Source organism: Pseudomonas sp. LABIM340 (genome assembly GCF_040017195.2).
Lineage (GTDB): Bacteria > Pseudomonadota > Gammaproteobacteria > Pseudomonadales > Pseudomonadaceae > Pseudomonas.
Map to the genome: position 1 here is coordinate 497,926 of NZ_CM200227.1, position 112,573 is coordinate 610,498.

The window sequence follows — 112,573 nt, forward strand, 5'->3', positions numbered from 1 at the left end:
CCGTGGCTCGGCTTCTGCCAGAGACTGGGTGGCGGCACACCACCGAGAGGAAGAGACCATGAAACCGGAAATCCATCCCGCGTACGAAGACATCGAAGCTACCTGCAGCTGTGGCAACGTGATCAAGACCCGTTCCACCCTGTGCAAGGGCATTCACCTGGACGTCTGCTCCGAGTGCCACCCCTTCTACACCGGTAAGCAGAAAGTTCTGGACACCGGCGGCCGTATCGACCGCTTCAACCAGCGCTTCGCCATGTTCGGCGGCAAGAAGTAAGATCGATTTCCGGGAAAGGCCCACGATGGTTTTTCACGGTAATTCGAAAAAGGCGTCCCTCGTGGGCGCCTTTTTTATGGCCGTCCTTTTTTCCCTGGACGCCAGCGCCGCTGCCTGCCCGAAGCCTTCGTCGCCGGAAACGGTGCGCGTGGCGCGGGTGGTGGACGGCGACACGCTCAAGCTCGCCGACGGCCGCAGCGTCCGCCTGATCGGCGTCAATGCCCCGGAACTGGCCCATCACGGCCGCTCCGAGGAAGCCTTCGCGGTCGCCGCCCAGCGCCGTCTGCAGCAACTGGTGGCTGCCAATGACGGCGAGGTCGGCCTGGTTGCCGGCCAGCAGGGCAAGGACAAGTACGGCCGCACCCTGGCCCACGCCTATGACGCCCACGGCAACAACCTCGAATCCCGCCTGCTCGCCGAAGGCCTGGGCTACCTTGTAGCTATCGCCCCCAACACCGACCTTACCGTCTGCCAGCAGGCTGCCGAGCGGCAAGCCCGCAGCGCCGGACTCGGTCTGTGGAAGCGCTCTCCGGTACAGACGGCGGAACAACTTCACGAAAGCGGATTCGCAGTGGTTCGCGGACGGGTCGAGCAGGTACAACGCAATCGCGGCGGGCTGTGGATCGATCTCGATGGCCCGCTGGTGCTGCGGATCGAGGCGAGACTCGTGAAGCGTTTCGACGATGCAACCCTGCGCGATCTCAAGGGTCGACAGGTAGAGGCGCGCGGCTGGGTCATCGACCGCGCCGAGCGTGGTGGCGTGAAACCCGGACAGGCGCGCTGGATGCTGCCTGTGACCGACCCGGCGATGATGGAGGTATTGCCATGAGCTTGCGCTCGTTCGGAATTCTGGCCCTGCTGGCGCTGCTGAGCGTCCTCGGCGGCTGCGCCACCAACCCGGCCACCGGCAAGTCCGACTTCGTGATGATGAGCGAGCAGAGCGAGCTGGAGATGGGGCAGAAGTACAGCCAGCAGATCGCCCAGCAGTATCCGCGCTATGAAGACGGCAAGCTGCAGGCCTACGTCCAGCAGGTCGGCGAGCGGGTTGCCCGCGCCAGCGACCGGCCCAACCTGCAATATCACTTCACCGTCATCGACACACCCGACATCAACGCCTTCGCCCTGCCCGGCGGCTACATCTATATCCACCGCGGGCTGATGGCCTACCTGGGCTCCGAAGCGGAGCTGGCCGCGGTACTCGGCCACGAGGTCGGCCACGTCACGGCCCGCCATAGCGTGCGCCAGCAGAGCCAGTCCAGCGCCTGGAGCATCCTCGGCCAGGCCGTGGCCATTGGCACCGGTGTCGGCGCCGCCGCCGACCTCACCAACGTGCTCGGCACCGCCTTCGTGCGCGGCTATGGCCGTGACATGGAGCTGGAGGCCGACGGCCTGGGCGCCAAGTACCTGGCCCGTGCGGGCTATGACCCGACCGCCATGATCCAGGTGGTGCGGGTGCTGAAGAACCAGGAAGATTTCGCCCGCGACGAGGCTGCGCGCAAGGGCCAGGCCGCCCAGCCGGTCGGCTACCACGGGCTGTTCGACACCCACCCGGACAACGACCAGCGCCTCAAGCAGGTCATCGGCCCCGCCCAGACCCTGGCCGCCAACAGCCAGCACGAGATCGGCGCCGAGCGCTACCTGAAGGCCATCGACGGCATGCCCTTCGGCGACTCCGCCTCCAGTGGCGTGCGTCGCGGGCAGAGCTTCTACCACTCGGAACTGGACTTCACCCTGACCTACCCGTCGGGCTGGGGCATTCTCAACCAGCCGACCGCGCTGGTGGGCTACACCGCCGACCAGCAGGCCTACATCGGCATGAAGCTGGTGCCCCGCGACGGCCAGCTGACCCCGGCGGAGTACCTGCGTAAAGGCGCTGGCGGGCGGTTATCGAACGAAGAAAGTTTCCAGCAGGCCGGCCTGGATGTCGCCACCGGTGTAGTGCCCGGTTCGCCGGCCCGCCGCGCCGCGGTGATCTACCAGAAGGACCACGCCTACCTGTTCATCGGTGTGGTCAAAGGTCGCGCCTCTCTGGAGAGCGAAGACGACCACTTCATGCAGGTCATCCGCAGCTTCCGGCCGATGCGCGCGGATGAACAGAAATACGCGCAACCGCGCCGGATCGCCGTCATTCAGGTCAAATCCGGGCAGACTGTCGAGCAGTTCGCGAAGGCGGAATCCGGTCCGGAATCTGACTCGATAAATCGTATACGTTTATTGAATGACTTGTATCCAACTGGTCAGCCAAAAGCTGGCGACTGGCTGAAAGTCGTACGCTAGAGGTCTTGACAGCGGGGGCTTGGGCTACCTTGGCAGGTGCGGGGTTTGTGCGTATGCTCGGACCCCCGTCTGTCCAACAAGCAACAAAAGCGGAAGTGCCCAAATGTCTGATCTCAAGACCGCTGCCCTCGAATATCACGCCCAACCCCGCCCCGGTAAACTGAGCGTCGAGCTGACCAAGCCGACCGCCACCGCCCGCGACCTGTCGCTGGCGTACAGCCCGGGCGTTGCCGAGCCGGTGCGCGAAATCGCGCGTGATCCGGAACTGGCCTTCAAGTACACCGGCAAGGGCAACCTGGTCGCGGTCATTTCCGACGGCACCGCCATTCTCGGCCTGGGCAACCTCGGCCCGCTGGCCTCCAAACCGGTCATGGAAGGCAAGGGCGTGCTGTTCAAGCGCTTCGCCGGTGTCGACGTGTTCGACATCGAAGTCGACGCCGAGAGCCCGCAGGCCTTCATCGATACCGTCAAGCGCATTTCCATCACCTTTGGCGGCATCAACCTGGAAGACATCAAGGCACCCGAGTGCTTCGAGATCGAGCGCGCGCTGATCGAACAGTGCGACATCCCGGTCTTCCACGATGACCAGCACGGCACCGCCATCGTGACCGCCGCCGGCATGCTCAACGCGCTGGAAATCGCAGGCAAGAAGCTGGAAACCGCGAAGATCGTCTGCCTGGGCGCCGGCGCCGCCGCCATCTCCTGCATGAAGCTGCTGGTGAGCATGGGCGGCAAGGTCGAGAACATCTACATGATCGACCGCCAGGGCGTGATCCACGCCGGCCGCAACGACCTGAACCAGTACAAGGCCGTGTTCGCCACCGAGACCGACAAGCGCACCCTGGCTGACGCCCTGGAAGGTGCCGACGTATTCGTCGGCCTGTCCGGCGCCAACCTGCTGAGCCCGGACGACCTCAAGCGCATGGCGCCGAACCCGATCGTCTTCGCCTGCTCCAACCCGGACCCGGAAATCAAGCCGGAACTGGCGCACGCCACCCGCGACGACGTGATCATGGCCACCGGCCGTTCGGACTACCCGAACCAGGTCAACAACGTACTGGGCTTCCCCTTCATCTTCCGCGGTGCCCTGGACGTACGCGCCACCCGCATCAACGAAGAGATGAAAATCGCCGCCGCCCTGGCCCTGCGTGACCTGGCCAAGCTGCCGGTACCCAAGGACGTGTGCGACGCCTACGGCGTGAGCGCCATCGAGTTCGGCCGCGAGTACATCATTCCGAAGCCGATGGACAAGCGCCTGATCACCGTCGTTTCCGACGCCGTGGCCAAGGCTGCCATCGAGACCGGCGTGGCGACCCTGCCGTATCCGAAGCACTACCCGCTGCAGTCGGTGGAAGACGTCTTCAAAGGCTGATTCCGTCTGATCTGAAAAACCCCGCCTTGGCGGGGTTTTTCTTTTTCTCCTGAAGGAAACGAAGAGTTACCGATTAATGACTGAAGGCAGCGGCCTTCAAAACGTACCGGTCTATCCTTCCCCGCTCATGCATTGACGCGTCCGCTGCCCTGGAGCGGGCCGGGCGCATGGGGGAACATCATGAATCGGACTTTGCTGGCAGTCGCCACGCTGGCGGCCAGCGCCGCGCTCATCGGTTGCGCAGGGGCACCGCAAATGAGCTGGGACCGGGTGGGGGATTCCGCGCAGCGCGCCGTTACCAGCGCCGACGTCTGGGCCCCGGTGGCCGGTGCGGCGGTGATTGCCGCGGGCGGCTGGGACCACAAGTGGCAGAAGTCGGCGAGCAACCACGACTGGTTCTTCGGCGGCGACGCCAACCAGGCGGCAGACCGCATGCTCAACCTCGCCACCGGCCTGAGCGTGGTCACCGCTCTGGTGGCTTCGCCCAAGGACGTGAGCAGCGAGGAGAAGTGGAGCTGGCGCGGGCGCAACCTGACGCTGCTGGCGGCGGATCGCTACGCAGTGACCGGCTTCGTCGAGGAAGCCAAGGAATGGTCCGGGCGCGAGCGGCCGGACGGGATTCCCGATGACTCCTTCCCGTCCAAGCACACTGCCGTGACGGCTGTACACACCAGTTTCACCCGTCGCAACCTGGACTACATCGACATGGACCCGACCTGGCGCTACACCGCCAAGGCCGGGCTCTACACCCTCGACGGGCTGACCGCGCTGTCGCGCGTGGAAGGTGACAAGCACTATCCCACCGATGTGCTGGTGGGGATGGCGGTGGGCAACTTCTTCGCCAACTTCACCTACAACCTGTTCCTCGAAGGCCCGGAAAGCGAGCGCTACAACGTGACCGTGGTGCCGGAAACCGGCGGCGGGATGAGCCTGCGCGCGGCGATGCTGTTCTGAGGTTGGCGCGACGCCGTGGGCAGCGTCTAGTCTTGAAAGCTTCTCTCTGGACGACAACCCCGATGCCGTTGCGCCTGCTGCTGATTCTCTTGTTCCTGTGCGTTACCAGCGCGGCGCGGGCCGGGGAAGTGCTGCGCATCGCCGCGGACCGCTGGCCGCCCTACGCGGACCGCCAGTTGCCCGGCAACGGCGTGGCGGTGCACCTGGTGCAGGCGGCGCTCAAGCGCGCCGGTTACGCCAGTGAGTACATCGAAGTGCCCTGGCCGCGCGTGCTGCACGGCGTGGCGAATGGCGAGTACGACCTGGTGGCGGATGCCTGGTATTCGCCGGAGCGGGAAGCCTTCGCCGTGTACTCCGAGCCCTACCTGGTCAACCGCGTGCGCCTGATCAAGCGCCAGGGCTCGCCCATCACCTTCGCCAGGCTGGCCGATCTCTACCCGTACCGCATCGCCATGGTGCGCGGGTATGCCTATTCCGAGGCGTTCAACAACGATCCGAAACTGCAGCGGGTGCCGGTGTTCAGCTTCGTCAACGCGGCGCTGATGCTGCAGGCCGGGCGGGTGGACCTGACGCTGGAAGACGAGATCACCGCGCGGGTGCACTTCAATGGCGACCTTGCCGACCTCAAGGGCCAGCTGGAATTCCTGCCGGTGCCGCTGACCGAGAATGGCCTGCACATTCTGGTCGGCCGGCATGTGCCCGACCACGCGGCGATCATTGCGGCGTTCAACAAGGCGATCCGCGAGATGCACGAGGACGGTAGCTACGACGAGCTGATGCGCGAGCATGGGCTTTAGCGGTCGCTGTGTTCCCTTGCCGGAGCGCCTCAGGCGGCTTCGATCTGTTCCGCGCCGAGGTCCTTCTTCAGCAGGTGCGCCGCCAGGGTGCGCAGCGGCGTGAGCTGTCGGCAAATGAGTGCCAGCTGGGTCTGCACCAGCCGGTGGGCGTCGTCCTGTTCCTCGGGCAGCTCTTCCAGGCGCTTGGCCAGCGCGTCTTCCTCGTCGCTGTAAATAGCCACCGCGCGTCGCTCGTTGAGCCGCGCAGCGATGTCGTCGAGGCTGCTGGTCAGGCGTTCGGCGGCCTCGGCGATGAGGTCGTCGTTAACATCCGGCGGCAGCTGGTTGCGGTGCGCGCCGAGGGCGGAGAGGTAGCTGAGCAGGGTGTGCGACAGCACCAGGAAGCGGAAGCCGATCTCTGCGTCCTTACGGAAGTGGCCGGGCTCCAGCAGCATGTTCGACAGCGTGGTGGAGAGCGTCGCGTCGGCGTTGTGCGCGTTGCGCCGGGCGGTGCGGTAGGCGAGGTCGTCGCGCTTGCCGTTGGCGTACTGCTGCATGATTTCCCGCAGGTAGCGGCTGTTGCAGGCCAGGGTGCCGCCGACCAGGCGGTGCAGGCTGCGCCCGTGCCAGTCGGGCAGGACCAGGAACACCGCGATGCCGGCGATCAGCGCGCCGAGCAGGGTATCGAACAGGCGCGGCAGGATCAGCCCGTAGCCGTCGCCCACCTGGTTGAAGCAGAACAGCACCAGCAGGGTGATCGCCGCCGTTGCCAGCGTGTAGCGAGTGCTCCGCGTGGCGAAGAAGGCGACCCCGGCAACCACCGCCAGCAGCGACTGGATCAGTGGGTTGGGGAACAGGTCGATCAGTGCCCAGCCGGCCACCAGGCCGACCAGCGTGCCGAGAATCCGCTGCACCATGCGGATGCGCGTGGCGCCGTAGTTCGGCTGGCAGACGAACACCGTGGTGAGCATGATCCAGTAGCCCTGGGTCGGGTGGATCAGGTGCAGCATGCCGTAGCCGGCGGCCAGTGCCAGCGACAGGCGCAGGGCGTGGCGGAACAGCAGCGAGGTCGGCGAGACCTGCAGGCGGATGCGCTCCAGCGCGTCCTTGAATGAGCGTGGCGAGCGGTCCAGCAACGTGCTGTCCTGCTCGTCGTCGAGCATGTCGGGGTTGCTCGCGCCGCTGAGCTTGCGGTCCAGGGTGGTGAGGTTGGCCGCCAGCGCGCCGAGGGAGCGCAGCAGCCCGCGCCAGGCCGGGTTGCCCTGCTGGCGCAGGTACTCCAGCGAGGCGTTGAGGTCGGCCAGGGCCAGTTCGCTGTCGTTGTAGTCGAACGGATGGCGCAGTTGGATCGCCTTTGCCAGCGCCTTGCACGCCTTGCCCTGCTGGTTGAGCAGGCGCTGGCAGCGGAACAGCACGTCGCTGTGGAAGAAGGCTTCGGCCAGCTGGTTGTACGGGTAGTGCGAGGAGCTGGCGCGCTCGTGGACGTCCTGGGCGATGAAGTAGAGCTTCAGGTAACGGCTGATCTTCGGGCTCGGCCTGCCGTGGGACAGGCGCGCGAGGATGGTTTCCTTGGCCTGGTTGAGCGCCACCACGACCCGCCCGTTCTGCCGCGCCAGCGCCAGGCGCTGGGCTTCAACGTCGAGCTGGCGCAGCGGCTCCAGCAGCGTCGACTTGATCTTCAGGTACTCGCCCAGCTCGAGGAACAGCTTCGCCAGGCTCTGCTGCACCGGCTGGTTGGCGAACAGCGCGTTCCACAGCACCGAGAGCAGCCCGTACCAGCCGGCACCGGCCACCAGCAGCAATGGTTCGCGCCAGAAGTCGGTGGGTGTGCCGCCGCGCTGGTCGACGCCGATCATGGTGTAGATCGACAGGATCAGGGTCGCCGAGGCAATTGCCGCATATCGCTCGCCGAGGGCGCCGAGCAGGGTCATGGCGAAGGTCGAGAGCGCGAGGCCGGCAATGAACAGGGGCGGGTAAGGGAACAGCAACTCCACGGCCAGCGCGGCGATGGTGAAGCACGCCAGGGTCACCAGCAGCGCCTGCAGGCGGCCCAGCCAATGGTCGTCGGTTTCCGCCAGGGCGCTGGCGATGACCCCGAGGAACAGCGGGATCACCAGTTCCGGCCGACCCTGCAGCCAGCACGCGAGCATGACCCCGCTGAGGGCGACGAACACTCGCAGGCTGTAGGCGAACTTGTCCAGCGCCCAGAGGCGCCGCAGAGACTGGAGCAGTGGGGAGGAGAGCATGCGCGTGCGGGACTTCCGGGTGTCTGCCGCTCAGACTAGCGGATCGCCTGCCACGCTGCTATCGCGAGCGCGACAGACCTTGGTGTTGGTGGCGTCGAGTGCGGGAGCCCGCACCGCAGCTCCCTGCAGGAGCGTGCCATGCGCGCCGCTCCTGTGCAGGGGGATTGTCGTCAGAGGATGCGCGCCTTGAACGAGCGGCCCTTGATCTTGCCTTCGTTGAAGTGCTTCAGCGCCTGCTTGGCGATGTCGCGTTCCACGGCGACGAAGGCCTGGAAGTCGAAGATGGCGATCTTGCCGACCTGGGTGCCCTTGAGCCCGGCGTCGCCGGTCAGCGCACCAAGGATGTCGCCGGGGCGCAGCTTGTCCTTGCGCCCGCCGGCGATGGCCAGGGTGGTCATCGGCGGCAGCAGCGGGGTGTCGTTGGCCTTGAGGAAGTCGATGCGCTCCCAGTTCAGCGGCGCGCCCTGCAGGTCTTCGATGGCCTGCGCGCGGTTGGCTTCGGCGGGGGTGACCAGCGATAGCGCCAGGCCCTTTTCGCCAGCACGACCGCTGCGGCCGATCCGGTGAATGTGGATCTGTGCATCGCGCGACAGTTCGACGTTGATCACCGCTTCCAGCGCGGCGATGTCCAGACCGCGCGCGGCCACGTCGGTGGCCACCAGCACGCTGCAGCTGCGGTTGGCGAACATGGTCAGCACCTGGTCGCGCTCGCGCTGTTCCAGATCACCGTGCAGCGCGAGTGCGGAAATCTTGCGGGCGTTGAGTTGCTCGACGACTTCCATGCACTGCTGGCGGGTATGGCAGAAGGCGACGCAGGATTGCGGGCGGAAATGCTGAAGCAGGCGGACGACGGCATCGAGACGCTGCTTGGGATCGATCTCGTAGAAGTGCTGCTCGATCTGGCTGTCATCGTGCAGCGCTTCCACTTCCACGCGCTCGGGGTTCTTCAGGAATTTCGCCGCCAGCTGGCCGATGCCGTCGGGATAGGTGGCGGAGAACAGCAGCGTCTGCCGGCGCGCCGGCGCCTGGCCGATGATGTCGGCGATGCTGTCGTAGAAGCCCATGTCGAGCATGCGGTCGGCTTCGTCGAGCACCAGGGTGTTCAGGCCATCGAGCTTCAGGGTGCCGCGGCGCAGGTGTTCCTGGATGCGACCGGGCGTGCCGACCACCACGTGGGCGCCGTGCTCCAGCGAGCCGATCTGCGGGCCGAAAGGCGTGCCGCCGCAAAGGGTCAGTACCTTGATGTTGTCGGCGGCGCGGGCCAGGCGGCGAATCTCCTTGGCCACCTGATCGGCCAGCTCGCGAGTCGGGCACAGCACCAGCGCCTGGCAGCCGAAGTAGCGCGGATTCAGCGGGCTGAGCAGGCCGATGCCGAAGGCGGCGGTCTTGCCGCTGCCGGTCTTGGCCTGGGCGATCAGGTCGCGCCCCTTGAGGATCGCCGGCAGGGCAGCGGCCTGGATCGGCGTCATCTCGCGATAGCCGAGAGAGTCGAGGTTGGCCAGCAGGTCGGCCGACAGCGCGAGGCTGGAAAATGCAGAGGTGGTCACGAAGGGAGCCCGGGTGAATCCATTGGCCGCGCAGTGTAGCAGGAGAGCACCCCCGGCAGGGCTGAGAAGCTGGTATGGCAAGGCTTTGCGGCCGCTCGTCCGAATTACCCGAAGCGCCTGGATCGGGTTTTTCCAAGAGATTCGCTTTCCGCAGATTTTTGTCGTAGAGTTTCCGCACTGTGTTTGCATGGGTCGCCGTCGATCGTGACCTGATGCGGTCGGTTATTCCACCCCGTCCTGCTCGACTCCTTGTAACTCCTTGCAACTCAGTTCCTGGCCATTCGTGGCTAATTTCAAAAATACGTTCCAAGGAGAACACCATGTCGAATCGTCAGAACGGCACCGTCAAGTGGTTCAACGAGACCAAAGGCTACGGCTTCATTACCCCGGAAAGCGGCCCGGACGTGTTCGTACACTTCCGCGCCATTGAAGGTACCGGCTTCAAGACCCTGGCCGAAGGCCAGAAGGTCACCTTCGAAGTCGTGCAGGGCCAGAAAGGCATGCAGGCCGAGCGCGTACAGGTAGCCTAAGCGCTTCCTGGCGTCAGCCAAGAAACCCCGGGTGGAAACATCCGGGGTTTTTTATTGCCTATGTTCTGATTGCCTATAGTGTCGCCATCGATTTACCGGAGCCGCCATCCATGCCATCGCCCGCCTTCCGCCTGCTGCTCGCCGGCCTGCTCTTCTCGGGCAGTGCCCTTGCCGCTGACGCGCCCGCACAGCCCACGACCTGGGGCTGGGTGGAAACGCTCATGCTGATGCCCGAGCAGGCGCCGCTCAAGGCCAAGCTGGACACCGGCGCGCAGACCTCGGTGATGGACGCGCGCAACATCGTCCGGATCAAGAAGAACGGTGAACGCTGGGTGCAGTACGACGTGATGCTCACCGATCCGGCCACCGGCAAGGAAGAGCGCCTGCCCTTCGAGCGGCGCGTCGAGCGCGTGCTCAAGTTCAAGAACGAGAGCGGCGTCGAGCGCAGCCCGGTGGTGCTGATGGACGTGTGCCTGGGCGGCAAGGTCTACCGCGAGCAGTTCACCCTGCGCGATCGCCAGACCCTGGATTACCCGGTACTGCTCGGCCGTCGCACCCTGGAGCACCTGGGCGCGGTGGACGCCTCGAAGACCCAGACCGTCGCGCCCACCTGCAAGCCCTGATCAGTGCTCGTCGACGCCATGCTCCGGCTCGACCCGGCGTGGCGTGGTGCGGCCGTCGTCGGAGTTGAGCTGGAAGAAGATCGCCGCCGCCAGCATCGAGAGAATGCCGACGCTGAAGTAGGTCGCGTGGAAGGCTGACAGCACGTCGCCCTGCGCACTTTCCTGATCGCCGTTGAAGCCGCCCAGCAGCGCCGCCGCGCAGGCGATGCCCATGCCGATGGACAACTGCATGACCACCGAGAGTAGGCTGTTGCCGGCGCTGGCGTTGTCGTCGCGCAGGTCGATCAGGGACAGGGTGTTCATCGCGGTGAACTGCAGCGAGTTGATCCCGCCCAGTACCGCCAGTTGCACCAGCAGCAGTGCATAGGGAGTGTTCTGGTCCACCAGGCCGAGGCTGGCGATCATCGCGCCCAGCAACAACGTGTTGCCGACCAGCAGCTTGCGGTAACCGAACAGGTCCAGCAGCGGTCGCGCCAGCGACTTGATCACCATGGCCGCCAGCGCCATCGGGATCATGGTCATACCCGCCCGTGACGGCGAGAAGCCCAGGCCGATCTGCAGCAGCAGCGGCGTGAGGAAGGGCAGGGAGCCGCTGCCCAGTCGCGCGAACAGGTTGCCCAGGACGCCTACGGCGAAGGTTCGCGTGGCGAACAGCGAGGGCGGGAACAATGGCGCTTCGATACGCAGTGCGCGCAGCCAGTACGCCGCCAGCAGCACCAGCCCGCCCACCAGCAGCAGGACCACGCGTACGTGGGGCATGTGCAGTTCGCCCAGGCCCTCCAGGGCGATGGTGATCAGCACCATGGCGCCGCCGAACAGCAGGAAGCCAATCGAGTCGAAGCGCGTTGCGCGCACGCCGTGCAGGTCCGGCATCAGACGCAGGGCGACGATGAAGCCGACCAATCCCACCGGCAGGTTGATCAGGAAGATCCAGTGCCAGCTGGCGTACTCCACCAGCCAGCCGCCCAGGGTCGGGCCAGCCAGCGGACCGAGCAGGCCGGGAATGGTGACGAAACTGAGGATGCGCACCAGCTCCGTGCGTGGGTATACGCGCAGGATCACCAGGCGCCCCACCGGCATCATCAGCGCACCGCCGATACCCTGCACCACGCGGGCGCCGACCAGGGCGCCGAGGCTGGGCGAGAGCGCGCAGAGCAGCGAGCCGAGGCTGAACAGGAAGATCGCGAAGAGGAACACCCGGCGCGTGCCGAAGCGGTCGGAAATCCAGCCGGAGGAGGGGATCAGCAGCGCCACGGTGAGCAGGTAGGCGATCACCACGCCCTGCATGCGCAGCGGGTCCTCTTCCAGCGAGCGAGCCATGCTCGGCAGGGCGGTGTTGAGGATGGTGCCGTCCAGGGCCTGCATGAAGAAGGCGATGGCCACCAGCCAGGGCAGCAGGCGAGCCACGCGGGGCGTGAGGATGAAGGGTTCGCTCATGGTCGGTCCGTCGGGCGGGGATGGCTCTAGCTTAGGGAATCTTTGCCGATCGCGGGAAAAAACGCCGCGGTTGCGGTGAGACGATTCTCCCTCGTCGCCAGCCGGAGTGATTGGACGAATGGCCTTTCGTTGCCGGCAAGCCAGGAGTTCCCCGGCGCAGCCTCACGACGTCGGTCATTCACGACCCTGTGAACGGGGCGCATTTTTCCTCCGCTGCGCCTCCCAGGGCGGAACAATGGCCCTGGCTCCCGGTCGATATAGCGTCCGGACCCCCCAGGAGACAGCGATGTCCATCAAACCCCGCGTCACCCTCGCACTGGCTGCCCTGCTGGCGGCTTCCTCCGCGTTTGCCTTCAACCTGGGCGATGCCGCCAAGGCGGTGTCCGGCGCGACCGGCGCCGACACCTCGCGGGTGGCTTCCACGCCACAGACCAGCGGCCTGCTCGGCGCCCTGACCGGCCAACTTGGCGTCAGTGACGAACAGGCGCTCGGCGGTACCGGCGCGCTGCTGGGCCTGGCGAAGAACAAACTGAGCACCGCCGATTATTCGCAGCTGGCGAAGACCGTCCCCGGCCTCGACAAACTCACCGGTAGCAATGCCCTGGGCGGCCTTGGCGGCCAACTCGGCGACCTGGGTGGCGGCGCCTCCAGCGGCCTGCTGGGCAACGTCAGCAGCATGGGCGATGTGAGCAAGGCGTTCGGCGCGCTGGGCATGGACCAGGACATGACCGGCAAATTCTCCAGCGTGCTGCTGGATTACCTCGGCAAGCAGGGCCTGAACAGCAACCTGCTCGGCACCCTGGGCAGCCTCTGGGGCACCGGCGCCTGATATCCGCCGGCCGGCGCGGAACCGCCGCGCCGCGCTCCGGTCCTATCGACGATCCGGCCCCGTCCTGGGGCCGGACATCCGTTTTCCGGAGCCGTCGATGCCCACCCGTTCCGTCGTCTTCCTGGCTGCCGCCTGGCTGGCCGCTTCCCCCGTGTTCGCCGCTACCTTCACCGACACCAGCGAGCCCGTTGCCGAGACTCAGAGCGTGCCGCCGGCCGCCAATGCGCTGCTGGGCAACCTCACCAGGCAACTGGGTGTCAGCGAGCAGCAGGCCATCGGCGGTACCGGCGCCCTGCTGGGGCTGGCGATGAACAGCCTGAAGGACACCGACACGGCGCAACTGCAGAAATCCCTGCCGAACCTCGACCAGCTCGCCGGCAACAGCTCGCTGGGCGATCTGGGCGGTGCGCTGGGTGGTTTCGGCGGGCTGGGCAACGCCGCGGCGCTGCTGGGCGGGATCAACAACCTGCAGGACGTGGACCAGATATTCGGCGTGCTGGGCATGGACCAGTCGATGATCGGCCGCTTCGCCGGGGTGATCCTCGACTACTTCACCGAGCAGGGCCTGAGCAGCCAGCTGCTGGGGACGCTCGGTGGCCTCTGGGGCACGCCGGCGGCCCCGCTGACGCCGGCTGCGCCGGTCGCCGGGCGGGGCGCGTAAGCCGCGTCAGAACTCCTGGCGCAGCTGTTCGATGCGCGCATCCTTCTGTTCCCACAGCTGCGACACCCAGTGCTGCACGTACTGGCGGAATTGTGCATCGTTCTCATAGTCGCCCTGCCACAGCGCGGGGTCGATCTCGCGCGCCTGGATGTCGACGATGACCCGCGGTACGCGTCCGCACAGCAGGTCCCAGAAGCCCGGTCGCGGGCCCTTCGGGTAGACCAGGGTGACGTCCAGCAGGGTATCGAGCTGCTCACCCAGCGCGGCCAGCACGAAGGCCACGCCGCCGGCCTTGGGGCGCAGCAGGTTCTGGTAGGGCGACTGCTGCTGGGCCTGCTTGGCCGGGGTGAAGCGCGTGCCTTCGAGGTAGTTCACCACGGTCACCGGCATGCGCTTGAACTTCTCGCAGGCGGCCCTGGTGATTTCCAGGTCCTTGCCCTTGAGCTCCGGGTGCTTCTCCAGGAAGGCCTTGCTGTAGCGCTTCATGAAGGGGTAGTCGAGTGCCCAGAAGGCCAGGCCGAGGAAGGGCACCCAGATCAGCTCCTTCTTCAGGAAGAACTTGAAGTAGGGCGTCTTGCGGTTGAAGGCCTGCACCAGCGCCGGAATGTCGACCCAGGACTGGTGGTTGCTGATCACCAGGTAGGAGGTGTCGCCGCGCAACTGGGCGGCGCCGCGGATGTCCCAGACGGTCGGGGTCATCAGGGCGAAGATGGCCTTGTCGATCTCCGCCCAGGTCTCGGCGATCCACATCACCCCGCGCGAGCAGGCGTCCTTCGCGGCCTGGCCGGGGATGACCAGCTTGAGCAGCGCGATCAGCAGCATCGGCCCGATCAGGATCAGGGTGTTGAGCAACAGCAGGAGGCTGGCGATGACGCCTTTGACTGCCGGCATGGGGTCCATTCCTTGTGCGACGGTGGCGCGGCCATGATACGCAGACAATTGTTCCCGCCCAAGCTGCGCGGGTATGGCGAACCAATGGCCGCCGTGCTAGTCCTATGCGACGTAATCCACCCCGGAGATTTTGCGTGAAACGCGCCCTTGCTCTGCTTACCCTCATCGCACTGCCCGGCCTCGCCCTGGCCGCCGAGACCAAGCTCTACGGCCGCTACGAATGGGTCAGCCTGCCCGAGCTGAACCAGACCCTGCAGGCCAAGATGGACACCGGTGCCTACACCTCCTCGCTGTCGGCCAAGGACATCCAGATCTTCCAGCGTGACGGCGAGGACTGGGTGCGCTTCAAGCTGGCCACCAAGGACGGCGGCGACTCGGTGTACGAGCACAAGCTGTCGCGCATCTCGAATATCAAGAACCGCTCCGACGGTGCCGGCGACGAGGACGAGGAAGCTTCCACCCCCGGCCTCAGCCAGCGCCCGGTGATCGAGCTGCCGGTGTGCCTGGGCGGCGACCAGCGCACCATCGAGGTCAACCTCACCGACCGCAGCCACTTCAACTACCCGTTCCTGATGGGCGCCAAGGGCTTGCGCAAGTTTCACGTCGCCGTCGACTCGGGCGAGCGCTTCGTCGCCGGCAAGCCGAACTGCTCCTGATCCTTCATTGACGCGGCGCGGGGCATGATGGACCCTTCCGGAACTTTCCCGGGAATCGGAATCCCATGCCCCACATCCTCATCGTCGAAGATGAAGCCGCCATCGCCGACACGCTGCTCTACGCCCTGCAGGCCGAGGGTTTCGAGACCACCTGGCTGAACCTCGCCGGCCTTGCGCTGGAACGCCTGCAGCGCGACGCATTCGACCTGGTCATCCTCGACGTCGGCCTGCCCGACATCAGCGGCTTCGAAGCCTGCAAGCAGCTGCGGCGCTTCTCCGAGGTGCCGGTGATCTTCCTCACCGCGCGCAACGCCGAGATCGATCGTGTGGTGGGCCTGGAGATCGGCGCCGACGACTATGTGGTCAAACCCTTCAGCCCACGCGAAGTTGCCGCGCGGGTGAAGGCCATCCTCAAGCGCACCGCGCCGCGCGAAGCGCTGACCACGGCGCCCGCCGGTAACGGCCCGTTCGAGGTGGACGAGGAACGCTTCCAGATTCGCTACCACGGCCACTCACTGGCGCTGACTCGCCATGAATTCCGCCTGCTGCAAACGCTGCTTGCGCGCCCCGAGCGCGTGTTCAGCCGCGAGCAGTTGCTCGATGCGCTGGGCGTCGCTGCCGACGCCGGCTACGAGCGCAACGTCGACAGCCACATCAAGAGCCTGCGCGCCAAGCTGCGCCAGGTTGCCCCCGCCGCCGAACCGATCCAGACCCATCGCGGGCTGGGTTATAGCTACGCGCCGGACAAGAGCTGATGCGCCTGTCGCTGCGGATCTTCCTGGTCTACTTCTTCTTCGTCGGGCTGACCGGCTGGTTCGTCCTGCGCACGGTGATGGACGAGATCCGCCCCGGTGTGCGCCAGTCCAGCGAAGAGACGCTGGTGGATACCGCCAACCTGCTGGCGGAGATTCTCCAGGCCGACGTGAAGAGCGGCACCCTCGACCAGAGCCGGCTGCCCGACATGCTCCGCGCCTATGGCGCGCGCAGCCCGCAGGCCGACATCTGGGGCGTGAACAAGACCGCGGTGAACCATCGCATCTACGTCACCGATGCGCGCGGCGTCGTCCTGCTCGACTCCCTCGGCAAGGCGGTGGGCCAGGACTATTCGCGCTGGAACGACGTCTATCGGACCCTCAACGGCGAGTACGGTGCGCGCTCCAGCCGCGAATCGGCGGACGATCCGGAGTCCTCGGTGATGTACGTCGCCGCGCCGATCCGCGACGGCGAGAAGATCATTGGCGTGGTCTCGGTCTCCAAGCCCAACCGCACACTGCAGCCTTACATCGACCGCTCGCAGCGCCGGCTGGCGTGGCTCGGCGCCGGGCTGATCGTGCTCGGCCTGCTGGTGGGCGCGGGGCTGTCCTGGTGGCTGAGCCGCTCGCTGGATCGCCTGACCCGCTACGCCCAGGCAGTCAGCGAGGGCCGCCGTGCGGAGTTGCCGAAATACCGGGGCGGCGAGATGGCGCAACTGGCTGGTGCGGTGGAGCACATGCGCGTGCAATTGGAGGGCAAGGACTACGTAGAACGCTACGTGCATACCCTGACCCACGAACTGAAGAGCCCGCTGGCGGCGATTCGCGGAGCGGCGGAGCTGCTCGAGGGCGAGATGCCTGCCGAGCAGCGTGCGCGCTTCGTCGGCAACATCGCCGGTGAGAGCGAGCGGCTGCAGCAACTGATCGAGCGTCTGCTGAACCTCGCCCAGGTGGAGCAGCGCCAGGGGCTGGAGGAGCATGTGCCGGTGGCGTTGCACGAGCTGGCGAATGAGTTGATCGATGAGCGCATGGCGCGTGTGCAGGGCGTGCAGCTGGAGAACACGATTCCCCAGCAGGCATGCGTGGTGGGCGAGCGTTTCCTGCTGCGCCAGGCGCTGGGCAACCTGCTGGACAATGCACTGGATTTCACCCCGGCCGGTGGCGTGATTCGCTTCGATGCGCAGCCTGACGGCGAGGGCTGGCGCGTGGAGTTGTTCAACCAGGGCGAAGCCATTCCGGAGTTCGCCCTGCCGCGCCTGACCGAGCGTTTCTACTCGCTTCCGCGCCCGGTGAGCGGGCGCAAGAGCACCGGCCTCGGCCTCAACTTCGTCGCCGAGGTGGCGGCGCTGCATGGCGGTGAGTTGCGCGTGGAGAACGTCGAGAGCGGCGTGCGCGCGAGCCTTTCTTTGCCGCACGCGTAGAGCAATCGCAAGGCTCTTCCGCGTCGGGAAGTTCGACGCGTCCTGTAGGAGCGCCCCGTGGGCGCGATCGCGGGCATGGCCCGCTCCTACAGGTTGCTCCAGCGCCACACAAAACCCACACAGTCTCCACAGTCCGCCCCGAGCGCCCCCACGCGCGGGCCCCAGGCTTGCTCCGTCGTCCACCTACGGAGAAGCCCTCGATGAACCGCCACCTCGGCATCAAGCTCGGCGCCATCGCGCTGTTGATCGTCCTCTTGCTGATACCCCTGCTGATGATCGACGGCCTCGTCGACGAGCGTCAGAACTACCGCGACGAAGTCCTGCAGGACATCGCCCGCAGCGCCAGCTACAGCCAGCAGCTCACCGGCCCGCTGGTGGTCGTGCCCTACACCCGCACCATCCGTGGCTGGCGCCTGGACAAGGCGAGCCAGCAGCGCGTGCTGCAGGAGCGCGAGGTGCGTGGGCGGCTGTACTTCCTGCCGGAAGTCTTCAGCCTCGACGGACAGATGCGCACCGAGCTGCGCCATCGCGGCATCTACGAAGCGCGCCTGTTCCATGCCGAGAGCCAGGTCAGCGGCAGCTTCGTCCTGCCGGCTAACTACGGCATCACCAGCGACCTGGGCAGCTATCGTTTCGACGACCCGCTGCTGGCGGTCGGCATCAGCGATGTGCGCGGCATCGAGAACGCGCCGAAGCTGAAGGTTGGTGACGAGCTGCGCGATTTCCAGCCGGGCACCCAGAGCCAGTTCCTCGGCAACGGCGTGCATGCGCTGCTGCCACTCAAGGCCAGCGATCACGAGCAGCGTTTCGACTACGCCTTCGAGCTGTCGCTGCTGGGCAGCAGCCGCCTGGACATCACCCCGGTCGGCCGCGACAGCCAGGTTAACCTGGTCTCGGACTGGCCGCACCCCAGTTTCGGCGGCGAGTTCCTGCCCACCGAACGCAGCGTCAGCGACCAGGGCTTCAGCGCCCGCTGGCGTACCAGCTTCTTCGCCACCAACCTGGAGGACCAGCTGCGTGCCTGCACCGCGCCGGCCCAGGCGGATGTTGCCCGTGCGGTCGAAGCGGTCGATCCGGATGCCTCCCGTGCCAGTTCGGCGGAGTGCAGCGAGTTCGGCCAGCACCGCTTCGGCGTGGCGCTGGTGGACCCGGTGGACCAGTACCTGAAGACCGACCGCGCGGTGAAGTACGCGCTGCTGTTCATCGTCCTCACCTTCGCCGGCTTCTTCCTCTTCGAAGTGCTCAAGCGCCTGGCGGTGCACCCGATCCAATACGCCCTGGTGGGCATGGCGCTGGCGCTGTTCTACCTGTTGCTGCTGTCGCTCTCCGAGCATGTCGGCTTCGAGCTGGCGTACCTGCTGTCCGCTGGCGCGTGTGTTGGGCTGATCGGCTTCTACCTCTGTCACGTACTGCGCAGCCTGTGGCGCGGAGCCGGGTTCAGCCTCGGGCTGGCCGGGCTCTACGGAATGCTCTACGCGCTGCTCAGCGCCGAGGACTACGCATTGCTGATGGGTTCGCTGCTGTTGTTCGGTGTGCTCGGTGGCGTGATGGTGCTGACCCGTCACCTGGACTGGTACGGCATCGGCAAGCCCCGTGGCGATGATCTGGAATTTTCACTGGAAGACGTGCGCGTGCAGCGCTGAGGAGAATGGAGATACCCAACCTGATGCGTTTTTCCCTGTGTCTGTTCGCCGGCCTTCTGCTCAGTGGGCTGTGCCTGCCCGTGCTGATGCTGCTCGGCCGCTTCGATTGGATCGCCCTGCTGGTGGCCACCGGCAAGCCGATGGCGCACCTGGCGCTGTTGCTGCCGGGTGAGCTGTGGACTCAACTCACGGGTGTCGAGGACGCGGTGAACAATCCCCATGTGCGCTCCTTCCTGGAAATGTGCATGGGCGTGGCGCAACTCGGCCTGCTGCTGGCGCTGCCGATCTACCGATTGGGGAAGAAGTGATGAGTGCGTGGAGCGGACTGCGCGAGGAGCGCGAAGTGGGGCGGCGGCTGGCGCAGCGGATCGCCGGGCTGTTCGAGCAGGGGTTGGAGCGGCGAGCGGTGCGGGATGAGCGGTTTCAGCGTCGGGTGGTGCGACGGTCGGGTGCTCCCTGTGGCTTCTGGCGCGGGGCTTTTCCCCTCACCCCAACCCTCTCCCAAAGGGAGAGGGGGCTGGGCGGCGCCGGATGGCGAGTATGGCCGGCGCCTGAAAGCTCGATTAGCCGGAGCTGGCGTTGTTCTCTGTAGCGGCGAGCGTCAGCCCGGCACCGTCGCCTGCATCGACGGCCGCTGGCTGACTTCGGCGAACCACTGGGCCAGCTGCGGGTAGTCGGCGCGCCAGTTCCAGTGCGGCTGGCGGAAGTCCAGGTAGCCCAGGGCGCAGGCTACGCCGATGGCGGCGACGTCGAAGCGACCGGACAGTTCGGCGTGCGCCGGGCCGTCGAAGTAGGCGAGGGTGCGGACGATCTTCAGCTGCTGGTTGTCCAGCCACTGGTCCCAGTGTTTTTCCTGCGGGCGCATGGCGGTTTCGTAGCGGATCAGCACGGCGGCATCGAGCACCGCGTCGGCCAGCGAGGCGAGGGTGAGACGACGCCAGCGCGCGGCGCCTTCGCGGGGAATCAGCGGCTCGCCGGCGTGCTGCTGGTCGAGGTACTCGAGGATCACCCGGCTGTCATGTAGGGTCTGGCCGTCGGCCAGGCGCAGGGCCGGGATCTTGCCGGCGGGGTTGTCATGCAGCACGCCGGCGTCTGGTGCGATGGGCGTGTGGACGGCGGCGTACAGCTCCACAGAGTCGACTTGGCCGGTCTCGTGCAGCAGGACCATGACCTTGCGCACGAAGGGCGAAGCGGCGGCGTGGAACAGGACGGGACGGGTACTCATCGACAGCAACTCCTGGGGTTCGGTCATCGGTTCAATCGCGGATCAGCACCAGGCGATCGGTGCCGGATTCGGCGCCCCACACCTCGCCGGGACGGCCAAGCAGCTGGCGGACGTTGGCGTTTGCGTGGTCGCTGGGGAAGGCCGTGAATGTCTCGCTCTGCGGGTCAAAGCGCAGCAGTGAATTGGCGGAAAAATCGCTCAGCCACACCTGGTCCATGGCATCGACGTAGACCGCATAAGGCTGCGGATGATCGCCCGGCAGCTTCCAGGTTTTCCACTGGTTGTCGCTGGGGTCGAAGCGCGCGAGGCTCCCGGCGTTCCACTGGCTGACCCAGAGTCGCCCCACGGAGTCCGCCCAGAGCCGGCGCGGGCCGCCGTCCTTGCTTGGCGCATCGAAGGGGGTGGCGCTGCCTTCGATGCCGTCGATCTGGCCGATGTAGCTGCCCGCCAGGGAGGCGTACCAGAGACCGCCATCCGGAGCCACGGCGATGCCGTACGGACCCTTGCCGCGCGGCGCCGGCCAGACCTTCAGGTCGCGGCTGTCCGGGTCGAGACGACCGTAGAAACCGTTCTGCCCGGTGAACCACAGTACGCCGTCGTCATCGAATACCGCAGTGTTGAGGTTGGCGTTGGCCGCCTCCTTGGGCAGCGGGATGACTTCCACTCCCAGGCGCTGCGCGTCCACGTGGACGATGGCGTTCTGGCCGCTGTCGGTGATCCAGGCGTCGCCGTTGCCATCGGTGACCACGCCGTGGGGGCTGGAGCCCTTGCCCAGGCTGATCTGTTCGGTCTGCCCGGTCTGCGGATCGAGCCGGCCGAGCGCGCCGAGCTTCTGAGCGGTGTACCAGACCTTGCCGTCCTCGGTGGGTGCCACGTCGTGCGGGCCGGAGCCCTTGGGCAGGTCGAAGTATTTCACCTCAGCAGCATGGGCGCCGGTGGCCAGCAACAGGCCGGTCAGGAGCAGGCCGCTCAGGGGGCGGGACAGGACGCGAAGCATGGGGCTCTCCTTGGCAGAGTCCGGATTCAGGTGAGACTGTACGCCGGTCAGTGTGGCCGACGAAACGAAGGAGAACGGCTTGTGACGACGATTTCCGTACGCGGGGCGGCGTGCCGCCAGGGTTCGCCGGTGAACGACGATGCCATCGGCTACACCGCGCAGGCAGCCTGGGTGCTCGATGGTGCGACCAGTCTCGGGCAGGGCCTGGTGGGCGGCGAGAGCGATGCGCGCTGGCTGGCGCAGAGCGCCAACGCGCATCTGCAGCGCCTGCTCGAAGAGCAGCCGCATCGGCCAACCGACGAGTTGCTGGCGCAACTGCAGGCGGGCATCGCCGCGGACTTCCAGCGTGACTCCGGCGTGGCCGTGAGCCTGGATCTCAACCTGCCCACCGCTTGCCTGAGCCTGCTGCGGGTGCTGGGCGACGACTCGCTGGAGCTGCTCAACCTCTGCGATACCTGCATCCACCTGGCCTGGGGCGATGGCCGCGTCGAGAGCTTCGGTGACACGCCGCTGGAAGAGATCGATCGGCAGTCGGTGCAGCGCCTGCTGGCGCTGCGCGAGGCGAATCCGGACTGGAGCCATGCGCAACTCTGGCAGGCCAGCCGCGAATGGGTGCGGCGCAACCGTACGCTGGCCAACACGCCGGAAGGCTACTGGTGCCTCGACCCGAGCGAGCGCTGGATTCCCCACGTGCAACGCCGGGTGCTCGACCCTGCGGGGCTGAAGGCGTTCATGATGGTGACCGATGGCTTCGACCGGCTGCTGGATTTCCGCCGCTACGATCTGGATGCGCTGTTCGCTGCGTTGCCAGAGCGTGGCGTGGAGGCGCTGATCGATGAACTGCGCGCGTTGGAGAGTGCCGATGACCAGGCGCTGGACTATCCGCGTCTGAAAATCCATGACGATGCGAGCGTTGTCTGGGGAGAAGTGGTGCGTTGAGCAGGGCCCGCGTTGCACGGGCCACCGGGAGCGTAGGGCGAATAACCTGGAACAGGTTATCCGCCGTTGTGCCGGCGGATAACGCTGCCGCGTCATGCGCCCTACGAGTGCCCGTGGCGCTGCGTGGGCGTCAGAACTTGTAGTTGACGCTGGCGACCACGTTGCGACGGTCGCCGTAGTAGCAGTAGAAGCCGTCGCAGGTGGAGATGTATTCCTTGTCGAATACGTTGTTGGCATTCAGCGCGACGTTCAGGCCGTTGAGGCTGTTGTCGAGGCGGCCGAGGTCGTAGTGCACCGCGGCGTCGTAGAGGGTGTAGGAACCGGTGTCGCCGTCCGATTTGTCGCGCACGTAGCCCATGCTGCCGATGGCGATGTTGTGGGTCTCGCCGACGTAGCGGGTGCCGAAGCCCAGGCCGAAGCCGTCGAGCAGGCCGTCATGCCAGGTGTAGTCGGCCCACAGCGAGGCCTGGTTTTCCGGGGTGAGCGGCAGCGGACGGTTCTTGTCCAGCGGGTTGGCGACCTTGGTCATCTTGCTGTTGGCGTAGGTGTAGGCAGCGGTCACCTTGAGGTTTTCGTTGACGTTGCCTACGGCCTCCAGCTCGAAACCGCGGACCTGCGCTTCACCCACCGGGCGACTGATGAAGTCGCTGCCGGTGAGGACGATGTTCTTGCGCGTCAGATCGTAGACGGCGGCGCTGAGCATCAGGTCGGTGCCCACCGGCTGGTACTTCACGCCCAGTTCGTACTGCTTGCCGGTGCTCGGCTCGAAGGCTGCGCCATTGGTGCCACCGGCTTCTGTCTGGAACGACTCGGCATAGGACACGTAGGGCGCCACGCCGTTGTCGAACACGTAGCTGAGCGCCGCGTTGCCGCTGAAATTGCTGTCGCGGCGGGTATCGGTAGCGCCATCGGCGTTGTAGAACTTCGAACCGGTGTGGGCCCAGTCCTGGCGACCGCCGAGGGTCAGGCGCCAGTTGTCGAGGGCGATCTGGTCCTGGGCGTACAGGCCGGTATCGCGCATCTTCTGGTTGTAGTCGTTGTACGCGGTGTAGACGACGTTGCTGAAGTCCTGGCCGTAGATCGGCTTGCTGATGTTGCTGGTCGGCGCGGCGCCGTACAGCCACTTGTAGTTGGTGTTGGCGCGCTGGTGGTCCAGGCCCAGCAGCAGGGTGTGCTTGAGCGGGCCGGTGGAGAAGTCGGCCTGCAGGTTGTTGTCGATGGCGAACTGGCTGATGTCTTCGTCCACCACGTTGGCGCCGCGGGAGAGGGTGCCGTCGTCGGCCACCGAGGTCGCGGTGCCGCCGGCAGTGATGCCCTGGAACGACAGGTCGCTCTTGGTGTAGCGCAGGTTCTGGCGGAACTGCCAGACGTCGTTGATGCGGTGCTCGAACGCGTAACCCAGGGCGTAGTAGGTCTTGTCGTAGAATTCCCAGTCCGGGTCACCGAGGTTCTCGTGGTACTTCACCTCGCCCGCCGGGGTGGACAGCTTGGTGCCCTGCAGCGGCAGGAACTGGCTGGTGATGCCGGTATCGTCGCGGTTGAACTGCGAGAGGAAGGTCAGCTTGGTGTCTTCGTCGAAGTTCCAGGTCAGGCTCGGGGCAATGTTGTAGCGCTTGTTGTCGACGTGATCGACCTGGGTGTTGCTGTCGCGCACCACACCGCTGACGCGGTAGAGCAGGTTACCGGCATCGTCGACCTTGCCGGTGCTGTCGAAGGAAATCTGCTTGTGCTCGTAGCTGCCGACCTGCAGCTGCACTTCATGGCTGCTCTCGGCCTCGGGGCGGCGGCTGGTCATGTCCAGCAGGCCGCCGGGCGGGGTCTGGCCGTACAGCGAGGAGGCCGGGCCGCGCAGCAGGGCGACGCGCTCCAGGTCCCAGGTTTCCAGCTTGGGCATCACGTAGGAGCCCTTGGGCAGCGGCAGGCCATCGAGGAACTGGGTCGGCTCGAAGCCGCGCACCTTCAGCCACTCGGCGCGGGTGTCGTTGCCGTAGCTGCTGGCGATCACGCCGGGCATGTAGCGCACCGCGTCGTCCAGGCTCTGCACGTTGCGGTCCTGCATCTGCTCGCGGGTGGCGACGGAGATGGAGCGCGGGGCTTCCAGCAGCGGGGTGTCGGTCTTGGTGCCGGCGCGGGTGCGGGTGGCGAGGTAGCCCACGGTCGGGCCGTCCGGGTCTTCCTGGGTGCCGCTGATGGTGGTGGCGGACATCGACAGGGTGTCGCTGGGCACCGGGCGCAGGCTGTAGCTGCCCGATTCGCTTTCCACCAGTTCCAACCCGCTGCCCTGCAGCGCCTGGCGCAGCGCGCCGGCGGCATCGTAGCGACCCTGCACGGCGTGCGCGCTGCGGCCCTGAGCCAGCGCCGGGTCGAGGCTCAGCGACAGGCCGGCTTCGGCGGCGATGCGGTTGAGGGTGCTGGCCAGCGGGCCGGCGGGCATCTGGTAGTCACGCACGGCTTCGGCGGCGATGGCCGAAGAGGTGGCCAGCAGGATAGCGGTGGCCAGCAGGCAGGGGCGGAGCGACAGTTCGAACGGGCGGCGCATTGAAAACGACTCCTGAATGAAAACGGTTCTCGATGCCTCCTTGCCGGACGAGATTTGAAAAGTGATAGGGCTGGGTGAAAATTTTTTTAGGGCTGAACTCCTTCCGTTCGGCAGATTCGTTTTGGGCCTGGCCTTATCTGATAGTCCGAGCTGGGCTCCCCTCTCCCTAACCCTCTCCCTGAAGGGAGAGGGGACTGGTTCGGCGAGTCGCCTGACCAGCGTTTCAGCCGGATGCCGAGGTGTCAGGAAAGCACTGCAAGTGTGCTCCACTCGGATGCTCCCTCTCCCTTCAGGGAGAGGGCGGGGGAGAGGGCCGCAGCCGCGCAGGATTTCCGTGAGGGCGCGGGCTTTCTCAGCCGCGCGGCACCACGCGGGACCACCACTGACCGTGCTTCTCGATGCGCACCGGCAGCGTCGGCTCCAGTGAGCTGAGCGCCAGGTCGATGTTCTTCAGCGGGAAACTGCCGGTGATGCGCAGGTCCGCCAGCGCCGGGTCCAGCGCCAGGTAGCCGGGGCTGTAGCGCGCCAGTTGGTCGATCAGCTCGCCCAGGCGCACGTTGTCCACCACCAGCATGCCGTGGGTCCAGGCATCGGCGGTGGCGCTGTTGGCCTCTACCGTGCCGAATCCATCGGCGCGTACACGCACCTGCTGGCCCTGGTTGACCACGCGTTCGTCCGGCAGCTGTTCGGGGCGTGCGGCCACGGCGGACTGCAGGACGCTCAGCAAGGTGCTGTCGCCGTCGTCGCGCTCCACCAGGAAGCGTGTGCCGAGGGCACGCAGGCGGCCTTCGTCGGTTTCGACGATGAACGGACGGCTGTCGCCGTGGGCGGTCTCCACCAGGATTTCGCCGCTGAGCAGGACAATGCGCCGTTGCTCGGCGTCGAAGCGCACATCGACGGCGGTGCGGCTGTTGAGCACCAGCCGGGTGTTGTCCGGCAGGCGCAGTTCGCGCTGCTCGCCGGTGGCGGTGACCAGGTCGGAGAAGGCATAGCGCACTGGCGTGTAGCGGTTGCCGACACCCAGCGCGAGCGCGCCGACCAGCAGCAACGACAAGCCGGTGCCTGCCAGGCGGCGGACCTTGCGCCGGGATTCGCCCGGCGAGCGAAGCAGGGCGTTGCGTGCGGCCTTGGGCGCGGCGCCGGCGAGGCTGCGGTCGACCATGCCCAGCTGGCTCCAGGCGCGGGCGTGTTCGCTGTGGGCCGAGTGCCAGCGGGCGAAAGCGGCTTCATCGTCCGGGCGCGATTCGCCAGAGCCCAGGCGCAGCTGCCAGCTGATCGCCTCGTCCAGTACCTGCAGGGAAACCGGTCCCTTCACGTCGGCTCGCCGTACAGTGCGATGTAGCACTGGCGCAGGCCCTGGGCGATGTACTGGCGCACGCGCGGGACGGAAACGCCCAACTGCTCGGCGATCTCGGCGTGGCCCAGGCCGTCCAGGCGGTTGAGCAGGAAGGCACTGCGTGCGCGGGTGGACAGCTTGCCCAGCAGGCGGTCGATCTCGCGCAGGTCGGCGAGGATCAGGCAGTGGTCCTCGGCGGAAGGCTGCACCGCTTCGGGCAGGCATTTCAGCTCGTCGAGGTAGGCCTGCTCCAGCGCCAAGCGGCGCCAGTGATCCACCAGCAGGCCCTTGGCGACGGTCACCAGGAAGGCGCGCGGTTCGCGCAGGGAGGGCAGCTCGCGCCGACCGAGCACGCGGACAAAGGTGTCCTGGCTCAGGTCTTCGGCGCGCTGCGGACAGCCCAGGCTGCGATTCAGCCAGGCAGTCAGCCAGTCGCGGTGATCGCGATACAAGGCGCCAACGAGTTCGCCGCTACCCATCTGGATGGCCGACAAGCTACTCCCCCAATGATCTCGAATGGGATCAAGTTAAAAAACGATAACCATTCGCAAATGATCGCAAAGTGCAGTCACGCGCGCAATTGGCACCCGTCGGCTTTTGCTGCCGGTCGCCCGCTTTTCGGCGTCGTTCTACAATCGGGCGACCCTTTTCGCGGAAAGCCTCGCCATGTCCGACCCTGTGCTGATCATCGGTTCCTTCCTCTCGCCCTATGTGCGCAAGGCGCTGGTCCTGCTGGAAATGAAGGGCATCGACTACCGCATCGACTCCGTCGTGCCGTTCTTCGGCAACGAGGAGTTCGAGCGCCTGAGCCCGCTGCGCCAGGTGCCGGTGCTGGTGGACGGCGAGTTGGTGCTGAACGATTCCTCGGTGATCTGCCAGTACCTGGAAGAGCGTTATCCACAGCCGGCGCTGTACCCGGCGGATATTGCCGAGCGCGCCCGCGCCCGATGGATCGAGGAGTTCGCCGACAGCCGCATGGGCCAGGTGGTGATCTGGCAACTGTTCGACCAGTTGGTGATCGGCCGCGGCGTCTGGGGCCGCGAGCCGGACGCGGCGCTGCTGGAGAAGACCTACCAGCAGGATCTGCCGGCCGTGTTCGATTACCTGGAGGCGCAGTTGCCGGAAAGCGGCTGGTTGTTCGGCGAGCTGTCCATTGCCGACATCAGCGTCGCCTGCTTCATGCGCAACGCGCAGCTCGCCCGCTACGAGCTGGATGCCCAGCGCTGGCCGAAACTGGCGGCCATGCTCGCGGCAGCCTTCGCGCTGCCGGCGTTCCAGAAGCTCAACCAGTTCGAACGCGCCATCGCCCGCACGCCCATCGCCCAGCAGCGCGAAGCGCTGATCGCCGCAGGCGCGCCGGTCAGCGAGGTCAGCTACATGCGTGAACGGCCGGTGCGCGGACCGATGAGCCGCAGTTGATCAGGCCTGCTGCAGAAAGCTCCAGAGTCGCTGCGCCACCGGGCCGTGGGCGCGGTCGCGCAGGCGTGCAGCGACCAGTTCTTCGCGGCGGCCGGGCAGGTGCGTTCCGCTGAGATCGTGCAGGCGACCGTCGGCCAGCTCCTCGGCAATCAGGTGGCGCGGCAGGTGGCCCCAGGCCAGGCCGTGCAGCACCAGTTCCTTCTTCATCGCCTGGTCCGGCACCGTGCATTGCGGCGCTCCTTCGAGAGTAAAGAAGTCCACCGGCGGCGAGTGCCGGGCGCTGTCGCGCATCACGCACTGGGTGAGCGAGCGCAGGTGCTCCGACCGAATGTCCTTGCTGTCCGCCAGCAACCCCGGGGCAATTACCGGGATGAAGCCCACTTGGCCCAGGTCCAGCCATTCCAGACGCGGGTCGGCCTTGTCCACGCGGTGCAGGATCAGCTCGGCCTCGCCATCGAGCAGCCGCTCCAGCGGCCCGCTGACGCTTTCGAAGTACAGTTGCAGCCGCGTACGGGGTTGCGTGGCGAAGAAGCGTGCGAGCTTTTCCAGCAGGGCGGGGCGCGGGCAGAAGTCGCCGAGCACCACCCGCAGTTCGCTCTCTTCGCCAGCAGCCAGGTGCGTGGCGTGATCCCGCAGGCTACCCAGTTCGCGCAGCAGGCCCCGGGCGCGGCGGTGGAAGGAATCGCCGGCGGCCGTCAGGGCGACGCGGTAGCCGCTGCGGTCCAGCAGCTCGAAGCCGAGCTGGCGCTCCAGGCGGGCCACGGCGGCGAAAACCGCCGGGTGCGAACGGTGCAATTGCTGGGCGGCGGCCTGGAAGCCGCCGGCTTCGACCACGGCGTCGAAGCACTGCAGGTCGTGCAGGGTGAAGTCGTGCATGTCAGCTTTCCTGACAGAGAACGTCCACTCTTTGTAATTTCTTCCAGAGTCCGCCGCAACTAGCCTCGTCTCACACCCCTTGAGGAGAGGCTGCCATGAGCCCGCTGCACTATCTGACTACCCGTGACAATGCCCGCATTGCCTACCGCCTGGACGGCCCCGCCGAGCGCCCCCTGCTGGTGCTGTCCAACTCCATCGGCACCGACCTGCACATGTGGGACGGGCAGGTCTCCGCGCTGAGCGAGCACTTCCGCGTGCTGCGCTACGACGCTCGCGGGCACGGTGCTTCCAGCGTTCCCGCCGGCCCCTATTCGCTGGCGCGATTGGGAGAAGACGTGATCGAGCTGCTGGACGCGCTCGGCGTACAGCGTGCGCATTTCCTCGGACTTTCACTCGGCGGATTCGTTGGCCAGTGGCTGGCGCTGAAGGCTCCGCAGCGCATCGGGCGACTGGTGCTGGCGAACACCTCCGCCTGGCTCGGGCCGCAGGAGCAATGGGACGCGCGCATCGCCGACGTACTGGCGGCGGAAGATCTGCAGGGCACTGCGGCGACCTTCCTCGCCAACTGGTTCCCGGCAGCCTGGCTGGATTCGCGGCGGCCGGAGGTGGAGCCGTTCCGCGCCACGCTGTTGGCGACCAATCGACATGGGCTGGCCGGCTCCTTCGCCGCGGTGCAGGAAACCGATCTGCGCAGCGCCTTGCGCGATGTGCGTCTGCCCACGCTGGTGATCGCCGGGCAGTTCGACACGGTGACCGCGGCGGACCACAGCGAGCTGATTGCCCGGGCGATCCCCGGCGCGCGCCTGTTCACGCTGCCTGCGGTGCACTTGTCGAACATCGAGTTTCCCCGTGAGTTCGAACGTGCGGTGCTGGATTTCCTGCTGGCGCCCTGAACGGACAAGGCCGCCCGAGGGCGGTCTTGTCGTTTATCCACAAGCTCGATAATCCAGGCTCAATGGTGCGCCGCATCCACCGCGATGGGCTCGCCGGAGACATCCGCGTAGCGGCGCTTGCGGTCGGCCAGGGTGTAGTGGATCAGCGCGCCGAGGCCGGCGCCGAAGAACCAGGAGAACTGCGACAGCGCATCGAACGCCGGCACCAGCGCCAGCACGATGGCGATCAGCGCCGCCGGGACGAACGCCGCCACGGCGCGCAGGTTCACGCCGCCGCTGTAGTGGTAGCTGGCGTCGTGGCTCTCGCTGTACAGCTCGGGCAGGTTCACCCGGCTGCGACGCACCAGGTAGTAGTCGGTGACGATGATCCCGTAGAGCGGGCCGAGCAGCGCACCCAGGCCGCCGAGGAAATACACGATCACCGCCGGGCTGTTGTACAGGTGCCAGGGCAGGATCAGCACCGCGATCATGGCGCTGAGCAGGCCGGCGCGGCGGAAGTTCAGCAGGTTCGGCGCGAGGTTGGTGAGCACGTAGGCCGGGGCGACGAAGTTGGCCATGATGTTCACCGCCACGGTGACGATCAGGAACGCCAGGCAGGCCAGCACCAGGCCGAAGGTGTTGGGGATCGCAGCGACGATTTCCGTGGGGTTCTGCACCAGCTTGCCGTCGATGCTGAACTGCGCGCCGGCCAGCACCACGGCGATCAGCGCGAAGCCCAGCATGTTCACCGGCAGGCCCCAGAAGTTGCCGACGCTGATGGTGCGGCGGTCCGGGCAGTTGCGGGTGAAGTCGCAGAAATTGAGGATCATGGTGCCGTACAGCGACACCCACAGCGCGGCGGCGCCCAGGACTTTCAGCCACATCGCCGAGCCGGTCGGCGCGTTGCCGCTGGACCAGGAGATCGACAGACCGGCGCGCCAGTACATCCAGCCGGCGAGGCTGGCGAAGGCCACCAGGATGATCGGGCCGGCGAAGGATTCGTAGCGGCGCACCATCTCCATGCCGTAGGCGAAGATCACCAACTGTACGCACCAGATGCCGAGGAAGGTGATCCAGCCGAGGGTAGACAGGCCGAGGATCGAGTCCTGGTCGTAGGCCGCAAGGCTCGGCGCGATGGCGCTGAGCAGCACACGCAGGACCACCGAGGCGAGGTAGGTCTGGATGCCGAACCAGGCGATGGCGATCACCGCGCGGATCAGCGCCGGCACCTGCGCGCCGTGGATGCCGAAGCTGATGCGGCACATTACCGGATAGGGCAGGCCGGTCTTCTGGCCCATGTAGCCGGACAGGTTCATCAGGCCGTAGATCACCAGCGCGCCGAGGGCGAACGCGGCGAGGATCTGCGCGCCGCTCATGCCCAGTGCGAAGAGGCCGATGGCGAAGGAATAGTTGGCGATGTTGTGTACATCGTTGGTCCACAGCGCGAACAGACTGTAGCGTCCCCAGTTGCGGCCGGCGGCCCTGGTCGGGGCCAGGTCGGTGCTGTACAGGCGCGGGCTCAGGGTCGGCGCGGCAGTCTTCGCGCAGGCCGCGCCATCGACAGGTTGGACAGGGGAAACGCCGGACAGGTGGGTAGGGCTGGAGTTCATGGGCTACTCGGTTTGTATGCACGGCTTTTTGTGGTTTGTGTGCAAAGCCAATTCCATGCCAGTGCAACCGGCTGCCGCCTTCCAGACCTCGCTGAGCGCAGGTTCGAATCCCGCTTGAGCCCTTTATTGGTGCGGCCTTGATGGCTGTCCAAATGGTCAGGAAATTAAATTTCCATAGCAATCATTGACTTGCGAGTCAGGTTGGTTGTGATCCTCGGATGTGCAGGGTGGGGATTTTGTACACAATAATTGTGCACATGCGTTACGTGTCCGATTCCCTGTGGTCGGAATACATCGCGGGAGGAGTCCACCATTGGCTGGGCGTAGCGCCGGTTCCCGGATCGGCAGCCATAAAAAAACCGCCCCGGAGGGCGGTTTCTTCAACGCTTGGCAACGTTCTTACAGACCGTTCTTGGCCTTGAACTCGCGGCGGCGGCGGTGCAGGACCGGCTCGGTGTAACCGTTGGGCTGTTTGGTGCCTTCGAGAACCAGTTCCAGCGCAGCCTGGAAGGCCACGTTGTCGTCGAAGTTCGGCGCCATCGCGCGGTACTGGGCGTCACCGGCGTTCTGGCGATCCACCACCGAAGCCATGCGCTTGAGGCTTTCCAGCACCTGCTCCTGGGTGACCACACCGTGGCGCAGCCAGTTGGCCAGCAGCTGGCTGGAGATGCGCAGGGTGGCGCGGTCTTCCATCAGGCCGACGTCGTTGATGTCCGGCACCTTGGAGCAGCCGACACCCTGGTCGATCCAGCGGACTACGTAGCCGAGGATGCCCTGGGCGTTGTTGTCCAGCTCGTTCTTGATCTCTTCCGCGCTCCAGTTGGTATTCGGGGCGAGCGGAATGGTCAGGATGTCGTCCACCGAAGCCGGTGCGCGCTTGGCCAGTTCGGCCTGACGGGCGAACACGTCGACCTTGTGGTAGTGCAGCGCGTGCAGGGTGGCGGCGGTCGGCGACGGAACCCAGGCGGTGTTGGCGCCGGCCAGCGGGTGAGCGATCTTCTGCTCGAGCATGGCGGCCATCAGGTCAGGCATGGCCCACATGCCCTTGCCGATCTGGGCCTTGCCCTGCAGGCCGGTGGCCAGGCCGACGTCGACGTTGTTGTTCTCGTAGGAACCGATCCACTTCTCGGTCTTCATGGCGCCCTTGCGCACCATGGCGCCGGCTTCCATGGAGGTGTGGATTTCGTCACCGGTGCGGTCGAGGAAGCCGGTGTTGATGAACACCACGCGCTCGGCGGCGGCCTTGATGCAGGCCTTCAGGTTGACGGTAGTACGGCGCTCTTCGTCCATGATGCCGACTTTCAGCGTGTTGCGCGGCAGACCCAGCAGGTCCTCGACGCGGCTGAAGATTTCGGCGGCGAAGGCGACCTCTTCCGGGCCGTGCATCTTCGGCTTCACGATGTACACGCTGCCGGTGCGGCTGTTCTTGCGGCTGGCGCTGCCGTTCAGGTTGTGAATGGCGATCAGGCTGGTGAACAGGCCGTCCTGGATGCCTTCGGGCACTTCGTTGCCCTGGGCGTCGAGGATCGCCGGGTTGGTCATCAGGTGGCCAACGTTGCGCACGAACAGCAGGGAGCGGCCGTGCAGGCTCAGCTCGGAACCGTCGGCCTTGGTGTAGACGCGGTCCGGGTTCATGGTACGGGTGAAGGTGCTGCCGCCCTTGGAAACCTGCTCGGCGAGGTCGCCTTTCATCAGGCCCAGCCAGTTGCGGTAGACCACGACCTTGTCGTCGGCGTCGACGGCGGCCACGGAGTCTTCGCAGTCCATGATGGTGGTCAGCGCGGACTCCATCAGGACGTCTTTCACGCCAGCGGCATCGGTCTGGCCGATCGGGCTGGTCGGGTCGATCTGGATTTCGAAGTGCAGGCCGTTGTGCTTGAGCAGCACGGCCTTCGGCTTGGCGGCTTCGCCCTGGAAGGCGAGGAACTGAGCGGCGTTCTTCAGGCCGGTCTCGCTGCCGTTCTTCAGGGTCACGGCCAGTGCGCCGTTCTTCACCACGTAGGCGGTGGCGTCGACGTGGGAGCCGGATTCCAGTGCGGCGGCTTCGTCGAGGAAGGCGCGGGCGAAGGCGATCACCTTGTCACCGCGGACCTTGTTGTAGCCCTTGCCCTTCTCGGCGCCGTTCTCTTCGCTGATCGCGTCAGTGCCGTACAGTGCGTCGTACAGCGAGCCCCAGCGGGCGTTGGCGGCGTTCAGGGCGAAGCGCGCGTTCATCACCGGCACTACCAGCTGCGGGCCGGCCATGCGGGCGATTTCGTCATCGACGTTCTGCGGGCTGGCCTGGAAGTCGGCCGGCTCGGGCAGCAGGTAACCGATTTCCTGCAGGAAGGCCTTGTAGGCGGCCGCGTCATGCGGCTTGCCGGCGCGGGCCTGGTGCCAGCCATCGACTTTCGCCTGGATGTCATCGCGCTTGGCGAGCAGGGCCTTGTTCTTGGGGGCCAGGTCGTTGATTACGGTTTCTACGCCCGCCCAGAACTTGCCGGACTCGATGCCGGTGCCGGGAATGGCTTCGTTGTTCACGAAGTCGAAAAGGACTTTGGCGACCTGCAGGCCACCGACTTGAACGCGTTCAGTCATTGCTTGCCTCACTCTGCTCAGGACCAGCTCTGGACACAGGCAAAACGCCTTGTAGTCCGAGCCGCGGAATACTACATGATGCCGTGGGAAAAATCAGTGGGCTAGCGTCGCGGTTAGACCAAAGTACGCATATCAGTCACGTAGCAGATCTTATGTTCGCAAATATCATCTGGATTGTTCCAGATAAATCTTAAAACTGTACACGCATTACCCGAATGGGTACCTGTGGCAGCCCGTCGCAGCCGGCTAACCTCGCCGTGCCTATACTGCTTCTTCCCTCCTGGAGAATCCCGCATGTCCGTGACGCTTGCCACCCCCACCGATCTGGATGACCTGGTTCCGCTGTTTTCCGGCTACCTCGATTTCTACGAGGTGCCCGCGCCCCACGCGAAGATTCGCGAGTTCCTCGGGGCGCGCATCGGCAGCGGGCAGTCCACGGTGTTCATCGCGCGCAGCATCGATGGGCTGGCGGTAGGCTTCGTGCAGCTGTACCCGTTCTTCGCTTCCCTGGCGCTGCAGGCGTCGTGGTTGATCAGTGACCTCTACGTGCTGCCCGCTGCACGCCGCGATGGTTATGGCGAGGCGCTGATGAACGCCGCCCGCGCCCACGGCGAGGCCACCGGTGCCTGCGGCCTGATGCTGGAGACGGCGAAGACCAACCACGCTGGCCAGTCGCTGTACGAGCGCCTGGGCTACAAGCGGGACGACAAGTTCTACACCTATTGGCTGGACCTCACGGCCTAGCCCTTCGCGGAGACTGCTCATGGACCACCTCGTATTGACCGTCATCGCCCAGGACCAGCCCGGTCTGGTGGAGCGCGTGGCCAAATGCATCGCCGCCCACGGCGGCAACTGGCTGGAAAGCCGCATGTCGCGCATGGCCGGGCAGTTCGCCGGGATTCTTCGCGTGGCGGTGCCCGCCGAGGGTTATGACGAACTGGTGGAAGGTCTGCAGGAGCTGAGCGAGCACGGCATCCGCGTGCTGCTGGCAGAGAGCGGCATCGAGCCGGCCTGCAACTGGAAGCCGATCCATCTCGACCTGGTGGGCAACGATCGCCCCGGCATCGTCCGCGACATCACCCAACTGCTGGCCGAGCATGGCGTGAACCTTGAGAGTCTGACCACCGAGGTGCTCCCCGCGCCCATGAGCAGCGAGCCGCTTTTCCATGCCGAGGCGCTGCTGGCGGTGCCACTGACCCTGCCGCTGGAAACCCTGCAGCAGAAGCTGGAAGAACTGGCGGATGACCTGATGGTGGAGCTGAATTTCCACAGCGGGGAATGACCGTCCCGCTCTGACCGCAAGGCTTGTGGAAAAACCTGTGGGCTCTCTGTTGATGGATTGACAGAGGGCCCATTTCACTTGGGTTACACGTCTAGCTGTTTACCCACTGGCCGCCTCTTCACTGTGCACAGATTGCGGGGGTCGCACCGTGGGCATTCTGTTGATAAGTGGCTGTAGCCTTCTGTTTACGGGGCTTACAGTGTTTTGGTCATTTTCTGTACTGGGCTGGCGCGGCGAATTGAGCGATCCGGACTCTCCAGTCGCTGTGCACAAAAGCATTGGAAGAGTCTGTGGAGAAGCCGTTCATGGAACGCTGCAGGCCACGCAGCCTCTGGCTTTCACAGGGTTGTCCACTTTCTGAGCGGGCGATGTTTGTCCATCCACACGAAGCGGGGATCAGCCTGTGGAAAAGCCGGGGGAATGTCTCTGCAGGCTAGATTTCACGGGCCCTGCAAGTAGTTGATCAAATTTTGATCATTTTGCCGCGTGCTGGCAGGGAAGACAGCACCGAGAAGAGCGCGGCGGGGCGGCATGTGGAAGAAACTGCCGTTATCCCCGCAATCGCGGGATAGAGCTGTGGACAATCTGCGGGTGACTGCCTGCAAGCCACAGCGGGCGTGGCTTACAGGCGGTGGATCAATTAATGATCAGTCGCCGCGGGAGAGGCGGTACCAGATGTCCACGCTGTAGACGGCCAGGCCCAGCCAGATGCAGCCGAAGGACACCAGGCGGGTGCTGTCCAGGTGCTCGCCGAACAGCAGGATCGCCTGCAGCAGCACCAGGGTCGGCGCCAGGTACTGCAGGAAGCCGAGGGTTGCATAGGGCAGGTGGCGTGCAGCGGCGTTGAAGCACACCAGCGGCACCAGGGTGATCGGGCCGGCGGCGGCGAGCCAGATGGCGTCCTTGGTGGTCCAGAAGTCCGCGTGCACGCTCGGGCCATCAGCGAACAGCACGAGGTAGCCGATCGCCAGTGGCAGCAGGATCCAGGTTTCCACCACCAGCCCCGGCAGCGCGGCGACGGGTGCCTGCTTGCGGATCAGCCCGTAGAAGCCGAAGGTCAGCGCCAGCGCCAGCGATACCCAGGGCAGGCTGCCCAGTTGCCACAGCTGCTGTGCCACGCCCAGTGCGGCGAGGCCGACCGCGACCCACTGCAGCGGGCGCAGGCGTTCGCGCAGGATCACCAGGCCCAGCAATACGTTGATCAACGGGTTGATGTAGTAGCCCAGGCTGGCCTCGATCATGTGGCCGTTGTTCACCGCCCAGACGTAGACCAGCCAGTTGCTGGCGATCAGCAGGCCGCTGGCGGTGAGCACCGCGATGCGCTTGGGGTTCTCGCGCAGCTCGCGCCACCAGCCGGGGTGTTTCCACACCAGCAGGAGCAGGGCGCCGAACACCGCCGACCAGATGGCCCGGTGGGTGATGATTTCCAGGGCGGGGATGCGTTCGAGCAGCTTGAAGTAGATCGGGAAGAGTCCCCAGATGACGTAGGCAGTCAAGCCCAGGGCGTAGCCCCGGCGGGGATTGGCGGTGGCCATGGAACATCCTTGGTTAGGCAGCTAATGAGTGGCTGCACAATTCTAGGGCGCGCGACGGGGCTTGTCTGTGCCGCTGCGGTGGATGTCGCGGCGGCGCCGGCGAATGTGCGTAACGATGCTGTTACGGGGCTGTGGATAACGCCACGCCAGCGGAGTCGACCTGTAGGAGCGGGCCATGCCCGCGATCGCGCCCATGGGGCGCTCCTACAGGGAGCGGCGTCGTCAGAACAGCCGCAGCGGCTCCTCATCCAGCGCTGCCAGCTGCTCGCGCAGCACAAGCACCTGTTCGCCCCAGTAACGCTCGGTGCCGAACCAGGGGAAGCTCGGCGGGAACGCCGGATCGTCCCAGCGCCGCGCCAGCCACGCGCTGTAGTGCATCAGGCGCAGGGCGCGCAGGCCTTCGATCAGCGGCAGTTCGCGCGGGTCGAAGTCGTGGAATTCCTGGTAGCCGTCGACCAGTTCCGAGAGCTGCCCGAGGCGCTCCTGGCGCTCGCCGGCGAGCATCATCCACAGGTCCTGCACCGCTGGGCCCATGCGGCAGTCGTCGAGGTCGACGACGTGGAAGGTCTCGTCGCGGCACAGCAGGTTGCCGGGGTGGCAATCGCCGTGCATGCGGATGGGCGTGTACTTCGTCCGGGCGTAGAGGGCGTCGACCTTCTTCAGCAGGTCGCGGGCCACGGATTCGTACGCCGGCAGCAGGCTCTTGGGAATGAAGTTGCCTTCCAGCAGGGTGGCCAGGGACTGGTGGCCGAAGTTCTGCGGGGTCAGCGCCTCGCGGTGCTCGAACGGGCGGTTGGCGCCCACGGCGTGCAGGCGACCGAGCAACTGGCCGAGGCGATAGAGCTGGTCGAGGTTGCCCGGCTCCGGCGCGCGGCCGCCGCGGCGGGGGAACAGGGTGAAGCGAAAGCCCGCGTGCTCGAAGAGGGTCTGGCCCTCGTGCACCAGCGGTGCCACCACCGGGACTTCGCATTCGGCCAGCTCGGCGGAGAAGGCGTGCTCCTCGAGGATCGCCTCGGTGGTCCAGCGGCCGGGGCGGTAGAACTTGGCGATCAGCGGCTCGCTGTCCTCGATGCCCACCTGGTAGACGCGGTTCTCGTAGCTGTTGAGCGCGAGTACGCGGGCGTCGCTGAGAAAACCGATGCTTTCCACCGCATCCAGCACCAGGTCGGGGGTGAGATCGGAGAAGGGATGGGACATGGCGACGTTCCGGCAATGGTAAAGCTGCCTAGTTTACCCAGTCCGCCCCCTTTGGGTGCGCAGTCGCCTCAGCGGTCGGCGCAGTGCTTGCGCAGATAGGTGACGAAGTCCGTGGCCAGCGCCCGGCGTTCGCCCTTCACCAGGGTCAGTTTCTGCATCGTGCGGACCTTGCACTTGACCGGCTGGGCCTGGGTGTCCGCGTGGTGCAGAGGGGTCAGCAGCAGATCGTAGGGCGTGCCCTGGCGGACCTGTTCGGCAAGTTCGCTTTCCTCGCCGCCGATCAGCAGCACCTTGTTGTGGGTGTCGAACTGGTACTGGTCGACCACGGGTTCGAGTATTGGCATCAGCTCTTCGCTGGCGCCGATTCGCAGCACGTCGGGGCCGGCGTGGCTGGCGAAGGGCAGGAAGAGCAGGGTGAGAAGCAGCAGTGGGCGGCGCATGGTGGGAGCTCCGGTGGGCCAAGGTTCCGCCCGGCCCGGGCGGAACTCTGTCGGCTATTGGAGCGCGGCGCAGCGCCGCCGGGCTTGATATGAGGCAGGGAAACCCTTGTGGCCGGTTACAGGGGCGTGCCGAGGATCACCTGCGCCGGGGAGAACTGCGCGCGCACCGCCGAACCCGCTTGCAGGCCGAGGATCTCGATGCGCTCCGGGTCGGTCAGGGCGCAGAGCATCTGCCCGCTGGGCAGTTGGATGCGCACTTCGCTGGGGCCGTCTTCGGCTTCGCGGATGTCATCGACGTGGCCTTCCAGCGCGTTCAGGCCTTCCGGGCAGGGAATGTGCGGCAGGTCGACGTAGAGCCAGCCGGCCTTCATCAGCGCCACCACCGGCACGCCGTCGGCCAGTTCCAGCTTCTCGGTGCTCTCGCGGGTGACCCGCGCCTGGATGCGCGAGCCGCCGGGCAGTTCGATGCACACCAGGTCGTTGAGGCCGGACGGCTCCACCGAGCAGACGCGCCCGTGAAGCTGGTTGCGCGCACTGGTGCGCATCATCAGGCGGCCGATCAGTTCGAGGTCGGCCTGGTGCTCGACGTGCTCGACTATGTGTTCTCGCAGGGCCTCCAGGCGCTGGTAGAGCGCCAGCAGGCGTTCGCCCTCGGCAGTCAGGCGCGCGCCGCCGCCGCCCTTGCCGCCGACGCTGCGTTCCACCAGCGGCCGGTCGGAGAGGTTGTTCAGTTCATCGATGGCGTCCCAGGCGGTCTTGTAGCTCATCCCCGCGGCCTTGGCGGCGTGGGTGATCGAGCCGAGCTGGGCGATCTGCGCCAGCAGGGCGATGCGCTGCGGGCGGCGGGTAACGTGTTGGGTCAACAGGCTGAGGGTGGTCATGGTTTCGCGGGTACTTATTGGTATGCGACGAGGCTCCGTTGCTGGCGTGCAAAACGCAAGGGGCAGATGTCGGGAATGTGGCCGAACGGTCGTCTACTCCGGGGCCGGCGTGCGCGCCAGGCAGTAGACGTCGACCCGCCGCGCACCGGCACGGCGCAACAGGCGGGCGATGCGCTCGGCGGTGGCGCCGGTGGTCAGCACATCGTCCACCAGCGCCAGGTGCAGGCCTTCGACCACTGCGCCGTCGGCCAGGGCGAAGGCGCTGCGCAGGTTGCGTTTGCGGGTGGCGGCGTCCAGCCCTTGCTGGGCCGGGGTGTCCTGCGTGCGGCGGACCAGGCGGTTATCCACAGGCAGCCCCAGCGGCGCGGCCAGCCAGTCCGCCAGCAGTTGCGCCTGGTTGAAGCCGCGCTGCCGCTCGCGCCGGCGCGACAGCGGCACCGGGATCAGCCGGTCCGGGCGCGGCAATCCTTCATCAAAGGCATGCAGCAGGTGGCGCTCGAGCAACTGGCCGAGCAACCGCCCGAGCGGAGCATTGGCCTGGTGCTTGAAGCGGGTGACCAGCGCATCGACGGGGAAGCCGTAGCGCAGCGGTGTCTCGACCCGGTGAAAAGCCGGAGCGCGGCGCAGACACTGGCCGCAGGTCAGTCCGGAAGCTGGGAGGGGAAGGGCGCAGACCGAGCAGTGCCCGGCGAGCCACGGCAGGTCATCGTCGCAGCCGGCGCAGAGGGGCAGGGCGGCCTGTTCCGCCGCTCCGCCGCAAAGAAGACATTGCACGCGAGGGCGCCACCAGACGGGGCGCCATTGAGATATCCACATTCAGCCCCTCCATGGGCGGGGCGTTCAGGGGTGAGCGGCTCAATGGATCAGCCAGCTCAATACCACCAGGCCCAGCACCGTCCAGATCAGCCCGCCGAAGATCGAGCGCCGCAGGAAGGCGCGGATGCCACTGTAGAGCAGCAGCAGGCCGATGAAGAGCAGGACGAAGCTGAAGATCGAGACGTCGATTCCCACAGCCCGCGCCAGGCCGTGGAAGAAATCGTCCATGGCGCGCCACAGGCCACCGAGCACGCCCGACAGCAGATCGACGATGAAGCGGATGGCCTTGCCGACCATCTGGCCAAGGCCGTCGAAGAATCCTTCTGTTCCCATCTGGGGTCTGACTCCTGAATGTTCTGCCTGATTGGAGCGGCAACGGGCCGGATCGGTTCAGCCGCAGCTGCAACGAGATCGGCGTGATTGATCAACAAATGGTCACTTGTCGACCTGTGTCGCGAGAGTGGTTGACAGCGTCACAGCTCCACATATGATGCCTTGAGCCTGATTTCCCCGGTGGCGCGCCGCCGGGGCACCCTAGACAAGAGGCGCCCCCAAGCGTCGAAGGACTTTGCCGATGAGTGCCACCGCAGCCCAAGTAATCCGCCACGACTGGACCCTTGCCGAAGTCCGCGCCCTGTTCGAGCAGCCCTTCAACGACCTGCTGTTCCAGGCGCAGAGCATGCACCGCGCGCATTTCGACCCGAACCGCGTCCAGGTTTCCACCCTGCTGTCGATCAAGACCGGCGCCTGCCCGGAAGACTGCAAATATTGCCCGCAGTCCGGCCACTACAACACCGGCCTGGACAAGGAAAAACTGATGGAAGTGCAGAAGGTGCTGCAGGCCGCGGCTGAAGCCAAGGCTATCGGCTCCACCCGCTTCTGCATGGGCGCCGCCTGGAAGCATCCGTCGGCGAAAGACATGCCCTACGTGCTGGAAATGGTGAAGGGCGTGAAGAAGCTCGGCCTGGAAACCTGCATGACCCTGGGCAAGCTGACCCAGGAGCAGACCCAGTCGCTGGCCGAAGCGGGCCTGGACTACTACAACCACAACCTCGATACCTCGCCGGAGTTCTACGGCAACATCATCACCACCCGCACCTACAGCGAGCGCCTGCAGACCCTGGCGTACGTCCGCGAAGCGGGGATGAAGATCTGCTCCGGCGGCATCCTCGGCATGGGCGAGTCGGTGGACGACCGCGCCGGCCTGCTGATCCAGCTGGCCAACCTGCCCGAGCACCCGGAATCGGTACCGATCAACATGCTGGTGAAGGTGAAGGGCACGCCGCTGGCCGAGGAGAAGGACGTCGATCCGTTCGACTTCATCCGCACCCTGGCGGTGGCCCGCCTCATGATGCCGAAGTCCCACGTGCGCCTGTCCGCCGGCCGCGAGCAGATGAACGAGCAGATGCAGGCCCTGGCCTTCATGGCCGGCGCCAACTCGATCTTCTACGGCGAGAAGCTGCTGACCACCACCAACCCGCAGGCCGAGAAGGACATGCAGCTGTTCGCACGTCTGGGCATCAAGCCCGAGGAGCGCGAGGAGCACGCCGACGAGGTGCACCAGGCCGCCATCGAGCAGGCGCTGGTGGAACAACGCGACTCCCAGCTGTTCTATAACGCGGCTTCGGCCTGATAGAGCCGCTCTTTCTTATGTAGGAGCGAGCTTGCTCGCGAACCGCCCGGCGCCGAAGTGGTCGGGAAGACTGTTCGTGAGCAAGCTCGCCCCTACAGGTCCTCGCCTCACAGGACCACCGCCGACACGGGGTTGCGTATGCCTTTCGATCTCGCCACCCGCCTGGCCCAGCGCCAGGCGGAGGACCTCTACCGCCGCCGTCCGCTGCTGGAATCGCCGCAGGGGCCGGAAGTGGTCATCGACGGCCAGCCGATGCTGGCCTTCTGTTCCAACGATTACCTGGGCCTGGCCAATCACCCCGAGGTGATTGCCGCGATGCGCGCCGGCGCCGAACGCTGGGGCGTCGGTGGTGGCGCTTCGCATCTGGTCAACGGCCACTGCGGCCCGCACCACGAGCTGGAGCTGGCGCTCGCCGAGTTCACCGGCCGCCCGCGCGCGTTGCTGTTCTCCACCGGCTACATGGCCAACCTCGGCACCGTCACCGCCCTCGTCGGGAAAGGCGACAGTGTGCTGGAGGACCGCCTCAACCACGCCTCGCTGCTGGATGCCGGCTTGCTTTCCGGTGCGCGCTTCTCGCGTTACCTGCACAACGACGCCGCCAGCCTTGCTTCCCGTCTGGAGAAGGCCGAGGGCAACACGCTGGTGGTCACCGACGGCGTATTCAGCATGGACGGCGACCTGGCCGACCTGCCCGCGCTCTGCGCCAGGGCCAGGGAGAAGGGCGCCTGGGTGATGGTCGATGATGCCCACGGCTTCGGCCCGCTGGGTGCGACCGGCGGCGGCATCGTCGAGCACTTCGGCTTGGGGTTGGATGACGTGCCCGTGCTGGTCGGCACCCTCGGCAAGGCCTTCGGCACCGCTGGCGCCTTCGTCGCCGGCAGCGAGGAGCTGATCGAGACGCTGATCCAGTTCGCCCGCCCCTACATCTACACCACCAGCCAGCCGCCCGCCGTGGCCTGCGCCACGCTGAAAAGCCTGGAGCTGCTGCGCGCCGAGAGCTGGCGCCGCGATCACCTGAATGCGCTGATCGCACGCTTCCGCGCCGGCGCCGAGGCCATCGGTCTGAGCCTGATGGACAGCCCGACGCCGATCCAGCCGATCCTCATCGGCGGCAGCGCCCAGGCCATGGCGTTGTCGGCGGAGCTGCGCCATCGCGGCATCCTCGTCGGCGCGATCCGACCGCCCACGGTACCAGCCGGCACCGCGCGCCTGCGCGTGACCCTGTCCGCCTCGCACACCGAGGCGCAGGTCGACCGCCTGCTGGTGGCGCTCGCCGAAAGCTGGCAGCGCGTGTCGTCTAGCCTTCTGGCAGAGATCGATGCCGAGGAGGGCGATGATGCGTGACCAACTGATCCTGCTGCCGGGCTGGGGCCTGGGCAGTGCGCCGCTGGAGCCGCTGCGCGATGCGCTGCTGGAACAGGCGCCACATTTGAATGTGCAGATCGAGCCGCTGCCGGCGGATACCGATCCGAATGCCTGGCTCGACGAACTGGACGACAACGTCGCTCACGACGCCTGGATCGCCGGCTGGTCGCTGGGCGGCATGCTGGGCGCCGAGCTGGCGGCGCGCCGTGGCGAATCCTGCCGGGGGCTGGTGACCATCGCCAGCAACCTCTGCTTCCGCCGCCGCGAGGACTGGCCGGACGCCATGGCCAACGAAGTCTTCGAGGACTTCTTCGAAGCCTTTCTGCTGGAGCCGCACCTGGTGCGCAAGCGCTTCACCATGTTGGTGAGCCAGGGCGCCCGCGATCCGCGCACCCTTGCACGCCAGTTGCAGGTGGCGCTGCCGCAATTGAATGCCGAAGGTCTGACCGCCGGCCTGCAACTGCTGGGACAGCTCGATACCCGCGCCGCCCTCGGTCGCTATCCCGGCCCGCAGTTGCACCTGTTCGCCGCCAACGATGCGCTGGTCCCTGCCAGCGCTGCCGACGCCCTGCTGGAATGGCTGCCGGACGTCGAAGTCAGCCTGTTGCCCGGCGCCAGCCACGGCCTGCCGCTGGAGCAGCCGGACGAAGTGGCTGGCGCCATCCTGAAGTTCATCCACGAGGGCGACGATGCCTGATTGCAGTACCAGCGCGCTGCCCGACAAACGCCAGGTAGCCGCCTCCTTCTCCCGCGCCGCGGCGACCTACGACGCGGTGGCCGAACTGCAGCGCGCCGTCGGTAACCGCCTGCTGGAGCTGCTGCCGGAGCAGATCACGCCGCAGCGCTGGATCGACCTGGGCAGCGGCACCGGTTATTTCACCCGCTCCCTGGCGGCGCGTTATCCGCAGGCACAGGGCCTGTCCGTTGATATCGCCGAGGGCATGCTGCGCCACGCCCGCGAGCAGGGCGGTGCGCAGCACTTCATCGGCGGCGATGCCGAGCGGCTGCCGTTGCGCGATGGTGCCACCGACCTGCTGTTTTCCAGCCTGGCGATCCAGTGGTGCGGGGACTTGCCGGCGGTGCTGGACGAGGCGCGCCGCGTGCTGCGTCCTGGCGGCGTCGCGGCGTTCAGCAGCCTGTGCATCGGCACGCTGGGCGAGCTGCGACAGAGCTGGGAAGCGGTGGACGGCTTCGTCCACGTGAACCGCTTCCGCGCCTTCGAGCAGTACCAGCAGCACTGCGCGGGCAGCGGCCTGCAAGTGCTGGAGCTGCGTACCGAGGACCGCGTCCTGCACTTCCCCGACCTGCGCAGCCTGACCCACGAACTCAAGGCGCTCGGCGCGCATAACCTTAACCCCGGCCGGCCCGATGGCCTCACCGGGCGCGAGCGGGTGCGCGCTCTGATCGCCGCCTACGAGCGCTTCCGCCAGCCCCTGGGGCTGCCGGCAACCTACCGGGTGGTCTACGCCGTCCTGCGCAAGAACTGAATCCGGCAAGAGCACCAGAGGAAAGCCATGTCCCACGCCTACTTCGTCACCGGCACCGACACCGAAATCGGTAAGACCACCATCGCCTCCGGCCTGCTGCATGCGGCGCGGCTGGCCGGGTTGTCCACGGCGGCGGCCAAGCCGGTGGCTTCCGGCTGCGAGCGCAGTCCCGAGGGTCTGCGCAATTCCGATGCGCTGGCACTGCTGGGTGAATGCAGCGTGCCGCTGGCCTACGAACAGGTGAACCCCTTCGCCTTCGAGCCGGCCATTGCGCCGCACCTCGCTGCTCGCGAGAAGGGCGTGAAGCTGACAGTCGGAGCGCTCAAGGGGCCGGTCCGTTCGGTGCTGGAACTGGGTGCCGATTTCACCCTGGTGGAAGGCGCCGGAGGTTGGCGCGTGCCGCTGGCGGGGGAGGAGAACCTTTCCGACCTGGCCATCGCCCTGGAACTGCCGGTGATCCTCGTCGTCGGCGTGCGCCTGGGGTGCATCAACCATGCGGTGCTCAGCGCCGAGGCGATCCAGCGTGACGGCCTGGTGCTGGCCGGTTGGGTGGCGAACATCGTCGATCCGACGACCTCCCGTCTGGAAGAAAACCTCGCGACCCTCGCCGAACGCCTGCCCGCGCCCTGCATCGGACGCGTGCCACGCCTGGCCCGCGCGACTCCGGCGGCAGTGGCGGCGCACCTGGACCTGGGCATCCTGGATTTGTAACCGGGCCTTGGCCTGGCAGACTCCGTCTGCTTGAATAGTGGCCACTTGCTGCTTTTTGCTGTGGAGGCGTGTCGATGGAAATCTCCGGTAATGCTTTCTCTGCGGGCCTGTATGGCGTGCAGAACGGCCAGCGCCGCGTCGACCGCGCCAGCACCGACATCGCCACTGCCGGCAGCGCGCCCAGTGAAGTGCTCAACGACCGCCTGGTCGACCTGCGCCGCGGCGAGCACGAGGTGAAGGCCAACGCCAAGGTCATCCAGGCCGCCGACGAAACGCTCGGCACCCTCATCGATATCCGCGCCTGACCGCGACCCTATCCCAACCCTGAATTCCTCCGCGCGGCCGGCTGTCCTTGTGACACGCCGGCCGCTCTGCCATGGGCTTTAATTAGCCTCAGGACGTCGCTGCGAATACACCCTGCGGACAGCCCTGCGAGCGTGACCAGGCGGTCGGTTTGCACGCTTGACAAGGGTATGGCGTAAACGTATGTTTCAAACGCCTGTTTGACTGTCCGGATGCGTGCGCGCACCGACTGGGCGGCCGGGAATGCTCCCGCACTGCGACCGCAGCTATCGGTCGCCCATTAACCAGAACCCTTCGTAGAGGTTTACCGCTATGCCTGATTACAAGGCCCCCTTGCGTGATATCCGTTTCGTTCGCGACGAGCTGCTGGGCTACGAAGCGCACTACCAGAACCTGCCGGGCGCCGAAGACGCCACCCCGGACATGGTCAATGCCATCCTCGAAGAGGGTGCGAAATTCTGCGAACAGGTAATCGCTCCGCTGAACCGCACTGGCGACCTGGAAGGCTGCAAATGGAGCCCGGAAGGCGTCAAGACTCCGACCGGCTTCAAAGAGGCCTACCAGCAGTTCGTCGAAGGCGGCTGGCCGAGCCTGGCCCATGACGTCGAGCACGGCGGTCAGGGTCTGCCCGAATCCCTCGGTCTGGCCATCAGCGAAATGGTCGGTCAGGCCAACTGGTCCTGGGGCATGTACCCGGGCCTGTCCCACGGCGCCATGAACACCCTGCACGCCCACGGTACTCCGGAGCAGCAGCACGCCTACCTGACCAAGCTGGTTTCCGGTGAGTGGACCGGCACCATGTGCCTGACCGAGCCGCATTGCGGCACCGACCTGGGCATGCTGCGCACCAAGGCCGAGCCGCAGGCTGACGGCACCTACAAGATCACTGGCACCAAGATCTTCATCTCCGCTGGCGAACACGACATGGCCGACAACATCGTCCACATCGTGCTGGCCCGCCTGCCCGACGCCCCGCAGGGCACCAAGGGCATCTCGCTGTTCATCGTGCCGAAGTTCCTGCCCAACGCCGAAGGCAACGTGGGCGAGCGCAACGCCGTTTCCTGTGGCTCCATCGAGCACAAGATGGGCATCCACGGCAACGCCACCTGCGTGATGAACTTCGACGCCGCCACCGGCTTCCTGATCGGCCCGCCGAACAAGGGCCTGAACTGCATGTTCACCTTCATGAACACCGCTCGCCTGGGTACCGCGCTGCAAGGCCTGGCCCACGCCGAAATCGGTTTCCAGGGTGGCATCGCCTACGCTCGCGAGCGTCTGCAGATGCGTTCGCTGACCGGCCCGAAAGCTCCGGAAAAAGCCGCTGACCCGATCATCGTGCACCCGGACGTACGCCGCATGCTGCTGACCGCCAAGGCTTTCGCCGAAGGCAACCGCGCCATGCTGTACTTCGCTGCCAAGCAGGTCGACATCGTCCAGCGCAGCCAGGACGAAGAAGAGAAGAAAGCCGCTGACGCGATGCTGGCCTTCCTCACTCCGATCGCCAAGGCGTTCATGACCGAAGTGGGCTTCGAAGCCGCCAACCATGGCGTGCAGATCTATGGCGGCCACGGCTTCATCGCCGAGCACGGCATGGAACAGAACGTCCGCGACAGCCGTATCTCCATGCTGTACGAAGGCACCACCGGCGTTCAGGCGCTGGACCTGCTGGGCCGCAAGATCCTCATGACCCAGGGCGAAGCGCTCAAGGGCTTCACCAAGATCGTGCACAAGTTCTGCCAGGCCAACGAAGCCAACGAAGCCGTGAAAGAGTTCGTTGCACCGCTGGCCGCGCTGAACAAGGAGTGGGGCGACCTGACCATGAAGGTCGGCATGGCTGCCATGAAGGACCGCGAGGAAGTCGGCGCCGCATCGGTCGATTACCTGATGTTCTCCGGCTACGCGTGCCTCGCCTACTTCTGGGCCGACATGGCTCGCCTGGCTGCCGAGAAGCTGGCTGCCGGTACCAGCGAAGAGGCCTTCTACCAGGCCAAGCTGAAGACCGCGCGCTTCTACTTCCAGCGCATCCTGCCGCGCACCCGCGCCCACGTTGGCTCCATGCTGTCCGGCGCCAACAACCTGATGGACCTGGCCGAGGAAGATTTCGCCCTCGGTTACTGATCAGCGCCCGTAACGGACGGTTCGCCGTCCGTCTGCTGAACAGCAGGAAGCCCGCCGCAAGGCGGGCTTTTTCGTATCCGAATCCACACAAAACGCCGCAGAAAATGCCATCATTACGCCACTTGCCGATCGACTGACGGCGAGCCCGGCACCCACTCTGCGGAACCCTTTGTGCGACCCACGGCCCCTTACCGGATCAGCCATTTCCTCACGCCCCTGTTGCTGATTCCGGCCGGCATCGCCGCCGGCTCCCTGGGCGAACTGTCTGACTTCTTCATCTCCCTGTTCAACGTCCTGCCGACCCTGCTGCTCCTGCTCGGCGGCGCGCTGTGCATGGTTTATGGCCGCCAGCGCCAGCTGTTCATGCTGACGGTGGTGTACATCGCCTATTTCCTGCTCGATACCCAGGTCGACTATTTCCAGGCGCACCGCGTGGTGATGCCGGAGGCGGCGCTGGTGTTCCACCTGTGTTGCGTGCTGCTGCCGCTGCTCTACGGCCTGTACGGCATCTGGCAGGAGCGCATGCACATGCTGCAGGACCTGCTCGCCCGCAGCGCCGCGCTGGTCGCCGTGGCCGGGGTGGCGACAGCACTGGCCAAGCGCTTCCCACAGGGGCTGGCGGAGCTGCTCAGCGACACCTACTGGCCGGCTTTGCACGGCCACTGGATGAGCCTGGCGCAGCTGTCCTACTTCGGTTTCCTCATGGCCTTCATCGCCCTGGTCGCCGCCTACGTGCGCCAGCCACGCCCGCTGCACGCCGCGCAGTTGCTGGGCCTGCTCGGGCTGCTGTGGATGCTGCCCAAGGTGTTCATCCTGCCCCACGCGCTGACCGTGATGACCAGCCTGGTGATGCTCACCCTGGCCGGCGCGGTGGCCCACGAGGCGTACCAGATGGCCTTCCGCGACGAACTCACCGGCCTGCCCGGACGCCGCGCGCTGAACGAGCGCTTCCAGCGCCTGGGCCAGCAGTACGTGCTGGCGATGATCGACGTGGACCACTTCAAGAAATTCAACGACAGCCACGGCCACGACGTCGGCGACCAGGTGCTGCGCATGGTCGCCAGCCAGTTGCGTCGTACCGGTGGCGGCGGCAAGGCGTACCGCTATGGCGGCGAGGAATTCACCGTGGTCTTCGCCGGCAAGACCGTGGAGCAGTGCCTGCCTCACCTCGATGGCGTGCGCCAGGCCATCGAGGGTTACGCCATGCACCTGCGCGACCGTGGCAACCGCCCCAAGGACGACCGCCAGGGCCGCGGCAAGCGCGCCGGCAAGGAGGCGCAGACGGTCTCGGTGACCATCAGCGTCGGCGTCGCCGAGCGCGACGGCGAGCGGCGCAGCCCGGAAGAAGTCATCAAGGGCGCCGACGAGGCGCTGTATTCGGCCAAGAGCGGCGGGCGCAACCGTGTGGCCGTGCATGGGCAGTCGCGTCGCGGAGCGGTACGTACCGCCTGAGCGGCCTGCGTTATGACCGCGCATTCAGCGCGTGCAGCGTGATTGTCCGCATCGTGACAGGCCGTTAGGTTCGAGTTATCCGCGCCAAGCTGGCGCCCTGAACCGAACGGAGATTCGCGATGCCCGAGTACAAGGCCCCCCTGCGCGACGTGCGCTTCCTCACCGACGAAGTCTTCGACTTCACCGGCCGCTACGAAGCCCTCGGCGCCACCGACGCCACCCCGGACATGTTCGCCGCCATCCTCGAGGAAGGCGCGAAGTTCTGCGAGCAGGTCATCGCCCCGCTGAACCGCTCCGGCGACGAGGAAGGCTGCCACTTCGACAACGGTGTGGTGACCACGCCCAAGGGCTTCAAGGAAGCCTTCGCGCAGTACGTCGAGGCTGGCTGGAACGGCGTTTCCAGCGATCCGGAATTCGGTGGCCAGGGGCTGCCGCCGTCCCTCGGCCTGCTGGTCAGCGAGATGATCGGCGCATCCAACTGCTCCTGGGGCATGTATCCCGGCCTGACCAAGGGGGCCATGGCCGCCATCCACGCCCACGGCACGCAGGAGCAGAAGGACACCTACCTGCCGCGCATGACCAGCGCGGTCTGGACTGGCACCATGTGCCTCACCGAGCCGCACTGCGGCACGGACCTGGGCATCATCAAGACCCGCGCCGTGCCCAACGCGGACGGCAGCTACGCGATCACCGGCACCAAGATCTTCATCTCCGCCGGTGAGCACGACCTGAGCGAGAACATCATTCACCTGGTCCTGGCCAAGCTGCCCGACGCGCCGGCCGGCACCAAGGGCATCTCGCTGTTCATCGTGCCGAAATTCAACCTCGACGCGAACGGCGAGGCCGGCGAACGCAATGCCGTCGCCTGCGGCTCCATCGAACACAAGATGGGCATCAAGGCTTCCGCCACCTGCGTGATGAACTTCGACGGCGCCCGCGGCTTCCTCATCGGCGAAGCCAACAAGGGCTTGGCCTGCATGTTCACCATGATGAACCACGCGCGCCTGGGCACCGGCATGCAGGGGCTCTGCCTCGGCGAGACCAGCTACCAGGGCGCCGTGCGCTACGCCCAGGATCGCCTGCAGATGCGTTCGCTGACCGGCCCGAAAGCGCCGGAGAAGCCCGCCGACCCGATCATCGTCCACCCGGACGTGCGCCGCATGCTGCTGACCATGAAGGCGTTCAACGAAGGCAACCGCGCGCTGGCCTACTTCACCGCGCAACTGCTGGACATCGAGCACCTCTCCCAGGACGCCGAAGAGCGCGAACGCGCCGGCAGCCTGCTGGCCTTCCTCACCCCGATCTGCAAGGCCTTCATGACCGAGACCGGCCTGGAAGTCACCAACATCGGCATGCAGGTGTTCGGCGGCCACGGCTTCATCCGCGAGTGGGGCATGGAGCAGCTGGTGCGCGACTGCCGCATCGCGCCGATCTACGAGGGCACCAACGGCATCCAGGCGCTGGACCTGCTGGGCCGCAAGGTCCTTGGTAGCCAGGGCAAGCTGCTGATGGGCTTCACCAAACTCGTGCACCAACTCTGCCAGCAGCACGCCGAGCACCCGCAACTGAAGGCGCAGGTTGCCCAGCTGGCGACGCTGAACAAGCAGTGGGGCGAGCTCACCCAGAAGGTCGGCATGGCGGCCATGAAGAACCCGGACGAAGTCGGCGCGGCCTCGGTCGACTACCTGATGTTCTCCGGCTACGTCACCCTCGGTTACTTCTGGCTGCGCATGGCGCTCGTCGCCCAGCAGAAGCTGGAGCAGGGCGCCAGCGAGGCGGCTTACTACCAGACCAAGCTGGCCACCGCCGAGTTCTACTTCAGCCGCCTGCTGCCGCGCGCGCAGGCTCATGTGGCGGCGGCGGAAGCCGGCTCCGAGGTGCTGATGCGCCTGTCGGCAGAGCAGTTCGCCCTGTAATCCTCGTGCCAGACAAGGAGGCCCGCCCCGCGCGGGCCTTCTCGTTTTTCGCTACATATTGTGACCAATCTATAGTTGTGCGGTCACAACATGACGCTTAAAGTCTGAAAAGTTGTTGGAGTAAACTCCGGCGGCGTACCTTCGTGTACCTCCTATTCTGATACCGCTGGCTGCCAGATCAGCCGTCGTTTTCGTTCGAGGATCCATCATGGCTGACTACAAAGCTCCCCTGCGCGACATGCAATTCGTCCTCAATGAAGTCTTCGAGGTCGCCAACCTGTGGGCCGAACTGCCCGCCCTGGCCGAGACCGTCGACGTCGAGACCGCCGCCGCGATCCTCGAAGAGGCCGGCAAGGTCACCGGCGGTGTGATCGCCCCGCTGAACCGCAGCGGCGACGAAGAAGGCTGCAGCTGGAGCGCCGAGGGCGTGAAGACTCCGGCCGGCTTCCCCGAGGCCTACCGTACCTACGCCGAAGGCGGCTGGGTGGGCGTGGGCGGCGCGCCGGAATTCGGCGGCATGGGCATGCCCAAGGTGATCGGCGCCCAGGTCGAGGAAATGGTCAACTCGGCCAACTTGTCCTTCGGCCTGTACCCGATGCTGACCGCCGGCGCCTGCCTGTCGCTGCTCAACCACGCCAGCGAAGAACTCAAGGCCAAGTACCTGCCGAGCATGTACGCCGGCACCTGGGCCGGTTCCATGTGCCTGACCGAGCCGCACGCCGGCACTGACCTGGGCATCATCCGCACCAAGGCCGAACCGCAGGCCGACGGCAGCTTCAAGATTTCCGGCACCAAGATCTTCATCACCGGCGGCGAGCACGACCTCACCGAGAACATCATCCACCTGGTCCTGGCCAAGCTCCCCGACGCGCCGGCCGGCTCCAAGGGCATCTCGCTGTTCCTGGTGCCGAAGGTGATGGTCAACGCAGACGGCTCCCTGGCCGAGCGCAACGCCGTGTCCTGTGGCTCCATCGAGCACAAGATGGGCATCAAGGGCTCCGCAACCTGCGTGATGAACTTCGACGGCGCCACCGGCTGGATCGTCGATGCGCCGAACAAGGGCCTGGCCGCCATGTTCACCATGATGAACTACGAGCGCCTGGGCGTTGGCATCCAGGGCCTGGCCACTGGCGAGCGCTCCTACCAGAGCGCCGTGGAATACGCCCGCGAGCGTATCCAGAGCCGCGCGCCGACCGGCCCGGTCGCCAAGGACAAGGCCGCCGACCCGATCATCGTTCACCCGGACGTGCGTCGCATGCTGCTGACCATGAAGGCGCTGAACGAAGGCGGCCGCGCCTTCTCCAGCTACGTCGCCATGCAGCTGGACACCGCCAAGTACAGTGAAGAACCGACCACCCGCAAGCGCGCCGAGGAACTGGTTGCCCTGCTGACTCCGGTGGCCAAGGCCTTCCTCACCGACATGGGCCTGGAAACCACTATCCACGGCCAGCAGATCTTCGGCGGCCACGGCTTCATCCGCGAATGGGGCCAGGAGCAGCTGGTGCGCGACTGCCGCATCACCCAGATCTACGAAGGCACCAACGGCATCCAGGCGCTGGACCTGATGGGCCGCAAGATCGTCGGCAGCGGCGGCGCCTACTGCAAGCTGTTCACCGACGAGATCCGCGCCTTCACCGCCTCGGCCTCCGCCGAACTGGCCGAATTCACCGGCCCGCTGAACGCCGCCGTGCAGAACCTGGACGAGCTGACCGCCTGGGTCCTGGACCGCGCCAAGGGCAACCCGAACGAAATCGGCGCCGCCTCGGTCGAGTACCTGCATGCCTTCGGCTACACCGCCTACGCGTACATGTGGGCCCTGATGGCTCGTGCTTCGCTGGGCAAGGAAGGCCAGGACGAGTTCTATGTCAGCAAGCTCGGCACCGCGCGCTTCTACTTCGCCCGCCTGTTGCCGCGCATTCACTCGCTGAGTGCCTCGGTGAAGGCCGGCAGCGAGTCGCTCTACCTGCTGGACGCCGCTCAGTTCTAAGCGGCTGATCCGAAAAGCCCCGCTCCGGCGGGGCTTTTTTATGGGGATATTTCCTTTCCGAAGGACGCTAGTACGAATCCGTGTAAGCCAAAGCTTACAAACAGCGGTGGTGATCGGCGTCTTTCTGACAAAGGCTTACGGCGGTAACCTTCTCCTCAGTCAGGACATTGCGCAGGAAGCGCCAAAGACAACACGGAAATATAGGGATTCCACCACGGATGGTGGCCTGCATGGACGTCAGGATATCGGTCTGCAAAACCCCGCTTCGCAAGAAGCGGGGTTTTTTCTTGCCTGCGATTACCCGTAGGGCGAATAACGCGCCAGCGTTATCCGCCGCTGGGCTGGATGGCGGATAACCTGTTCCAGGTTATGCGCCCTACGTAGATGCTCCGTGTGGGGCTGTGGCCGCATGGGTATCGCTGCGCTCCACCCATCCTGCATCCCGTGACGGAATAACCATCGAGCACAAACGTAGGATGGCGTGGAGCGCAGCGATACCCATCAGCGATGTTGGGCATCACACCGCCCCATCCAGCAACGACCGCAACAGCTCCACCGTCGGCTGCTGCCGCTGCGCATCGCGATAGACCAGCCCCACGCTCAGCGGAATGCGCGGTTCGCTCAATGGCTTCCAGAGCAGGTCCTTGTGCGCGTGCATCTGCCGCGCCCGCCCCGGCAGTACGGTGGCAAAACGGCTCTGCGGCAGGCTGTCGAGGATGCCGCCCATGTGGTTCAGCTCCGCCTGCACCCGTGGCCGCCGGCCGATGGCCGCCAGTTGTTCCTGCCAGATCTGCCGGGCACGGAATTCCTCGCCGAGCAGCAGCATCGGCAGTTCCGCCGCCTGGGCCAGCGAGACCTTCTTGAAGTCCTTCAGCGGATGCTCCGCCGGGATCACCAACTGCAACTCGTCCGGGTACAGCTCCACGCCATGCAGCGCCGGCTGGCGCGGAGGCAGGAAGCCGATGCCGATGTCCAGCTGGCCGATCAGCAGGCGGCGTTCGATCTCCACCCCGGAGAGTTCGTAGATGCGCACCTGCACGTGCGGCTGCGCAGCGTGCAGGCGTTCCACCAGGTGCGGCACCAGGCTCGCGTTGACCGTCTGCAGCACGCCGATGGCCAGGCTGCGCGCACTCTGCCCACGGAAACCCCGCAGCGCTTCGCGGGCGCGCTCCAGGCCTTCGAGCAGCGGCACCGCATGGTTGTATAGCGTGTGCGCGGCGGCGGTGGGCAGCAGGCGCTTGCCGCTGCGCTGGAACAGCGCCACGTCTAGATTCTGCTCCAGCTGGCGGATCTGCTGCGACAGCGCCGGCTGGGAAATTGCCAGGCGTTCGGCCGCGCGCCCGACATGGCCTTCCTCGTAGAGCGCGACGAAATAGCGGAGCTGGCGGAAATCCATAAGGTCTGCTTATCAACGAAACTGGAAAATCGAAATGGATAGTCAGCTATCCAGGCCTCTACTCTAGCGCTTGTCCGCTGTCTCAGATGGGTAGACAAAGGTGGAAAGCATCGTTATCCAGGGCGTTTTCATAGGCAAAGTCGAAGAGAGCTGGGGCGGTTTGCTCAGCGAAATCGACAGGCTGGAAACGCATCAGGAAGTCTGGCTCGGCACCGAAGGGCTGCCGGGGGACGCCCGGCCCGACCTGCGCCGCGACGGCGGCCTGGACCGCGCGCTGCACCACTACCCGGCCGAGCACTACCGCCACTGGCGCAAGCTTTACCCGCAGACGCGCTGGCGACCGCCGGCCTTCGGCGAAAACCTCTCGACCTTCGGCCTCAATGAGCAGGAGGTCTGCATCGGCGACCTGTTCCGCTGGGGCGAAGCGCTGATCGAAGTGAGCCAGCCGCGCTCACCCAGCTACCGCCTGGCGCGGCGCTGGAATCTCCCCGAGCTGCCGCAGCAAGTGCAGGAGCAGGGGCGCTGCGGCTGGTTCTACCGGGTGCGCCGTTCCGGCATGGTCGCCCCCGACGCGCCGCTGGAGCTGGTGCAGCGGCACTACCCGCAGCTCAGCGTGGCGAGCCTGCTGGACTGGTACTTCGGCCACCCGCTGGAACGTACCGGACTGCGCCTGATGATGGCCTGCGACGCGCTCTCACTGCGCTGGCGCAAGACCGCCGCGCAACGCCTCACCAGTGGCGTGCTGGAAGACTGGACGGCCCGCCTGGCGGGCCCCGAATGTTCGGAGCAGGGCGGCCTGCAGAGCTGAGCCGCACTGTTTCGCAAATGCCCTCGCGCCCGCCCCCGGACGTCGTCTTGGTCCTGCGGGGCGGCTTTTATTGCCGCCGCCGAGCCTGTCACAGGGCTCGGCGGCGTTGTCATGCCGACGTAACACCGCGTTCCTAACCTTCCGCCGATAGCTTCTACTGACAACCCGAGCCGTCAGAAAGACGGCCGCGCGGAAGGAACCATCTGATGAGCGAGCGTTTCCAGGATTTCCACGACCGACTGGCCGCCTTCGACGACGAGTCGATCAACCCCTCCGGCAACGTGCCGATGAGCGAGATCATCGACGCCTCGCGCCGCCGCCTGCTGAAGAACAGCCTGGTGCTGGGCGCCGTCGGCTTCCTCGGCGGCAGCCTGTTCCCCGGCCGTTCGCTGTTCGCCGCCGACGCCCCGGTGCCCACCGCGCTGCTGGGCTTCAAGGGCGTGCCGGTGCAGCAGGACCCGAAATTCGACCGGGTGATAGTCGCCGAGGGCTACAGCGCGCGGCCGTTCTTCTCCTGGGGCGACGCCGTGGTAAGCGGCTCGCCGGCCTGGAAAGGCGATGCCAGCGAGGACTGGAAAGCCCAGGAACTGCAGGCCGGCGACAACCATGACGGCATGCACTACTTCCCCTTCCCCGACGCGCCGGACAGCCACGGCCTGCTGGTGATCAACCACGAGTACATCAACCCGACGCTGCACCCCAAGGGCCAGACCTTCGAGGACCGCCCGGATGGTTCGCGCGGCCGCCCGGAAGGCGAGGTGCGCAAGGAAATCGCCGCCCATGGCCTGAGCGTGATCGAGGTGAAGAAGGACGCCGGCGGCCAATGGCAGCGCGTCGAGGGCTCGAGCTACAACCGCCGCATCACCGGCAGTTCGCCGCTGGACCTGTCCGGCCCGCTGGCTGGCCACGACATGCTGCGCACCGTCAGCGACCCGGACGCGAAACAGGTACTCGGCACCCTGAACAACTGCTCCATGGGCGTCACGCCCTGGGGCACCTACCTGGCCTGCGAAGAGAACTGGCACCAGTACTTCGTCAACCGCGACAAGGCCGACTACGCCAAGCGCGTTTCGCACAAGCGCTACGGCCTGTCCAACGGCCAGTTCAGCAACTACTACGCCTGGGAAGCGGTGGATGCGCGCTTCGACGCCACGCCGAAAGCCGACCAGCCCCACGGCGGCCACGTCAACGAACCGAACCGCTTCGGCTGGGTGGTGGAGATCGACCCGTTCGATCCGACCTCCACGCCGAAGAAGCGCACCGCAGTGGGCCGCTTCTGCCGCGAGTGCTCGACCCTCTCACTGGGCGCCGACAACCGCATGGCGTTCTATTACGGCGACGACACCAAGGGCGAGTACATCTACAAGTTCGTCCCGGCCGGCAAATATGACGCGAACAACCGCGCGGCGAACGTCGACCTGCTGGACGAAGGCACGCTCTATGTCGCGCGCTTCAATGCCGATGGCAGCGGCCAGTGGCTGCCGCTGGTGCATGGGCAGAATGGCCTGACCGCCGAGAACGGCTTTGCCAGCCAGGCCGAGGTGCTGGTCAACGCCCGCGCCGCCGCCGACAAGCTGGGCGCCACGCCCATGGACCGGCCTGAGTGGGTCGCCGTGCAGCAGACCACCCGCGAGGTCTACGTCAGCCTCACCAACAACGATGCCCGCGGCAAGAAGCAGCCGGTGGACGCCGCCAACCCGCGCAAGGAAAACCTGCACGGGCAGATCCTGCGCTGGAACGAAGCCGGCGGCGATCCGACCGCCACCAGCTTCCAGTGGGAAATCTTCCTGCTGGCCGGCGAGCACAAGGGCGCCAGCGCGCCGGAGAACCTGATCGGCACCATCAACGGCGACATTTTCTCCTCGCCGGATGGCCTGTACTTCGATACCGCCGGCCGCCTGTGGATCGAGACCGACTATGACGACGCCGAAGCGCCGATGCAGGCCATGGGCTGCAACCAGTTGCTCTGCGCCGACCCGCAAAGCCGTGAAGTACGCCGCTTCCTGGTCGGCCCGCGCGGCTGCGAGCTGACCGGCATCACCCAGACCCCGGACGGCAAGACGCTGTGGGTGAACATCCAGCACCCGACGCTGAGCTTCCCGGCCAGCGACGGCAAGAGCATCCCGCGTTCCACGACGCTGGTGATCACCAAGGATGATGGCGGTGTGATCGGTACGTGATGGCCGTGTAGGAGCGGGCCATGCCCGCGAACCGGCCGGTAGGCCGGATTCTGCCCCTGCGCCGGCCTGAAAGGCATGGCGCGGGGCTGGTCGCGGGCACGGCCCGCTCCTACAGAGGGATTCCGGAGCGGGGGCTTAAAGCTCGACCTCACCTCCGGCCAGTGCGCACAGCTCGGTGAAATCGAGGATCTCCGTCTCCCGGCCGTCCACCCGGATCAGCCCGTGCTTCTGCAGGCGGGTGAAGCTGCGCGACACCGTCTCCACCGCCAGCCCCAGGTAATCGCCGATCTCGTTGCGCGACATGCTCAGGCGGAAGCGCGTGGCGGAGAAGCCGCGCTCGCGGAAGTGCGCGGAAATGTTCAGCAGGAAGGCGGCGATGCGCGAGTCGGAGTTCAACCGCGAGAGCAGCAGCTTCATCTGCTGATCCTCGCGGATCTTGCGGCTCATCATCAGCATGATCTGGTGCGACAGCCCCGGAATCTGCAGCGACAGTTCCTCCAGCTGGCTGAACGGAATCTCGCTGCACAGCGTGCTTTCCAGCGCCTGCGCCGACACCGGATAGCTGCCTTCGCCCATGCCGGAGAAGCCGAAGATCTCGGTGGCGAAGTAGAAGCCGGTGATCTTCTCCAGCCCCTGTTCATTGGTGGTGAAAGTCTTGATCGAACCGGAGCGCACCAGGTACACGCTGTGGAACGGGTCGCCCTGGCGGAACACGAAGTCCCCTTTGTGCAGCAGGTGCCCCGGCTTGATGATCGCCTCGAGCTCCATGACCTTGTCGTCACTCAGGGTCGGCGGCGCCAGCCGGCAGTTCTTGCAGTACGGTTGCGGTTTGATCATCTGATTCATCCATATCCCCATGCGCCGGCCAATTGCGCGCAGTCAAGCGGTCTTCGGGCGCATCGCCCCCACGTAAAACCATAGCAACTGAGCGTGATCTGTCATCCGTCGGCCGCCGCAGAAGCGAAATTGGCCAATGGATTTTTCATACCGGCTTGACCCTTTCTTCACCGCGCCGCCCTCAGTCTCCACGACCATGCGCCAGGGGGTTATCGGGGGAGACCGCCAACTCCGGGGTGCAGCGACGCGCTTTGTCAGCAAGGGCGCGCGTCGATCCCGCTCATTTCCGGAGACAAACCCGTGAACAATAAACTGCCACAGATCACCCTGGCCTTCTGGGTGATGAAGATTTGCGCCACCACCCTGGGGGAAACCGCCGGCGACCTGCTGTCGATGACCCTCAACGTCGGCTATGCGATCAGCTCGCTGATCCTCATCAGCCTGTTCCTCGTCACCCTGGTTGGCCAGCTCGCCAGCAAGCGCTACGTGCCCTGGCTGTACTGGCTGGTGATCCTTTCCACCAGCACCGCCGGCACCACCATGTCGGACTTCATGGACCGCACGCTGGAGCTTGGCTACGCCACCGGGTCGGCGATCCTCATCAGCATCCTGGCTGCGATCTTCGCGGTCTGGCGCTTCAGCGGCACCTCGCTGTCGGTGGACAACATCCGCACCTTCAAGGGCGAGATGTTCTACTGGATCGCCATCCTCTTCTCCAACACCCTGGGCACCGCGCTGGGCGACTTCCTCGCCGACGACTCCGGCCTGGGCTTCGCCGGCGGCGCGCTGCTGATCGGTAGCCTGATCGCCGTGGTGGTGGCGCTGCACTACTTCACCAAGCTGTCTTCGGTGCTGCTGTTCTGGGTGGCCTTCGTGCTGACCCGTCCGTTCGGCGCGACCCTGGGCGATGTGCTGACCAAGTCCCACGAGAAGGGCGGGCTGGACTTCGGCACCATCGGCTCCTCGGCCATCCTCGCCGCTATCCTGGTGGCGCTGGTGGTGGTGGTCAGCGTGCGGCAGAAGCGCGAGGAGCGGGGCGGCGCAGCGGTGCTGTCGTCCTGATTCGTTAAAACGCTACCCGTCCCGCGAAAGTGATGACGGGCTAGCCTTGTGAAATTTGTTCTGTTATTTTTCATGAAAAATAATCAGAACAATTTCACGAGGTAGCGATGTTCCTGCGTTCGCCCGAACCGGTCGGCACCTACTACGCCGGCGCCAACCCCGAGCTGATCCAGCACCGTGAAGCCCTTCACGAGCCGCTGGAGTGCGAAGTCCTGGTGATCGGTGCCGGTTTCAGCGGCCTGCACACGGCGCTGCAACTGGTCGAAGGTGGCCGCCAGGTCTGCATGATCGAGGCCAGCCGCATCGCCTGGGCTGCCTCCGGACGCAACGGCGGGCAGGCATTGCCGGGCTGGTCCAGCGACCTGGGCCCCATCGAGGACGACCTCGGCCATGAAGGCGCGCTGCGTCTGTGGCAGGGCATGCTCTGGGCCGCCCACGAACTGCGCGACCTGCCGCAACGCCACGGCTTCGACTGTGACTACCGTATCGGCCACCTGTGGACCGCCGTGCTGCAACGCCGGGTCGGCTCGCTCTACGACTGGCAGGCCGAGGCCAATCGCCGCTGGGGCTACGAAGGCCTGCAGTTCATTCCCCGTGAAGACCTCCCGCAGTGGATCGCCAGCGACCGCTACCAGGCCGGGCTGTACGATCCGAACTCCGCGCACCTCAATCCCCTGAAACTGGCCTACGGCCTGGCGGGCGCCATCGAGCGCGCCGGTGGCCGCATCTTCGAGCAGACCCGTGCGCTGAGCTTCCGCGAGACTGGCAGCGGCTATGAGGTCACCACAGAGCATGGCAGCGTGCGCTGCGCCTCCCTGGTGCTGGCCTGCAACGCCTACATCGACGGGCTGGACCGCGACGTCTCCGAACGCATCCTGCCGGTGGGCACCTACCAGGTCGCCACCGCGCCGCTGGGCGAGGAGCTGGCCCGCTCGCTGCTGCCGAAGAACTGCTGCGTCACCGACAACCAGTTCGTCCTCGACTACTTCCGCCTGACCCCCGATCATCGCCTGCTGTTCGGCGGCGGCTGCACCTACCTGGGCGGCATGCCTTCGGACATTCGCGCTGCCACGCGCCCCTATGTCGAGCGGGTGTTCCCGCAGCTCAAGGGTGTGGAGCTGGAATACGCCTGGGGCGGGCACATCGACTGCAGCATGCGGCGCACCCCGGACATCGGCCGGCGCGGCGACCTCTACTGGCTGCAGGGCTATTCCGGCCACGGCGTACTGCCGAGCCTGGCCGCCGCCCACGCCGTGAGCGAAGCCATGTGCGGCCGCAGCGACGAGCTTGACCTCTATCAACGCATCCGCAATCCCGGGTTCCCCGGCGGCCAGCGCTTCGCCGCGCCACTGGAAGCCGTCGGCAAGGCCTGGTATCGATTACGGGATTTCATCTGATCCGGACCCTGACATGACCCAGACGGTTGCCAACGAACACCTTGCCACGCTGATCCGCGACCTGCGCAAGCACAAGAACCTCACCCTGGGCGAGCTGGCCGAGCAGATCGGCCGCTCGGTGGGCTTTCTTTCCCAGGTCGAGCGCGGCCTGTCGCAACCCACCGTCGCCGACCTCACCGCCATCAGCGAAGCCCTGGGCGTACCGACCACCTACTTCTACGCCGGCGACACCCGCCGCGAGCGCGACTGGGTGACCCGGCCGAACGACCGCCGCACCCTGTACTACGCCGGTGGCGTCACTGACATCCTCGCCTCGCCGAACATGTCCGGCGGCTTCTCCATGCTCGACAGCATCCTCGCCCCCGGCGCCACCAGCGGCGAAGGCCACCTGGACGACAGCTCGGAGCAGGGCGGCTTCGTCCTCGAAGGCGAGCTGACCATCTGGTACGAGGACGACACCGTCACCCTCTACCCCAACGACAGTTTCCAGCTGCCGCCGCACAGCCAGTTCCGCTACGGCAACCTCACCGACAAACCAACCAGGGTGCTGTGGATCTTCACCTGATTTCCCAAGCCAGCCCGCGAGGGTTGGCTTGGGAAAACGATCCGGCCGCCCCCGCACAAAGGCCCCAGAGAACATCATGAACCGCCCGATGCATCCCGACCTGCTCAGCGAAGTCCGCGCCTTCCGCCAGCAATACCCGGACATCCGCTACGTCGACCTGATCTGCCTGGACATTCCCGGCCACTTCTACGGCAAGCGCTACCCCGTGGACATGCTGGAAAAAGTCGCCGCCGGCAGCCCGCTGAAACTGCCGCAGAACTGCGTGCTGCTGGGCGTACAGGGCGGCCTGCACCCCATCGGCGACTACTGCTTCAACGACGGCGATCCGGATGCGCCGCGCCGCCTGATCCCCGGCTCGCTCAAGCCGGTGCGCTGGGAGAACCAGCCGCTGGGGCAGATGCTGATCAGCTCCGACGGCACCGAGGCGCCTATCGAATTCGAACCGCGCGAAGTGCTCGCCCGCGTCATGCAGCGCCTGGAGTCCAAGGGCATCCGCCCGGTGGTGGCCTTCGAGCTGGAGTTCTACCTGTTCGACAAGAAGCTGGATGCTGGCCTGCCGCAGTACCCGCGCGACCCGTTGAGCGACGACGAGGACGACCAGCCGAACATGCACATCGAGCGCCTGTCGCGCTTCTCCGATGTGCTCCATGAAATCGTCGAAGCCTCCCGCGAGCAGGGCGTTGACGCCAACGTCATTACCGCCGAGATCGGCCCGGGCCAGTTCGAGATAAACTTCGCCCACTGCGACGACGGCCTGCACGCCGCCGACCAGGCCGCGCTGTTCACCCGCGCCACCCGTGGCGTGGCGCTCAAGCACGGCTACCGCGCCAGCTTCATGAGCAAGCCTTACCTGCATGCGCCGGGCAGCGGCATGCACGTGCACGTCAGCCTGTACGACCGTGACGGCAACAACCTGCTCGACCGCGACAACCAGCAGGCCCTGCGCCACGCCGTGGCCGGCTGCCTGGAACTGCTGCCGCACTGCATGCCGATCTTTGCCGCCAACCATAACGCCTACCGTCGCTACGGCTCCCGCGTGAACGCCGCGAGCAAGGCCAGCTGGGGCTTCGAAGACCGCGATGCGTGCATCCGCATTCCGGAGTCCGATGGCAGGAACCTGCGCATCGAGCACCGCCTGGCCGGCGCCGACGCCAACCCGTACCTGGTGCTCGCGGCGATCCTCACCGGCATGGAGCACGGCCTGGAAACCCGCCAGGAACCGATCCCGCCGCTGAACGAAGACCGCGCCAGCGGCATCGATTTCCCCCGCGACATGCTCGGCGCCGTCGCCGAGATGGAAGACCACCCGGTGGTCAAGGAAGGCCTGGGCAGCGAGTTCGTCTTCGTCTACTGCGAGAACAAGCGCCACGACCACCTGGACTTCATGAACGAAGTCAGCGCGCGGGAGTACCGCTGGTTCCTCTGAGGACCGAGGCTCCCTGTAGGAGCGGGCCATGCCCGCGATCGCGCCCATGGGGCGCTCCTACAGGAGACCTCCGTAGGGCGTACAACCGTTCGCGGTTGTACGCCGCCAGACCGGCCCCGCCCGGAACAATCGCCCGCCCGCCGCTCGCCCGCACGAGATTCTCTGAACCCGCTCCGCTGCCCGGCGGTCCATTCCATGCAAGAGGCAATCTCACAAGGAGCCACCGCATGGACCTCATCCGCATCCTCATCGCCATCCTTCTGCCGCCGCTGGGCGTGTTCCTCCAGGTCGGTTTCGGCGGAGCGTTCTGGCTCAACATCCTGCTGACGCTGCTCGGCTACATCCCCGGCATCGTCCACGCCGTGTACATCATCGCCAAGCGCTAACCCGCCCGGCTGCCCTCCCAGAAATGCTCCGCCAGCATTCGCAGCTCCGCCGACAGCTCCGCCATGCGCGCGGCGCTGCGCTGACAGGTACCGACCTTCGCCGCGTTGCTGTCGGCCGAGCCGCGAATCGCGTGCAGGCTGCGCTGCACGTCCTCGCTGGCGACGCCCTGTTCCTCGATGGCTTCGGCGATCTCCAGGCTCATCCTCTGGATCGCCGAGACCTGCTCGCTGATGCGCTCCAGCGTGCCCGCCGCCTGGCCGGCCTGGGCCAGGCTGGCCACTGCCTGGTCGCAGCAGTGCCATAGCGCGCGTACCGAATCCTCGGCGCCCTGCTGAAGGTTGCCGACCAGCGCCTGGATGTCCCGCGCGGAATGTTCCGTGCGCGAGGCCAGCGCGCGAACCTCGTCGGCGACTACCGCGAAACCGCGTCCGCTTTCCCCGGCGCGCGCCGCCTCGATGGCGGCGTTCAGCGCCAGCAGGTTGGTCTGCCCGGCGACGTCGCGGATCACCTCGAGCATCCGCGAGATCGCCTCGCTGTGCTCCTTCTGTTGTTCCACTGCGGTACTGGCCGCGCGCACGCCGGCTTCCAGCGCGGCGAGTTGCCCGCGCGTGCCGTGCACGTCCTGATGCCCTGACTGAGTGATGCGCTCGCTGCACTGCGCCGCCACCGCGCTGTGCTGCGCGTGACGGGCCACTTCCTGGACGCTCTGCGCCAGTTGCTGCATGGCGCTGGCAACCTGCTCTGTCTCTCGCTGCTGCAACTGCGAAGCGGCACTGCCGCCGGCCATGGCATCGGCCAGCGCGGCGGAGTGTTCGGCCAGTTGCCGGGATGCGTCGGCCATGCGCCCGACCACGGCGGCGGTCTCCGCCTCCAGCATGCGGAAGGCGAAATCCAGCTCGCCGAATTCGTCCGCGCGGCCCGAATAGAGCTGCTGGCTCAGCGGGTTGTCGGCAATCTTCCGTGCGCGCCCGAGCAGCGCGCCCAGCGGTTGCAGGCGCAGCACCAGCCAGGCGCCGGATATGCCCAGCGCCAGCAGGAAGGCCAGCGCCGTCAGCTTGGGTAGCAGCAGCGCGAGAAGAGCGCCGCCGGCCTGCGCCAGCAGCAGACCAAGCAGCAGTTGAAGGACCAGCGGCACGCGCGGGCGACGCAATGTCCTGCCCTGGCGCATGCGCGCATAAAGGCGCTCCGCCGCGTCGATCTGCTCGGCACCGGGACGGGTGCGCACCGACTGATACTCCACGACCTTGCCGCCATGGCGGATCGGCGTGACGAAGGCGCTGACCCAGTAGTGATCGCCGTTCTTGCAGCGGTTCTTCACCAGGCCCATCCAGCTGCGCCCGGCCTGCAAGGTCTGCCAGAGGTGGGCGAAGGCGGCGGGTGGCATGTCCGGATGGCGCACGCGGTTGTGGTTGAAGCCCACCAGCTCCTCGGCCTCGAAGCCGCTGACCTGGATGAAGTCCGGGTTCACGTGGGTGACCGCGCCCTTGAGGTCGGTGGTGGAGAGGATGTTGGCATTGCCGGGCACATCCACCTGGCGCCCGGTGACGGGCATGTTGAGCTTCATCGCTGGTGCTCCAGGCGGGTCTGGAACAGTTGCTCCGGCGCCACTGGCTTGCTGAACAGGAATCCCTGGGCGTGGCGGCAGCCTTCGGCGCGCAGGAAGTCGAGGTGCTCCTGGCGCTCGACGCCCTCGGCCACCACTTCCAGGCCGAGGCTGTGGCCCAGGCCGATGATCGCGCGGCAGATGGCGCTGAGTTCCGGGTCGTCGGGTACGCGGGTGATGAAGCTGCGGTCGACCTTGAGGATGTGCAGCGGAAAGCGCTTGAGATAGCCCAGCGAGGAGTAGCCAGTGCCGAAGTCGTCCAGCGCCAGGCGCACGCCCTCGGCGGCCAGTTCGCGCAGGCAGGCGAGGGTTTCCGCGCCGTCCTGCATCAGCAGGCTTTCGGTGATCTCCAGCACCAGGCTGCGCGGCGACAGCCCGCTCTCTGCGAGAATCTGCTGCACCCGCGCGGCGAACCCCGGCTGCTGCAGTTGCCGGCTGGACAGGTTGACCGAGCAGTACAGGCTGCGATGCCCCTGGCTCTGCCACAGCGCCGTCTGCCGGCAGGCCTGGCGCAGTACCCAGTCGCCAACCGGGACGATCTCGCCGGATTCCTCCAGCGCCGGGATGAAGTCCAGCGGCGAGATCGACTGGCCGTTGTGCTTCCAGCGCAGCAGCACCTCCACCGCTTCCCAGTGCGGCGAATCGCGGTCGAGGCGGACGATGGGCTGGTAGTGCAGGCTGAACTCCTCGCGGCGCAGCGCCTGGGCCAGCGCGCTTTCCAGGTCCAGCCGACGCTGTGCCTCGGCCTGCAGCTCCAGACTGAAGCGCGCGTACTGCGCCTTGCCGGCCTCCTTGGCACGGTACAGCGCAAGGTCAGCGGCCTGCAGGGTGTCGATGGCCTGGCCGTCGGTCATCAGCCCGGTGATGCCGATGCTGGCGCTGACCACCAGCGTGCGGCCATCCACGTGCAGCGGCTGGCGCAGGCAATCGAGCATGCGCTGTGCGACCTGTTCGGCGTCGACCAGGCTGGCCAGATCGTCCAGCAGCACGACGAACTCGTCGCCGCCGAAGCGCGCCAGGTGATCGCCCGGCCGCAGGCAGCGCAGCAGGCGCTGGGAGACCTCCACCAATACGCGGTCACCCACCGCGTGGCCGAGGCTGTCGTTGATCAGCTTGAAGCGGTCCAGGTCGATGAACAGCAGGCCGGACTCGCGCGCACCGGGGCGACGCTGGCGCATCAGGGCCTGCTGCAGCAGTTCGTCCAGGCGCAGACGGTTGCCCAGGCCGGTGAGCGGGTCGTGCCGCGCCGCATGGCTGAGCTGGTGTTCGCTGGCCTTGTGCTGGCTGATGTCGGTCTGCGAGCCGGCCATGCGTCCGTCGGTGACCACGCCGCGCGCCAGCACCCAGAGGTAATTGCCGTCGCGCTGGCGGATGCGGTACTCGTGGCTGAGCAGCGCGCTGCTGCCGCGCAGGTGCGCGTCGATGGCCTTGCGCAGGCCGGGCAGGTCATCCGGGTGGACGCGGGCGAACCAGCTGGTGCTGCCTTCGCCGAGGTTGTCGCGAGTCAGTCCGAGCATGCGCGCCCAGCGCTCGGAGACGTAGAGGCGATCATTGCCCAGGTCCCAGTCCCAGATACCGTCGTTGGCGCCGCGCAGGGCGCGGGCATAGCGCGCCTCGCTGTCCTCCAGCGCCTGGCGCTGGGCCGCGCCGTAGGTGTCGATGGCCAGCGACATGTCGAAGAACACCCGCTTGAGCAGGCTGGCGTAGGTCTTGGCTTCATGGGCATCGCCCATCAGGTCGGCGAGCATCTGGTCCAGGTACAGGCGATACGCGCCCAGGTACCACTTCAGCTCGACGCCGACCTGCTGGTGCACCAGCCCGATGCGCAGGCGGTCGCGTACGTAATCGGCGTCCTGCGGGGCATCCCAGAGCTGGCGGTAGTACTCGAACTGGCTGCATTTCAGCCGCGCCAGCGTCGCCGGCTCGGCGAGGATCGCCCCCAGCGGCGGGTAGTTGCGCAGGTGATCGTAGAGCTGCTCGATGAAGCGCTGGTGGCAGCCCTCCAGTTCGGTGGCGCGACCGTGGAGATGGCAGCCATCCTCCTCGCGCCACTCCAGGTAACTCAGGCGCTGATCGACTTCCATCGTCGACAGGCCGATGCGCTCGAGCACGCTCTCGAGCTTCGGTCCCAGGCCCATGTTCGGCTCCTTGCGGGTCTGCTGTTTTTGTCGGGCATGAAAAAAGCGCCGGCTCGTCGGCCAGTCGAAATCGACGGCGACAAACTCGGCGCTTTGTCTTGCAGGCCCACAAGTCCTGCCCGGCAAAGCCAGCTTCCGCAACGGCGGAACGCGGGTGGTTTGTCTTTTACACCAGGGGGCGGGGGCCCGACAACTCTTGCAGCGCGCCGCTCAGGCGCTGGCGCAGCTCGCCCAGCTCGCGGGAGCGGAAGGCATGGCGGGTGCGCTCCAGCACACCGATGGCATCGGCCAGCAGCGCGGTGATCTTCCCGGTATCGCCCAGCGGTGCGTCCTGGAACCAGCGGCACAGCGGTGCCTGCTGGCAGTCACAAGGGCCTTCCATCACGCCGCAGCGCAGCTCATAGGCTGCCAGCAGGGCACGAACCTGGCGCGCCAGCGCCGGGTCCTCGGACGCGACAAGCAATTGGACGGGATGCCGGTGGAGAGTCATGAGGGGATCGCTCATATCAGGGAGATGCCAATTTAGTGGCTAGTGGCTATCTGATATTGACCCCTGTCATAGGCTGAGGCGTCTTCCGCCAGAGAGTCGACAGCTGGTGTGAAGTGGCTCGCATTGTGGTGCCGGTAAATTGCCAGGAACGCGCGGTAAACGTAGGGCGGATAACCTGAGACAGGTTATCCGCCAGACCCTTGGCGGCGGATAACGCTGGCGCGTGATGCGCCCTACGTGCTGGCAGAGCAGGCAAAACGTACCGGCTGACACCGAGGTTACTTCTCGCTCCGAACGGTCCCCTCTCCCGCTTGCGGGAGAGGGCCAGGGTGAGGGGCCTTTGATCCTGTAGGTGCGGACTTGTCCGCGAAGCTCATTGGGTAGGGCGTGAAGCGATGGGTATCGCTTCGCTCCAGGCCATCCTGCGAAGTGCACCGGGGCGCTATCAGTGCAGCGAACGCACCTGGTTTTCCATGATGCGTACCGCATCGGTCCAGCGCACCCAGACCTTGCCCTGCCAATCCATCACGCTGGTCGGCTGGCCTTCGATCTGCTCCATGCGCCGGCGCGGCAGGTGCGGATTGTTCTGCTGCGCATCGCGCAGGGTCGGCAGCACTTCGGTGCTGATCCATTGGCGCAGGCTGCGATTCTCCGGGTGATAAAAGTGCACCAGCAGCAGCGCGTAGAGGCCGCTCTCGCTGACCAGATAGAGCTTCTCCTTCGAGCCCATCAGCAACTCGTGGCGAATCTGGTCCGGGTCGAGCTTGCTCGTCACTCGCTCGCCGATGTGGCTATTGGTCAGCTTCGCCAGGTCACGAATGACGAACCACGCCTGCTTCTCGATCAGCAGCCCGCGCAGGCGACGGTTGTAACGGGGGAACACAGTGGGAATCAGGCCTTCGTCGGCCGACATCGAATCGGAAAACTTCATGCTGTCTCTCCATGTACGTCCAGAAGCCGCCGCCCGAACAACCACAGAGGGAGGCGGACCGTGCAAGGGTGGAATACCGAGACATCGAGAGGACGAAAAACCCGGCCGAGCCGAAGCCCGCCTTACACGGTCCGCCATGGACCGCCAGAAGACGCTGATTCTTGCAGGCAGCGTTATTCGCCATGGCGTGTGCTTTGCCGTCCTCCCATGTCTTCAGGATTCCACTCCTGGCCACGGCGAACCGTGGCAGGCGGAACGCTACGCAGAGGTCTTGTAGGACAGCAACGCAGTTGCGGCGTAGGGCGATTCTTGATTTGCCGACCTTTGCTCGACTGCATCATTCGCCATGGCGAAATACACGGCCTGGGGTGGCGCAAGGACTAACGGATGCTCCATCGGTCTGATTCGACCTTGAGGCTGCAGGTTTGAATTTCTATAGTAGAACTACGCCATTGGCGTAGTTCTACCGGCAGGGATGTCATGATCTTCATCGAGACGCCGGTTTTCACCGAAGACCTGCATGAGCATCTGAGCGACGAGGAGTATCAGCAATTTCAGCAGTATCTCGCCGCGAATCCGGAGGCCGGTGACGTCATTGTGGGAACGGGCGGGCTGCGCAAGGTGCGTTGGACCTGTGGCACAAAGGGTAAGCGTGGAGGCGTGCGGGTGATTTACTACTACCTTTGCCTGGCCAGTCAGATTCGCCTGCTGCTGATCTACCGCAAGGGTGCCAAGGACAATCTCACGGAGCTGGAGAAAGGCCTGCTCCGCAAACTGAACCAAGGGTGGCAGTGATGGAAAAGCGTCTCTTCGACCGGCTCGTTGAAAGCATGGAGCAAATGAACGAGATCGAGAGTGGCGCGCGCGAGCCCTCCCGAGTTTTCCACGTCGATGCATTTCAGGTGCGCAGCATCCGCAAGGCGACAGGCCTTTCCCAGGTCGCTTTCGCCCGGACAATCGACGTGGCGGTGGGCACATTGCGCAATTGGGAGCAGGGGCGTCGCGAGCCGGACGGTCCTGCCAGGGCGCTACTGCGCGCGATCCATAACGATCCGGAACATGTGCTCGCAGCGCTGCGCGAATAGGCACTGGTGAGGCCAGAAACGAAAAAGCCGCGCATCCGCGCGGCTTTTTGCTGAAAGGGTGGTGGGCCCACACGGACTTGAACCGTGGACCAAAGGATTATGAGTCCTCTGCTCTAACCAACTGAGCTATAGGCCCCCAGAAGGCGGGCGGATTATACCGGTGCGTTCTGGCTTGCGCCAACCGGATGCAGCGGGACCAGGAAGCGGTTGGCAAAGGCGTCGGCCGGTAGCGGGGCGCTCAGCGCGTAACCCTGGATCTGGTCGCAGCCTTCGGCTTCGAGGAAGCGCTCCTGGGCTTCGTGCTCCACGCCTTCGGCGATCACCGTGAGGTTCATGCTGCGGCCCAGGGCGATGATGGCGCGGGCGATGGCGGCGTCGTGGGGGTCGTCCGGCAGGCCGTGGACGAAGGACTGGTCGATCTTCAGGGTGTCCAGCGGTAGCTGCTTCAGGTAGCTGAGCGAGGAGTAGCCGGTGCCGAAGTCGTCGATGGCCAGTTGCACGCCGAGGTGCTTGAGGCTGTGCAGGATCGACAGGGCTTCCTCGGTCTGGTGCATGAGGAAGCTCTCGGTGATCTCCAACTGCAGGCGCGAGGACTGCAGGTTGTAGTGGGCGAGCAGTTCGCGGATGCGTTCGACCAGGTTGGTCTGGCGCAGCTGGGCGCCGGCGAGGTTGACTGACAGCGGGCCGAAGGCGGCATGGCTGTCCTGCCAGCGGCTCATCTGCCGGCAGGCTTCGCGCAGCACCCAGTCGCCCAGCGGCAGGATCAGGCCGTTCTCCTCGGCCAGGGGGATGAAGCGATCCGGAGAAATCGCGCCGAACTGCGGATGCTTCCAGCGGATCAGCGCCTCCGCCCCCACAAGCTGGCCGCTGGCGAGGGACAGCTTTGGCTGGTAGTAGAGCTGCAGTTGGTCGCTCTCCAGGGCGCGGCGCAGTTCGTGTTCCAGGGCCATGCGTTCGGTGGCCTGGAAGGTCAGTTCGCGGGTGTAGAACTCGACGCGGTTGCGGCCCTGGGCCTTGGCCCGGTACATGGCGGCGTCGGCGTTCTTCACCAGGGTGGCGACGTCGCCGCCGTCGCTGGGGTAGAGGCAGATGCCGATGCTGGCGCTGACGAAGAACTCCTGTTCGCCGGCGATGAACGGCTTGTCGAAGCAGACCAGCAGTTTGTTCGCCACGTGCTCGGCATCCAGTGCGTGGTGCAGGCCGGGCAGCAGGATGATGAATTCGTCGCCACCCTGGCGGGCCACGGTGTCGACGTCGCGCAGCTGCTCGCGCAGGCGCGTGGCGATGGATTTCAGCAACAGGTCGCCCACCGGGTGGCCGAGGCTGTCATTGATGTGCTTGAAGCGGTCGAGGTCGAGGAACATGACCGCGCCCTGGTGATCGTCTTCCTGGGCTTCCTTGAGCGAGGCGTTCAGGCGGCTTTCGAACAGCAGGCGGTTGGGCAGGCCGGTGAGCGGGTCGTGGTGGGCCTGGTAGTCGAGCCGCGCCTGGGCGTACTTGAGGGTGGAGATGTCGGCGAACACGCCGACGTAGTGGGTCAGTTCGCCGTCGGCGTTGCGCACGGCGCTGACGGTCAGCCACTCCGGGTACAGCTCCTGGTTCTTCCGCCGGTTCCAGATTTCGCCCTGCCAGTGGCCTTCGGCGTTGAGCTGGTGCCAGAGGGCGACGTAGAAGCTGGTGTCATGCTGGCCGGAGGCGAGCAGGCGCGGCGAGTTGCCGAGGGCTTCCTGTTCGCTGTAGCCGGTGATTTCGCTGAAGGCGCGGTTGACCGCGACTATCTGCTGGTGCGCGTCGGTGATCATCACGCCTTCGGCGGTGCTTTCGAAGACGGTGGCGGCGAGGCGGAGCTTTTCCTGCATCTGCTGCTGCTCGGTGATGTCCCGTGCAATGGTCAACATGCAGTCGTCGTTGCCGATGGTGATGCGGTGGGCGGAGAGCTCGCACAGGCGCAGGCCGCCGTCGCGGGTGCGAATCTGCGCGGTGAAGTCCGGGGCGCTGGAGGCGTTGTCGAGGATGCCGAGCAGCTTGCTGCGGTCGGCCGGATTGGCCCACAGGCGCAGGTCCAGTGTGGAGCGCTCGGCGGCTTCCTCGCGGCTGTAGCCGGTGATGCGGGTGAAGCCCTGGTTCACTTCCACCAGCCGGCCGTCGCTGATGCGCGAGATGAGCATGCCGTCGGGGGAGGCGTGGAAGGCCTTGGCGAACTTCTCTTCGGAGACGCGCAGCTGCTCCTGGGTCTCCTTGACCTGGGAGATGTTGCGCACCACCACCACCAGCGCCGGGGTGTCGTCGAGGACGATGTGCTGGGCCGAGAGCAGGCCGGTGAAGCGTGTGCCGTCGCGGCGGTTGAGCGGGATCTCGACGTTGTTGAGTTGATCGTCCTGCAGGCGCGCGAGCATTGCCGGGCCCATGCCCGGTTCGCCCCAGATGCCCAGCTCGGTGGAGGTCTTGCCCAGTGCTTCGCTGGCGGGGATGCCGATCTGCTGTTCGAAGGTGCTGTTCACCGCCAGCAGCTGTCCGTCGACGCGGCGGGCGAGGACGATGATGTCCGGGCAGTGGTGGAACACTGAGGCGAACTTCTGCTCGGACAGGCGCAGGGCCTGTTCGGTGTGCATGGCGTCGGTGATGTCGATCATCAGACCGCGCAGGATCATCTCGTCGGCATGGTGGATCAGCGTGACGATGTCGCGAATCCAGACGATCCGCCCATCGGCGGCGAGCATGCGGTAGTCGAAGCTGTGGTTGCGCCCGGCCTGGCTTTCGCTGAGGCAGAAGTGGATGGCGCGCTCGGCGTCTTCCGGGTGCAGGGTGCGCTGCCAGAAGCCGGGTTCCAGCCAGTCCTTGATCGGGTAGCCAAGCAGCCGCTGGGCGTGGGGCGAGACGTAGGTGAAGCGGTTTTCCGCCAGGCGCATTTCCCAGGCGATGGCGGTGAGGCTTTCCACGAGGCCGCGGTAGTGCTGCTCGCTGTCGCGCAGGGCCTGCTCGAGCTTCTCGCGGCGCTGCATCTCGCCACGCAGGCGGCGGTTCATGGTGAACAGCACCAGCAGGGTGATGGCGGTCAGGAGGGCAATGGGGACGGCGATTTCAAGGACTTCGCGCCACACCGAGCGGCGGTCCAGCAGGCCACCGACCCAAGGCGCCTGGAGGGCGTCGATCTGCTCGACGGTCAGGTCGGCCAGTACCTTGTCGATGATGCCGGCGAAGATCGCCTGGTCCTTCGGCACGCCCATTGCCAGCTGGTAGCGATAGGGCGTTTCGCCGCTGATCTGCAGGCCGTCGAGCTTGAGCTGGCGCAGGTTCCAGACGGCGGAGGCGAGATCGCCGACGAATGCATCCACCTGCCCGGTGGCCAGGGCCTGCAGGCCAGCGGCGACGCTCGGCAAGGGTTGCAGGTTCAGGTCGGGGTGCTTGGCGGTCAACAGTTCGTGAGCCGCGTAGTTGGCCACGACGCCAACCTTGAGCCCGTAGAGTTCCTTGAGGCCGCTGGGAGCCGGGCCGTCCTTGCGGGCAAGGATGATGATCGGAAAGTCGAGGTAGGGGCGGGTGAAGGTCAGGTAGTCGAGGCGCTTGGGCGTAGCCATGACGCCGGGCAGCAGGTCGATGCGGTTGTCGCGTGCCTGTTGCAGGACTTCGCTCCAACTGGCCGGTTCCACCGGCTGCAACTTCACCTTGAGTTGTTGGCTGATGAGCTGCACATAGCTGGCAGCGAGCCCCTGGTAGCGGCCCTCGGTGTCGCGGAACTCAAACGGTGGCCAGGAGGTGTCGACGCCCAGGCGCAGGCTGGGATGTGCCTGCAGCCACTGCTGCTCCTCGGGCGTGAGGCTCAGGGCGAACGCCTGACCTGCCCAGAATGCGAGGCACCACAGTAGAACTGCCTGCAGACGCGGCATGAAGGGCCTCATTCCAGGGGGGACTATGCCGAAGTGTAGACGTGGCACTTTGCCCGATGGAAGGCCCAAAGAAAAACCCCCGGTTTTGGCCGGGGGTTCTTCGTCACTCGTCGAGGAAGGAGCGCAGGTGCTCGCTTCGCGACGGGTGGCGCAGCTTGCGCAGCGCCTTGGCTTCGATCTGGCGGATACGCTCACGGGTTACATCGAACTGCTTGCCGACTTCCTCGAGGGTGTGGTCGGTATTCATGTCGATGCCGAAGCGCATGCGCAGGACCTTGGCTTCGCGAGCGGTGAGGCCGGCGAGGACTTCGCGGGTGGCTTCCTTGAGGCTCTCGCTGGTCGCCACTTCGATCGGCGACTGCATGGTGGAGTCCTCGATGAAGTCGCCCAGGTGCGAGTCTTCGTCGTCACCGATCGGCGTTTCCATGGAGATCGGTTCCTTGGCGATCTTCAGGACCTTGCGGATCTTGTCTTCCGGCATGTCCATGCGTTCGCCCAGCTCTTCCGGGGTCGGTTCACGACCCATCTCCTGCAGCATCTGGCGGGAGATACGGTTGAGCTTGTTGATCGTCTCGATCATGTGCACCGGAATACGGATGGTGCGGGCCTGGTCGGCGATCGAACGGGTGATCGCCTGGCGAATCCACCAGGTGGCATAGGTCGAGAACTTGTAGCCGCGACGGTATTCGAACTTGTCCACCGCCTTCATCAGGCCGATGTTGCCTTCCTGGATCAGGTCGAGGAACTGCAGGCCGCGGTTGGTGTACTTCTTGGCGATGGAGATCACCAGACGCAGGTTCGCCTCGACCATCTCCTTCTTCGCACGACGGGCTTTCGCCTCGCCGATGGACATGGAGCGGTTGACGTCCTTGATCTCGGCAACGGTCAGCTGCGAGCTGGTTTCCAGGTCGACCAGCTTCTGCTGGTTGCGCAGGATGTCATCACGTAGGCGCTCGATGGCCTCGGCGTACTTGGGCTTGCCCTTGAGTACGGAGTCGACCCAGGCGGTGTCGGTTTCGTGGCCGGGGAACTGGCGCAGGAAGTCGGCACGCGGCATGCGGGCATCACGCACACACAGCTGCATGATGGCGCGCTCCTGGCGGCGGACGCTGTCCAGCGAATCGCGGACCTTGGCGACCAGCACGTCGAACTGCTTCGGCACGAGCTTGATCGGCATGAACAGTTCGGCCAGGGCGACCAGCTCTTCGGTCGCCTGCTTGCTGCCGCGGCCGTGCTTCTTCAGAGCCTTCTTGGCTTTTTCCAGCTGCTCGGAAACGGCGCCGAAACGACGAGCGGCTTCTTCCGGATCCGGACCGCCGTCGCCTTCTTCTTCCTCGCTGTCGCCGTCGGACTCTTCGTCCTCTTCGTCCTTATCCTTGTCCTTGGCTTCGGCGTCGTCTTTCAGACCGACCGGCTCGACTTCCTCGGCCGGCACGGTGCCGTCATCCGGGTCGATGTAGCCACTGAGGACATCAGACAGGCGGCCGCCTTCGGCGACGATGCGGTTGTACTCTTCGAGAATGCCATCCACCGCGCCGGGGAACTGGGCGATGGCGCTCATGACCTCGCGGATGCCTTCCTCGATGCGTTTGGCGATTTCGATCTCGCCTTCGCGGGTCAGCAGTTCCACGGTACCCATTTCACGCATGTACATGCGCACCGGGTCGGTCGTGCGGCCAACGTCGCTCTCTACCGCGGCAAGGGCGGCAGCAGCTTCTTCGGCGGCAGCTTCATCGGTATCGGTTTCCGCCAGCAGCAGGGCATCCGCATCCGGGGCTGTCTCGAATACGTTGATCCCCATGTCGTTGATCATGCGGATGATGTCTTCTACCTGTTCCGGATCAGAGATATCCTCCGGCAGGTGGTCGTTGACCTCCGCGTAAGTCAGGTAACCCTGCTCACGACCACGGGTGATCAACTCTTTGAGACGAGATTGCTGTTGCGCTTTTCCGGACATAACACCCTATCCACTGAAGGTCTTGGCGGGCTGAAATAAGCCGAGGATTATACCAGATTCGAGGCTTCAGGCGCCAGTTCAGCTCTGGCTGCCTGTTGAAGAGGGGGTGCTGTAGTGCTCCCGCAGTAACGCTTTCTCTTCGTCGGTCAGTTCACTGGGATTCTTTCGCAGCACACTGTGCAGGCGGGCTTCGCGGCTGCTGAGCAGTTGGTTGTGTGCAAGTGTAGTAATGGTGTCGACGAACTGCTTTTCAAGATTGCCGTCATCGATCAGCCATTCTTTCCCCGCCAGCACCTGCAGCAGGCGCCCTTGGGGTGTTCCGTGCCAGCGCGCGATGAGGTGCATCGAGCTCTGTCTCGGATTCTTCTGCAACGCTTCGACCAGGGCCGCGAGCAGTTGCGAATAGGTCTGTCCCTCGTTGGAAAAGTGGCTCGCATCCTCGACGCTCTGCGCCAGTTGAGGATGGTGCAGCAGGGTGCGCAGCGCGGTCAGGGTCGGCGATTCGACGCTGATCTCGGTGCGTGGCTGGCGCGGCGTAAAGTCGCCTTTCTTGCCCTTGCCATCCCATTTGCGATCGCCCTTCCAGGGCTTCTTGCCCTGTTTGGCGCCGCCGTTGCCGGCGGAAAATTCCTGTGGCGCCTCGAAGTAGTTCGAAGCGTCCTGGTAATGACTGTCGCCGTGCTCTGCGAACTGGCCGGCGAACTGGCCCATATCGTAGTCGGCGTACTCGTGGGCGTGCTGTTCTGAGCCCTGTGTCTTGGTCGGAGCAGGCGCATGGCTGGGCTTGCCCTGGCCGGTGAGGCCGGAGCGTGGCGCGCTGATCTGGTTGAGCGCCTCGACGGACAGTCCGGTGATTTCGCCCAGGCGCTGGCGCATCAGCAGGCGCAGGGTGTTGCCGGGAATCTTCTCCAGCAGCGGCCCGGCCAGGGTCGCCAGGTGCGCCTTGCCTTCCAGCGTGCTGGGGTCGGCTTCCTGGGTCAGTTGCTGGAAGAAGTAGTCCGCCAGCGGCTGGGCCTGGTGGGCGAGGCGGGCGCGGAACGCGTCCGGGCCTTCGGCGCGCACCAGGCTGTCCGGGTCTTCGCCTTCGGGCAGGAACAGGAAGCGCACCTTGCGCCCGTCCTGCAGGTTGCTCAGTGCCGACTCCAGCGCGCGCCAGGCGGCGTTGCGGCCGGCCTGGTCGCCGTCGAAGCAGAAGAGGATGTTCGGCACGATGCGGAACAGCCGCTTGATGTGTTCTTCGCTGGTGGCCGTGCCCAGGGTCGCGACCGCATTGCGGATGCCCTGCTGGGCCAGCGCGATGACGTCCATGTAGCCTTCGACCACCATGATCTCGTCGAGATCCCGGTTGTTCTTCCGTGCCTCGTACAGGCCGTAGAGCTCCTGTCCTTTATGGAAGACCGGGGTTTCCGGCGAGTTCAGGTATTTCGGCTTGTCGTCGCCCAGCACCCGGCCGCCGAAGGCGATCACTCGCCCGCGGCTGTCGCGGATGGGGAAGATCACCCGGTCGCGGAAGCGGTCGTAGCGCTTGCCGCTGTCTGGGTTTTCCACCAGCAGGCCGGCGTCGAGCATGGCCTTGAGCTGCAGGTTGTCGCCGCCCAGGTTCTTCAGCAGGTTGTCCCAGCCCGGCGGGGCGAAGCCCAGGCCGAAGTCGCGGGCGATCTCGCCGGTCAGGCCGCGGCCCTTGAGGTATTCCACTGCGGCCTTGCGCGCCGGGTGGCCTTTCAGCGCCTGGCGGTAGAACTCGGCGGACGCAGCCAGCAGCGGGTAGAGCGGCGAGTCGACTGGTTGGCGTGGCTTGTTGCCGCGCCGGCCTTCCTCGCGGGGAATGTCCATGCCGGCGCGCTTGGCCAGGTCCTCGACCGCCTGGACGAAGTCCAGCTGGTCGTGGTCCATGATGAAGCCGAGTGCGTTGCCGCCGGCGCCGCAGCCGAAGCAGTAATAGAACTGCTTGTCCGGGCTGACGGTGAAGGAGGGTGTCTTCTCCTTGTGGAACGGGCAGCAGGCGCTGTAGTTCTTGCCGGTCTTCTTCAGCTGGATGCGCGAACTCACCACATCGAGAATGTCGGTGCGGTTGAGCAGGTCATCGATGAAGGATTGTGGAATCAGGCCGGCCATAGACTCAACGGGACACAGGGTGGACCCAAGCATAGCGCGGGGCGCTGGGGCCGCGAGCGAGGCTTGAGACTAAGCATGGGGCTGGAAAAGCAAAAACTCCGAAGTCCGCGAATGCGAATCGGAGTGGGGTGCCTTGTTTCAGGCACTCGCCCGGCGAGTGGGCCGGGCGATGCGGAAAGCGTGCGACGAAGCGCTGTAACTCAGTACAGGCGCTCGCGGCGGCGCTGTTCGCGCTGCACTTTCTTGGCGTGACGCTTAACAGCGGCAGCGGCCTTGCGCTTACGCTCGGCGGTCGGCTTTTCGTAGAACTCACGGCTACGGACTTCGGCCAGTACGCCTGCTTTTTCGCAGGAGCGCTTGAAACGACGCAGAGCTACGTCGAAGGGTTCGTTCTCTTTAACTTTGACGGCGGGCATCCAGGTCGTACCTTCAATGATTACCGGAGGATTTATCGCGCTCCTGACGGTTGTTCGGAGTCGGCGGTTTTCAAGGGTTGCGGATATTAAACGTTCGGAAGGAGGAATGCAAAGCCTCCGATCGAAAAGCACTGGTCCGAAGCCCAGCCGGCGATTATGATGCGCGGCTTCAATTTTGCCCAGAGTAAAGGCTCAAACCCATGCTAGTGCTGGGGTTGGAAACCTCCTGCGACGAGACCGGCGTCGCCCTGTACGACAGCGAAAAAGGCCTGCTGGCCGACGCGCTGTTCAGCCAGATCGACCTGCACCGCGTATACGGCGGCGTGGTCCCCGAGCTGGCCTCCCGTGATCACGTGAAGCGCATGCTGCCGCTGATTCGTCAGGTGCTGGCCGACTCCGGCTGCACCGCCGAAGACATCGACGCCATCGCCTACACCGCCGGCCCCGGCCTGGTGGGCGCGCTGCTGGTCGGCGCGTCCTGCGCCCAGGCCATGGCGTTCGCCTGGGGCATACCGGCCGTCGGCGTGCACCATATGGAAGGCCACTTGCTGGCGCCGATGCTCGAAGAGCAGCCGCCACAGTTCCCGTTCGTCGCCTTGCTGGTGTCCGGCGGCCACACCCAGCTAGTGCGGGTGGATGGCATCGGCCAGTACCAGGTGCTCGGCGAGTCGGTGGACGACGCTGCCGGCGAAGCCTTCGACAAGACCGCCAAACTGCTCGGCCTGGCCTATCCCGGCGGTCCGGAGATTGCGCGTCTGGCCGAGAGCGGTACCGCTGGTCGCTTCGTCTTCCCGCGCCCGATGACCGACCGTCCGGGCCTGGATTTCAGCTTCAGCGGCCTCAAGACTTTCGCCCTGAATACCTGGCAGCGCTGCGTGGCCGAAGGTGATGACAGCGAGCAGACTCGCTGCGATATCGCTCTGGCATTCCAGACGGCAGTGGTCGAGACCCTGACCATCAAGTGCAAGCGCGCGCTCAAGCAGACTCATCTGAAGAGCCTGGTGATCGCCGGTGGCGTCAGCGCCAACCAGGCGCTGCGCCAGCATCTGGAGAAGATGCTCGGTGAGATGAAGGGCCAGGTGTTCTACGCCCGCCCGCGCTTCTGCACCGATAACGGCGCGATGATCGCCTATGCTGGCTGCCAGCGGCTGGTGGCCGGACAGCAGGACGGCCCGTCGATCGGCGTCCAGGCGCGTTGGCCAATGGAGTCGCTGCCGGCGATCTGAATAATGAAGCTGCAAACGACGCGGCCCATGCTCTGAGCGGCATGGGCCGTTTTTTCGCTTGCAGCGTGATACGCGGGCCGGGAAGCTCGCGGCTCTAGAAGTGACGTTCGCGTCCGGCGATCAGGTTGCGCAGGTTGCTGCGGTGACGCCAGACGATCAGGCCGGTGAGCGCGGTCATCGGCAGCAGCGCCGAAGGTTCCTGCCAGGCCAGCAGCGGCAGGGTCAGCGGCGTGGCCACCAGGGAAGCGAGCGAACTGGTGCGCGACAGCTTGAAGGTCACCAGCCAGGCGACTGCCGCGAGCAGGGCGGCCGGCGGGTACAGTGCCAGCAGCATGCCGGCGGCGGTGGCAACGCCCTTGCCGCCACGGAAGTTGAAGTACAGCGGGTAGAGGTGACCGATCACCGCTGCCAGCCCGATCCAGGCCTGCTCCACGTCGGACAGGCCGATCAGCCGGGCTAAAAGAACCGGAACCAGCCCCTTGGCGAGATCGCCGAGCAGGGTGAGGATGGCGATCTTCCTCCCGGCCAGGCGCAGCATGTTGGTGGCGCCGGGGTTGCCCGAGCCGCTGGCGCGCGGGTCGGCGGTGCCGAACAGGCGACTGAGGAGTACCGCGAAGGACAGTGATCCGAGCAGGTAGGCGAGGATCGCCAAGAACCAGAACATGGTTTCCACCGGAGACGAGGTCGTTTCCGATTCTAACGGGGCGCCGGCCGCTTGTCGTGTCGCCTTGGAGCATGCAGTCAGTGGACAGAGTTTTCATCGAGGGGCTGGAAGTGGACACCGTGATCGGCGTCTACGACTGGGAACGGGGTATCCGGCAGTGCCTGCGCCTGGACCTGACGCTGGGCTGGGACAACCGCCCTGCGGCGGCCGACGACGATATCGCCAAGGCCCTGGACTACGCGGTGCTCTCCGAGCGGGTCATGGCTTTCGCCCGTGACGCGCATTTCCAGCTGGTGGAAACCTTCGCCGAGCGCCTGGCCGAGCTGCTGATGGCGGAATTCGGCATCCAGTGGCTGCGCCTGAAAGTCACCAAGCCCGGCGCTGTTGCGGCCGCCATCGGCGTGGGTGTGGAGATCGAACGCGGATGCCGTTGACGACGGTCTACCTCGGACTGGGCAGCAACTTCGACCGTGAGCGCCACCTGCTCGCCGGGCTGGAGGCGCTGGACGGTTTCCTCGAGGACATCCACTGCTCGCCGGTCTTCGAGAGCGAGCCGGTGGGCATTCGCAGCGGCCCTTTCTACAACTTCGTGATCGTTGCGCGCACCGATCAGCCGCTGGCGGAGCTGAGCCTGCGGCTCAAGCACATCGAGGCGGACAACGGCCGCTATGCGCCGGAGCGCAAGGGCCTGCCGCTGGATATCGACGTGCTGCTGTATGGCGATCTGCACGGTGAGTTCGACGGCCTGACGCTGCCGCGCGCCGAGGTGTTGAAGAACGCCTTCGTGCTCTGGCCGCTGGCGTTGCTGGCGCCCGAGGTGAGGCATCCGGGGGCGCAGCGTTCGTTTGCCGAGCTGTGGGCGGACGCGCAGATCGCGCAGGAGCTCTGGCCGGTACCCTTCCAGTGGCGCGGTGTGGAGCTGACACCGGCGGCGCTGATCGAGGCGCATCCGGCGGCCTGATTTGTGTTCGGGTTTCTCCCGGGACGCCACCGCGACAGGTGATGCGTCCATGGGGCGTCACCTGTAGGAGCGCCCCATGGGCGCGATCGCGGGCATGGCCCGCTCCTACAGTGGTGTGACGTAGTCAGCCGGCGTGGCTTTCCTTGTAGGCCTTCAGGGTCGTCAGGCGTTCACGCTTGAGCGCTTCGCCCAGCTCGGCACCCTTGTATCCCTTTTCCAGCAATGGCTGTATCGCGACCGAGCGGGCGGCCTGCGCCGCGCCGCGCAGGTACTCGGCCTGCGGGTATTCGCGGTCCTCCAGCCCATGGCGGCCGCGGGCGTCCATCTCGCTGGCGGCGAGGAACTCCTCGAAGCGCTGCGGTCGGCGGTAGACGTCGAAGGATTGCAGCAACTCCAGAATGGTGTTCGGCCGCAGTTCGAGCGCACGGTGGCAGTGGGTGTGGTACTCGCCGACCAGTCGCGCCAGTTCCTGGCAATCTCGCGGGACCTTGAAGCGTGCGTTGATCGCGTCGATCAGTGGCAGCCCCAGATGTTCGTGGGCGTGGTGCTTAGGCCACTCTTCCTCGCGGGTTTCGCCCTTGCCCACGTCGTGCACCAGGCAGGCCCAGCGCACGCTCAGCGGTTGATCGTACCTGGCGCACTCGCGCAGCACGGCCAGCACGTGCTCGCCGGTATCCACTTCCGGGTGGTGCTGCGGCGGTTGCGGCACGCCGAACAGCGCATCGACTTCCGGCATCAGCACGGCCAGGGCGCCACAGTCGCGCAAGACCTGGATGAACACGTCCGGGCGCGACTCCATCAGGGCGCGGGAGATTTCCTTCCAGCTGCGTTCTGCGGTCAGCGCTTCCAGCTCGCCGGACTCCGACAGCTCGCGCATCAGCGCCAGGGTTTCCGGCGCCACGCTGAAGCCCATCGGCGCATAGCGGGCGGCGAAGCGCGCGACGCGCAGCACGCGCAACGGGTCTTCGGCGAAGGCCGGGGAGACGTGGCGCAGCAGGCGGGCTTCGAGGTCTTTCTGGCCGTGGTAGGGATCGACGACCTGGCCGTCATCGTCCTCGGCCATGGCGTTGATGGTCAGGTCGCGGCGGATCAGGTCTTCTTCCAGGGTGACGTCGGGGCTGGCGTAGAAGGTGAAGCCGCCGTAGCCACGCCCGCTCTTGCGCTCGGTACGAGCGAGGGCGTACTCCTCGCCGGTTTTCGGGTGGAGGAAGACCGGGAAGTCGGCGCCCACCGGGCGGTAGCCCTGGGCGAGCATCTCGTCGGCGCTGGCGCCGACCACCACCCAGTCGGTGTCGCTGAAGGGGATGCCGAGCAGGCGATCGCGCACGGCGCCGCCCACCTTGTAGATCTGCATGAAGCTGTCTCCTGTTCTGGAGGATAGCTTCGGGGTTTGCGGCGAGTGGGGCAAGCTCGGCAGGGAGGGGGCGCTTGCGGCGCCGCTCGCGGGCATGGCCGGCTCCTACAGGGAGTTCTGGTTTAAGGCGCGGCGACGGGGACCTGCTGGAGCAGTGCGCCGATGGCGTCCTGCAGCAGGGCGGCGCTGGCGTGCGCGGGGCTCAGGCCGGTGCTGACGGTGCCTTCCCAGAGCGTCTGTTCCTGCGCATCGGTCAGGCGCAGGCGCAGGGTGCCGGTTTCGTCGCGCAGGCGGTGGATGGCGAGATAAGGGCCGAGCGGGTTGGGCGGCGGCACGTCGACCTTGAATTCCAGTGGCGCATCCTGCAGCGCCAGCCAGTAGTAGACGCGCAACTGTGGAGCCGCGCTTTCGCGGTAGCCGCGTTCGATCAGGCCCTGGCGCACCTGGGCGTTGATCAGGGGGTAACGGCTGCGGTAGGGCAGGGCGTCGACGGCGTTTTCCGGTGGCATCAGCTGGAAGTCGCGCAGCCCGGCCAGGCGCGCATCGGCGGGATGCGCGACCTGGGCGTGCGGGACGGGGTTGCTGCAGGTCGCGACAGCAAGGCAGAGCAGGAGAATGGCGAACAGACGCATGGCGGTCTCCAGCGGGGTTGCCGCCATGCTTGTCACGCCTGCTGCCACGGTCAACCGATCAAATGGGTGGGATGATCAGGTCGAGACGCGGGTAGCCCTCCTCGTTGTCGCGTTCACCCTTTGGGGGCATGTGGAAGGTGTTGACGATGTTCTCGCCCTGCAGGGTCTCCAGGTGGATGTCGAAGCCCCACAGGCGATGCAGGTGCTTGAGCACGTCGTCGGTGGATTCGCCCAGCGGTTTGCGGTCGTGCTGCTGGTGGCGCAGGGTCAGCGAGCGGTCGCCGCGGCGGTCGACGTCCCAGATCTGGATGTTCGGCTCGCGGTTGCCGAGGTTGTACTGCGCGGCGAGGGTTTCGCGGATCTTGCGGTAGCCGTCGTCGTCGTGGATGGCGTCGACCAGCATGTCGTCCTTCTGGTCGTCGTCGAGGATGCTGAACAGCTTGAACTCGCGGATCACCTTGGGCGAAAGGAACTGCAGAACGAAGCTCTCGTCCTTGAAGCTCTTCATGGCGAACTTCATCGTCGCCAGCCAGTCGCTGCCGGCGATGTCCGGGAACCAGCGCTTGTCTTCCTCGCTGGGGTTCTCGCAGATGCGGCGGATGTCGCGGTACATGGCGAAGCCCAGCGCGTAAGGGTTGATGCCGCTGTAGTAGGGACTGTCGAAGCCCGGCTGGTAGACCACGCTGGTGTGGTACTGGAGGAACTCCATCATGAAGCCGTCGCTGACCAGGCCTTCGTCGTAGAGGTCGTTGATCAGGGTGTAGTGCCAGAAGGTCGCCCAGCCTTCGTTCATGACCTGGGTCTGGCGCTGTGGGTAGAAGTACTGCGCCACCTTGCGCACGATGCGCACCACTTCGCGCTGCCAGGGCTCGAGCAGCGGGGCGTTCTTCTCGATGAAGTAGAGGATGTTTTCCTGCGGCTCGCTGGGGTAGCGGGCCATGCCCTGTTCCTTGTCCTTGCCGCCGGCCTTGGGAATGGTCCGCCAGAGGTCGTTGACCTGGCGCTGGATCTGCTCCTCGCGCTCCTTCTGCCGTTGCTTCTCTTCCTCGGCAGAGATCGGATAGGGCCGCTTGTAGCGGTCCACGCCGTAGTTCATCAGGGCGTGGCAGGAGTCCAGCAGGTCTTCCACGGCGTCGATGCCGTAACGTTCCTCGCACTTGTTGATGTAGGACTTGGCGAACACCAGGTAGTCGATGATCGAGGTGGCGTCGGTCCAGGTGCGGAACAGGTAGTTGCCTTTGAAGAAGCTGTTGTGCCCGTAGCAGGCGTGGGCGATCACCAGCGCCTGCATGCACTGGGTGTTCTCTTCCATCAGGTAGGCGATGCACGGGTCGGAGTTGATCACGATCTCGTAGGCCAGGCCCATCTGACCGCGTTTGTAGTTCTTTTCCGTGCTGAGGAAATGCTTGCCGTAGGACCAGTGGTTGTAACCGATGGGCATACCGACAGAGGCATAGGCATCCATCATCTGCTCGGCGGTGATCACCTCGATCTGGTTGGGGTAGGTGTCCAGCGCGTAGCGCTCGGCGAGGCGGCTGATCTCGCGGTCGTATTGCTGGATCAGCTCGAAGGTCCACTCCGAGCCGGTGGCAATCGGCTGGCGCTTGCTCATGCGACTAGCCTCCTCTGGAACAGCTCGCGGAACACCGGGTAGATGTCCGAGGCGGAGACGATCTGCTGCTGGGCGAAGCTGTCTTCGAAGGTATCGCGGATCTTCTCGTACTCGAACCACAGCGCCTGGTGCTCGCGCGGAGTGATCTCGACGTAGGTGTAGTACTGGACGAAGGGCATGATCTGCTTCATCAGGATGTCGCGGCAGACCGGCGAGTCGTCGTTCCAGTTGTCGCCGTCCGAGGCCTGGGCGGCGTAGATGTTCCACTCATTGGTGGGATAACGCTCGGCCATCACCTCCTGCATCAGTTTCAGGGCGCTGGAGACGATGGTCCCGCCGGTTTCGCGGGAATAGAAGAACTCTTCCTCGTCCACCTCGCGGGCGCTGGTGTGGTGGCGGATGAACACTACCTCGATCTTCTCGTAGTTCCGCTTGAGGAACAGGTAGAGAAGGATGAAGAAGCGCTTGGCGATGTCCTTGGTGGCCTGGGTCATGGAGCCGGAGACGTCCATCAGGCAGAACATCACGGCCTTGGAGGTCGGGTTGGGCTGCTTCACCAGCAGGTTGTACTTGAGGTCGAAGGTGTCGAGGAACGGCACCTTGTCGATGCGCGCGCGCATGCCGGCGATCTTCTGCTCCAGCTCCTGGATGTCGCCGAGGTTGTCCGGTTCCTCGCGCTTGAGGCGATCCAGCTCCGCTATCGCCGCGCGCAGCTTGCCGCGGGTGGAGCCGGACAGGGCGATGCGCCGGGCGTGGGCCGAGCGCAGGGTGCGCACGATGTTGATGCGCGAGGGGTTGCCCTCGTTGCTGATGCCGGCGCGCACGGTCTTGAAGGTGTCGCTGCCGGTGAGGTGTCGCTTGACCAGGTTGGGCAGTTCCAGGTCCTCGAACATGAAGTCGAGGAATTCCTCCTGGGTGATCTGGAAGACGAAGTCGTCCATCCCGTCGCCCTGGTTGCTCGCCTTGCCGGCGCCACGGCCACCACCACCGCCCTGGGGGCGCGGGATGTGTTCGCCGGTAGTGAATTCCTTGTTGCCGGGGTGGATCACCGTCTGGCGACCACCACGGCCATGGTGCAGGACCGGCTCGTCGATATCGCGGCCAGGAATACTGATCTGCTCGCCGTGTTCCATGTCGGTGATGGAGCGGCGGCTGACGGCCTCTTCGACGGCCTTCTTGATGTGCTCACGGTAACGCCGCAGGAAGCGCTGGCGGTTCACCGTGCTCTTGTTCTTGCCGTTCAGACGCCGGTCGATGACGTAGCTCATGAATGCTCCTCAGGGCCTGCTGCGCAGCGGCGTGGAGCCGCCACGGACAGGTCCGAATGCGACGGCGACCGGCGCGGCGGGAATGCCGCCGCGCCGATGGCAGACTACTGCGACTTGCGAACCCGCAGATACCATTCCGACAGCAGGCGCACCTGCTTCTCGGTGTAGCCGCGCTCGACCATGCGTTTGACGAAGTCGTTGTGCTTCTGCTGATCCTCCTTGCTCGCCTTGGCGTTGAAGCTGATGACCGGCAGCAGGTCTTCGGTGTTGGAGAACATTTTCTTCTCGATCACCACACGCAGCTTCTCGTACGACAGCCAGCTGGGGTTCTTGCCGTTGTTGCCGGCACGGGCGCGCAGCACGAAGTTGACGATTTCGTTGCGGAAGTCCTTCGGGTTGCTGATGCCAGCCGGTTTCTCGATCTTTTCCAGCTCCTCGTTGAGGGCCGCGCGGTTGAGGATTTCGCCGGTCTCCGGGTCGCGGTATTCCTGGTCCTGGATCCAGAAGTCGGCGTACAGCACGTAGCGGTCGAAGATGTTCTGGCCGTACTCGCTGTAGGACTCCAGGTACGCGGTCTGGATTTCCTTGCCGATGAACTCGACGTAGCGCGGCGCCAGGTATTCCTTCAGGAAGCGCAGGTAGCGCTCGCGGGTTTCCGGCGGGAACTGCTCCTGCTCGATCTGTTGTTCCAGCACGTAGAGCAGGTGTACCGGGTTGGCAGCGACTTCATGCGGGTCGAAGTTGAATACCTTGGAGAGGATCTTGAAGGCGAAGCGGGTGGAAAGCCCGGACATGCCTTCATCCACACCGGCGGTGTCGCGGTACTCCTGGATCGACTTGGCCTTGGGATCGGTGTCCTTGAGGTTTTCGCCGTCGTAGACACGCATCTTCGAGTAGATGTTGGAGTTTTCCGGCTCCTTCAGGCGCGACAGCACGGAGAACTGCGAGAGCATCTTCAGGGTGTCCGGCGCGCAGTGGGCGTGCGCCAGCGAGCTGTTGATCAGCAGCTTGTCGTAGATCTTGATCTCGTCGGAGACGCGCAGGCAGTACGGCACCTTGACGATGTAGATCCGGTCGATGAAGGCCTCGTTGTTCTTGTTGTTGCGGAAGCTGTGCCATTCCGATTCGTTGGAGTGGGCGAGGATGATGCCGCTGTAGGGCAGCGAACCGAGGCCTTCGGTGCTGTTGTAGTTGCCTTCCTGGGTCGCGGTGAGCAAGGGGTGCAGGACCTTGATCGGTGCCTTGAACATCTCGACGAATTCCATCAGGCCCTGGTTGGCCCGGCACAGCGCGCCCGAGTAGCTGTAGGCGTCGGCGTCGTTCTGCGGGAATTCTTCCAGCTTGCGGATATCCACCTTGCCGACCAGCGCGGAGATGTCCTGGTTGTTCTCGTCACCCGGCTCGGTCTTGGCGATGGCGATCTGGTTGAGGATCGAGGGGTGCAGCTTGACCACGCGGAACTGGCTGATGTCGCCGCCGAATTCGTTGAGGCGCTTGGTTGCCCAGGGCGACATCACCGAGCGCAGGTAGCGGCGCGGGATGCCGTAGTCTTCCTCGAGGATGGCGCCGTCTTCGTCCGGGTTGAACAACCCCAGGGGCGATTCGAACACCGGCGAGCCCTTGATCGCGTAGAAGGGCACGTGCTCCATCAGTTGCTTGAGCTTCTCGGCGAGGGAGGATTTACCGCCGCCGACCGGGCCCAGGAGGTAAAGGATCTGTTTCTTCTCTTCCAGGCCTTGGGCAGCGTGGCGGAAGAAGGAGACGATCTGGTCGATGCACTCTTCCATGCCATGGAAGTCGGCAAAGGCCGGGTAACGGCGGATCACCTTGTTGGAGAAGATTCGCGACAGGCGGGAATCGACGGATGTGTCGAGTAGCTCAGGCTCGCCAATGGCCATCAGTATCCGCTCGGCGGCGGTGGCGTAGGCGATCTTGTCCTGCTTGCAGAGATCCAGGTACTCCTGGAGGGAGTACTCTTCTTGACGGGTCGCTTCGAAGCGTTCCTGGAAGTGACTGAAAATGCTCATGACGTCTCCTCGCTCGATGCATGGAGCCGGCGCCGGATCGGTCTGTGCGGGTGCGGTCGGGCTGCCAGTGCTTACCGGCGAGAATCCCCCAGAACTCCAACGGAACCTGGCCACTGCCCTGATCCGCCCCAATGGTCACTGCCGATTAACCGGAAGCCGGTGTGCCGGCTCTCCCTTTTTTGGATGGCCTGAGGGAAAGGATAGTTCGTTCTTCGGTGTGTAAAGGACGAAAGAGCGAGAAGTTACAGATTTTTTGAAGGGGCTAATCCGCCCCTTTCGTAGGGACTTTCAGTCAGAGCCGCCAGCGCTGGTATCCGCGGGATAGACGCTGCGCCACAGTTCGAAGCCGCCATCGAGGCTGTAGACCTCGGAGAAGCCCTGCTGGACGAAATAGGCGGCCGCGCTCTGGCTGGAGTTGCCGTGGTAGCAGACCACGACCAGCGGTGCGTCCATGTCGGCCTCGCGGATGAAGTCGGCCACCGAGTAGTTGTCGATGTGCCGCGAGCCGCTGATATGGCCCGTCGCGTAGCTTTGCGGGTCGCGGATGTCGACGACCTGGGCGCCGCTTTCGCGCAGTTGCTGGGCCTGGTCGGGGGCGATGCGCTTGAAGTCGCTCATGGGGTTACCTCGCAAGGCGCGCAGCCTGTGGCCGCGCTGCAATCATTCTGGTTTATCGGCGCAGCTGCAGTGGATGCGCTCGAGGGTATCGACGTTCATCAGCGTCATGCTGCCGCCCCACACGCAACCGGTGTCGAGGGCGAACAGGCCGGGGACGTCGCACTGGCCTTCCAGCGCGGCCCAGTGGCCGAAGATGATCTTGCGCCCGGCTGCCTTGCGCTCGGCATAGCTGAACCAGGGGGCATAGCCGGGAGGCGCGGTGTCCAGGCCTTCCTTGGATTTCAGGTCGAGCTTGCCGTCAGGCGTGCAGAAGCGCATGCGCGTGAAGTAGTTGGTGATCACCCGCAGGCGCGCGATGCCGGTGAGCTTCTTGTCCCACTTGGCCGGCTCGTTGCCGTACATGCCATCGAGGAACATCGGCAGTTGGGCGTCATCACGCAGGGCGGCTTCGACTTCGGCGGCGCGTTGCAGGGCCTTGTCGATGTCCCATTGCGGCGGGATGCCCGCGTGCACCAGGGTGATGTCGCGCTGGGCGTCGTGGTGGACCAGCGGCATCTGCCGCAGCCATTCGATCAGTTGCGCGCGGTCCGGCGCCTCGACGATCTCGCGCAGGGTGTCGTTCTTCTTCAGGCGCTCGGCGTTGTAGGCGACGGCGATCAGGTGCAGGTCATGGTTGCCGAGCACGCAGACCAGCGAATCGCGCATGCCATAAAGGAAGCGCAGGGTTTCCAGCGACGCCGGGCCGCGGTTGACCAGGTCGCCCACCAGCCACAGCTTGTCCTGGGCTGGGTCGAACTTCACTTGCGCCAGCAGGCACTTGAGCGGTTCCAGACAGCCCTGCAGGTCGCCGACGGCGTAGGTGGCCATCAGTGCAGCGCCCCCGGTACGGCGAGGCGGAATGCCGGGATCTCGGCGTCGAAGTGGTGACCGTCGGTGGCGACCATCTGGTAGCTGCCGTGCATGCTGCCGACCTTGGTCGCCATCACGGTGCCGCTGGTGTAGGTGTGGCTGGCGCCCGGCTCGATCAGCGGTTTCTCGCCGACCACGCCGGCACCGCGCACTTCCTGCACATGGCCGTCGCCGTCGGTGATGATCCAGTGGCGGGTCAGAAGCTTGGCGGCCAGCTCGCCGTGGTTGTGGATGGTCACGGTGTAGGCGAACACGTAGCGCTGCTGCTCCGGCTGGGACTGCTCGGGCAGGTGGCGGGTGGTGACGCTGACGCTGACCTGGTAGCGGGGGTCGCTCATGCGGTCGGTCCTTGCTCGGCTTCCGGGTTGGTTTCGCTGTAGCGGTTGGCCAGGCTGACGAAGTCGGCAACGCTGAGCTGCTCGGGACGCAGAGTCGGGTCGACGCCGGCGGCTTCGATATCCTCGACGCTCATCAGCGTGCGCAGGGTGTTGCGCAGGGTCTTGCGGCGCTGGTTGAAGGCTTCGCGGACGATGCGCTCCAGCACGCGGTGATCCTTGGCCGGATGCGGCGGTTCGGTGTAGGGCACCAGGCGGACGATGGCCGACTCCACCTTGGGCGGCGGGTTGAACGCGCCGGGGCCGACGGTGAACAGGTAATCCACGCGGCAGAAGTACTGCACCATGATCGACAGGCGGCCCCAGTCGCCGTTGCCCGGCTCGGCGGCCAGGCGCTCCACGACTTCCTTCTGCAGCATGAAGTGCATGTCCTGGATCAGCGAGGCGTGGTCCAGGAGGTGGAAGATCAGCGGGGTGGAGATGTTGTAGGGCAGGTTGCCGACCACGCGCAGCTTGTCCTCGGGAGAGGCCACGAGGGTGGCGAAGTCGAACTTCATGGCATCGCCCTGGTGCAGACTGAAGTTGGGCTTCAGGCCGAAGCGCCATTTCAGTTGCGGGATCAGGTCCAGGTCGAGCTCGATCACGTCGAGCTTCGCGCCGCTGTCCACCAGGCCTTCGGTCAGGGCGCCCTGGCCCGGGCCGATTTCCAGCAGGTGCTGGCCTTCCTTGGCGGCGATGGCACGCAGGATCTTGTGAATCACCCCGGCGTCATGCAGGAAGTTCTGCCCAAAGCGTTTACGGGCGCGGTGCTGGAAGAGTTCGGACATCGAGGGCTCCGGAGAGCAGCCGGGCGCAGGTGGCGGCCGGCTGGAGGCGGAAAAACCATCAGTTTACCAGCCCGGCGCGGCCAGCACGAAACGCTGGCCGAACGGAATGCCTGGGATCAGCGTGCGTCGGCGCCGGCTTCAGCCATCTGGTAGGCGGTTTCCAGGGCGACCTGCAGGCTGCCGCTGTCGATCCGGCCGGTGCCGGCCAGATCCAGCGCGGTGCCGTGGTCCACCGAGGTGCGGATGATCGGCAGGCCCAGCGTCACGTTCACCGCAGCGCCGAAGCCCTTGTACTTGAGCACCGGCAGTCCCTGATCGTGGTACATCGCCAGCACGGCGTCGCAATGCTCCAGGTGCTTGGGGGTGAACAGCGTGTCGGCCGGGAGCGGGCCGATCAGCTGCATGCCCGCGGTGCGCAGGCGCTCCAGGGTCGGTTCGATCACGTCGATCTCTTCGTGGCCGAGGTGGCCACCTTCGCCGGCATGGGGATTCAGGCCGCAGACCAGGATGCGCGGGTTGGCCAGGCCGAACTTGTCGCGCAGGTCGGCATGCAGGATGCGGGTGACGCGCTCCAGACGATCCGGAGTGATGGCGTCGGCGATCTGCCGCAGCGGCAGGTGGGTGGTCACCAGCGCGACACGCAGGCCGCGGGTGGCGAGCATCATCACTACCTGGGCGGTGTGGGTGAGGTCGGCGAGGAACTCGGTGTGGCCGGAGAAGGCGATGCCGGCTTCGTTGATCACACCCTTGTGCACCGGCGCGGTGATCATCCCGGCGAAGTGTCCGTCCAGGCAGCCCTGGCCGGCGCGGGTCAGGGTCTCCAGCACGTAGGCGGCGTTGGCCGGGTTCAGCTTGCCCGGTTCGACTGGCGCGGCCAGTGGGGTATCCCAGACATACAGGGTGCCGGCCGGGGCGGCGGCGCTGGGCCATTGGCCAGGGCCGACTTCCTGCAGGTCGATGTTCAGCCCCAGCAGGGCGGCGCGCTGGGCCAGCAGTTCACGGCTGGCGACGGCGACCAGTGGGTGCGGTTGCGCTTCGCGGGCCAGCAGCAGGCAGAGGTCGGGGCCGATGCCGGCGGGTTCGCCGGGGGTGAGGGCGAAAAGGTGGGAAGTGCTCATCAGGGACTCTCGAATCGGGATTTGCAGCAGATGGACCCACTCTACGACGAAGCCCAGGTTCTTCGAAGCTTTCGACAGGCAAAAAGAAACCCGGCCAAGGCCGGGTTTCTTTCTGAGCGACTCGTGCTGCTTACTGCTTGATCTCGACGTAGGCTTCGTCGCGGATCTGGCGTAGCCAGGCCTGCAGTTCCTCGTCGTACTTGCGTGCGCGGAGGGTCTGGGCGGCTTGTTGCTCGCGGAACTTGTCGCTGCTGTCGGTGGCACGACGGCCGAGGACTTCCAGCACGTGCCAGCCGAACGGCGAGCGGAACGGCTTGGTGACCTGGCCCTGCGGCGCGTTGTTCATCACCTCGCGGAACTCCGGTACCAGGGATTCCGGATCGACCCAGTTGAGGTCGCCACCGTTGAGCTTGGAGCCCGGGTCTTCGGAGAACTTCTTCGCCAGATCGGCGAAGCTCTCGCCAGCCTGGATGCGCTCATAGAGCTTTTCGGCCAGACGCTGGGTCTCTTCTTCGCTGCGAATCTCGCTGGGCTTGAGCAGGATGTGGCGGACGTGGACTTCGTCGCGCAGCATCTTGCTGCCACCGCGCTTTTCTTCCAGCTTGATGATGATGAAGCCGCCCGGGGTGCGGACCGGCTCGGTCACGTCGCCCACGGTCAGGCTGCCGACCATGCTGTCGAACGGGGAGGGCAGCTGGGCAGCCTTGCGCCAGCCGATCTCGCCGCCTTCCAGGGCGTTGTCGCCAGCCGAGCGGGACACTGCCAGCTGGCCGAAGTCGGCGCCCTGCTTGAGCTGCTCGTACATTTCCTGGGCCTGACGGGCCGCAGCCTGAACAGTTTCCGGCGATGCGCTGTCGGGGACCGGGATCAGGATGTTGGCCAGCCGGTACTCTTCGGAGAGCTGGATCTTGCCGAGGTCGGAGGCGAGGAAGTTCTGCACTTCCTGCTCGCTGACCTGGATGCGCTCGGCCACACGGCGCTGGCGCACACGGCTGATGATCATCTCACGGCGTACCTGCTCGCGGGCCTCGTCGTAGGACAGGCCGTCGTGGGACAGGGCGGCGCGGAACTGGTCCAGGCTCATGTTGTTGCGCTGGGCAATGGTGCCCATGGCCTGGTTCAGCTCTTCGTCGGTGATACGAACGCCGGAGCGATCACCGATCTGCAGCTGGATGTTCTCGATGATCAGGCGCTCGAGCACCTGCTGGGTCAGCACGTGCTCGGGCGGCAGCGGCGCACCGCGCTTCTGGATGGTTGCACGGACTTCGCGCAGGCGCTGGTCCAGCTGGCTCTGCATCACCACGTCGTTATCGACGATGGCGACCACGCGATCCAGAGGAACCACTTCGGCGTGCACGACGGAACTTGCCAACAGCGCGCCCAGCATCAGCGGGCGCAGGGCCTTACATAGCATTGTCTTCACGTTGACGATAACCCTGGATACCTTGGTCGAGGAAGCCTTCCACCTGGTTGCCAACCACGCCGCCAAGGCCTTTCAAGATGATTTGAAGGAAGATACCGCGGTCGGCCTTGGACGTGGAGGTCACGAATTCCTCGTCGTCGTAGTCGACCCAGTAGCGATTGATCAGGCGCAGCTTCCAGCAGCAGCTGTCGTACTCGAAGCCACCGAAGGCTTCCAGCGTACGGCTCTGGTTGTAGTCGAACTGCCAGCGGCCGATGGCGGCCCACTGTGGCAGGACCGGCCAGATGAACGAGAAGTCATGCTGTTCGATCTTGTACTCGTCGCTGCCGTACTCGAACTGGCCGGTGTTCGGGTTGAAGCGCTTGCTGTCCGCACGGTAGCGGTAGCCGGCGTTCAGCACCTTGCGGGGATCGGCTTCGGGCTGGTAGTGGAACATCAGGTTACCGTTGTCGGTATGGTTGGTGTTCGGGTTCCAGTTGAAGTCGGAGCTGGCGAACCAGTCATGGTTGAAACGATAGACACCGGTAAGTGCGTAGGGCGAACGCCAGGTGTCGGCGTCCGGGTTCTTCGCGCCGCTGGCGCGAAGGTCGTCTTCGGTCAGGCCGGGCAACTGTACGCGACGGTCGCTGAAGTAGTAGATCTGGCCGGCGGCGATGTAGGCGCGCTCGAAGCCATCGTCTTCGATGAAGCGCGAACCCAGGCCGAGGGACAGCTGGTTGGCGTCGCCGATGCGGTCACGACCAGTGAAGCGGTTCTCACGCCACAGCGAGTCGTAGCTGAAGGTGAACTCGCCGGTATCGAAGGTCGGCAGGTTGTCCTGGTTCTTGTACGGGACGTACAGGTACATCGCGCGTGGTTCCAGGGTCTGACGGAACTTGGTGCCGCCGAAGGTGGTGTCGCGGTCGAAGTACAGGCCGGAATCCAGCTTGGCCAGGCCCATCGAGCGGTCCGGGCTGCTGTCGTAGTCGATGTACGACGGCAGCGTGGACTTGCCCTTGCCGTCCAGGTCCAGATCGTACTTGGTATACAGCGCCTTGACCGTCGGAGTCATGAAGCCCCAGCTGCGGTTCATCGGCAGGCTGACGCCCGGCTCGGCGTGGAAGCGATCACCGTTTGCGCGGGCGAGGCCGGTCAAAGATGTATCCGGGCGCGGATAGAGTGTTGGGTTATCTACGTCGATGCGGTAGTAACCCTCGTCGAGGTCGCGATCGAAGCGCACGGCCTCGGTGCTGTAAGTGAAGTTCAGACCGCCCGGGTTGAACGGCAGTTTGCCGTCCAGAGTGAGCTGCGGCAGGCGATCATACGGGGTGACGTCGGTCACGGTCGCCAGCTGGTAGGACTGCGCGTTCAGCTTGGCGGTGTAGCTGTCGCCGCGATAGGTGAGGATGCCCTGCTGGTTGACATAGGTCGGCGAACCGATACCCAGCGAAGTATCCAGGTCCTGGAAGTAGTACGGGTCGCTGATGCGGGTGTAGTCGACCTGCGCCATCAGGCGCGAATCCAGGCCGCTGGTGTTCTTCCAGCCGTACAGCCAGCGGGTGTCGGTGTACTGTGGGAAGTCCTTGCGGTCGTCGTTCTTGTCGTTCAGGTAGGCCGCGGTGACCTGGCCTTCGCTGCTGTGGGTCAGGTAGCGGAACTCGCCTTCCATCAGCAGGCCGCGCTTGACCATGTAGTGCGGATACAACGTGGCGTCGTAGTTGGGCGCCAGGTTGAAGTAGTACGGCGTGGTCAGCGTGAAGCCGGTGTCGGTCGAACTGGCGAAGGAGGGTGCCAGGAAGCCGGACTGACGACGGTTGTCGATCGGGAAATAGATGTACGGGGTGTAGAAGACCGGAATGTCCTTCACCCGCAGGGTCGCGTTGGTCGCGGTACCGAAACCGGTGGCCGGGTTCAGCTTGATGTTGTTGCCCTTGAGGACCCACGCGTTGCTGCTGGGTTCGCAACGGGTGTAGGTGCCGTCCTTGAGCTGGATGATCGCGTCTTCCTGGCGCTTGGCGTACAGCGCGCTGCCGCGGATCTGCGCCTGGTGCATGACGTACTCGGCGTTGTCGATCTTCGCCGCGCCATTGTCCAGTTGCAGTTCGGCGTGGTCGCCGACGATCAGCGCACCGTTGTCGCGCAACTTGACGTTGCCGACCAGCTCGCCACGGTTCTCGGCCTGGTGCAGGTTGGCCTCGTCGGCCTCCACCTGCATGCTGCCCTGGCGCAGGACCACGTTCCCCGCGAGGGTGGCGACCTGCTTTTCCTGCTCGTAGCGGGACACTTTCGCCGATACGTAGGTCGGGGCCTCGTCGTTCGGCGTCTTGTCGTTCATGCCCGGGCGGGTCGGCTCGACATAGGCACCGCTGCAATACGGGCCCATTTCCGCCTGTTGGGCGGCGGTGAGCTTGTCGCGCGGGATCCAGTCAAGGTGGCTGTAGTCGTTGCTGCGCGACTTCAGGCCGCGACCGCCGGACTCGGTGACCAGCTGTTTCGGCTCTTCGCCGGCGCTGCTGCTCGAGCTGCCCGAGGACTTCGAGCTGCTGGCGGCGGCGGTGCCGCCGGCGCTGACCGAGCTGGCGCCATGCTGTGGGCGCGGTACGCTGCTGGCGCTGTTCTGCGAGGAACAGTCCCAGGCGCCGGACGCGGAGGGCTGGCAGGCGAACTGCTCACCGGGTGCCGCGGTCACAGAGGCGAGCGGCTGGATAGCCAGCAGGCCACCGGTCACCAGTAAGGGGAATTTTCTACGGAACACGGGGAAATTCACTGCCATCTTGTTAATCCGGGCTTCCTGCGAGCCATCGGCCCAAAGCGGACCGCACGCCTCTCGATGGGCTCAAAAAGATGCTGGATAATAAAGCATGACCCGCGCAACGGCTAGCGCCGTGGAGAACCCATAGAAATGTCACAGGATGCCCGTTACCAGCAGATGATCGGCTGGTTGGACTTGAGTTTGCCCGCAGTGTTCAACGCGCAGGGCTGGGGCCCGGTGCCCGAGGCCAGCTTCACTGCGGCCAGCAGCGACGCCAGTTTCCGCCGGTATTTCCGCTGGCAGGGCGAGGGTCGCAGCCTGATCGTGATGGACGCCCCGCCACCCCAGGAGAACGTCCAGCCCTTCATCAAGGTCGCCGGCCTGCTGGCCGAGGCCGGGGTGCATGTTCCGAAGATTCTGGCCGAGGATGTCGAGCAGGGCTTCCTGCTGCTGGATGATCTGGGGCGCCAGACCTACCTGGATGTACTCACCGCGCAGAATGCCGAGGAGCTGTTCGAGGAGGCCCTCGATGCCCTGGTGGCCTTCCAGCAGGTCAATGTCGCCGAACGCCTGCCGGCCTACGATGAGGCCCTGCTGCGCCGTGAGCTGCAGCTGTTCCCCGAGTGGTACCTGCAACGCCACCTCGGCGTGACCCTGGAAGGCGAGCAGCTCGCCCGCTGGGAGCGCACCTGCGACCTGCTGGTGCAAAGCGCCCTGGAGCAACCGCGCGTCTTCGTGCACCGCGACTACATGCCGCGCAACCTGATGCTCAGCGAGCCGAACCCCGGCATCCTGGACTTCCAGGATGCAGTCTATGGCCCGGTGACCTACGACGTGACCTGCCTATATAAGGACGCCTTCCTCAGTTGGCCTGAGCCGCGCGTGCACGACGGCCTGTCGCGCTACTGGCGCAAGGCCCAGGCTGCGGGCATCCCGCTGCCGGACAGCTTCGAGACCTTCTTCCGCGCCAGCGACCTGATGGGCGCCCAGCGCCACCTGAAGGTGATCGGCATCTTCGCGCGTATCTGCCACCGCGACGGCAAGCCGCGCTACCTCGGCGACGTGCCGCGCTTCTTCCGCTACCTGGAGAGCGTCATCGCGCGCCGGCCGGAGTTGGCCGACCTCGCCGCGCTGCTGGCCAGCCTGCCCAAAGACGAGACACACCCCGCATGAAGGCCATGATCCTCGCGGCGGGCAAGGGCGAACGCCTGCGCCCGCTGACCCTGCACACGCCCAAACCACTGGTGCGCGCCGCTGGCGTGCCGCTGATCGAGTACCAGCTGCAGGCCCTGCGCCGGGCCGGGTTCGATCAATTGGTGATCAATCACGCCTGGCTCGGCCAGCAGATCGAGGATCACCTGGGCGACGGTTCGGCGTTCGACGTGAGTATCCGCTACTCACCGGAGGGCGAACCGCTGGAAACCGGCGGCGGCATCTTCAGGGCGCTGCCGCTGCTGGGTGACGGGGCCTTCGTCATTGCCAACGGCGACATCTGGACCGACTTCGATTACGCCAGCCTGCAAGGCGCGCTGGCCGAGGACGATCTGGTGCATCTGGTGCTGGTGGACAACCCCGGTCACCACACACGCGGCGATTTCTGCCTCAGCGGAGGCCGCGTCAGCGATTACCGCGAAGGCCAGCCGAGCCTGACCTACAGCGGCATCGCCATCCTCCGCCCCGAGCTGTTCGAGGGCTGCGAGCCCGGCGCCTTCAAGCTGGCGCCGCTGCTGCGCCGGGCCATGGAAGCCGGCCGGGTGAGCGGCATCCATCATCGCGGACGCTGGATCGACGTCGGCACCCACGATCGCCTGGCGGAAGTCGAACGCCAGCTGGCGGAGGGCTGAGGTGTTCTGGCCGGGGACCCTGGTGGGCGTCATCGCCGGCTGGGCATTGGCAAGCATTCCGGGCGCCATGCTCGGTGCGTTGCTGGGCCAGGTGCTCGACCGGCGCCTGAAGCAGCGCACCTGGACGGGGCTGTTCGATCAGTTGCGCGGCGGGCCGCGGGTGGGCGACCGGGAGTTGCTCTTCCTGTTGCTGGGCCGGCTGGCCAAGAGTCGCGGTCGTGTGGTCGATGCGCATATCCAGCAAGCGCGGGCTGAAATGCAGCGTCTGCAACTGGATGACAAGGCTCGTCGGCAGGCCATCGATGCCTTCGGTCGCGGCAAGCTCGGCGGTGAGTTGCTGGACGCCGGCCTGCGCCAGCGCCATGGCCAGGAGGCTACAGCCGAGGGGTTGATCCAGGCCTGTTGGCGCATGGCCTGGGCAGGCGGAGCACCGAACGCTGCGCAGAAGAACCTGCTGCTGCAGTGGGGCGACTCGCTGGGGCTTTCCCGCTCCAGGGTGCTGGCGCTGTCAGCGGGCGCCGAACCGCCCAAGCCGCGCGCCACGCCGCGTGAGTCCTACACCGCAGCGCTGCGACTGTTGGGCGTGACAGCGGAGAGCGAACCGGAGGAGATCAAGCGTGCCTACCGCAAACTGATCAGCCAGAACCACCCGGACAAGCTCGAAGGCATGGGCGCGAGCCCCGAGCGGATCGCCGCGGCGACCAACCGGACCCGCGAGATCCAGGACGCCTACCTGCTGGTGCGCCAGCGTCGCGGCTTTCGCTGAGTCGGACGGCCCTCAGGGCTGCTCGATCGGCTCCAGATGCATCGACAGCCAGCCGCGGATGCGCCGGTAGAGCTGGTCCTGCTCGGTGCCCAGGTCGGCGGGCAGGGCGTTCATGCCGATCTGCACGTAGTTCGGTGCCTTCTGCCGCTTGCTTGCCTGCAGGCGCAGCTTGGCGGCCGCCACGTCAGGCGCCTTGTCCTTGTAATAGAAGTCGCCAGTGGCGAGGTTCAGCAGCGGCACGGTCTCGTCCAGCGACGGCTTGAAGTCGCGCGGCATCTCCGGCGCCACCAGCAGCAGGTTCTTGATTTCGGCGGGCGTGCGTTCGCCCAGGTAGCGGGTCGCCCAGTAGGCGCCGGTGCCGTGGCCGAGCAGGACAATAGTTTTCGGGTTGTGCTGCTGGGCCAGTTCGACGGCCGCCTGGATGCGCGCCAGCACGCGCTCGGCGTGGGCCTTGCGCAGTTCCACCGGGTCGGTGGGCGGCGGCGGGGCTTCGGCGCTGGCCTGGGCCGGCTCGGCGCTGCCGGCTTCGCCTGTGCTTTCCGGGGTCGGCGTTGCGCTGCCTTCGCTGCCTTTCACTTCGGGTTTGCTGGCGCTATCGGTGGCCGTGGCGTCGGTGTCGGCGCTGGCCTTGTCCGGCGACTCCTTCGGCCGTGGGATCGGCGCGGTGCTTTGCGGGTCGGGCAGGGTGACGGCCAGGGTCTGCCAGCCGGCATCGGGCAATTTGCGCCGCAGCGGGCCGATCGCTACCGGCCAGTCGGCGCTTTCGCCATCGCCGGGAATCAGGATCACTGCGCCCGAGGCGTCGGCGGCATTGGCCGGCAGCCAGAGGGCGAGGAAGGTTTCGTCGCCGGCCTTGAGTTCCTGGCGTTCGCTTTCAGGCAACTGGCGCACCAGGCCACTGGCTTCGTCCTGGCTGCGTTCGCTCACCGCCGGGCGCACTACCGGCGCAGCGGCCGGCTTTTCGGCAGCGGGCTTGGCGTCTTCGGCCTGGCTGGCGCCCAGCGGCGCAAGGCCGAGGCACAGGCTGAGGGCGAGAAGCGTCGGGCGAGGCAAATGCAGCATCGAAGATATCCCTGTCTGGCGGGCAGCAAGCGGCGGGCGCGAGAGCGGCCAGCCTAGCGGCTTGTATTAGCTTTGTCAGGCGCAGGCGTGCCGGGTTCAACCGGGGTTGCTGTAAGGTATGCCGGCCATTTGCTTTGACCTGAGTGAAATCCATGGTGCTGTCGGCATGAGATGTCTGTTCTGGAAAGCCTGCCTGGCCTGGCTCTGCTGCCTGCCGTTGCTGGCTGTGGCGGAAACCGCCGCGCCGCCGTTGACCCTGGATCAGGCGCAACTCGCGTGGCTCGCCGAGCATCCGCAGCTACGCGTTGGCGCGGTGCTCGAGGCACCTTACGTGCAGCAGGATCGCCGCCTGCAGCAGCTCTCCGGGGCCAACGTCGAACTGCTGGAGTGGCTGGCCAAGGCCCTGCACGTCAGCCTGGAATGGCGCACCTATCCCGACCAGGCCGCGCTGGAGAAAGCGGTGCGCGCTGGCGAAATCGACCTCGCGCCCGGCGTCAGCCAGACGCCTTCGACCTTACGCGACTGGCTGTTCTCCGACCCCTACCTGCGTGTGCCTCGCCTCGTTGTGGGCGATCGCCGCAGCGGCACTTCGGTAGAGCTGGATACCCTCGGCGAAGGCGAGTCGGTCTCCGTGCGCGGCCCCGGTCCGGTGGTGGACTACCTGCGCGGCACCTACTCGGGGCTGACCCTGCAAGTCGTCGACAGCGACCGCGAGGTGCTGCGCAAGGTGCTCGGTCGCGAGGCCAATTACGCGGTGATCGACGAGGCGCAGCTGGCGCGCCTGACCCGCGAAACCGAGTTCACCGGCCTGCTGGTGGTGGCCGATATCGGCTACCCGCAGCTGCTGCGCGTAGCGACCCGGCGCGGTTTGCCGGAACTGGCCGGGATCATCGACGCGGCCCTGCGCGCGGTGCCGGCCAAGGACCTCGACCAGCTCCACGAGCGCTGGCTGCAACCGACCTACCCGCGCCTGGGTTCCTCCCCCGGCTTCTGGCAGAACCTCTGCATCCTGCTAGGCCTGCTCCTTCTATTGGCGGTTGCCGCGCTGCTCTGGCTGCGTCGCCAGCACCGCGCGCTGGAGTCGCGCCTGCTTGCCGCGCGCCGTGATATCGAATTACGCCAGGCGGCGGAGCAGGCCTTGCGCCTGACCCAGTTCGCCATCGACAGCAGCACCGTGGGCATCCTCTGGGTCAACTGGGACAGCCACGTGCGCTACGCCAACCGTGCGGCCGAGGAGATGCTCGGCTACCTGCCGGGAGCGGTGGTGGACCGGCCGCTGTCGGATTTCGAACCGACGCTGAACATGGACCGCTGGCTCAACCTCTGGCGCCGCGCGCGCAATGCCGACGAGGCGCCGCTGAGCTTCGAGACCCGCTGCCTGCGCGCCGATGGCCAATGGCTGCCGGCGGACGTTTCGCTGAGCTTCCTGCGTTTCGGCGATTCGGAATACCTGCTGGTGTTTCTCACCGACGTCACCGAGCGCCGCCGCGCCCGCGCCGCGCTGGAAGAGAGCGAGGCGCGCCTGCAGGGTATCGCCGCCAACGTGCCGGGGCTGGTGTTCCGCCTGGAGCCCAACGCGCCGGATGACGATTCCGATTTCGCCTACATCAGCTTCATCACCGGCGGCAGCGAAACCTCGCTGGGTTACTCGCCCGGTTACCTGCGCGAGAGCGGCCTGGGCATCATGGGCCTGGTGCATCCGTCCGAGCGCGAGAGCTACCTGGCCAGCCAGCTGGACGCGGTGGAAGGCCATCGCAACTGGCTGTGGCAAGGCCGCATCCTCACCCGCAGCCACGAGCCGCGCTGGGTCGACATCAAGGCTACGGTGCGGACCCTGGATGACGGTCGCCCGGCCTGGGACGGCGTGGTCTGGGACATCACCGAACACAAGCAGATCGAGCTGGAACTGCAGGATTCCCGCGCGCAACTGCGCGAGCTGTCGGCACACCTGGAGAGCGTGCGGGAGGAGGAGAAGGCGCGCATCGCCCGCGAAGTGCACGATGAACTGGGCCAGGTGCTCACCGTGCTCAAGCTGGAAACCTCCATGTGCGAACTGGCCTACGCCGAGCTGGATAGCGGCCTGCGCGAGCGCCTGGACAACATGAAGCGCCTGATCGCCCAGCTGTTCCAGCTGGTCCGCGACGTGGCTACTGCGCTGCGGCCGCCGATCCTCGATGCCGGCATCGGCTCGGCGGTGGAATGGCAGGCGCGTCGCTTCGAATCGCGTACGCAGATTCCCTGCCTGGTGCAGGTGCCGGAGAATCCGCCGGAGCTGTCCGATGCCAAGGCCATCGGGCTGTTCCGCATCCTCCAGGAGGCGCTGACCAATGTCATGCGCCATGCCCAGGCGCATACTGTGGAATTGCAGCTGAGCGTCGAAGGGCGCGAGTTGTGCCTGCGCATCGCCGACGACGGCGTGGGCTTCGATCCGAACGCTACGCGCCAGGGCGTTTCCTTTGGCCTGGTGGGCATGCGCGAGCGGGTACTGATGTTCGGCGGCACCCTGCAGATCGACAGCCAGCCCGGGGAGGGCACCACGCTGTGGATCCGCGTGCCGTTGCGCTCCAGAAGTGCGTGACCGGGCGAAAACCATAACGACAATGACAAGCGTGGAACGGGAGGAAAGGCGGTGATTCGAGTGCTGGTGGCGGAAGACCATACGATCGTGCGCGAGGGCATCAAGCAACTGATCGGCATGGCCAAGGACCTGCAGGTGGTCGGCGAGGCCACCAACGGCGAGCAGTTGCTCGAAACCCTGCGCCAGACGCCGTGTGAAGTGGTCCTGCTGGACATCTCCATGCCTGGCGTCAACGGCCTGGAAGCCATCCCGCGCATCCGCGCGCTGAACAACCCGCCGGCGATCCTGATGCTGTCCATGCATGACGAGGTGCAGATGGTCGCCCGTGCGCTGAAGGTCGGCGCCGCCGGCTACGCCACCAAGGACAGCGACCCGGCGCTGCTGCTCACGGCGATCCGCAAGGTCGCCAGCGGCGGCCGCTACATCGACCCCGATCTCGCCGACCGCATGGTCTTCGAAGTCGGCCTGACCGATTCGCGCCCGCCCCATGCGCTGCTCTCGGAGCGCGAGTTCTCGGTGTTCGAGCGCCTGGTGCAGGGCGAGGGCGTCAACGAGATCGCCCAGCAACTGGCGGTGAGCAGCAAGACCATCAGCACCCACAAGGCGCGGCTGATGCAGAAACTCAACGCCAACTCGGTGGCTGACCTGGTGCGTTACGCCATGGAGCACAAGCTCGTCTGACCGCCCCGCGACGCCGGCTTGACCTGCGGCAGATCGCTCGCTGAATTTTCCCTCCACTCTGTGCGACGTGTCCGATTTCTGTAACACACCGTCTATCTAGCGGGCGTGAGGCAGGGAATGATTGCCGGCTTCATGCAGTACGTCGTGATAACAAGGAGAAGAAGATGTTGCGAGCGGTAAGGGGAGGGCTGCTGTTCGGCCTGCTGGGGAGCGCTGCGATGCCGGCGCTGGCGGACTACGTCACGGTGATTTCCTTCGGTGGCGCCAACAAGCAGGCGCAGGAAGCGGCCTTCTACAAGCCGTTCAAGGAAGTGACCGGCAACGCCGTCGTACACGGCTCCTACAACGGCGACCTGGCCAAGCTCAAGCGCATGGTGGAAATCAGCCATGTGTCCTGGGACGTGGTGGAGGTCGAGGCCCCCGAACTCGCGCGCGGTTGCGAGGAAGGGCTGTTCATGAAGCTCGATCCCAAGACCCTGGGCAACACTGCCGATTTCGTTCCCGGCGCGGTGCAACCGTGCGGCGTCGGCATCTTCGTCTGGACCACGCTGCTGGCCTACAACCAGAGCAAGCTGCAGGGCACGCCCGGCAGCTGGGCGGATTTCTGGGACACGAAGAAATTCCCCGGCAAGCGCGGCCTGCGCTGGGGCGCCAAGTACAGCCTGGAATTCGCCCTGATGGCCGACGGCGTCGCGCCCAAGGACGTCTACAAGGTGCTCGCGACCAACGACGGCGTCGACCGTGCTTTCCGCAAGCTCGACGAACTCAAGCCGAGCATCAACTGGTGGAAGTCCGGCCAGGACCCGGTGCGTGACCTCGCCGATGGCACCGTGGTGATGAGTTCTGCCTATAACGGCCGGATCGCCGCCGCGCAGGCCGAGCAGAAGGGCTTCCGCATGGTCTGGGCCGGCGGCATCTACGACTTCGACTTCTGGGCGCTGCCCTCGGGTGTGTTCAAGAAGGAGCTGGCCGAACAGTTCGTCAACTTCGCCGGCCAGCCGCAGCAGCAGAAGGCTTTCGCCGAGAACATCTCCTACGGCCCGACCAACCGCAAGGCCGTGGAACTGCTGGCGCCGGACGTGGCCGCCAACCTGCCCACCGCACCGCAGAACATCGCCAATGCCGTGGGCATGAACGTGGCATTCTGGGCCGAGCATGGCGACGCGCTGGAGCAGCGCTTCCAGGCCTGGGCCAAGCGCTGATCGACGGGCTGCCGAGCACAAGCTGGTCGGCAGTCTGTTTCGCTGTTTTTTGTAGGGCGAGCCCTACAAAGCATCCTCTCTAAGCCTTATAGCAATCTCTCATACCGCCCGATTTGCGCCCCGGTCCAGCTTCTCTAGGCTTGAGATCAACGGCATTTACAAAAAAACAAAGGTGCGGTGATGGCCGAGAATCAGGCAAACGATGTGCTGGTGAGTTTCCGTGGCGTGCAGAAGAGCTACGACGGCGAATCCCTCATCGTGAAGGACCTCAATCTGGACATTCGCAAAGGCGAATTCCTGACACTGCTGGGGCCTTCCGGTTCCGGCAAGACCACCAGCCTGATGATGCTGGCCGGTTTCGAAACTCCTACCGCCGGTGAAATTCAGCTCGCCGGCCGCGCCATCAACAACGTCCCCCCGCACAAGCGCGACATCGGCATGGTGTTCCAGAACTATGCCCTGTTCCCGCACATGACGGTGGCCGAGAATCTGGCCTTCCCGCTCTCCGTGCGCGGCATGAGCAAGACCGACGTGAGCGAACGTGTGAAGCGCGCGCTGTCCATGGTCCAGCTCGACAGCTTCGCCGGTCGCTATCCCGGCCAGCTTTCCGGTGGTCAGCAGCAGCGCGTGGCCCTGGCCCGTGCGCTGGTCTTCGAGCCGCAACTGGTGCTGATGGACGAACCCCTGGGTGCGCTCGACAAGCAGCTGCGCGAGCACATGCAGATGGAGATCAAGCACATCCACCAGCGCCTGGGCGTGACCGTGGTCTACGTGACCCACGACCAGGGCGAAGCCCTGACCATGTCCGACCGCGTGGCCGTGTTCCACCAGGGCGAGATCCAGCAGATCGCCCCGCCGGCGGAACTCTACGAACACCCGCGCAACTCCTTCGTCGCCAACTTCATCGGCGAGAACAACCGCATTGCCGGCCAGCTCCAGGCCCGCAATGGCGAGCGCTGCACCGTGGGCCTGGCCCGTGGCGAGAAGGTCGAGGCGCTGGCGGTCAACGTCGGCAACGTCGGCGACACCGTCAGCCTGTCGATCCGCCCCGAGCGCGTGCGCCTGAACGGCCACAGTGAAAACTGCGCGAACCGCTTCTCCGGCCGCGTCGCCGAGTTCATCTACCTGGGTGACCACGTGCGCATTCGCCTGGAGGTCTGCGGCCGTACCGATTTCTTCGTCAAACAGCCGATCGCCGAGCTCGATCCTGCGCTCAGTGTTGGCGACGTGGTTCCGCTGGGCTGGGAAGTCGAGCACGTCCGCGCGCTCGACCCACTGTCCGCGGCGTAACAGCGCGGCCCGGCCACTCCCGGACGCATCCAAGAAAAACAAACCTGCACACTGTGGAGACAACAATAATGTCGAAGTCCTTGAAAGCATCGGGGCTCAAACTCGCAGCGCTGACTCTGGGCGTGGCCTTCGCGGCCCAGTCCATGGCCGCTACCGACCTGACCGTGGTGTCCTTCGGCGGCGCCAACAAGAACGCCCAGGTGAAGGCGTTCTACGGTCCCTACGAGAAGAGCACCGGCAACAAGATCGTCGCCGGCGAGTACAACGGCGAGATGGCCAAGGTGAAGGCCATGGTCGACACCAACAGCGTCTCCTGGGACCTGGTGGAAGTCGAATCGCCGGAACTGGCCCGCGGCTGTGACGAAGGCCTGTTCGAAACCATCGACCCGGCCATCCTCGGCAAGGCCGAAGACTACGTACCGGGCGCCGTGAGCAACTGCGGTGTGGGCTTCTTCGTCTGGTCCACCGTGCTGGCCTACAACGCCGACAAACTGAAGACCGCTCCGACCAGCTGGGCCGATTTCTGGGACACCCAGAAATTCCCGGGCAAGCGCGGCCTGCGCAAGGGCGCCAAGTACACCCTGGAATTCGCCCTGATGGCCGACGGCGTCGCGCCCAAGGACGTCTACAAGGTGCTGGCGACCAAGGAAGGCCAGGATCGCGCCTTCAAGAAACTCGACCAGATCAAGCCGAACATCCAGTGGTGGGAAGCCGGCGCCCAGCCGCCGCAGTACCTCGCTTCGGGTGACGTGGTCATGAGCTCCGCCTACAACGGCCGCATCGCCGCCGTGCAGAAAGAGAGCAACCTGAAGATCGTCTGGAACGGTGGCATCTACGACTTCGACGCCTGGGCCATCCCGAAGGGCGCCAAGAAGGTCGACGAGAGCCTGAAGTTCATCGCCTTCTCGGTTCAGCCCGAGCAGCAGAAGACCTACTCCGAGAACATCGCCTACGGCCCGGTCAACAAGAATGCCGTACCGCTGCTGAGCAAGGAGCTGCTGAAAGACATGCCGACCACCCCGGAAAACATGCAGGGCCAGGTCGGTATGGACGTGACCTTCTGGGCTGACTACGGCGAGCAGCTGGAACAGCGCTTCAACGCCTGGGCCGCCAAGTAAGCAAGCCCTTACCGTCACGGTCGCCCGGACCGTGACGGACCGGAACCGCCGCCCCCTCGCGGCGGCTCCTCCTGACACCACACCTTGGCCGCTCCCGGGCGGCCCGTTTTACCGGAGTTCGCTATGGCCACCGCTGTGTCGATGAACGAGGTCGCCGGCCCCACCCTCAAGCAGCGCCTGGCGCGCGCGGAGCGGATGAACCGCCTGAAGTCGCAGGCGCTGGTCCTGCCCCTGCTGGTCTTCCTCCTGCTGACCTTCCTCGTGCCCATCGCGGCACTGCTCTACAAGAGCGTGAACAACCCCGAGGTCGTCGGTGCGCTGCCGCTGACCGTCAACGCCATTTCCGCCTGGGACGGCAAGTCGCTGCCCTCGGACGAGGTGTACAAGGCACTGAGCGACGACCTGGTCGCCGCGCGCAAGAACCAGACCATCGGTGACCTGTCCAAGCGCCTGAACATGGAGCTGGCCGGCTACCGCAGCCTGCTGTCCAAGACCGCCCGTGCGCTGCCGTTCAAGGAGCAGCCGGCGTCTTACAAGGACGCGATGGAGGCACTGGACGAGCGCTGGGGCGACCCGGCCTACTGGCAGGCGATCCGCCGCAACGCCAGCTCCGTCACTCCTTATTACCTGCTGGCGGCGCTCGATCACCGCATCGATGACCTGGGCGAAATCGCCCGCGCAACGCCGGACCAGTCGATCTACCTGGACATCTTCGCCCGCACCTTCTGGATGGGCGCGGTGATCACCCTGATCTGCCTGGCGCTGGCCTACCCGTTGGCCTACCTGCTGGCGATCCTGCCGACCCGCAAGTCCAACCTGCTGATGATCATGGTGCTGCTGCCGTTCTGGACCTCGATCCTGGTGCGCGTCGCCGCGTGGATCGTGCTGTTGCAGTCGGGCGGCCTGATCAACGGTGCGCTATTGAAGATGGGCCTGATCGACGAGCCATTGCAGTTGGTGTTCAACCGCACCGGCGTGTACATCTCCATGGTCCACATCATGCTGCCGTTCATGATCCTGCCGATCTACAGCGTGATGAAGGGCATTTCCCCCAGCTACATGCGCGCCGCGATCTCCCTGGGCTGCCATCCGTTCTCCAGCTTCTGGAAGGTCTACTTCCCGCAGACCGTGGCCGGTGTCGGCGCCGGCTGCCTGCTGGTGTTCATCCTGTCGATCGGCTACTACATCACCCCGGCGCTGCTGGGCAGTCCGAACGACCAGATGGTCAGCTACTTCGTCGCCTTCTACACCAACACCACCATCAACTGGGGCATGGCCACGGCCCTGGGCGGCCTGCTGCTGTTCGCCACCCTGGTGCTCTACGTGATCTATGGCTGGCTGGTGGGCGCGAGCCGCCTGCGCCTGGGCTGATGAGGAGAACAAGAAGATGCTGAGCCCGTACATGTCCCCGGTCGAGCGCGTGTGGTTCTACACGCTGCGCATCCTCTGCGGCCTGATCCTGCTGTTCCTGGTGCTGCCGGTGCTGGTCATCGTGCCGCTGTCGTTCAACTCCGGCACCTTCCTGGTCTACCCGCTGCAGGGCTTCTCCCTGCGCTGGTACGCCGACTTCTTCAACTCCGCCGAGTGGATGCGTGCGCTGACCAACAGCATCATCGTCGCCCCGGCGGCCACGGTGCTGGCGATGGTCTTCGGCACTCTGGCGTCGATCGGCCTGACCCGCGGCGAGTTCCGCGGCAAGGCACTGGTCATGAGCCTGGTGATCTCGCCGATGGTTGTGCCGGTGGTAATCATCGGCGTGGCGAGCTACCTGTTCTTCGCTCCGCTCGGCCTGGGCAACAGCTACATCTCGCTGATCATCGTCCACGCGGTACTGGGTGTGCCGTTCGTCATCATCACCGTGTCGGCGACCCTGCAGGGCTTCAACTACAACCTGGTGCGCGCCGCCGCCAGCCTGGGCGCGCCACCGGTTCTGACCTTCTTCAAGGTCACCCTGCCGCTGATCGCTCCCGGTGTGATTTCCGGCGCGTTGTTCGCCTTCGCCACCTCCTTTGACGAAGTGGTGGTGACCCTGTTCCTCGCCGGTCCCGAGCAGGCCACCCTGCCGCGCCAGATGTTCAGTGGCATTCGCGAGAACCTCAGCCCGACCATCGCCGCCGCGGCGACCCTGCTGATCGGCTTCTCCGTCGTGCTCCTGCTGACCCTCGAGTGGCTGCGTGGCCGCAGCGAGAAACTGCGTACCGCACCGACTTCCTGATTCACAGTGTTTCGCGGACGGTTGCGCCCCTGTGCTCACCCACAGGGGCGGGATCGATCCGCGATTTTTTTTTGCCTGCTTTCCTGCCTGATACCGTCCTTTTCGCTTCGACTATCGGCCCGATCCCCTTCGAGCCGTCCGAGCGGCTACAATGCGCGCCATCCGTGATTTCCGCCCACAGAGGTGCGCCATGCAACCCTACGCCATCGCTCCGTCGATCCTTTCCGCCGACTTCGCCCGCCTGGGCGAGGATGTGGACAAGGTGCTCGCCGCCGGCGCCGACATCGTTCACTTCGATGTGATGGACAACCACTACGTGCCGAACCTCACCATCGGCCCGATGGTCTGCACGGCGCTGCGCAAGTACGGCGTCACCGCGCCCATCGACGTGCACCTGATGGTTTCCCCGGTGGACCGCATCATCGGCGACTTCATCGAGGCCGGCGCCACCTACATCACCTTCCACCCGGAAGCCTCGCAGCACATCGACCGTTCCCTGCAACTGATCAAGGACGGCGGCTGCAAGGCCGGCCTGGTGTTCAACCCGGCCACCTCGCTGGATGCGCTCAAGTACGTGATGGACAAGATCGACATGGTCCTGCTGATGAGCGTGAACCCCGGCTTCGGCGGGCAAAAGTTCATCCCCGGAACCCTCGACAAGCTGCGCGAAGCCCGCGCGCTGATCGACGCCTCTGGCCGCGACATCCGCCTGGAGATCGACGGCGGGGTGAACGTGAAGAACATCCGCGAGATCGCCGCCGCGGGCGCCGACACCTTCGTTGCCGGCTCCGCCATCTTCAACGCACCGGACTACGCCGAGGTCATCCGCGCCATGCACGCTGAGCTGGCGCAGGCGCGCAAGTGATGAGTGCTGCACAGCTGCCGTTCGCCGGGCTGCCGCGTCTGGTGATGTTCGACCTGGACGGCACCCTGGTGGATTCGGTCCCCGACCTCGCCGCGGCGGTGGACAAGATGCTGCTGGCGCTCGGGCGCCAGCCGGCCGGCCTGGACGCGGTGCGTCACTGGGTCGGCAACGGTGCACGCGTGCTGGTGCGTCGCGCCCTGGCCAATGACATCGAACACGATGGCGTCAGCGAGGAAGACACCGAGCGTGCCCTCGAGCTGTTCATGGATGCCTACGCCGACAGCCACGCGCTGACCGTGGTCTACCCCGGCGTGATCGAGACCCTGAAGTGGCTGAAGAAGCGCGACGTCGAGCTGGCGCTGATCACCAACAAGCCCGAGCGCTTCGTCGGCCCGCTGCTGGACGAGATGAAGCTGGGCAAGTTCTTCCGCTGGATCATCGGCGGCGACACCCTGCCGCAGCAGAAGCCCGACCCGGCCGCACTGCTGTTCGTGATGAAGATGGCCGGCGTGTCGGCGGAGCAGGCCCTGTTCGTCGGCGACTCGCGCAACGACATCCTCGCCGCCAAGGCTGCCGGCGTGCGCAGCGTGGGCCTGAGCTACGGCTACAATCACGGCCGCCCCATCGCCGAGGAAACCCCGACCCTGGTGCTCGACGACCTGCGCCATCTGCTGCCTTGCTTCGACTCGGGCAAAGCGATAGTGTTGCCCGACTCCGCCTCAACTCCCGCTCAGCGAGACAGCACCGTGGAAACGGCTCCCCTCACACTCTGGATGAAAGTCATCAAGGCCCTGGCCCGCTGGCGCTGGCGCGCCTGACATCCTTTGGCCGGTCTGACCGGCGCGTGTGTGCAACCAAGTCCGTTACCTCCTCATTCCACGAGGCTGATCATGACCCGCGAAGAATTCCAGCGCCTGGCCGCCGAAGGCTATAACCGCATTCCGCTGACCTGCGAAACCCTTGCCGACTTCGACACCCCGCTGTCGATCTACCTGAAGCTGGCCGACGGCCCCAACACCTACCTGCTCGAATCCGTGCAGGGCGGCGAGAAGTGGGGCCGCTACTCCATCATCGGCCTGCCCAGCCGCACCGTGCTGCGTGTCTACGGCCACCAGGCGAGCATCAAGGTTGACGGCGTCGAGACCGAGAGCTTCGACTGCGCCGACCCGCTGGCCTTCGTCGAAGAGTTCAAGGAGCGCTACCGCGTGCCGACCATCGCCGGTCTGCCGCGCTTCAACGGCGGCCTGGTCGGTTACTTCGGCTATGACTGCGTGCGCTACGTCGAGCAGCGCCTGGCGCAGTGCCCGAACCCCGATCCGCTGAATAACCCCGACATCCTGCTGATGGTCTCCGACGCGGTGGTCGTGTTCGACAACCTCGCCGGCAAGATGCACGCGATCGTCCTCGCCGACCCGGCGCAGGCCGACGCCTATGACAACGGCCTGGCCCAGCTGGAAGAACTGCTGGAGCGCCTGCGCCAGCCGATCACCCCGCGCCGCGGCCTGGACTTCAGCGCCGTGAACGCCCCGGAACCGCAGTTCCGCGCCAGCTTCACCCGCGAGGACTACGAGCGCGCCGTCGGCACCATCAAGGAATACATCCTGGCCGGCGACTGCATGCAGGTCGTGCCGTCGCAGCGCATGTCCATCGACTTCAGCGCAGCGCCGATCGACCTGTACCGCGCACTGCGCTGCTTCAACCCGACGCCCTACATGTACTTCTTCAACTTCGGCGACTTCCACGTCGTCGGCAGCTCGCCGGAAGTGCTGGTGCGCGTCGAGGACGGTGAAGTCACCGTGCGCCCCATCGCCGGCACCCGCCCGCGCGGCGCGACCGAAGAGGCCGACCGTGCGCTGGAAGAAGACCTGCTCTCCGACGCCAAGGAAATCGCCGAGCACCTGATGCTCATCGACCTGGGCCGCAACGATGTTGGTCGCGTGTCGCAGACCGGCAGCGTGAAGGTCACCGAGCAGATGGTGATCGAGCGCTACTCCAACGTCATGCACATCGTCTCCAACGTGAACGGCCAGCTGAACGAGAAGCTCAGCGCGATGGACGCCCTGCGCGCCATCCTGCCGGCCGGCACCCTGTCCGGCGCGCCGAAGATTCGCGCGATGGAAATCATCGACGAGCTGGAACCGGTCAAGCGCGGCGTCTACGGCGGCGCCGTGGGCTATCTCGCCTGGAACGGCAACATGGACACCGCCATCGCCATCCGCACCGCAGTGATCAAGAACGGCGAACTCCACGTGCAGGCCGGCGGCGGTATCGTCGCCGACTCGGTGCCGGCGGCGGAGTGGGAAGAAACCATCAACAAGCGCCGCGCGATGTTCCGCGCCGTAGTGCTGGCCGAGCACACCGCCAAGGTGCATGGCCGCGACTGAGTCGCCGGCTCGATGAAAAGCCCCGCTTCGGCGGGGCTTTTTTATTGGCTCTCGAACACACCAGGTGTCGGCTCGAATCCACCGGCTGGCGCGGGACTTTCCGCTCGCTCCGAGCTGCTCCCTCTCGCTCTGGGAGAGGGTTGGGGTGAGGGCGAGCCCCGACGCAAAAGCTTCATGAAAAAAAGCTCTTCGGAGGATCGAGGGGGGACGCCTGGTTCCTGCTCGCGAATAGAGTCTGCCGGCTACTCCACCAGTGGGCGGCTTCGCGAGCAATAACGATGGCGTCCCCCTCGCTCCTACAACCCCAACCCCCAACCTCACACCGCCTGCCGCGCCTCCACCACCTGCAGGTTCGCCTTGCGCCGGGCGAGGGCGGCGTCCGCCTGCTGCGAGCGCTCCTCTACATACGCCGCCAGGTGATCCACCGCGACGTACTGCATCGCCTTGTGGCTGTCGTCCAGCGTGGTTACCGGCAGGGCGATGCGCCCGCAGGACAGCGCCTTGCTGAAATTCTCCCGGTTCAGGTTGCGGAACCAGCGCTCGCGCACCTGCTCCAGCGGCACCAGGACATCCCCGAAGATCTGATAGACCAGGCTCACCGTCTCCGGGCGCGGGGCGGGGCGGACATCTGCGGTCGACTGCATGGGACTCTCCTGTTCCGATGGTGATGGCGACAAGAGAAAATATAGCAAAGGTTGTATTTATCTTCAACCGACACACAGGAAAAACCCCGCCGAAGCGGGGGTTTTTCATGGCGAAACGGGCTCAGCGAACCAGGGTCGGTGCGCGGCGATGGCGCACCGTGGACCACCAGAAGACCCAGCCGATCAGGCGGATCTGCCCGCCGTCGAACTGCTCCGCCGGGTACTCCTCGTCGGGGTATTCGTCGCGGTTGAAGCTGCGCAGGCGGATGCCGCCGCCGGGCAGGCGATAGACGAACTTCACCCGCAGCATGCCCTCGTGTTCCAGGGCGTAGATCTCGCCGTCGGTGATGTGCGTGGTGGCCGTGTCGATACCGATGGTGGAGCCATCCATGATCAGCGGCTCCATGCTGTTGCCGGTGAGCTGGGCGCAGATCGCCGCGGCCGGGTCGACCCCCGCGGCGCGCAGCGTGGCGTACGAGAAACGCAGCTTGCGCCCCTCTATCTCGCGCACCGCGGTACGGCCGGCACCGGCCGCCAGTTCCACTTCCTTGTACAGGCGTAGTTCCACTTCGTCCTCGTCCAGCGGTGTGTCGCTATCCCATGGGTGCAGCGGTTCCAGTCGCAGTGGGCTGCCATCGGCCGGGCGCGGCGCAGGTGCGCTGGCGCCCGGCGTCGGCGTGCCTTCGCCGGTAGCCAGCCAGGTCGGCGAGACCCCCAGCGCGCTGGCGATCTCGATCAGCTTGCGCGTGCTCTGCGCCTTGCCCGAGGTCAGCTTGTGGATGGTGTTCTGCGAAACCCCGGCGGCTTCGGCCAGGGTTTCCTGCTTGAGGTTGCGCGAGGCCATCGCCTGTTTCAGACGGTCGGCCAGCGTCGATGAGGGAGTCTTGTCCATGGCGGCACTCTACCTCCTGGGTTGTAGCGTGTAAATAGCTTTGGTGTTGACTAAATATAGCTATGGTTGTAATCATAAAAGCCAGCAGCCCACCGGAGAGACGACAACCGGTTCGGCTGAAGGGAGGCAATGGCTTCCCCCTCACCGCGGCAAGGACGCCGCGGGTTGCCTGCAGGCCGTAACGAGCGGAGGCAGGCTGGAGGACGCGGGCGGGCCAGGGAGGCGCTGCCCGTGTACCGGCAAGG

The 112,573-nt window shown here is 65.7% G+C and carries 99 protein-coding genes and 1 tRNA gene; 55 read left to right on the forward strand and 45 right to left on the reverse strand.

What is annotated here, in order from left to right; all coding sequences use genetic code 11:
• Positions 1 to 58: 58 nt before the first annotated feature.
• From rpmE to ABKS89_RS02435, 6 genes are all read left to right on the forward strand, one after another.
• Entirely contained in the window at positions 59 to 274 is a 216-nt protein-coding gene (gene rpmE / locus ABKS89_RS02410; RefSeq protein WP_024766509.1) for a 50S ribosomal protein L31, read from the forward strand.
• A 76-nt stretch (positions 275 to 350) separates the two neighbouring features.
• On the forward strand, positions 351 to 1,103 hold the full coding sequence (locus tag ABKS89_RS02415; protein WP_348589183.1) for a thermonuclease family protein: 753 nt from the start codon (positions 351 to 353) through the stop codon (positions 1,101 to 1,103).
• Positions 1,100 to 2,551, forward strand: coding sequence for a M48 family metalloprotease (locus tag ABKS89_RS02420; protein ID WP_431312034.1), 1,452 nt, complete (start codon positions 1,100 to 1,102; stop codon positions 2,549 to 2,551). Before ABKS89_RS02415 ends, ABKS89_RS02420 begins: the two co-directional genes overlap by 4 nt.
• A gap of 103 nt (positions 2,552 to 2,654) precedes the next feature.
• Positions 2,655 to 3,923, forward strand: coding sequence for a malic enzyme-like NAD(P)-binding protein (locus ABKS89_RS02425; RefSeq protein ID WP_045212856.1), 1,269 nt, complete (start codon positions 2,655 to 2,657; stop codon positions 3,921 to 3,923).
• A gap of 180 nt (positions 3,924 to 4,103) precedes the next feature.
• On the forward strand, positions 4,104 to 4,877 hold the full coding sequence (locus tag ABKS89_RS02430; RefSeq protein WP_348589182.1) for a phosphatase PAP2 family protein: 774 nt from the start codon (positions 4,104 to 4,106) through the stop codon (positions 4,875 to 4,877).
• Positions 4,878 to 4,939: 62 nt separating this feature from the next.
• Entirely contained in the window at positions 4,940 to 5,674 is a 735-nt protein-coding gene (locus ABKS89_RS02435) for a substrate-binding periplasmic protein (protein WP_348589181.1), read from the forward strand.
• A 29-nt stretch (positions 5,675 to 5,703) separates the two neighbouring features.
• On the opposite strand, the gene yccS is transcribed toward ABKS89_RS02435, so the two are convergent.
• Positions 5,704 to 7,899 (reverse strand): YccS family putative transporter, encoded by a 2,196-nt coding sequence (yccS, locus tag ABKS89_RS02440; RefSeq protein WP_138213069.1) that lies wholly within the window; start codon positions 7,897 to 7,899, stop codon positions 5,704 to 5,706.
• A gap of 170 nt (positions 7,900 to 8,069) precedes the next feature.
• The gene (dbpA, locus tag ABKS89_RS02445) at positions 8,070 to 9,446 is read right to left on the reverse strand and encodes an ATP-dependent RNA helicase DbpA (RefSeq protein WP_348589180.1); all 1,377 of its coding nucleotides are present in this window, start codon (positions 9,444 to 9,446) and stop codon (positions 8,070 to 8,072) included.
• Positions 9,447 to 9,766: 320 nt separating this feature from the next.
• Between dbpA and ABKS89_RS02450 the strand changes: the two genes are divergently transcribed.
• Entirely contained in the window at positions 9,767 to 9,976 is a 210-nt protein-coding gene (locus ABKS89_RS02450) for a cold-shock protein (protein WP_138213067.1), read from the forward strand.
• A 110-nt stretch (positions 9,977 to 10,086) separates the two neighbouring features.
• Positions 10,087 to 10,599: a retropepsin-like aspartic peptidase RloA3 gene (rloA3, locus tag ABKS89_RS02455; RefSeq protein WP_348589179.1), complete on the forward strand. Its 513-nt coding sequence runs from the start codon at positions 10,087 to 10,089 to the stop codon at positions 10,597 to 10,599.
• Here the strand turns inward: rloA3 and mdtD are convergent, their stop codons facing one another.
• A complete protein-coding gene (gene mdtD / locus ABKS89_RS02460; RefSeq protein WP_138213065.1) occupies positions 10,600 to 12,036 on the reverse strand; it encodes a multidrug transporter subunit MdtD in 1,437 nt (478 codons plus the stop codon).
• A 286-nt stretch (positions 12,037 to 12,322) separates the two neighbouring features.
• Between mdtD and ABKS89_RS02465 the strand changes: the two genes are divergently transcribed.
• The gene (locus tag ABKS89_RS02465; protein WP_138213064.1) at positions 12,323 to 12,865 is read left to right on the forward strand and encodes a DUF2780 domain-containing protein; all 543 of its coding nucleotides are present in this window, start codon (positions 12,323 to 12,325) and stop codon (positions 12,863 to 12,865) included.
• 97 nt (positions 12,866 to 12,962) lie between these two features.
• On the forward strand, positions 12,963 to 13,526 hold the full coding sequence (locus tag ABKS89_RS02470; RefSeq protein WP_348589178.1) for a DUF2780 domain-containing protein: 564 nt from the start codon (positions 12,963 to 12,965) through the stop codon (positions 13,524 to 13,526).
• Between the two features lie 6 nt (positions 13,527 to 13,532).
• On the opposite strand, the gene yihG is transcribed toward ABKS89_RS02470, so the two are convergent.
• Positions 13,533 to 14,417, reverse strand: a complete 885-nt coding sequence (gene yihG, locus ABKS89_RS02475) for a 1-acylglycerol-3-phosphate O-acyltransferase, YihG family (RefSeq protein WP_348589177.1) — start codon at positions 14,415 to 14,417, stop codon at positions 13,533 to 13,535.
• A 134-nt stretch (positions 14,418 to 14,551) separates the two neighbouring features.
• Between yihG and rloA2 the strand changes: the two genes are divergently transcribed.
• The 5 genes from rloA2 (at position 14,552) to ABKS89_RS02500 (ending at position 19,197) form a co-directional block, all read left to right on the forward strand.
• The gene (gene rloA2, locus ABKS89_RS02480; RefSeq protein ID WP_348589176.1) at positions 14,552 to 15,073 is read left to right on the forward strand and encodes a retropepsin-like aspartic peptidase RloA2; all 522 of its coding nucleotides are present in this window, start codon (positions 14,552 to 14,554) and stop codon (positions 15,071 to 15,073) included.
• Positions 15,074 to 15,138: 65 nt separating this feature from the next.
• A complete protein-coding gene (gene creB, locus ABKS89_RS02485; protein ID WP_348589175.1) occupies positions 15,139 to 15,828 on the forward strand; it encodes a two-component system response regulator CreB in 690 nt (229 codons plus the stop codon).
• Positions 15,828 to 17,246, forward strand: coding sequence for a two-component system sensor histidine kinase CreC (gene creC / locus ABKS89_RS02490; protein ID WP_138213059.1), 1,419 nt, complete (start codon positions 15,828 to 15,830; stop codon positions 17,244 to 17,246). The genes creB and creC overlap by 1 nt, the downstream gene beginning before the upstream one ends.
• Before the next feature lie 200 nt (positions 17,247 to 17,446).
• On the forward strand, positions 17,447 to 18,889 hold the full coding sequence (gene creD / locus ABKS89_RS02495; protein WP_348589174.1) for a cell envelope integrity protein CreD: 1,443 nt from the start codon (positions 17,447 to 17,449) through the stop codon (positions 18,887 to 18,889).
• A 23-nt stretch (positions 18,890 to 18,912) separates the two neighbouring features.
• Complete coding sequence (locus ABKS89_RS02500) at positions 18,913 to 19,197, forward strand: hypothetical protein (protein WP_348589173.1); 285 nt, start codon at positions 18,913 to 18,915, stop codon at positions 19,195 to 19,197.
• A gap of 293 nt (positions 19,198 to 19,490) precedes the next feature.
• Here ABKS89_RS02500 and ABKS89_RS02505 read toward each other — a convergent pair whose 3' ends face one another.
• Together ABKS89_RS02505 and ABKS89_RS02510 are read right to left on the reverse strand one after the other, a co-directional pair.
• Positions 19,491 to 20,114, reverse strand: a complete 624-nt coding sequence (locus tag ABKS89_RS02505; RefSeq protein ID WP_348589172.1) for a glutathione S-transferase family protein — start codon at positions 20,112 to 20,114, stop codon at positions 19,491 to 19,493.
• A gap of 31 nt (positions 20,115 to 20,145) precedes the next feature.
• Complete coding sequence (locus ABKS89_RS02510; RefSeq protein WP_348589171.1) at positions 20,146 to 21,111, reverse strand: Vgb family protein; 966 nt, start codon at positions 21,109 to 21,111, stop codon at positions 20,146 to 20,148.
• A gap of 81 nt (positions 21,112 to 21,192) precedes the next feature.
• Here ABKS89_RS02510 and ABKS89_RS02515 point away from each other — a divergent pair, with 81 nt between their 5' ends.
• Positions 21,193 to 22,050: a protein phosphatase 2C domain-containing protein gene (locus ABKS89_RS02515; protein ID WP_348589170.1), complete on the forward strand. Its 858-nt coding sequence runs from the start codon at positions 21,193 to 21,195 to the stop codon at positions 22,048 to 22,050.
• Between the two features lie 130 nt (positions 22,051 to 22,180).
• Here ABKS89_RS02515 and ABKS89_RS02520 read toward each other — a convergent pair whose 3' ends face one another.
• From ABKS89_RS02520 to ABKS89_RS02530, 3 genes are all read right to left on the reverse strand, one after another.
• On the reverse strand, positions 22,181 to 24,589 hold the full coding sequence (locus tag ABKS89_RS02520; RefSeq protein WP_348589169.1) for a TonB-dependent siderophore receptor: 2,409 nt from the start codon (positions 24,587 to 24,589) through the stop codon (positions 22,181 to 22,183).
• A gap of 352 nt (positions 24,590 to 24,941) precedes the next feature.
• Positions 24,942 to 25,904, reverse strand: a complete 963-nt coding sequence (locus ABKS89_RS02525; protein WP_348589168.1) for a FecR domain-containing protein — start codon at positions 25,902 to 25,904, stop codon at positions 24,942 to 24,944.
• Positions 25,901 to 26,404 carry an RNA polymerase sigma factor gene (locus tag ABKS89_RS02530; RefSeq protein ID WP_431312037.1) on the reverse strand — a complete coding sequence of 168 codons (504 nt, stop codon included), beginning with the start codon at positions 26,402 to 26,404 and terminating at the stop codon, positions 25,901 to 25,903. Before ABKS89_RS02530 ends, ABKS89_RS02525 begins: the two co-directional genes overlap by 4 nt.
• Positions 26,405 to 26,591: 187 nt before the next feature.
• On the opposite strand from ABKS89_RS02530, the gene ABKS89_RS02535 reads away from it, so the two are divergent.
• Positions 26,592 to 27,344 (forward strand): glutathione S-transferase family protein, encoded by a 753-nt coding sequence (locus ABKS89_RS02535; RefSeq protein ID WP_348589167.1) that lies wholly within the window; start codon positions 26,592 to 26,594, stop codon positions 27,342 to 27,344.
• On the opposite strand, the gene ABKS89_RS02540 is transcribed toward ABKS89_RS02535, so the two are convergent.
• On the reverse strand, positions 27,345 to 28,220 hold the full coding sequence (locus tag ABKS89_RS02540; protein WP_348589166.1) for a LysR family transcriptional regulator: 876 nt from the start codon (positions 28,218 to 28,220) through the stop codon (positions 27,345 to 27,347).
• A gap of 95 nt (positions 28,221 to 28,315) precedes the next feature.
• Here ABKS89_RS02540 and pcaD point away from each other — a divergent pair, with 95 nt between their 5' ends.
• Positions 28,316 to 29,113, forward strand: a complete 798-nt coding sequence (gene pcaD, locus ABKS89_RS02545; RefSeq protein ID WP_348589165.1) for a 3-oxoadipate enol-lactonase — start codon at positions 28,316 to 28,318, stop codon at positions 29,111 to 29,113.
• 59 nt (positions 29,114 to 29,172) lie between these two features.
• Here pcaD and ABKS89_RS02550 read toward each other — a convergent pair whose 3' ends face one another.
• Together ABKS89_RS02550 and ABKS89_RS02555 are read right to left on the reverse strand one after the other, a co-directional pair.
• Positions 29,173 to 30,702, reverse strand: a complete 1,530-nt coding sequence (locus tag ABKS89_RS02550) for an NCS1 family nucleobase:cation symporter-1 (RefSeq protein ID WP_348589164.1) — start codon at positions 30,700 to 30,702, stop codon at positions 29,173 to 29,175.
• Positions 30,703 to 31,101: 399 nt separating this feature from the next.
• Entirely contained in the window at positions 31,102 to 33,279 is a 2,178-nt protein-coding gene (locus ABKS89_RS02555; RefSeq protein WP_138213045.1) for a malate synthase G, read from the reverse strand.
• 294 nt (positions 33,280 to 33,573) lie between these two features.
• Between ABKS89_RS02555 and ABKS89_RS02560 the strand changes: the two genes are divergently transcribed.
• Entirely contained in the window at positions 33,574 to 34,023 is a 450-nt protein-coding gene (locus tag ABKS89_RS02560; protein ID WP_348589163.1) for a GNAT family N-acetyltransferase, read from the forward strand.
• Positions 34,024 to 34,042: 19 nt separating this feature from the next.
• Positions 34,043 to 34,561, forward strand: coding sequence for a glycine cleavage system transcriptional repressor (locus ABKS89_RS02565; protein WP_045212798.1), 519 nt, complete (start codon positions 34,043 to 34,045; stop codon positions 34,559 to 34,561).
• Between the two features lie 647 nt (positions 34,562 to 35,208).
• Here the strand turns inward: ABKS89_RS02565 and rarD are convergent.
• From rarD to ABKS89_RS02595, 6 genes are all read right to left on the reverse strand, one after another.
• Complete coding sequence (rarD, locus tag ABKS89_RS02570) at positions 35,209 to 36,096, reverse strand: EamA family transporter RarD (RefSeq protein WP_138213043.1); 888 nt, start codon at positions 36,094 to 36,096, stop codon at positions 35,209 to 35,211.
• A 222-nt stretch (positions 36,097 to 36,318) separates the two neighbouring features.
• Positions 36,319 to 37,293, reverse strand: coding sequence for an SrkA family protein kinase (gene srkA / locus ABKS89_RS02575; protein WP_348589162.1), 975 nt, complete (start codon positions 37,291 to 37,293; stop codon positions 36,319 to 36,321).
• A gap of 68 nt (positions 37,294 to 37,361) precedes the next feature.
• Positions 37,362 to 37,733 (reverse strand): type 2 periplasmic-binding domain-containing protein, encoded by a 372-nt coding sequence (locus ABKS89_RS02580; protein ID WP_138213041.1) that lies wholly within the window; start codon positions 37,731 to 37,733, stop codon positions 37,362 to 37,364.
• Between the two features lie 116 nt (positions 37,734 to 37,849).
• A complete protein-coding gene (gene modE / locus ABKS89_RS02585; RefSeq protein ID WP_138213040.1) occupies positions 37,850 to 38,614 on the reverse strand; it encodes a molybdenum-dependent transcriptional regulator ModE in 765 nt (254 codons plus the stop codon).
• A gap of 93 nt (positions 38,615 to 38,707) precedes the next feature.
• Entirely contained in the window at positions 38,708 to 39,430 is a 723-nt protein-coding gene (locus ABKS89_RS02590) for a ComFC family protein (RefSeq protein ID WP_348589161.1), read from the reverse strand.
• A gap of 39 nt (positions 39,431 to 39,469) precedes the next feature.
• Entirely contained in the window at positions 39,470 to 39,763 is a 294-nt protein-coding gene (locus ABKS89_RS02595) for a hypothetical protein (protein WP_081519671.1), read from the reverse strand.
• 241 nt (positions 39,764 to 40,004) lie between these two features.
• Between ABKS89_RS02595 and bioB the strand changes: the two genes are divergently transcribed.
• The 10 genes from bioB to ABKS89_RS02645 all read left to right on the forward strand — a co-directional run bounded on the left by bioB (position 40,005) and on the right by ABKS89_RS02645 (position 52,402).
• A complete protein-coding gene (bioB, locus tag ABKS89_RS02600) occupies positions 40,005 to 41,063 on the forward strand; it encodes a biotin synthase BioB (protein ID WP_348589160.1) in 1,059 nt (352 codons plus the stop codon).
• A gap of 138 nt (positions 41,064 to 41,201) precedes the next feature.
• Positions 41,202 to 42,407, forward strand: coding sequence for an 8-amino-7-oxononanoate synthase (gene bioF / locus ABKS89_RS02605; RefSeq protein ID WP_348589159.1), 1,206 nt, complete (start codon positions 41,202 to 41,204; stop codon positions 42,405 to 42,407).
• On the forward strand, positions 42,400 to 43,125 hold the full coding sequence (locus tag ABKS89_RS02610) for an alpha/beta fold hydrolase (RefSeq protein ID WP_138213036.1): 726 nt from the start codon (positions 42,400 to 42,402) through the stop codon (positions 43,123 to 43,125). Before bioF ends, ABKS89_RS02610 begins: the two co-directional genes overlap by 8 nt.
• Complete coding sequence (gene bioC, locus ABKS89_RS02615; RefSeq protein WP_348589158.1) at positions 43,118 to 43,915, forward strand: malonyl-ACP O-methyltransferase BioC; 798 nt, start codon at positions 43,118 to 43,120, stop codon at positions 43,913 to 43,915. Before ABKS89_RS02610 ends, bioC begins: the two co-directional genes overlap by 8 nt.
• Positions 43,916 to 43,942: 27 nt before the next feature.
• The gene (gene bioD, locus ABKS89_RS02620; RefSeq protein WP_138213034.1) at positions 43,943 to 44,626 is read left to right on the forward strand and encodes a dethiobiotin synthase; all 684 of its coding nucleotides are present in this window, start codon (positions 43,943 to 43,945) and stop codon (positions 44,624 to 44,626) included.
• Positions 44,627 to 44,700: 74 nt separating this feature from the next.
• Positions 44,701 to 44,931 carry a hypothetical protein gene (locus ABKS89_RS02625; RefSeq protein WP_081519677.1) on the forward strand — a complete coding sequence of 77 codons (231 nt, stop codon included), beginning with the start codon at positions 44,701 to 44,703 and terminating at the stop codon, positions 44,929 to 44,931.
• 310 nt (positions 44,932 to 45,241) lie between these two features.
• Positions 45,242 to 47,047, forward strand: coding sequence for a phenylacyl-CoA dehydrogenase (locus ABKS89_RS02630; RefSeq protein WP_081519678.1), 1,806 nt, complete (start codon positions 45,242 to 45,244; stop codon positions 47,045 to 47,047).
• A 171-nt stretch (positions 47,048 to 47,218) separates the two neighbouring features.
• On the forward strand, positions 47,219 to 48,499 hold the full coding sequence (locus ABKS89_RS02635) for a GGDEF domain-containing protein (protein WP_348589157.1): 1,281 nt from the start codon (positions 47,219 to 47,221) through the stop codon (positions 48,497 to 48,499).
• Positions 48,500 to 48,618: 119 nt separating this feature from the next.
• Positions 48,619 to 50,415 carry an acyl-CoA dehydrogenase C-terminal domain-containing protein gene (locus ABKS89_RS02640; RefSeq protein WP_348589156.1) on the forward strand — a complete coding sequence of 599 codons (1,797 nt, stop codon included), beginning with the start codon at positions 48,619 to 48,621 and terminating at the stop codon, positions 50,413 to 50,415.
• Positions 50,416 to 50,623: 208 nt separating this feature from the next.
• Positions 50,624 to 52,402 (forward strand): acyl-CoA dehydrogenase C-terminal domain-containing protein, encoded by a 1,779-nt coding sequence (locus tag ABKS89_RS02645; RefSeq protein ID WP_348589155.1) that lies wholly within the window; start codon positions 50,624 to 50,626, stop codon positions 52,400 to 52,402.
• Between the two features lie 517 nt (positions 52,403 to 52,919).
• Here ABKS89_RS02645 and ABKS89_RS02650 read toward each other — a convergent pair.
• Positions 52,920 to 53,798 (reverse strand): LysR family transcriptional regulator, encoded by an 879-nt coding sequence (locus ABKS89_RS02650; RefSeq protein WP_081519682.1) that lies wholly within the window; start codon positions 53,796 to 53,798, stop codon positions 52,920 to 52,922.
• Between the two features lie 100 nt (positions 53,799 to 53,898).
• Here ABKS89_RS02650 and ABKS89_RS02655 point away from each other — a divergent pair, with 100 nt between their 5' ends.
• Together ABKS89_RS02655 and ABKS89_RS02660 are read left to right on the forward strand one after the other, a co-directional pair.
• Complete coding sequence (locus ABKS89_RS02655; protein ID WP_348589154.1) at positions 53,899 to 54,606, forward strand: MOSC domain-containing protein; 708 nt, start codon at positions 53,899 to 53,901, stop codon at positions 54,604 to 54,606.
• A gap of 206 nt (positions 54,607 to 54,812) precedes the next feature.
• Positions 54,813 to 56,786, forward strand: a complete 1,974-nt coding sequence (locus ABKS89_RS02660; RefSeq protein ID WP_348589153.1) for a PhoX family protein — start codon at positions 54,813 to 54,815, stop codon at positions 56,784 to 56,786.
• Positions 56,787 to 56,921: 135 nt separating this feature from the next.
• On the opposite strand, the gene fnr is transcribed toward ABKS89_RS02660, so the two are convergent.
• The gene (gene fnr, locus ABKS89_RS02665) at positions 56,922 to 57,623 is read right to left on the reverse strand and encodes a fumarate/nitrate reduction transcriptional regulator Fnr (RefSeq protein WP_138213028.1); all 702 of its coding nucleotides are present in this window, start codon (positions 57,621 to 57,623) and stop codon (positions 56,922 to 56,924) included.
• A gap of 342 nt (positions 57,624 to 57,965) precedes the next feature.
• Between fnr and ABKS89_RS02670 the strand changes: the two genes are divergently transcribed.
• From ABKS89_RS02670 to ABKS89_RS02690, 5 genes are all read left to right on the forward strand, one after another.
• Positions 57,966 to 58,685, forward strand: coding sequence for a COG4705 family protein (locus ABKS89_RS02670; RefSeq protein ID WP_348589244.1), 720 nt, complete (start codon positions 57,966 to 57,968; stop codon positions 58,683 to 58,685).
• 107 nt (positions 58,686 to 58,792) lie between these two features.
• Positions 58,793 to 60,082: an NAD(P)/FAD-dependent oxidoreductase gene (locus tag ABKS89_RS02675; RefSeq protein WP_138213027.1), complete on the forward strand. Its 1,290-nt coding sequence runs from the start codon at positions 58,793 to 58,795 to the stop codon at positions 60,080 to 60,082.
• Positions 60,083 to 60,095: 13 nt separating this feature from the next.
• Positions 60,096 to 60,647 (forward strand): helix-turn-helix domain-containing protein, encoded by a 552-nt coding sequence (locus ABKS89_RS02680; RefSeq protein ID WP_138213026.1) that lies wholly within the window; start codon positions 60,096 to 60,098, stop codon positions 60,645 to 60,647.
• A gap of 76 nt (positions 60,648 to 60,723) precedes the next feature.
• Positions 60,724 to 62,073, forward strand: coding sequence for a glutamine synthetase family protein (locus ABKS89_RS02685; protein WP_081520811.1), 1,350 nt, complete (start codon positions 60,724 to 60,726; stop codon positions 62,071 to 62,073).
• 227 nt (positions 62,074 to 62,300) lie between these two features.
• Positions 62,301 to 62,459 carry a YqaE/Pmp3 family membrane protein gene (locus ABKS89_RS02690; RefSeq protein WP_003084988.1) on the forward strand — a complete coding sequence of 53 codons (159 nt, stop codon included), beginning with the start codon at positions 62,301 to 62,303 and terminating at the stop codon, positions 62,457 to 62,459.
• On the opposite strand, the gene ABKS89_RS02695 is transcribed toward ABKS89_RS02690, so the two are convergent.
• The 4 genes from ABKS89_RS02695 to ABKS89_RS02710 form a co-directional block, all read right to left on the reverse strand.
• A complete protein-coding gene (locus ABKS89_RS02695; RefSeq protein ID WP_348589152.1) occupies positions 62,456 to 64,024 on the reverse strand; it encodes a methyl-accepting chemotaxis protein in 1,569 nt (522 codons plus the stop codon). The two genes, ABKS89_RS02690 and ABKS89_RS02695, sit on opposite strands and share 4 nt — an antisense overlap.
• Positions 64,021 to 66,201, reverse strand: coding sequence for a putative bifunctional diguanylate cyclase/phosphodiesterase (locus ABKS89_RS02700; protein WP_348589151.1), 2,181 nt, complete (start codon positions 66,199 to 66,201; stop codon positions 64,021 to 64,023). The genes ABKS89_RS02695 and ABKS89_RS02700 overlap by 4 nt, the downstream gene beginning before the upstream one ends.
• 166 nt (positions 66,202 to 66,367) lie before the next feature.
• The gene (locus tag ABKS89_RS02705; RefSeq protein WP_518300983.1) at positions 66,368 to 66,706 is read right to left on the reverse strand and encodes a hypothetical protein; all 339 of its coding nucleotides are present in this window, start codon (positions 66,704 to 66,706) and stop codon (positions 66,368 to 66,370) included.
• Positions 66,707 to 67,136: 430 nt separating this feature from the next.
• The gene (locus tag ABKS89_RS02710; protein ID WP_348589150.1) at positions 67,137 to 67,622 is read right to left on the reverse strand and encodes a BRO-N domain-containing protein; all 486 of its coding nucleotides are present in this window, start codon (positions 67,620 to 67,622) and stop codon (positions 67,137 to 67,139) included.
• Positions 67,623 to 68,102: 480 nt separating this feature from the next.
• Between ABKS89_RS02710 and ABKS89_RS02715 the strand changes: the two genes are divergently transcribed.
• Entirely contained in the window at positions 68,103 to 68,417 is a 315-nt protein-coding gene (locus ABKS89_RS02715; RefSeq protein WP_138213021.1) for a type II toxin-antitoxin system RelE/ParE family toxin, read from the forward strand.
• A complete protein-coding gene (gene relB, locus ABKS89_RS02720; protein ID WP_138213020.1) occupies positions 68,417 to 68,707 on the forward strand; it encodes a type II toxin-antitoxin system RelB family anti-toxin transcriptional regulator in 291 nt (96 codons plus the stop codon). Before ABKS89_RS02715 ends, relB begins: the two co-directional genes overlap by 1 nt.
• 59 nt (positions 68,708 to 68,766) lie before the next feature.
• Here the strand turns inward: relB and ABKS89_RS02725 are convergent.
• From ABKS89_RS02725 to rpsU, 5 genes are all read right to left on the reverse strand, one after another.
• A tRNA-Ile gene (locus tag ABKS89_RS02725) sits at positions 68,767 to 68,843 on the reverse strand.
• A 16-nt stretch (positions 68,844 to 68,859) separates the two neighbouring features.
• On the reverse strand, positions 68,860 to 72,594 hold the full coding sequence (locus ABKS89_RS02730) for a bifunctional diguanylate cyclase/phosphodiesterase (protein WP_138213019.1): 3,735 nt from the start codon (positions 72,592 to 72,594) through the stop codon (positions 68,860 to 68,862).
• Between the two features lie 103 nt (positions 72,595 to 72,697).
• Positions 72,698 to 74,551 carry an RNA polymerase sigma factor RpoD gene (gene rpoD / locus ABKS89_RS02735; protein ID WP_138213018.1) on the reverse strand — a complete coding sequence of 618 codons (1,854 nt, stop codon included), beginning with the start codon at positions 74,549 to 74,551 and terminating at the stop codon, positions 72,698 to 72,700.
• A 78-nt stretch (positions 74,552 to 74,629) separates the two neighbouring features.
• A complete protein-coding gene (gene dnaG, locus ABKS89_RS02740; protein ID WP_138213017.1) occupies positions 74,630 to 76,666 on the reverse strand; it encodes a DNA primase in 2,037 nt (678 codons plus the stop codon).
• A gap of 200 nt (positions 76,667 to 76,866) precedes the next feature.
• On the reverse strand, positions 76,867 to 77,082 hold the full coding sequence (gene rpsU, locus ABKS89_RS02745; RefSeq protein ID WP_003085057.1) for a 30S ribosomal protein S21: 216 nt from the start codon (positions 77,080 to 77,082) through the stop codon (positions 76,867 to 76,869).
• A 200-nt stretch (positions 77,083 to 77,282) separates the two neighbouring features.
• Between rpsU and tsaD the strand changes: the two genes are divergently transcribed.
• Positions 77,283 to 78,308 (forward strand): tRNA (adenosine(37)-N6)-threonylcarbamoyltransferase complex transferase subunit TsaD, encoded by a 1,026-nt coding sequence (tsaD, locus tag ABKS89_RS02750; RefSeq protein ID WP_138213016.1) that lies wholly within the window; start codon positions 77,283 to 77,285, stop codon positions 78,306 to 78,308.
• A 94-nt stretch (positions 78,309 to 78,402) separates the two neighbouring features.
• On the opposite strand, the gene plsY is transcribed toward tsaD, so the two are convergent.
• The gene (gene plsY / locus ABKS89_RS02755) at positions 78,403 to 78,972 is read right to left on the reverse strand and encodes a glycerol-3-phosphate 1-O-acyltransferase PlsY (RefSeq protein ID WP_348589149.1); all 570 of its coding nucleotides are present in this window, start codon (positions 78,970 to 78,972) and stop codon (positions 78,403 to 78,405) included.
• Between the two features lie 80 nt (positions 78,973 to 79,052).
• Here plsY and folB point away from each other — a divergent pair, with 80 nt between their 5' ends.
• A complete protein-coding gene (gene folB / locus ABKS89_RS02760) occupies positions 79,053 to 79,406 on the forward strand; it encodes a dihydroneopterin aldolase (RefSeq protein ID WP_015475255.1) in 354 nt (117 codons plus the stop codon).
• Positions 79,397 to 79,933: a 2-amino-4-hydroxy-6-hydroxymethyldihydropteridine diphosphokinase gene (gene folK / locus ABKS89_RS02765; RefSeq protein ID WP_138213014.1), complete on the forward strand. Its 537-nt coding sequence runs from the start codon at positions 79,397 to 79,399 to the stop codon at positions 79,931 to 79,933. The genes folB and folK overlap by 10 nt, the downstream gene beginning before the upstream one ends.
• Positions 79,934 to 80,057: 124 nt before the next feature.
• Here the strand turns inward: folK and ABKS89_RS02770 are convergent, their stop codons facing one another.
• The 12 genes from ABKS89_RS02770 to ABKS89_RS02825 all read right to left on the reverse strand — a co-directional run bounded on the left by ABKS89_RS02770 (position 80,058) and on the right by ABKS89_RS02825 (position 94,808).
• Positions 80,058 to 81,287, reverse strand: coding sequence for a multifunctional CCA addition/repair protein (locus tag ABKS89_RS02770; protein ID WP_138213013.1), 1,230 nt, complete (start codon positions 81,285 to 81,287; stop codon positions 80,058 to 80,060).
• A gap of 122 nt (positions 81,288 to 81,409) precedes the next feature.
• A complete protein-coding gene (locus ABKS89_RS02775) occupies positions 81,410 to 81,919 on the reverse strand; it encodes a DUF4136 domain-containing protein (protein WP_348589243.1) in 510 nt (169 codons plus the stop codon).
• A gap of 58 nt (positions 81,920 to 81,977) precedes the next feature.
• On the reverse strand, positions 81,978 to 83,531 hold the full coding sequence (locus ABKS89_RS02780) for a SpoVR family protein (protein WP_138213011.1): 1,554 nt from the start codon (positions 83,529 to 83,531) through the stop codon (positions 81,978 to 81,980).
• Complete coding sequence (locus ABKS89_RS02785) at positions 83,528 to 84,799, reverse strand: YeaH/YhbH family protein (protein ID WP_045212721.1); 1,272 nt, start codon at positions 84,797 to 84,799, stop codon at positions 83,528 to 83,530. Before ABKS89_RS02785 ends, ABKS89_RS02780 begins: the two co-directional genes overlap by 4 nt.
• A 104-nt stretch (positions 84,800 to 84,903) precedes the next feature.
• Complete coding sequence (locus ABKS89_RS02790) at positions 84,904 to 86,826, reverse strand: PrkA family serine protein kinase (protein WP_045212719.1); 1,923 nt, start codon at positions 86,824 to 86,826, stop codon at positions 84,904 to 84,906.
• A gap of 288 nt (positions 86,827 to 87,114) precedes the next feature.
• Positions 87,115 to 87,444: a thiosulfate sulfurtransferase GlpE gene (glpE, locus tag ABKS89_RS02795; protein ID WP_045212715.1), complete on the reverse strand. Its 330-nt coding sequence runs from the start codon at positions 87,442 to 87,444 to the stop codon at positions 87,115 to 87,117.
• A gap of 42 nt (positions 87,445 to 87,486) precedes the next feature.
• Positions 87,487 to 88,311 (reverse strand): symmetrical bis(5'-nucleosyl)-tetraphosphatase, encoded by an 825-nt coding sequence (locus tag ABKS89_RS02800; RefSeq protein ID WP_348589148.1) that lies wholly within the window; start codon positions 88,309 to 88,311, stop codon positions 87,487 to 87,489.
• Positions 88,311 to 88,691, reverse strand: coding sequence for a Co2+/Mg2+ efflux facilitator ApaG/CorD (gene apaG, locus ABKS89_RS02805; protein WP_054908027.1), 381 nt, complete (start codon positions 88,689 to 88,691; stop codon positions 88,311 to 88,313). The genes ABKS89_RS02800 and apaG overlap by 1 nt, the downstream gene beginning before the upstream one ends.
• Positions 88,688 to 89,515, reverse strand: coding sequence for a 16S rRNA (adenine(1518)-N(6)/adenine(1519)-N(6))-dimethyltransferase RsmA (gene rsmA / locus ABKS89_RS02810; RefSeq protein ID WP_348589147.1), 828 nt, complete (start codon positions 89,513 to 89,515; stop codon positions 88,688 to 88,690). Before rsmA ends, apaG begins: the two co-directional genes overlap by 4 nt.
• Positions 89,516 to 89,631: 116 nt before the next feature.
• Entirely contained in the window at positions 89,632 to 90,633 is a 1,002-nt protein-coding gene (pdxA, locus tag ABKS89_RS02815) for a 4-hydroxythreonine-4-phosphate dehydrogenase PdxA (RefSeq protein ID WP_348589146.1), read from the reverse strand.
• A 130-nt stretch (positions 90,634 to 90,763) separates the two neighbouring features.
• Positions 90,764 to 92,056: a peptidylprolyl isomerase gene (locus ABKS89_RS02820; RefSeq protein WP_138213004.1), complete on the reverse strand. Its 1,293-nt coding sequence runs from the start codon at positions 92,054 to 92,056 to the stop codon at positions 90,764 to 90,766.
• The gene (locus tag ABKS89_RS02825; protein WP_348589145.1) at positions 92,037 to 94,808 is read right to left on the reverse strand and encodes an LPS-assembly protein LptD; all 2,772 of its coding nucleotides are present in this window, start codon (positions 94,806 to 94,808) and stop codon (positions 92,037 to 92,039) included. Before ABKS89_RS02825 ends, ABKS89_RS02820 begins: the two co-directional genes overlap by 20 nt.
• A 129-nt stretch (positions 94,809 to 94,937) precedes the next feature.
• On the opposite strand from ABKS89_RS02825, the gene ABKS89_RS02830 reads away from it, so the two are divergent.
• From ABKS89_RS02830 to ABKS89_RS02840, 3 genes are read left to right on the forward strand one after another with little or no spacing between them, the layout of a single operon-like run.
• Positions 94,938 to 95,960 (forward strand): aminoglycoside phosphotransferase family protein, encoded by a 1,023-nt coding sequence (locus ABKS89_RS02830; RefSeq protein ID WP_348589144.1) that lies wholly within the window; start codon positions 94,938 to 94,940, stop codon positions 95,958 to 95,960.
• Positions 95,957 to 96,631 (forward strand): N-acetylmuramate alpha-1-phosphate uridylyltransferase MurU, encoded by a 675-nt coding sequence (gene murU / locus ABKS89_RS02835; RefSeq protein WP_348589143.1) that lies wholly within the window; start codon positions 95,957 to 95,959, stop codon positions 96,629 to 96,631. Before ABKS89_RS02830 ends, murU begins: the two co-directional genes overlap by 4 nt.
• A gap of 1 nt (position 96,632) precedes the next feature.
• Positions 96,633 to 97,397, forward strand: coding sequence for a DnaJ domain-containing protein (locus tag ABKS89_RS02840; protein ID WP_138213000.1), 765 nt, complete (start codon positions 96,633 to 96,635; stop codon positions 97,395 to 97,397).
• Between the two features lie 12 nt (positions 97,398 to 97,409).
• Here the strand turns inward: ABKS89_RS02840 and ABKS89_RS02845 are convergent, their stop codons facing one another.
• Positions 97,410 to 98,459, reverse strand: a complete 1,050-nt coding sequence (locus ABKS89_RS02845; RefSeq protein WP_348589142.1) for an alpha/beta hydrolase family protein — start codon at positions 98,457 to 98,459, stop codon at positions 97,410 to 97,412.
• Positions 98,460 to 98,625: 166 nt separating this feature from the next.
• Between ABKS89_RS02845 and ABKS89_RS02850 the strand changes: the two genes are divergently transcribed.
• The 10 genes from ABKS89_RS02850 (at position 98,626) to trpE (ending at position 110,792) form a co-directional block, all read left to right on the forward strand.
• Positions 98,626 to 101,037, forward strand: a complete 2,412-nt coding sequence (locus ABKS89_RS02850) for a PAS domain-containing sensor histidine kinase (protein ID WP_348589141.1) — start codon at positions 98,626 to 98,628, stop codon at positions 101,035 to 101,037.
• 51 nt (positions 101,038 to 101,088) lie between these two features.
• Entirely contained in the window at positions 101,089 to 101,718 is a 630-nt protein-coding gene (locus ABKS89_RS02855; RefSeq protein ID WP_138212997.1) for a response regulator, read from the forward strand.
• 164 nt (positions 101,719 to 101,882) lie between these two features.
• Positions 101,883 to 102,920, forward strand: a complete 1,038-nt coding sequence (locus ABKS89_RS02860; RefSeq protein WP_138212996.1) for an ABC transporter substrate-binding protein — start codon at positions 101,883 to 101,885, stop codon at positions 102,918 to 102,920.
• Between the two features lie 180 nt (positions 102,921 to 103,100).
• Positions 103,101 to 104,210, forward strand: coding sequence for an ABC transporter ATP-binding protein (locus tag ABKS89_RS02865; RefSeq protein WP_138212995.1), 1,110 nt, complete (start codon positions 103,101 to 103,103; stop codon positions 104,208 to 104,210).
• Between the two features lie 68 nt (positions 104,211 to 104,278).
• Positions 104,279 to 105,328 carry an ABC transporter substrate-binding protein gene (locus ABKS89_RS02870; protein ID WP_138212994.1) on the forward strand — a complete coding sequence of 350 codons (1,050 nt, stop codon included), beginning with the start codon at positions 104,279 to 104,281 and terminating at the stop codon, positions 105,326 to 105,328.
• A gap of 123 nt (positions 105,329 to 105,451) precedes the next feature.
• A complete protein-coding gene (locus ABKS89_RS02875) occupies positions 105,452 to 106,699 on the forward strand; it encodes an ABC transporter permease (RefSeq protein ID WP_138212993.1) in 1,248 nt (415 codons plus the stop codon).
• 16 nt (positions 106,700 to 106,715) lie between these two features.
• Positions 106,716 to 107,543: an ABC transporter permease gene (locus tag ABKS89_RS02880; RefSeq protein ID WP_045214142.1), complete on the forward strand. Its 828-nt coding sequence runs from the start codon at positions 106,716 to 106,718 to the stop codon at positions 107,541 to 107,543.
• 190 nt (positions 107,544 to 107,733) lie between these two features.
• Entirely contained in the window at positions 107,734 to 108,408 is a 675-nt protein-coding gene (gene rpe, locus ABKS89_RS02885) for a ribulose-phosphate 3-epimerase (protein WP_138212992.1), read from the forward strand.
• Entirely contained in the window at positions 108,408 to 109,226 is an 819-nt protein-coding gene (locus ABKS89_RS02890) for a phosphoglycolate phosphatase (RefSeq protein ID WP_348589140.1), read from the forward strand. The genes rpe and ABKS89_RS02890 overlap by 1 nt, the downstream gene beginning before the upstream one ends.
• Positions 109,227 to 109,298: 72 nt before the next feature.
• Complete coding sequence (trpE, locus tag ABKS89_RS02895) at positions 109,299 to 110,792, forward strand: anthranilate synthase component I (protein WP_348589139.1); 1,494 nt, start codon at positions 109,299 to 109,301, stop codon at positions 110,790 to 110,792.
• Positions 110,793 to 111,109: 317 nt separating this feature from the next.
• Here the strand turns inward: trpE and ABKS89_RS02900 are convergent, their stop codons facing one another.
• Entirely contained in the window at positions 111,110 to 111,436 is a 327-nt protein-coding gene (locus tag ABKS89_RS02900; protein WP_138212989.1) for a pyocin activator PrtN family protein, read from the reverse strand.
• 121 nt (positions 111,437 to 111,557) lie between these two features.
• A complete protein-coding gene (locus ABKS89_RS02905) occupies positions 111,558 to 112,328 on the reverse strand; it encodes an XRE family transcriptional regulator (RefSeq protein ID WP_138212988.1) in 771 nt (256 codons plus the stop codon).
• Positions 112,329 to 112,573 lie beyond the last annotated feature (245 nt).

Bases quoted from the DNA above. Each gene is read 5' to 3' on its own strand.
- ABKS89_RS02645 (WP_348589155.1), top strand. From the start codon at position 50,624: ATGGCTGACTACAAAGCTCCCCTGCGCGACATGCAATTCGTCCTCAAT.
- ABKS89_RS02625 (WP_081519677.1), top strand. From the start codon at position 44,701: ATGGAAATCTCCGGTAATGCTTTCTCTGCGGGCCTGTATGGCGTGCAG.
- ABKS89_RS02555 (WP_138213045.1), bottom strand. From the start codon at position 33,279: ATGACTGAACGCGTTCAAGTCGGTGGCCTGCAGGTCGCCAAAGTCCTT.
- rpmE (WP_024766509.1), top strand. From the start codon at position 59: ATGAAACCGGAAATCCATCCCGCGTACGAAGACATCGAAGCTACCTGC.
- ABKS89_RS02775 (WP_348589243.1), bottom strand. From the start codon at position 81,919: ATGCGTCTGTTCGCCATTCTCCTGCTCTGCCTTGCTGTCGCGACCTGC.
- ABKS89_RS02680 (WP_138213026.1), top strand. From the start codon at position 60,096: ATGACCCAGACGGTTGCCAACGAACACCTTGCCACGCTGATCCGCGAC.
- ABKS89_RS02670 (WP_348589244.1), top strand. From the start codon at position 57,966: ATGAAGATTTGCGCCACCACCCTGGGGGAAACCGCCGGCGACCTGCTG.
- trpE (WP_348589139.1), top strand. From the start codon at position 109,299: ATGACCCGCGAAGAATTCCAGCGCCTGGCCGCCGAAGGCTATAACCGC.
- rpsU (WP_003085057.1), bottom strand. From the start codon at position 77,082: ATGCCCGCCGTCAAAGTTAAAGAGAACGAACCCTTCGACGTAGCTCTG.
- ABKS89_RS02700 (WP_348589151.1), bottom strand. From the start codon at position 66,201: ATGGGCCTGGGACCGAAGCTCGAGAGCGTGCTCGAGCGCATCGGCCTG.
- ABKS89_RS02630 (WP_081519678.1), top strand. From the start codon at position 45,242: ATGCCTGATTACAAGGCCCCCTTGCGTGATATCCGTTTCGTTCGCGAC.
- ABKS89_RS02770 (WP_138213013.1), bottom strand. From the start codon at position 81,287: ATGCAGATCTACAAGGTGGGCGGCGCCGTGCGCGATCGCCTGCTCGGC.
- ABKS89_RS02845 (WP_348589142.1), bottom strand. From the start codon at position 98,459: ATGCTGCATTTGCCTCGCCCGACGCTTCTCGCCCTCAGCCTGTGCCTC.
- ABKS89_RS02425 (WP_045212856.1), top strand. From the start codon at position 2,655: ATGTCTGATCTCAAGACCGCTGCCCTCGAATATCACGCCCAACCCCGC.
- ABKS89_RS02505 (WP_348589172.1), bottom strand. From the start codon at position 20,114: ATGAGTACCCGTCCCGTCCTGTTCCACGCCGCCGCTTCGCCCTTCGTG.
- ABKS89_RS02875 (WP_138212993.1), top strand. From the start codon at position 105,452: ATGGCCACCGCTGTGTCGATGAACGAGGTCGCCGGCCCCACCCTCAAG.
- ABKS89_RS02650 (WP_081519682.1), bottom strand. From the start codon at position 53,798: ATGGATTTCCGCCAGCTCCGCTATTTCGTCGCGCTCTACGAGGAAGGC.
- yihG (WP_348589177.1), bottom strand. From the start codon at position 14,417: ATGCCGGCAGTCAAAGGCGTCATCGCCAGCCTCCTGCTGTTGCTCAAC.
- ABKS89_RS02450 (WP_138213067.1), top strand. From the start codon at position 9,767: ATGTCGAATCGTCAGAACGGCACCGTCAAGTGGTTCAACGAGACCAAA.
- rpoD (WP_138213018.1), bottom strand. From the start codon at position 74,551: ATGTCCGGAAAAGCGCAACAGCAATCTCGTCTCAAAGAGTTGATCACC.
- ABKS89_RS02695 (WP_348589152.1), bottom strand. From the start codon at position 64,024: ATGAAGCTCAACATGCCCGTCACCGGGCGCCAGGTGGATGTGCCCGGC.
- ABKS89_RS02565 (WP_045212798.1), top strand. From the start codon at position 34,043: ATGGACCACCTCGTATTGACCGTCATCGCCCAGGACCAGCCCGGTCTG.
- rarD (WP_138213043.1), bottom strand. From the start codon at position 36,096: ATGGCCACCGCCAATCCCCGCCGGGGCTACGCCCTGGGCTTGACTGCC.
- folK (WP_138213014.1), top strand. From the start codon at position 79,397: ATGCCGTTGACGACGGTCTACCTCGGACTGGGCAGCAACTTCGACCGT.
- bioD (WP_138213034.1), top strand. From the start codon at position 43,943: ATGTCCCACGCCTACTTCGTCACCGGCACCGACACCGAAATCGGTAAG.
- ABKS89_RS02590 (WP_348589161.1), bottom strand. From the start codon at position 39,430: ATGTGGATATCTCAATGGCGCCCCGTCTGGTGGCGCCCTCGCGTGCAA.
- ABKS89_RS02560 (WP_348589163.1), top strand. From the start codon at position 33,574: ATGTCCGTGACGCTTGCCACCCCCACCGATCTGGATGACCTGGTTCCG.
- ABKS89_RS02780 (WP_138213011.1), bottom strand. From the start codon at position 83,531: ATGAGCAAGCGCCAGCCGATTGCCACCGGCTCGGAGTGGACCTTCGAG.
- ABKS89_RS02580 (WP_138213041.1), bottom strand. From the start codon at position 37,733: ATGCGCCGCCCACTGCTGCTTCTCACCCTGCTCTTCCTGCCCTTCGCC.
- tsaD (WP_138213016.1), top strand. From the start codon at position 77,283: ATGCTAGTGCTGGGGTTGGAAACCTCCTGCGACGAGACCGGCGTCGCC.
- bioC (WP_348589158.1), top strand. From the start codon at position 43,118: ATGCCTGATTGCAGTACCAGCGCGCTGCCCGACAAACGCCAGGTAGCC.
- ABKS89_RS02465 (WP_138213064.1), top strand. From the start codon at position 12,323: ATGTCCATCAAACCCCGCGTCACCCTCGCACTGGCTGCCCTGCTGGCG.
- apaG (WP_054908027.1), bottom strand. From the start codon at position 88,691: ATGAGCGACCCCCGCTACCAGGTCAGCGTCAGCGTCACCACCCGCCAC.
- ABKS89_RS02850 (WP_348589141.1), top strand. From the start codon at position 98,626: ATGAGATGTCTGTTCTGGAAAGCCTGCCTGGCCTGGCTCTGCTGCCTG.
- glpE (WP_045212715.1), bottom strand. From the start codon at position 87,444: ATGAGCGACTTCAAGCGCATCGCCCCCGACCAGGCCCAGCAACTGCGC.
- ABKS89_RS02705 (WP_518300983.1), bottom strand. From the start codon at position 66,706: ATGAGCGATCCCCTCATGACTCTCCACCGGCATCCCGTCCAATTGCTT.
- pdxA (WP_348589146.1), bottom strand. From the start codon at position 90,633: ATGAGCACTTCCCACCTTTTCGCCCTCACCCCCGGCGAACCCGCCGGC.
- ABKS89_RS02790 (WP_045212719.1), bottom strand. From the start codon at position 86,826: ATGAGCATTTTCAGTCACTTCCAGGAACGCTTCGAAGCGACCCGTCAA.
- murU (WP_348589143.1), top strand. From the start codon at position 95,957: ATGAAGGCCATGATCCTCGCGGCGGGCAAGGGCGAACGCCTGCGCCCG.
- ABKS89_RS02865 (WP_138212995.1), top strand. From the start codon at position 103,101: ATGGCCGAGAATCAGGCAAACGATGTGCTGGTGAGTTTCCGTGGCGTG.
- fnr (WP_138213028.1), bottom strand. From the start codon at position 57,623: ATGATCAAACCGCAACCGTACTGCAAGAACTGCCGGCTGGCGCCGCCG.
- ABKS89_RS02610 (WP_138213036.1), top strand. From the start codon at position 42,400: ATGCGTGACCAACTGATCCTGCTGCCGGGCTGGGGCCTGGGCAGTGCG.
- ABKS89_RS02690 (WP_003084988.1), top strand. From the start codon at position 62,301: ATGGACCTCATCCGCATCCTCATCGCCATCCTTCTGCCGCCGCTGGGC.
- ABKS89_RS02710 (WP_348589150.1), bottom strand. From the start codon at position 67,622: ATGAAGTTTTCCGATTCGATGTCGGCCGACGAAGGCCTGATTCCCACT.
- ABKS89_RS02640 (WP_348589156.1), top strand. From the start codon at position 48,619: ATGCCCGAGTACAAGGCCCCCCTGCGCGACGTGCGCTTCCTCACCGAC.
- ABKS89_RS02830 (WP_348589144.1), top strand. From the start codon at position 94,938: ATGTCACAGGATGCCCGTTACCAGCAGATGATCGGCTGGTTGGACTTG.
- ABKS89_RS02595 (WP_081519671.1), bottom strand. From the start codon at position 39,763: ATGGGAACAGAAGGATTCTTCGACGGCCTTGGCCAGATGGTCGGCAAG.
- creB (WP_348589175.1), top strand. From the start codon at position 15,139: ATGCCCCACATCCTCATCGTCGAAGATGAAGCCGCCATCGCCGACACG.
- ABKS89_RS02880 (WP_045214142.1), top strand. From the start codon at position 106,716: ATGCTGAGCCCGTACATGTCCCCGGTCGAGCGCGTGTGGTTCTACACG.
- ABKS89_RS02540 (WP_348589166.1), bottom strand. From the start codon at position 28,220: ATGCACGACTTCACCCTGCACGACCTGCAGTGCTTCGACGCCGTGGTC.
- ABKS89_RS02715 (WP_138213021.1), top strand. From the start codon at position 68,103: ATGATCTTCATCGAGACGCCGGTTTTCACCGAAGACCTGCATGAGCAT.
- rsmA (WP_348589147.1), bottom strand. From the start codon at position 89,515: ATGTCCGAACTCTTCCAGCACCGCGCCCGTAAACGCTTTGGGCAGAAC.
- ABKS89_RS02800 (WP_348589148.1), bottom strand. From the start codon at position 88,311: ATGGCCACCTACGCCGTCGGCGACCTGCAGGGCTGTCTGGAACCGCTC.
- rpe (WP_138212992.1), top strand. From the start codon at position 107,734: ATGCAACCCTACGCCATCGCTCCGTCGATCCTTTCCGCCGACTTCGCC.
- creD (WP_348589174.1), top strand. From the start codon at position 17,447: ATGAACCGCCACCTCGGCATCAAGCTCGGCGCCATCGCGCTGTTGATC.
- ABKS89_RS02430 (WP_348589182.1), top strand. From the start codon at position 4,104: ATGAATCGGACTTTGCTGGCAGTCGCCACGCTGGCGGCCAGCGCCGCG.
- ABKS89_RS02785 (WP_045212721.1), bottom strand. From the start codon at position 84,799: ATGAGCTACGTCATCGACCGGCGTCTGAACGGCAAGAACAAGAGCACG.
- ABKS89_RS02685 (WP_081520811.1), top strand. From the start codon at position 60,724: ATGAACCGCCCGATGCATCCCGACCTGCTCAGCGAAGTCCGCGCCTTC.
- ABKS89_RS02660 (WP_348589153.1), top strand. From the start codon at position 54,813: ATGAGCGAGCGTTTCCAGGATTTCCACGACCGACTGGCCGCCTTCGAC.
- ABKS89_RS02825 (WP_348589145.1), bottom strand. From the start codon at position 94,808: ATGGCAGTGAATTTCCCCGTGTTCCGTAGAAAATTCCCCTTACTGGTG.
- ABKS89_RS02730 (WP_138213019.1), bottom strand. From the start codon at position 72,594: ATGCCGCGTCTGCAGGCAGTTCTACTGTGGTGCCTCGCATTCTGGGCA.
- ABKS89_RS02905 (WP_138212988.1), bottom strand. From the start codon at position 112,328: ATGGACAAGACTCCCTCATCGACGCTGGCCGACCGTCTGAAACAGGCG.
- ABKS89_RS02900 (WP_138212989.1), bottom strand. From the start codon at position 111,436: ATGCAGTCGACCGCAGATGTCCGCCCCGCCCCGCGCCCGGAGACGGTG.
- creC (WP_138213059.1), top strand. From the start codon at position 15,828: ATGCGCCTGTCGCTGCGGATCTTCCTGGTCTACTTCTTCTTCGTCGGG.
- ABKS89_RS02420 (WP_431312034.1), top strand. From the start codon at position 1,100: ATGAGCTTGCGCTCGTTCGGAATTCTGGCCCTGCTGGCGCTGCTGAGC.
- yccS (WP_138213069.1), bottom strand. From the start codon at position 7,899: ATGCTCTCCTCCCCACTGCTCCAGTCTCTGCGGCGCCTCTGGGCGCTG.
- bioF (WP_348589159.1), top strand. From the start codon at position 41,202: ATGCCTTTCGATCTCGCCACCCGCCTGGCCCAGCGCCAGGCGGAGGAC.
- ABKS89_RS02870 (WP_138212994.1), top strand. From the start codon at position 104,279: ATGTCGAAGTCCTTGAAAGCATCGGGGCTCAAACTCGCAGCGCTGACT.
- ABKS89_RS02675 (WP_138213027.1), top strand. From the start codon at position 58,793: ATGTTCCTGCGTTCGCCCGAACCGGTCGGCACCTACTACGCCGGCGCC.
- rloA3 (WP_348589179.1), top strand. From the start codon at position 10,087: ATGCCATCGCCCGCCTTCCGCCTGCTGCTCGCCGGCCTGCTCTTCTCG.
- ABKS89_RS02415 (WP_348589183.1), top strand. From the start codon at position 351: ATGGCCGTCCTTTTTTCCCTGGACGCCAGCGCCGCTGCCTGCCCGAAG.
- srkA (WP_348589162.1), bottom strand. From the start codon at position 37,293: ATGTCCCATCCCTTCTCCGATCTCACCCCCGACCTGGTGCTGGATGCG.
- dnaG (WP_138213017.1), bottom strand. From the start codon at position 76,666: ATGGCCGGCCTGATTCCACAATCCTTCATCGATGACCTGCTCAACCGC.
- relB (WP_138213020.1), top strand. From the start codon at position 68,417: ATGGAAAAGCGTCTCTTCGACCGGCTCGTTGAAAGCATGGAGCAAATG.
- ABKS89_RS02500 (WP_348589173.1), top strand. From the start codon at position 18,913: ATGCGTTTTTCCCTGTGTCTGTTCGCCGGCCTTCTGCTCAGTGGGCTG.
- ABKS89_RS02550 (WP_348589164.1), bottom strand. From the start codon at position 30,702: ATGAACTCCAGCCCTACCCACCTGTCCGGCGTTTCCCCTGTCCAACCT.
- ABKS89_RS02530 (WP_431312037.1), bottom strand. From the start codon at position 26,404: ATGGGTAGCGGCGAACTCGTTGGCGCCTTGTATCGCGATCACCGCGAC.
- ABKS89_RS02520 (WP_348589169.1), bottom strand. From the start codon at position 24,589: ATGCGCCGCCCGTTCGAACTGTCGCTCCGCCCCTGCCTGCTGGCCACC.
- pcaD (WP_348589165.1), top strand. From the start codon at position 28,316: ATGAGCCCGCTGCACTATCTGACTACCCGTGACAATGCCCGCATTGCC.
- ABKS89_RS02890 (WP_348589140.1), top strand. From the start codon at position 108,408: ATGAGTGCTGCACAGCTGCCGTTCGCCGGGCTGCCGCGTCTGGTGATG.
- ABKS89_RS02510 (WP_348589171.1), bottom strand. From the start codon at position 21,111: ATGCTTCGCGTCCTGTCCCGCCCCCTGAGCGGCCTGCTCCTGACCGGC.
- ABKS89_RS02860 (WP_138212996.1), top strand. From the start codon at position 101,883: ATGTTGCGAGCGGTAAGGGGAGGGCTGCTGTTCGGCCTGCTGGGGAGC.
- bioB (WP_348589160.1), top strand. From the start codon at position 40,005: ATGAGTGCCACCGCAGCCCAAGTAATCCGCCACGACTGGACCCTTGCC.
- ABKS89_RS02435 (WP_348589181.1), top strand. From the start codon at position 4,940: ATGCCGTTGCGCCTGCTGCTGATTCTCTTGTTCCTGTGCGTTACCAGC.
- ABKS89_RS02470 (WP_348589178.1), top strand. From the start codon at position 12,963: ATGCCCACCCGTTCCGTCGTCTTCCTGGCTGCCGCCTGGCTGGCCGCT.
- mdtD (WP_138213065.1), bottom strand. From the start codon at position 12,036: ATGAGCGAACCCTTCATCCTCACGCCCCGCGTGGCTCGCCTGCTGCCC.
- ABKS89_RS02535 (WP_348589167.1), top strand. From the start codon at position 26,592: ATGTCCGACCCTGTGCTGATCATCGGTTCCTTCCTCTCGCCCTATGTG.
- plsY (WP_348589149.1), bottom strand. From the start codon at position 78,972: ATGTTCTGGTTCTTGGCGATCCTCGCCTACCTGCTCGGATCACTGTCC.
- modE (WP_138213040.1), bottom strand. From the start codon at position 38,614: ATGACCACCCTCAGCCTGTTGACCCAACACGTTACCCGCCGCCCGCAG.